Below are 115,343 nucleotides of genomic sequence, written 5' to 3'. Positions count from 1 at the left end.
CCGGAATCCGTAAAGCGTCCGCTGATCTCTTCGGTGCGCAGGGTAACTTCGGCAACCTGGCCGCTTATGACGGCCTGTTTGAACTCGGAATAGGCCAGTTCCTGTTGTTGCTGATGGTTGTTCCCCTGTAGCCACAAGAACATCAGGAAAATGGCCGCGCTCAACCACAGAAACGAGTACTGGTTTGGTATCGTCGGTTGCGGCTGCGGTGTCTGGTCCTGCTTTCCGGGTTCGTTGCTGGGTGTCATTTCGGCCTCCGGTCACCCTCCATGATTTTTGCTACAAACACCGATTTGCCGTAGGTCTCGAAAGACCATTTCATGGTGTCTGAGAGCACCTTCATCACTTCGTCATACTCGCCGAAGACCTCGGTACTCATGCGACCAGGGTGGACCTCAAGGCTGGTCTGTTCCAGGCGTGCAATCAGATCCCAGATCGGTTGTTTGTAATCGTCCTTGAGCGGATAGCAGCTCAGTTGTACGGAAAGATACATCAGTTACCTCCTGTCCGGTATGCGCCCGGTCAATATTGAATGGCTCAGAATCCCATGGCAGACGAGGTGCTGCGCCGGGGATCGGCTCCGCCGTAAAGCGTGCCGTCTTCGCCAATCAGGATGCTCTGGATGGCACCCATGGCCGAGCCGGTGTTGATGGTGTGCCCTCGCGCCCGGAGCAGATCCAGAGTGTCCGGGCTGATACCCTGTTCCACCCGAATCTCGTCCGGTAACCACTGGTGGTGGATGCGCGGCGCACTGACGGCTGTCTGTATGTTCATATTATGGTCGATCACATTCATGATCACCTGCAAGGTGGTGGTGATGATCCGGGAGCCGCCCGGGCTGCCGGTTACCAGGAAATTGCGGTCGTCCTTTCGTACGATGGTCGGCGACATGGAGCTGAGCATGCGTTTACCTGGCTCCACTTTGTTGGCTTCGCCGCCGATCAGGCCATAGGCATTGGGAACCCCCGGTTTGGCGCTGAAATCGTCCATCTCGTTATTGAGCAGAAAGCCGGCACCGGCCACGGTAATGCCCGAGCCATAGCTGAAATTGATGGTGTAGGTGTTTGATACCGCGTTGCCCCAGCGGTCCACCACCGAGAAGTGTGTGGTCTCCGGGCTTTCCCGGGGCCCAGGTTTTCCAGGCGCGATCTCGCCGGCGGGCCGGGCCTTGTCTGCCTTGATGGATGCGCGAAGTTGGTCGGCGTAGCCCTTGCTGGTCAGCCCTTGCAGCGGCACAGCTACGAAGTCTGTATCCCCCAGGTATTCCGAGCGATCTGCGTATGCCAGTTTCATGGCCTCGGCCATGTGGTGGATGGTGTTTGCGGAGTTGTGCCCCCAGTCGCCGATGGGGTAGTCCTCCAGAATGTTGAGGATCTGCACGATGTGAGTGCCGCCAGAGGAGGGCGGCGACATGGAGTAGATATCAAATCCCCGATAGGTGCCGTGGACCGGCTGGCGAACGGCGGGTTCATAGTTGCGCAGGTCTTCCAGAGTAATCAGACCCTCGCCCCGTTGCATTTCCGCCACAATCAACTGTGCGGTTTCACCTTCATAGAAGCCTTTTACGCCCTGCTCGGCAATGCGCTGGAGGGTGTCGGCCAGTTCCGGCTGGCGAAACACTTCGCCAGGTTGTGGGGCCGATCCATCTTTTATATAGAAGGTAGCGCGGGTGGCTGGCCAGCGTTCAAGGCGGTCCCGGGCCTGCTCCAGGCCTTCGGTGAATCGGTGGGGCACCACAAAGCCCTCCCGGGCCAGTCGAATCGCCGGGGCCAGGGCTTGGCTCAGGCTCAGGGTGCCGTGCCGCTCCAGTGCCAGCGCCAGCCCGGCTACGGTGCCGGGTACCCCGGCGGCCTTATGGCTGAACCGGCTGCGTTCGCTCACGACATTGCCGTCCTGATCCTGAAACATGGTTTCGGTGGCTGCAGCCGGTGCGGTTTCGCGATAATCAATGGCTTCCGGGGCATCGCCGTTACCGGGCGAGTAGACCAGAAAGCCGCCACCGCCAATATTGCCGGAACGGGGTTGGGTGACGGCCAGGGCGAAGCCGGCGGTAACAGCGGCATCAATGGCGTTGCCTCCGTCTTTCAATACCTTCAGGGCAACCTCTGTGGCCAGGGTGTGGCTGGTGGCAACCATACCCTGGGTGCCCTGAACCGGATGGAAACGTTCCCCTTCCAGAATGGCCTGTTCGTTGGCGCTTGTGTTGAAGGCGAGCAGGAAAAGCATCAGCCCGGCTGTCGCTCTCCAGAGCGGTCTGTGGCTGATTTTCGAAGCGGGGCTGTAGATCACTCTGTCCATGGTTGGATTCCTCGTTTCTGGCTGTCAGATAGGCTATCATAGCCGGTCATTTTTACCGGTGCGTACCGACCATCGCCGTGAATGTCCGGTTTGTGGTTTCCTGTCGCGCCCGCTTTCCCCGGATTCAAGTTAAGGAAAGGCTTCATGGAGCATACCTATCGTCTTGTTATTTCCTGCCCGGACAGGGTCGGGATTGTTGCCAAGGTGAGTAATTTTCTGTCCACCTATAACGGCTGGATTACCGAGGCGAGCCACCACTCCGATACCCAGGCCGGCTGGTTTTTCATGCGGCATGAAATTAAGGCCGAATCGATACCGTTCGGGCTGGATCAGTTCCGTGCCGCCTTTGAGCCGATTGCCCGCGAGTTCAACATGAACTGGCACATTGCTGATTCCGCGCGCCCCAAGCGGGTTATCCTGATGTGCAGCAAGGAATCACACTGCCTCGCCGATCTGTTGCACCGCTGGCACAGCAAAGAGCTCAACTGCGAGATCGTTGCGGTGATTTCCAACCACGATGATCTGCGCCGCATGGTGGAGTGGCACGAGATTCCTTACCACCATGTGCCGGTGAGCAAAGAGAACAAGGCTGAGGCCTTCGCCCATATCGACGAGCTGTTCCAGCAATACGAAACCGACGTGGTGGTGCTGGCCCGTTACATGCAGATTCTGCCTGCCGAGCTGTGCGGAAAGTACTCCGGCAAGGTGATCAATATTCATCACAGCTTCCTGCCATCGTTCGCCGGTGCCCGTCCCTACCATCAGGCATACAGCCGGGGTGTGAAGCTGATTGGTGCCACCTGCCACTATGTCACCCAGGATCTGGACGAGGGCCCGATCATCGAGCAGGACGTCATCCGGATCAGTCACAGTGACTCCATCGAAGACATGGTTCGCCTGGGTAAGGATGTGGAAAAGAACGTGCTGGCCCGCGGCTTGAGGTCCCACATTGAAGACCGCGTGATTACCTACGAAAACAAGACCGTGGTGTTTGATTAAGGCTTTACCACAGTTGCCCCCGGTGGGGGCGGTCTGTGGTATGCTTGGCGGTTTGTTGAAGAATAAAGACGGGGCCCGGAAACGGCCCCGGAACGACTTCCAGATAACGCAAAGGAACCTTTCTCGATGGGTGAGTTAGCCAAAGAGATCCTGCCGGTCAATATTGAAGACGAATTGAAACAGTCCTACCTCGATTACGCCATGAGCGTTATCGTTGGCCGGGCATTACCCGATGTCCGGGACGGCCTGAAGCCGGTACACCGCCGGGTGCTGTTCGCCATGTCCGAGTTGGGTAACGACTGGAACAAGGCCTACAAGAAGTCCGCCCGTGTGGTGGGTGACGTTATCGGTAAATATCACCCCCACGGTGACTCTGCGGTATACGACACCATCGTTCGAATGGCCCAGCCATTCTCCCTGCGCTACCCGCTGGTAGACGGCCAGGGTAACTTCGGTTCCATCGACGGCGACAATGCCGCCGCCATGCGTTACACCGAAATCCGCATGGAGAAGATCGCCCATTCGCTGCTGGCGGATCTCGACAAGGAAACCGTCGATTACGTAGACAACTACGACGGCACCGAACGTATTCCGGAAGTCCTGCCGACCCGTGTGCCTAACCTGCTAGTGAACGGCTCATCCGGTATTGCCGTGGGTATGGCGACCAATATTCCACCCCACAACCTGACGGAAGTGGTGAACGGCTGCCTGGCACTGATCGATAACCCGGATCTCACGGTCGATGAGCTGATGGAATTCATCCCGGGCCCGGACTTCCCCACCCAGGGCATCATCAATGGCCGTGCCGGTATCGTGGAAGCCTACCGCACAGGACGTGGCCGCATTTATATCCGTGCCCGCCACGAGATTGAGCAGGACAAGAAGACCGGCCGCGAATCCATCATCATCACCGAGCTGCCTTACCAGCTGAACAAGGCCCGTCTGATCGAGAAGATCGCGGAACTGGTGAAGGAAAAGCGCCTGGAAGGTATCTCTGAGCTGCGTGATGAATCGAACAAGGAAGGTATCCGGGTTGTGATCGAATTGCGTCGGGGCGAGAACCCGGATGTGATCATCAACAATCTGTTCGCCCAGACTCAGCTGGAAACCGTGTTCGGTATCAACATGGTGGCGCTGATCAACGGCGAGCCCAAGACCCTGAACCTGAAAGAAATGCTCGATGCGTTTGTGCGTCATCGTCGGGAGGTGGTCACCCGCCGCACCATTTATGAGCTGCGCAAGGCTCGTGAGCGGGGCCATATTCTGGAAGGTCTCACCGTTGCCCTGGCCAACATTGATGAAATCATCGAGTTGATCAAACAGTCGCCCTCCGCCGCAGAAGCGAAAGAAAAGCTGATGGACAAGGGCTGGGCACCTGGTGACGTACTGGCCATGCTGGAGCGTGCCGGTGAGGATGCTTGTCGTCCGGACGACCTGCCCGAGATCTATGGCCTGCGAGACGGCCTGTACCACCTGTCGCCGGAGCAGGCCCAGGCGATTCTGGATCTGCGACTGCACCGCCTGACCGGTCTGGAAACCGAAAAGCTCCAGAACGAGTACAAGGAAATCCTGGAGAAGATTGCCGATCTGCTGGATATCCTGGGTGATCCCGAGCGTCTGATGCAGGTGATTCGTGACGAACTGGCAGAGATTGTCAGCCAGTATGGCGATGAGCGCCGCACTGAGATCACCAGCTCCCGTCGCGACCTGACCATTGCAGACCTGATCGACGAAGAAGATCTGGTGGTGACTATTTCCCACAGTGGCTATGCCAAGACCCAGGCCGTTGAGGATTACCAGGCCCAGCGCCGTGGTGGCCGGGGTAAAGCGGCAACGTCGATGAAGGACGAAGACTTTATCGAGAAGCTGCTGGTGGCGAATTCCCACGACACCATTCTGTGCTTCTCCAACAAGGGTAAAGTGTACTGGCTGCGGGTATTCGAGATTCCCCGTGGCAGCCGCGGGTCCCGTGGCCGGCCCATGGTGAACATCCTGCCGCTGGACGAAGGAGAGCGTATTACCACCTTCCTGCCGGTGCGGGATTACCCGGAAGACCAGTTTGTGTTGATGGCCACCTCGGCTGGTGTGGTCAAGAAGACACCGCTGCCGAACTTCTCGCGCCCGCGCAGCAGTGGCCTGATTGCCCTGAATCTCGATGAGGGTGACACCCTGATTGGTGCCGCCATTACCGATGGTTCTGCCGAAGTGATGCTGTTTTCCAGTGCCGGTAAAGCGGTGCGCTTCCAGGAAGAGCAGGTTCGCCCGATGAGCAGGACGGCTCGTGGTGTCCGCGGTATCAAGATGCCGGAAGGCCACCATGTGGTGTCCCTGATCATTCCGCAGGAAGGCGGTGTGATTCTGACGGCCAGTGAGCATGGTTATGGCAAGCGCACGGCCATTGATGAATTCCCGGCCTACAGCCGTGGCAGTCAGGGCGTTATCGCCATGCAGTGCTCCGAGCGAAACGGTAATCTGGTGACTGCGCTGCAACTGTTTGATGGCGACCAGATGATGCTGATCTCCGACAAGGGCACACTGGTGCGTACCCGCACTGATGAGGTGTCGGTACTGAGCCGGAATACCCAGGGCGTGCGTCTGATCCGTCTGGCCCAGGAAGATGAGCGCCTGGTGGGTGTGGAGCGGATTGCAGAATCCGATGATGAAGAAGAAGTGGAAGGCGAGGAAACCGAAGAATGAGCAGGGCGTTCAATTTCTGTGCTGGTCCGGCCACCTTGCCGGAAGCTGTGCTGAAGCAGGCCCAGAGCGAAATGCTCGATTGGCGCGGCACCGGCATGTCGGTGATGGAGATGAGTCATCGCAGCGATGAGTTTGTTGCCATTGCAGAAGCGGCTGAGAAGGATCTCCGTGAATTGGCCGGTATTTCAGATGATTACGCCGTACTCTTCATGCAGGGTGGAGCTTCCAGCCAGTTTTCGACCATTCCGCTGAATCTGCTTGGCGACAAAACCTCGGCCGATTATGTGAACACCGGTATCTGGTCGAAAAAGGCCATTGCCGAAGCCAAGCGCTACGGCAATGTGAATGTCGTCGCCAGCTCTGAAGACAGCGGGTTTACCACCATTCCGGATCAGTCCGGCTGGAATACCAGCGCCGATGCCGCTTACCTGCATTACACGCCGAATGAAACCATTGGTGGTCTGGAATACGACTTTATTCCAGACAGCGGCGATGTACCGCTGGTGGCGGATATGTCTTCCACTATGCTGTCCCGGCCGCTGGATATCAGCAAATTCGGCCTGATCTATGCCGGTGCCCAGAAGAACATCGGCCCCTCGGGCCTGGTGGTGGTGATTATCCGTAAGGATCTCCTGGGTAAGGCCCGGAAAGAGACACCGACCATGATGAATTATCAGGTCATTGCCGATAACGGCTCCATGTACAACACCCCGGCGACCTATTCCTGGTACCTGTCCGGGCTGGTGTTCAAGTGGCTGAAAGAGCAGGGCGGTGTCCAGGCCATGGGTGAGATGAACGCCCGGAAAGCGAAGAAACTGTATGGTTTTATCGATGCCAATGATTTCTACGCCAACCCCATTGAGCCACGCTTCCGCTCCTGGATGAACGTGCCGTTTACACTGGCCGACGATGCGCTTAATGGCGAGTTTCTAAAAGGCGCAGAAGCCCGGCATCTGCTCAACCTGCAGGGGCATCGCTCCGTCGGTGGTATGCGTGCCAGCATCTACAACGCTATGCCCGAAGAAGGCGTCGACGCCCTGATCGACTACATGGCGGAATTTGCGAAGGAGCGTGGCTGATCATGACGGATGAGAAGACCCGCCTGGGGGAGCTAAGGGAAGAGATTGACGCCCTCGATCAGCAGATCATGGAGCTGATCAGTGCCCGGGCGAAATGTGCGCAGGAAGTGGCCCATGTCAAAATGGCGGCCAATCCCGGTGAGGATGTATTCTTTTACCGGCCTGAGCGCGAAGCTCAGGTGCTGCGCCGGATCAAGGAAAAGAACCCGGGGCCTTTGCCCGCTGAAGAAATGGCGCGGCTGTTCCGTGAGATCATGTCGGCTTGCCTGGCGCTGGAAAAGCCCATGCATATTGCTTTCCTGGGCCCGGTAGGCACCTTCACCCAGGCGGCGGCGCTCAAACACTTCGGCCACTCTGTCGTCAGCGTGCCGCTGCCTGCGATTGATGCGGTATTCCGCGAGGTGGAGTCCGGTGCGGCGCATTACGGTGTGGTGCCGGTGGAGAATTCCACTGAGGGTATGATCAATCACACCCTGGATATGTTCATGTCTTCGCCGTTGAAAATCTGCGGTGAGGTGCAGCTTCGCATTCATCATCATCTGCTGGTATCGCCGAAGCACAAGGATGAGGAAATTACCCGCATCTATTCCCATCAACAGTCGTTCGCCCAGTGCCGGCAGTGGCTGGATACACATCGCTACGGTATTGAGCGTATTACCGTTTCCAGCAATGCCGAGGCGGCGCGCCGCGCGGCTGAAGAGCCCGGTGCGGCGGCGATTGCCGGAGATATGGCGGCGGAGCTGTACGGTCTGGAAAAGCTGGCTAACAGCATTGAGGATCGCCCGGACAATACCACCCGCTTCCTGATCATTGGGCGGGAAGAGGTGCCGGCCAGTGGCCAGGACAAGTCCTCGATTCTGGTCTCCATGCGCAACAAGCCGGGCGCTTTGTACCAGCTGCTTGAGCCGTTCCATCGTCACGGCATCAGCCTGACACGGATTGAAACGCGGCCTTCGCCCAGTGGTACCTGGGCTTATGTTTTCTACATTGATTTCGAAGGTCACATGCAGGATGACAGGATCAGCAAGGTACTGGCTGAAATTGATGAAGAAGCCGTGGAGCTGAAGCGCCTGGGGTCCTATCCCATCGGCGTACTTTGATTTCGAATGTCGATCCTGAGGAGAGTTCAATGTCAGTGGATTACCAGAGTCTTGCGGTAAAAGGTGTTCAGGCTCTGTCTCCGTACCAGCCCGGCAAGCCGATTGAAGAACTGGCCCGGGAGCTGGGATTGAATCCGTCGGAGATCATCAAGCTGGCCAGCAATGAGAACCCGCTTGGGCCGAGTGAGAAAGCGTTATCGGCCGCCCGAAATGCCCTCGACGAAATGTGCCTGTACCCGGACGGCAATGGCTTTGATCTGAAGCAGGCTCTGGCCCGTCGCTTCGGCGTGGAAATGAGTCAGATCACCCTCGGGAATGGTTCCAACGATGTGCTGGAAGTCATTGCCCGGTGTTTCGCCGACTCTGATAGCGAAGTGGTGTTTTCCCAGTATGCCTTCGCGGTTTACCCGCTGGTAACCCAGGCGATTGGCGCCCGAGGTGTGGCGGTGCCTGCAAAAGACTGGGGGCACGATCTGGATGCCATGGCCGATGCGGTGACCGAGCGCACCAAACTGGTATTTGTCGCCAACCCGAATAATCCCACCGGTACCGTACACACGGCCGATGCGATTGAAGCGTTTCTGGATCGTATCCCTGAACAGGTTCTGGTTGTTCTGGATGAAGCCTACTGCGAATACCTCGTTGGTGACGAGTATCCGGATGGTATTCGCCTGCTGGATAAATACCCGAACCTGATTGTCTGCCGTACCTTTTCCAAGGCGTGGGGGCTGGCAGCGTTGCGAGTGGGCTACAGCATCAGTTCTCCGGCCATTGCTGACATCCTGAACCGGGTTCGCCAGCCATTCAATGTTGATACCGTTGCCCTGGCGGCGGCCACAGCTGTTCTTGAGGATGAAGCCTATCTGCAGAAATCCCGTGAGGTGAACGAAGCCGGCCTGCGACAACTGGCGGAAGGCTTTGATCGCATGGGGCTTTCCTACATCCCTTCGGCTGGTAACTTCATAGCCGTCGAGGTGGGAGAGCCCGCCGCCGGTATCTATCAGGCCTTGTTAGCCCATGGCGTGATTGTTCGGCCCGTCGCTGGTTATGGCATGCCCCGGCACCTGCGTGTATCGGTCGGCCTTCCGCAGGAAAATGAACGTTTTCTTGATGCGCTGGCTGTGGCATCGGCGTCAGCAGGGCTGGGGGCATGAAGTGACAGTTCCGAGTGCGCCTTTTCGTCGGGTTGCGGTTATCGGCTTGGGGCTGATTGGCGGTTCTCTGGCCAGCGCCATACGCACGCAACAGCTTGCGGGAATGGTGACCGGTTTCGATACCCGTCAGGATGAACTGGCTCTCGGCGTTGAACTGGGTGTAATTGACGAGGCTGCGGATTCCATCGAGCAGGCCGTAAAGGGCAGTGATCTGGTGGTGTTGGCCGTTCCGGTGCGAGCCACCCGTGCGGTGCTGGAACAAATCCGGCCCGTCATCGAAGAGGGCGCCATTCTTTCTGATGTGGGTAGCACCAAGTCCAGTTTTGTTGCCGATGTGGAGGCGGTATTCGGAGAACTGCCGCCCTGGGTGATACCCGGCCATCCCATTGCCGGTTCCGAGAAGAGCGGTATCCGTGCGGCCCGGCCCGATCTCTTTGCCAATCACAAGGTGATCCTGACGCCGTCGCAAAATGCCGACCAAGATGGCCTGAATCGTTTGCGGACCGTCTGGGAAGGTGCCGGTGCGACCGTGCTTACCATGTCGGTGGGGTATCACGATGAGGTGCTCGCGGCCACCAGCCATTTACCCCACCTGATCGCTTTTTCGCTGGTAGACACTCTGGCGGGCGAAGATGAGAATATGGATATCTTCCGCTATGCCGCAGGTGGGTTCCGTGATTTTACCCGGATTGCCGCGAGCGATCCGATAATGTGGCACGACATTTTTCTCTCCAATCGGGATGCCGTGCTCCGGGTAATTGATCATTTTACCGAAGATCTGGATCAACTCCGTACTGCCATTGCCAATAGTGATGGTCCTACGTTGCTCCGGGTTTTCAGCCGCGCCAAGGCGGCGCGGGAACATTTTTCCAAAATGCTTTCAGGACAGGCGTACGTGACTAACAACAGCGATAAACAGGTGACTTTCCAAATGCAGCCGGGCGGCACCGTGAAAGGTGACATCCGGGTTCCGGGCGACAAATCCATGTCTCACCGTTCCATCATGCTCGGTGCCCTGGCTGAGGGGACAACCGAAGTGAAGGGCTTCCTGGAGGGGGAGGACAGTCTTGCCACCCTGCAGGCGTTCCGGGATATGGGTGTAACCATTGAGGGTCCGGATGACGGTTTTGTGCGCATTCACGGCGTAGGTATCAAAGGCCTGCAGGCGCCCCGTGGCCCGTTGTATCTGGGCAACTCGGGCACGGCCATGCGTCTTTTTGCGGGATTGCTGGCCGCCCAGCCTTTCGATTCCGAACTGACGGGCGATGCCAGTTTGTCGAAGCGGCCCATGGGGCGCGTGGCAGATCCGCTGCGTGCCATGGGAGCGGTTATCGACACCGGTGAAGGTGGCCGGCCGCCGTTGAAGATTCGGGGTGGTCACGCACTCACGGGCATTCATTACGAAATGCCGGTGGCCAGTGCCCAGGTAAAATCCTGCCTGCTGTTGGCGGGGCTCTACGCTGAGGGTGTTACCTCGGTGACCGAGCCAGCGCCCACCCGGGATCATACCGAGCGGATGCTGGAAGGCTTCGGCTACCACGTTCATCGGGACGGAGCGACCGCCAGTGTCACCGGTGGTGGCAAGTTGTCCGCCTGCGCCATTGATGTGCCGGCTGATATTTCCTCCGCGGCGTTTTTCCTGGTGGCGGCCAGTATTGCTGAAGGTTCCGATCTGACGCTTCGCCATGTGGGCATGAACCCCACCCGTGTGGGCGTGATCAATATTTTGAAACAGATGGGCGCCAACATTGAAGTGCTCAATGAGAAGGTCATCGGTGGAGAGCCGGTAGCCGATCTTCGGGTGCAGTCAGCCCGTCTGAAGGGCATCGACATTCCGGAAGAGCAGGTACCACTGGCCATTGATGAGTTCCCTGTATTGTTCATCGCTGCTGCCTGCGCCGAAGGGCGCACCGTATTGCGCGGCGCCGAGGAGCTTCGGGTGAAAGAGAGTGACCGGATTCAGGTAATGGCGGACGGTCTCGCGGCTCTGGGTGTCGAGACCACCGTGACACCCGACGGCATCATTATAGATGGCGGCCAGGAAATAGGCGGCGGTACCGTGGAAAGCCATGGTGATCATCGCATTTCCATGTCGTTTGCGGTGGCATCATTGCGCGCAACCGGACCTATCCGGATCAACGATTGCGCCAACGTGGCTACATCGTTCCCGGGTTTTGTTGATCTGGCATTGCAGACAGGAATTCGAATTAACGCAGAAGGTAGTGATTGATGAGTAATAGCAAGGCACCGGTAATTACGGTTGACGGCCCTGGCGGTTCTGGCAAGGGTACCGTTACCCAGATGTTGGCCCGCAAACTGGGCTGGCATCTGCTCGACAGTGGTGCCTTGTATCGGCTGACGGCCCTGGCGGCTGCCCGCCAGGGGGTTGCGCTGGAAGACGAGCCGGCACTGGTTCGGGTTGCCGCAGGGCTCGATGTTGCGTTCATGCCGACGCCTCCGGGTGAGCCTGCGAAGGTTCTGTTGGCCGGGGAAGACGTTACCTCCGAAATCCGCACCGAGACCTGCGGTGATAACGCGTCAAAAGTCGCCGTCATGCAACCGGTGCGCGATGCCTTGTTGCAACGCCAGCGGGATTTCCGGGTGGCGCCCGGGCTGGTGGCCGATGGCCGCGATATGGGTACGGTGGTCTTTCCGGATGCACCGGTCAAAATCTTCCTGACCGCCAGTGCCGAGGAGCGGGCCCGCAGGCGCTACAATCAGTTGAAGGAAGCAGGTGTCGATGTTAACATTGACGCCCTTTTAGAGGAGATACGGGTACGTGACGAGCGGGATATGAACCGTTCTGCGGCCCCCCTCAAGCCTGCAGATGATGCGCAAGTCATTGATTCTACGGGTTTGAGTATCGAAGAGGTGTTAGACAGGTGTATGGCCGCAGCAGGTCAGGCCTGACTACACCTTTTTGTCGTTGAAATGCCGGAACAGCGTACTCTGCCAGCCGCTGGCTGATTCCGGACATCGTTAACAGACCGTGTTGCTGGTGACACGGAGCACACTTGCGTTGATCATATAGGGCACATAATGAGCGAGAGCTTTGCGGATCTTTTTGAAGAAAGTCTAAAAGAAATTGACATGCAACCGGGTTCCATCGTCCAGGGAACCGTAGTTGACGTCGACAACGACTGGGTCACCGTTAACGCCGGACTGAAGTCCGAAGGCGTTATCCCCGCCTCCCAGTTCCTGAACGAAAAAGGCGAGTTGGAAGTAGCTGTCGGCGATATTGTCGATGTGGCTCTCGATGCAGTTGAAGACGGTTTCGGTGAAACCCGTCTGTCCCGTGAAAAGGCCAAGCGCGCTGAAGCGTGGAAGGTTCTCGAGAAGTCCTTCGAAGCTGAAGAAGTGGTCAAGGGTATTATCAATGGCAAGGTCAAAGGTGGTTTCACTGTTGATCTGGCCGGCATCCGTGCCTTCCTGCCGGGTTCCCTGGTAGACGTTCGTCCGGTTCGCGACACTGCGCACCTGGAGAACAAAGAGCTTGAATTCAAGGTTATCAAGCTGGACCAGAAGCGTAACAACGTGGTTGTTTCCCGCCGCGCCGTTCTGGAAGCTGAAAACAGCGAGCAGCGTGAAGCTCTGCTGGAAACCCTGACCGAAGGTCTGGAAATCAAGGGTATCGTCAAGAACCTGACCGACTACGGTGCATTCGTAGACCTGGGCGGTGTTGACGGCCTGCTGCACATCACTGATATGGCCTGGAAGCGCATCAAGCATCCGAGCGAAATCGTGAATGTGGGCGACGAAATCAATGTTAAAGTCCTGAAGTTTGACCGTGAGCGCAACCGTGTGTCTCTGGGTCTGAAGCAGCTGGGCGAAGATCCCTGGGTCGACATCAAAGGTCGTTACCCGGAAGGTTCCAAGGTTACTGCTCGCGTAACCAACCTGACCGACTACGGCTGCTTTGCCGAGCTGGAAGAGGGTGTTGAGGGTCTGGTTCACGTATCCGAAATGGATTGGACCAACAAGAACATCCATCCGTCCAAGGTTGTTCAGGTAGGTGACGAAGTAGAAGTGATGATCCTGGATATCGACGAAGAGCGTCGTCGTATCTCCCTGGGCATCAAGCAGTGCGTTGCCAACCCGTGGGAAGATTTCTCCAGCAACTTCAACAAGGGCGACCGTATCTCCGGCAAGATCAAGTCCATCACGGACTTCGGTATCTTCATCGGCCTGGACGGTGGCATCGATGGTCTGGTTCACCTGTCTGACATCAGCTGGAACGAGACTGGCGAAGAAGCCGTTCGCGAATACAAGAAGGGCGACGAAGTTGAAACCGTTATCCTGTCTGTTGATCCAGAGCGTGAGCGCATCTCCCTGGGCATCAAGCAGCTGGAAAGCGATCCGTTTGCCGAGTTCGTTCAGCTGAACGACAAGGGCTCCATCGTTAAGGGTACTGTGTCTGCAGTTGACGCCAAAGGCGCCACCATTGCCCTGAACGAAGAAGTTGAAGCGGTACTGAAAGCCTCTGAAATCAGCCGTGACCGCGTTGAAGACGCGCGTAACGTTCTGAAGGAAGGCGAAGAAGTTGAAGCGAAGATCATCAGCATCGATCGCAAGAACCGCGTGATCAACCTGTCTGTGAAGTCCAAAGACGTTGAGGACGACAAGCAGGCTCTGGAAAACGTGCGCAGTAAGACTGCAGAATCCTCAGGTGCCACCACTATCGGTGACCTGATCAAGGAGCAGATGCAGCAGCAGAACGCCAACAAGGACTAAGTTTCCGGTTGGTATCAAAAAAACGGGCTCTAAGAGCCCGTTTTTTTTGTGTTTTTTTCTGGTTTGGCTAAACTAGAGGCATTGGAACCCGGTAATTTGCTGCGGAATAATAACGACAGAGGGAAAAGCCTCATGACGAAGTCCGAACTGGTTGAACTGATCGCGTCGAAGCAGACTCAGCTCTCCGTAAAGGATGTTGAGCTCGCGGTGAAAAGCATCATCGAGCATATGTCTCAGTCCCTTGCCGATGGCCAGCGAATTGAGATCCGTGGATTTGGCAGTTTTTCCCTGCATCATCGGGCTGCCCGCACCGGTCGTAACCCGAAAACCGGAGACGCCGTGCAGCTGCCTGCCAAGTTTGTGCCGCACTTCAAGCCCGGCAAAGAGCTTAGGGAGCAGGTGAACGACAGCATGAAGAAAGGTTTCTGAGGCCCCGCGAAGGCAATTTCTACACGAAACCTCACGTACCGGGCATCTGACCCGTTTGGAGCGCTTAAGACATGGCAGGACTGCGGAAGATCCTAATTACCTTGTTGGTTCTGGTTCTGATTCTTCTGGCGCTGGTGTTTTCCCTGAATAATCAGATGGCGGTATCGCTCAACTTCCTGTTGTTCGAAACCCAGCCCCATGGCGTTGCTGTCTGGATCATCATGGCGTTTGTGATCGGCGCTCTGGTAGGCATTCTGATTACCTCCATGGCCACTGTCCGTACCTCGGTGTCGCGCCGTCATCTGCAGAAGCGTCTTGAGCGAACCGAGCAGGCACTCGAAAAATCCAGGGCACAAAACGACCGGGCACTTTGATGGACATGCTGTTTCAGTGGCTGCTTCTGACGGCGGCCGTTGCCGCTGGCTGGGCTGTAGGTCGATACGGGAGCCGCTCTGGTCGCGCCTCCCGGGTTATTATGGACGAGGATTCTGTTCGGGATCGCCTGCAGTTTCTTTTCACCAACTACTCTGACCAGGCTGTTGAGAACTTCGTTCAATCCCTTGCCGTCAACAAAGATACCGTCAGCCTGCATCTCTCCATTGGCAGCCATTTCCGGAATAAGGGAGAGACAGACCGCGCCATTCTGATTCACCAGAACCTGCTTGCCCGGCCTGAACTTCCGGCCCGCTATTCGCCCCAGGTTACCCTGGAGCTGGCAATGGATTACCTTAACGCCGGATTGCTCGACCGGGCCGAAGCACTGTTTCACCAATTGATGGGCGACCGGGAATACGGTCGTCGTTCTGCGCGCTCGCTGATCGAGTTGTACCAGCAGGAGCGAGAGTGGGAAAAAGCGGCACAAGTTGCGAAAACGCTAACCCGTGGAGATGCAGATCCAGCTACCTTCAAAGCGCTGGCTTACATTACCTGTGAATTGTCTGATGCCGCACTGATCCGCAACGACGATCGCTGGACAGCACAGAAGCTGGCCAAAGAGGCGCTGGATTACGACCGCTCCTGTGTACGGGCAACCCTGTTACTGATGAGGCTTCAGATCCGGCAGGGGAATTTTCGGGAGGCGGCAAACCAATCCCTGAAGATCTTCGATCAAAACCCGGAGTTCGGGCCAGAAGCGATAGACAGATTGATGAAGCTGGAGCGGGAGCATGGTGATGTTTCCCGCCTTTATAAAAAGCTCCGTAAGCTCTATGAACAGTATCCCAGCACCAGTCTGCTGCTGGCCCTGGTGGAATCGGTTGAGCGTTCCTCTGGCCGGCCTGCGGCCATTGATTTGCTGCGCATGGAGCTGGAAACCCGGCCTTCCGTGCGGGGGCTTCTGCGGTTGGTGGAGATGGCGGGTTATGAAAAAGGCATGACCACCGATGAAGGGCGCCTCGTCAGCAGGATAGGGCACCTGATTCTCGCCAACCGCCCGGTCTACCGTTGCGTAAGCTGCGGATTCTCCGGCCAACAGTTACACTGGCTGTGCCCAAGCTGCAAACAGTGGGAAACCGTGCGTCCCATTCAGGGCGTAGAGGCGGAATAACCTCGCTTTAACCCATCCCGATTACCTTTCTACCCAGGAACCTGAACGTGCAAAACCTGAACGACCCGAAAATCATCGTCGCGCTCGACTTTCCTTCCCAGAATCCCGCCTTGGCCCTGGCAGATCGGCTTGATCCGGCAAAATGCCGCCTGAAAGTGGGCAAGGAACTGTTTACGCGCTCAGGCCCGGATCTGGTAAAAGCGCTCCAGAGTCGTGGATTCGATATCTTCCTGGATCTGAAATTTCACGATATCCCTAATACCACCTCGGCCGCGGTGGTCGCAGCTGCGGAACTGGGCGTGTGGATGGTGAATGTGCATGCCTCAGGCGGCGAGAAGATGATGGTGGCCTGCCGTGAACGCCTGGAAGCGTTCGGCATTGACCGCCCGCTCCTGATTGCGGTCACTGTATTGACCAGCATGTCTGACGAGGACCTTGCTGGTATCGGTATTACCGGTTCGGCAGAAGCCCATGTTTCCCGTCTGGCAACCCTGACCAAAAACAGCGGCCTGGACGGCGTGGTTTGCTCGGCTCAGGAAGCCCCGCGTCTGAAAGCGGAGCAGGGTAGTGACTTCCAGTTGATCACACCGGGAATCCGGCCGCTGACCGCAGACAAAGGCGACCAGCAACGCATTATGACCCCGGTTGATGCTCTCAAGGCGGGTTCCGACTACCTCGTCATTGGCCGGCCCATCACCCAGGCGCCTGACCCTCTGGCTGCTTTAGAGGCCATTCACGCTGAGGTCGCGGCGGTCTAGCTTTGTTCCCGGTTACGGGTCCTGTCCCTAGCCTTCCGGGTTAGCGGGTAGGGCACGGACGGGTGTCGCTCCCGAAAACCGCTACAAGCACATCCATGTGCGCTTCTCTCCGGCCATCCATGGCCTCCGACATTTTCGGGAGCGACACCCGTCCGTGCCCGGCAGGCGATTATACGAATACGAGGTCTAACGTAAAAAAAGCCCGCTAATTCAGAGAACTAGCGGGCTTTCGAAATAGTGGCTCCCCGAGCTGGGCTCGAACCAGCGACAAACGGATTAACAGTCCGTTGCTCTACCAACTGAGCTATCGGGGAACGTCGTCGTGTGACGAGGCGCGTATATTATGTTGGCCATACCGCCCCGTCAACCCCTCAGCTTAAAATTTTAGCCAAGAGCCTTCTGCAAACGCTCGACCGCCTTCTGCAGGTTATCCATGCTGGTGGCAAAGCTCAGCCGCATGTGCCCCGGGCAGCCAAACGCAGAGCCCGGAACCAGAGCCACGCCGGCCTCGGTCAGCAGCTTCTCGGCGAATTCCACATCGGTGCTCACGCCGTCAGTGGCATCGATTGCACCCTGGAAGCTCGGGAAGACATAAAACGTGCCGTCGCCGTTCAGGCAGTCCACACCAGGCAGCTTGTTCAGGGCCGCTACCAGCCAGTCGTGGCGTTCCCTGAAAGCCTTGACCATCTCGCCCACGCACGCCTGATCTCCATCCAGAGCGGCTGTTGCGGCGGCCTGGGAGATAGAGCAGGGGTTCGAGGTGCTCTGGGACTGGATCTTCTTCATGGCACCGATGATTTTTGCCGGGCCAGCGGCATAGCCGATGCGCCAGCCAGTCATGGAGTAGGCCTTGGAGACACCGTTCAGTACGAAGGTGCGATCATACAGCTCCGGGCAGGCGTTCAGGATGTTGCAGAACGGTTTGCCAGTCCACAGGATCGGCTCGTACATATCATCGGTGGCGACCATGATGTTCGGGTGCTTTTTAAGCACCTCACCGATGGCCTGCAGCTCTTCCATGGTGTAAGCCATGCCACTGGGGTTGGACGGGCTGTTGATCACGAACAGACGGGTGCGCTCGCTAATGGCGCTCTCCAACTGTTCCGGAGTGATCTTGAAGCGAGTCTCTGCGGTGGTTTCGATGATCACCGGTTTGCCTTCGGCCACCAGCACCATATCCGGGTAGGAAACCCAGTAGGGTGCGGGAATAATGGCTTCGTCGCCTTCATTCAGTGTCGCCAGGGCGAGGTTGAAAAAGCTCTGTTTGCCACCACTGCTTACCAGTATCTGGTTGGCTTCGTATTCCAGGCCGTTGTCCCGTTTGAACTTCGCAATAATCGCTTTCTTCAGCGCGGGCGTACCATCCACGGCGGTGTACTTGGTCTGGCCGTTGTTGATGGCGTCGATAGCCGCCTGTTTGATGTGATCGGGGGTGTCGAAGTCAGGCTCGCCAGCACCGAGGCCGATAATATCCTGGCCGGCCGCGCGGAGTTCTGCGGCTTTGTTGGTAACTGCGAGGGTGGGGGAAGGCTTGATCGCCTGTACTCGGCTGGAAAGTTGAAGGTCCAAACTTGAGCTCCTTAAAGCTGCGTCTTATTGGGCTGCGATCGGCCGGGCAACTGGAGCCAAAGTTACTGGCTGATTTTTCACCCAGCCGTCGATCGCACAGATGGTATCATGAAGCTGCCAGAACGCTAAATTTCTTGAGGATGCGACGCAAATATTCCGTCGTTTCCGGTGTCCGGAGGTTAAAACGCCAGATATGGCCAATAAAGCATCCAGTGCAAGGGAAGGGGCCTTTCGAGTCGACTCGCCCTACCAACCTGCAGGTGACCAGCCCAAAGCGATTGCGGGACTGGTTGACGGCATTGAATCCGGGCTTGCCCATCAAACGCTGCTCGGGGTAACCGGTTCTGGCAAGACTTTCACCATTGCCAATGTGGTTCAGCAGGTTCAGCGACCAACCATCATCATGGCCCACAACAAGACCCTGGCAGCCCAGCTCTATGGCGAGTTCAAGGAGTTCTTCCCCGATAACGCGGTGGAGTACTTTGTTTCCTACTATGATTACTACCAGCCGGAGGCCTACGTACCGTCTTCCGATACCTTTATCGAAAAAGACGCCTCCATCAACGAGCATATTGAACAGATGCGGCTGTCGGCCACCAAGGCCTTGTTGGAGCGGCCGGATGCCATTATTGTCGCGACGGTTTCTTCCATCTACGGTCTGGGTGATCCGCAATCCTATCTGAAAATGATGCTGCACCTGGACCGGGGTGACCAGATGGATCAACGGTATATCCTGCGGCGGCTGGCCGAACTGCAGTACACCCGCAATGACATCGAGTTCCACCGCGCCAATTATCGGGTGCGGGGCGATGTCATTGATGTCTTCCCGGCAGAATCCGAGAAGGAAGCCATTCGCATCGAACTGTTCGATGATGAAGTGGAGAACCTGAGCTATTTTGACCCGCTTACCGGAGAGGTGCTCAGGCGGGTGCCGCGCGTGACCATTTACCCGAAGTCCCACTATGTCACCCCCCGGCAGACCGTGCTGGATGCGGTCGAGCACATCAAGCAGGAGCTTGATGTTCGGCTGCAGCAGTTGAGGGATAACAACCGGCTGGTGGAAGCTCAGCGGCTGGAGGAGCGTACCCGCTACGACATCGAGATGATGCTGGAGCTCGGTTACTGCAATGGTATCGAGAACTACTCCCGCTATCTCTCCGGGCGGAATCCCGGTGAAGCGCCACCCACGCTGTTTGACTACCTGCCACCCAACGCTTTGCTGGTAGTGGACGAGTCCCACGTGACCATTCCGCAGATTGGCGCCATGTACAAGGGCGACCGGTCCCGTAAGGAAACCCTGGTGGAGTATGGTTTCCGCCTGCCATCAGCACTGGACAACCGCCCCATGCGGTTTGAGGAGTGGGAGCGAATTGCGCCCCAGATGATCTTTGTCTCGGCCACACCGGGGAATTATGAGGCCGAGCATGCTGGCCAGGTGGTGGAGCAGGTGGTGCGACCGACCGGGCTGCTGGACCCGGAGATTGAGGTTCGGCCCGCGTCTACTCAGGTGGATGATCTGCTGTCTGAGATTCACCAGCGCGTCGGGGTGAATGAGCGGGTGCTGGTCACAACGCTTACCAAGCGTATGGCAGAGGATCTGACCGACTTCCTGATGGAGCACGACATCCGAGTGCGTTATCTGCATTCAGATATCGATACCGTGGAGCGCGTTGAGATTATTCGGGATCTGCGGCGGGGCGAGTTTGACGTGCTGGTGGGCATCAACCTGCTCCGGGAGGGGCTGGATATGCCGGAGGTGTCACTGGTGGCAATACTGGATGCGGATAAAGAAGGCTTCCTGCGCTCAGAGCGTTCGCTCATACAGACCATTGGTCGGGCCGCCCGTAACGTGAACGGCAAGGCCATTCTGTATGGCGACAGGATCACCGGTTCCATGCAGCGCGCCATTGATGAGACCGAGCGTCGTCGTGCCAAGCAGATGGCACACAACGAGGAGCATGGTATTACCCCCACCGGTCTTAACAAGAAGATCGCGGATATTATGGAGGGTGCCGCGGGCGGCGGTGGTCGTGGCCGGCGCAAAGCGGAGCGTCCCGGGCAGAAGGCTGCTGAAGAAGCCGAGGATTATCGCGTAAAGGTAGGCAATCGCTCGCCGGAAGATGTCCTCAAGGAAGTGGCGAAACTGGAAGACGAGATGTACAAAGCCGCCGCGGATCTGGATTTCGAGACCGCGGCGCGCCTGCGGGATCAGATTTCGGAACTGAAGGAAGCGGCCCTGCGGACCGGCTGATCAGTGGCGTTTGGGGCCGACAATCACTGCCGCCTGCAGGGGCTGGTTGCGGCCATAGCGCGACATCTTGTCGAATACCCGTCGGTCGATGGGCAGGTATTGCTTGTCGGCCACGGTTTCCCCTTCCTCGGTATCGATTTCCGGGTCATGCAGGTACACGAAATCCTCGTCGATGGCACATACGGTTACCCAGTGCGGCACCCGGCTCCGGTTCAGTTGCCAGGTGCTGATCAGGATGACAGGGATGCGCCCGTCATGCAGGGCCTTCTCCATTGCCTCCAGGGTTAGCGGGTCGTGATGCAGCTGGATTTCAGTCTGCCCGATATCGTGCAGGAACCCCTCGTGCACCAGTTCCAGTACCCGCTTTTTATCTTCGTTGCGGACCGTATCTTTGAACAGCGCGCCTTCCTGGCTGATCCAGGCACTGGCCTCGAAGCCCCGGTGCCAGGCAGATAGCGCAAGCCCATGGGGGCCACAACCGCCATGCCCGGCCAGCATGAAGATGGTGGTGGCTTCACGCCAGATTTTCAGCTCCTCCAGCGTGCTTACTGGTTGCTGTTCGTCAAGGGCCGCCATCGCCATGATTAATGCAGACGGACCGCAGGTGAACTCGGTGGTCTGGGGGTAATAGGGCACCGGAAGAAATTCGCGAGAGGGCTCGTAGTAGAGAATCCGTCGCTCGAACCGCAAGGCATCGCCGTGATCTTCGTAGTAGTCCCGGTAGGTGCCAAACTGCCGATATCCCAGCCGACGATACAGGGAAATGGCCCCGGTGTTGTCTTCACGCACTTCCAGCCGCATGATGATGCGATCAGCCTCAACCGCTTCCTTCTCCGCCTCACGGACCAGTCTTTCACCCACACCGCGGCCGCGGGCAACGGGTGAGACTGCAATCGAGTAAATCCGAGCCAGCCGGGTGGCTGCATTCATCAGCACCAGGCAGTAGCCCACCAGTTCGCCGTTCAATTCGGCGATAACCAGTCGGTCCCTGGGCATCTCCAGAAAGCGGCGGAAGCTGCGCCGGGATATTCTGTCCTCGGTAAAACAGCGGTTCTCCAGCTGAACGAGGGCATCCAGATCACTGGCATGGGCTTGGCGGAGCATTACATCGGTCATGGTCTGGTAAACCCGGTCAACGAGAAAAAGGTAGCGCCTGGCGGGCACGCTCATTGCCGCTATTATGGTAGACAGATGCCATCCCGTCATAGCAGCGGATGATGCGTAAAAGCACGCATCTTCAGGCGATTGTCTGGCAAGGTGATGGGGCGTATTGTTGCCGGAATTATCAGGCTCTACCTTCAGGGAGGAATGCCGCTTTATGTCCCGATTGCTCATCGTTGTAGATCGCGCCAAAGACTGGGCACCGTACTACCCCAGCGAAGACGTGCTTACTTTCGATCAATACCTTCAGTTCACCGCCCCGGCTAACAGCCGCGTGCGGGTGATAAACCTGTGCCAGAGTGCCAGGTATCTGAGCAGGGGCTATTACTGTTCGTTGCTGGCCGAGGCGCGCGGGCACCACGTGGTGCCATCGGTTATGACACTTAACGACCTGAGCCGTAAGGGACTGTTTTCGCTTGAACTCGAAGAGCTGGACAGCAGTGTCATCCAGTGGCTGGAAAAATCAGCCTCCGAAATCGATCCCGCCACCGATGACCGGGACGCTACCCATGAAGTACGAATCCGAACCTATTTTGGCCAGGCCGAACATCCGGACCTGAAGCCCGTGGCCCGTGCCCTGTTCGAGCGGTTTCCGTGCCCGATTCTGGAAGTGGTGTTCCGTCACCGCAAACAATGGCAGATCGAAACCATGAAGCCGGCGGCACCGGCGGATCTTGACGAGCGCGAGCAGGATTTGTTCGCGGCCGCCCTGGATCGCTTCAGCAGCATGATCTGGCGCAAACCCCGCACCCGTCGCCGCTACCGTTTTGATCTGGCTATGCTGGTGAACCCGGAGGAAGAGTTGCCTCCGAGCGATGAGATGGCCCTGAAGCGTTTTGAGCGTGCTGGCAGAAAGCTGGGAATTAACGTGGAGCGCATTACCCGCCGGGATTACATGCGCCTGCCGGAATATGATGGTCTGTTTATTCGTGAAACCACCGCTATTGATCACCACACCTATCGGTTTGCTCGCAAGGCAGAGGCCGAGGGGATGGTGGTAATTGACGACCCGGTGTCGATTCTGCGTTGCACCAACAAGGTGTTTCTGGCGGACCTGCTTAAAAACAACAAGGTGCCAACACCGAAAACGCTGATCCTTTCAAAGGATCAGAAGGATGCGGTACAGCAGGTGAGTAATGAACTGGGCTTTCCTGTGGTCATAAAAATTCCGGATGGCGCCTTTTCCCGTGGTGTGATCAAAGCCAAGGACGAAAAGGAACTTCGGGCAGGGCTGAAAGACCTGTTCAAACAGTCTGCGTTGGTATTGGCTCAGGAGTACTTCTACACGGATTACGATTGGCGCATTGGTGTGCTTGGCGGCCGGGCCATCTATGCCTGTAAATATCTGATGGTGAAAGGTCACTGGCAGATTTACCAGCACGGTGGTGCCACAGTGGAAAGTGGCGGTTTTGAAACCATGCCCACCTACGAGGTGCCTCGCAATGTCATCCAGGCGGCATTGAATTCGACCCGGTTGATCGGTAATGGGCTTTACGGTGTCGACATCAAACAAGCCGGGAATCGGGTGGCGGTGATTGAAGTGAATGACAACCCGAGTATCGACTCGGGTGTGGAAGACAAGTTCCTGGGCGGAGAGCTGTATACCCTGGTGATGCAGGAATTCCTGTCGCGCATGGAGGAGAACCGGCGCCGTTAAACCGGCGCGTCAGTTGGCAGCGACCCAGACCCGGACGCTGCCAAACCAGGGGTAGTCTGCCAGAACCGCTCGAACCTGTTCCGTGGTCAGGTGTGGCCCGGAATGGTTTTCAACCAGGAAGATTTCCAGGTGGATGCGATTCTTGAGGTAATGAAGCCGGAGCCGGCTTTGTGGTGGTAGCTCTCCCAGCTTCTCTGTCAGCAGGCGACGAAGTGCTTCGCGATCGGGTAGCCCCGGGTCGGTGGCGTGGGGCACTTTCTCATCGTTCTCGGCGTCGATATGGAAGTTGATGTCCCGAATGTTGTCCAGGGCATCCCGCATGCCCGTGACCACCTTCATACCAATCTGATGCCCTTCGGAAACGCTGATTTCCGGGCGAACTACCAGGTGTACGTCCAGCAGGATGTCGTGCCCCATCCGCCGGCTGCGCAGTTCATGAACATTTCGCACGCCATCCGTTTCCAGGGCAATGGTTTTCAACATCCGGGTATCATCTTCGGACAGACCTGTATCGACCAGTTCTTTCACGCTGTCCCAGGTGAATTTCCAGCCGATGTGCACAATGATGGCTGCAATGAGGACGGCGGCTACCACGTCGAGCCAGACGAAACCCAGCATGGCACCGATGGTAGATACCAGAACGACCACTGACGAAAATGCATCGGTACGGCTGTGCCAGGCGTTGGCAATGATCAGGTCTGAGCGGATTTTCATGCCAACATGGCGAGTATAACGGTAGATCCATTCCTTGCCTGCTACCGAGGCCGCGGCCGCTACCAGCACTGGCCAGCCCGGAACCAGCTGCGCTTCACCGGACAGGAGCCTGAGAATGTTCTCCCAGGCCAGGGCCGCGCCCACGGCAATAAGAATGCTGCCCAGTACCAGAGTGCCGAGGGTTTCGATTCGCTGGTGTCCGTAAGGATGGTCCGCATCTGGCTCCTTACGGGACAGACGCATGACCGCCAGAACCACCCAATCCGATGCCACATCGGTAAATGAATGGATACCATCCACCAGTAGCGCCTGGGAATTAAAAAGAGTGCCGCCAATGACTTTTATGATGCCCAGAACGGCATCGAGAATCATGCCAATGATCGTGACCCGGGTCGCCGCATGCTTCTCGGATTCGAGATTATTCTGGCGCTGCTGGCTGGGTTGATCAGGCTGTTCCATTGGATTCACTCCGGGCTTTTCGCGATGAGGGCAGTATAACGGGATTAAACGTAGAAATGGGTGGAATTAATGGCCTGGCTGTGATCGATTTATGCACATCATGACGAATTGGTTACCCGTTAGCATTTTGTTACCAAAGCCGTCAAATGTTAATTTTATCTATTTAAGCTATTGATAAATAAAGGGAAAATAACTGATCAAAAAATGATCAATTTGTAGGCTGGCGCAGTTATCAAGGGGTCGGGGCGCTTGCTCGGCAATTTTCAACAGGGTTATCCACAGATTCCGTGGAAAAGCGTCGGGAGGCTATACAGGGCGGGGTTTTCGGGACTAATTGGGGTTTACACAAGATGGTGTGGAAAACTTTCGGTATACTCCTGCCACCCGGAGAAAGGAGTTTGACGATGTACGGCCTTCTGAGAAACCTGCTGTTCCGATTGCCACCGGAGCGGGCCCATAATGTTGCCCTTGGCAGCCTGGATGTTGCTCAAAAACTGGGCATCCTGAATACATTTACCCGACAGCCGGAGCCTTGCCCGGTAAACGTGATGGGCCTGGAATTCCCGAATCCGGTTGGATTGGCTGCTGGGCTGGACAAAAACGCCGACCACATTGATGCTCTTGGTGCTCTTGGTTTCGGGTTTATCGAAGTGGGCACTGTTACGCCTCTGGCACAGCCCGGTAATCCAAAACCCCGAATGTTCCGGTTGCCGGAGCACCAGGCCATCATTAACCGCATGGGGTTCAATAATGAAGGCCTGGAACACCTCATTACCAATGTCCGCCACCGCCGTTACCGGGGCGTACTGGGCATTAATGTCGGCAAGAACAAAGACACCCCGAATGAGCAGTCTGAACAGGACTACCGTAAAGGAATAGCGGCTGTTTACCCCTATGCCGACTACATCACCGTTAATGTATCTTCTCCCAATACGCCGGGCCTCCGGGATCTGCAGTTTGGCGATTCGCTCAAGCAGCTTTTGCACGCCATAAAGGAAGAGCAGGCAGCGTGTGAGCAAAAGCATGGCCGCTATGTGCCGGTGGCTGTAAAGATCGCCCCGGATATGGACGAGCAGGGCATTCGCTTTGTGGCTGCAGCATTGCTCGAAGCTGGCCTGGATGGTGTGATTGCCACCAACACCACGATCAGCCGGGAGGCGGTGAAGGGGCACGCTCACGAGCAGGAGGCGGGCGGTCTCAGCGGTGCACCGGTACGGGAAGCGTCTGTGAAAGTGATTCAGGGGCTGTATGCTGAGCTGGGCGATCGGCTGCCGATTATTGGCGTGGGCGGCATCACGGATGGCGACAGTGCGGCAGAGAAGATTCGCGCAGGCGCAAAGCTGGTGCAGATCTATACCGGGTTTATTTATCGTGGCCCGTCATTGATCAACGAAGCAGTGGAAGCGATCCGGAAAGAAATCAGCTGAGGCAGAAAGAAGGTGGGCCCGCTGAGCGGGCCCTTGCGGGGAATAAACCCCGTAGCGCTTTTTCGCATGGTACGGGGCGGGAGGCCCCGTTTGGGTTGCTCTGGTTACTGCTCTGATTGTGATTTGTGTGTAAAAATTGAAAAAAACAGATCAGGGTTAAACGGGGTTGGCCATTATGTTGCGGTTACGTTGGCCAGTTTATGGATGCCGGAGACGCCGGTCATGCCCTCCCAGTTATCTGTGCGGCCTTCTCGCCACCCGTTCAGCCATTCCTGGCGGACTTCCGGTTGTTCTAATGGGCAGCTGTCTTTGGATTTGCCGGACACGCCAGCGAGATAACCCCGCTTGAATGCACGAGCGTACATGTCTCTCTTCTGTCTTTTCATGCCGTTCCTCACTGATGGATTAACAGAACAAGCGTGTACACATCTGCAGTGACCTTGGCAGTCGGGAGCCTCTCCGGGACAACCCACTATTGCCAGCTCCGGTCAGAGCAGTCAGGATCCTGTTAACGGAGACTTTTATTCGGCCTCCGGAACGACGCGTCAACTACAAGGTAAGACGAATCTCGCGCCGGTGTACACTATTTATTTCATCTATATGGCGCTTCTTTTATATTTTTGTGAAATAACGATGACAGTCGCTAAAAGGCTTTTACTGCCATTCCGGAAACTTACCGGCCCTATTCAGAAAACCAGGAGTTGATCTTGTCCAAGCATGTCTTTTTCGTAACCTGCCCCAAAGGCGTCGAGTACCTCCTGGCCGATGAATTGAAAGAATTCGGCCTGAACCTTGTGCGGAATGCACCCGCCGGTGTCTGGGTTGAGGGCGAGCTGGAGAACGGCTATCGGGCCTGTCTGTGGTCCCGTTTGGCGAACAGGGTGATTCTGAATGTGGCGGATGTGGATGCCCGGAGCGCCGACGAACTATATGCCGGTGTCGTGGATCTTGACTGGCAGGCCCATATACCCGCGGGGGGGAGCTTCCGGGTAACGTTTCTTGGCCAGAACGAAGCCATCCGGAACACTCAGTTTGGCGCCCAGAAAGTGAAAGATGGCATTGTTGACAGCATTCGGGGTGCCGGTGCACCCAGGCCCTCGGTTGCACCGAAAGACCCGGATGTCACGGTATCGGCGCGGTTGAACCGGGGCCGCTTGTCGTTGGGGATTGATCTGAGTGGCCACAGCCTTCATATGCGGGGCTACCGAACTGAAAAGGGTATCGCGCCCTTGAAAGAAAACCTTGCAGCGGCTTTGCTGCTGCGGGCAGGGTGGCCAGAGATTGCCGCTAACGGTGGTGACTTTGTGGACCCGATGTGCGGTTCCGGTACGCTGGTGGTTGAAGCTGCGTTGATGGCGCTGGACATTGCGCCGGGGCGGAAGCAGGAGCGGTTCGGGTTCGAAAAGTGGCCAGGACACCAGCCCGAGCTCTGGCTGTCGCTGCGCCAGGAAGCGGAGCGTCGGGCCCATGAGGGCAAGCAGGGGCGCATTCCCACTTTTTATGGTTTTGATCAGGATTGTCGCGTGATTGCGACTGCGGAGAAGAACATCCTGCGAGCTGGCCTGGAAGGTATCGTTCGTGTAGAAGCCAGGCCGATCTCCGAATTCACTCGCGAGAATGACTGGAGCGATACTGGGCTGGCGCTGACCAACCCGCCCTACGGTGAGCGGTTGAGTGAGCGCAAGGAGCTGGCGGCCCTGTACCAGAGCCTTGGAGAGGTTGTGGCTCGGGAGCTCACCGGATGGCGCTTGGGGGTGTTCACCGGTGCGCCGGAGTTCGGAAAATCCCTCGGTTTGCGAAGCTTCAAGCAGTACAAGTTGTTCAATGGCAAGCTGCCGGCGCAGCTGTTGCTGTTCGAAGTACAGCCGGAGAATGCCCGCACGCCCCGTGATCCGGCCGCGCCGGGGCAGATTATGCCTCGCATCGCCAACGCCGAACGGGCAGATATGCTGCGTAACCGTCTCAAGAAGAATCTGAAAACGATTGGCCAGTGGGCCAGGAAGCAGAACATTGGCTGTTACCGCCTATACGATGCCGATATGCCGGAATATGCCCTGGCGATCGATATCTACGAGGGGCGGGTACATGTTCAGGAATACCTCGCCCCGAAATCAGTTGACGAAAAGGCAGCCAGAGAGCGCCTTGCCGAAGCCATGGCGGTGATCCCGGAAGTGCTTGAGGTCGCGCCGGAGGATCTGGTGTGCAAGCAACGTCAGCGCCAGACCGGTACCCGGCAATATGAAAAACAGGCGGCGACCGGCGAGTACTTTAACGTGCACGAGCACGGCTGCGCCCTGAAGGTGAACCTGAAAGACTATCTGGATACCGGCCTGTTCCTGGATCATCGCCCGGTACGTTACTGGATCCAGCAACATGCCAGGGGCAAGCGTTTTCTGAACCTGTTCTGTTATACCGGCGCAGCGACCGTGCACGCAGCGGTTGGCGGAGCCAGCCGCACCCTGAGCCTGGACATGTCCAAAACCTACGTCAGCTGGGCTCAGGATAACCTGGCTCTCAACTCGGCAGATCCGCGCAAGCATGTCGTCGAACAGGCAGACTGTCTGGCCTGGCTGGCAGACCGAAAAACCGCGAATCAGACCTTTGATCTGATTTTCATGGACCCGCCCACCTTCTCAAACTCAGCCCGGATGGCTGGCGTTCTCGATATTCAGCGCGATCATGCCGATCTGGTGCGGCAGTGCATGGCACGACTGTCCAGTGATGGCCTGCTGATTTTCTCCAATAACTTCCGTAAGTTCAGGCTGGATGAGGCGCTGGAGTCAGAGTTTGAAGTGAAAGAGGTGAGTGCCAGCACTCTGGACAAGGATTTTCAGCGCAACCCCAAAATCCATCGGTGCTGGCATATCCGGCATCAGAACTCGTAACGGATACCTGAGGAGAACTGGAAGGCATTGGCGCTGGTGTCCGTGTCTTCAAACAGCTTGCCGCCCTCGAAAACCAGGTAGGTGTTATCCATCAGTTCCAGGTCCAGGCCGGCCAGCCAGCTGAAGCTGAAACTGCTGCTCGGGTAATCGCCCTCGATATCCCGAAACTGGGCATTGGCGTCGGCATCCCGGTTGTCGAGGGTTGCCTCCCCGCTGACATGGGTAAAGCCAGCCTGGGCATAGACATTGCCAAGCTCACCGATGGGGTAGTGCAGGCCCATGTACCAGCTGCCGAAGTAGTCGACGGCCAGGCTCAGGTCGCCACGGGAAATCTCGGCGTCTGCCAAGCCGCCCCCCAGCCTCACCTCTGCATGAATCAGGTCGCTCAGGTGGCCGCCAATCACCAGTGTCGCTGCCTGGCCCCAGCCATCCTCGTCGGACTGCCCGATGGAGCGGTGTTCAATGGCTGTCGCCAACAGTCCGACATAGTGTTTATCGGAGCGAGGGGTCTCCTGGCCAAAGGCGGCGCAAGAAAACAGGCCAAGCGCTATCAGGCTGGATGTGAGGAAACGGGGTGTGACCTTGTTCATTATTATCAGGCTTCCTGTCAGTAACGGTACTGACGCCCGATTCTGCCTTGTGTAACGCAATGTTACGCGGACTCATGTCACAGTTCCCCGTGATCAGGGGCCGGACCTCAATCCTCCAGGTAGCCTTCCTCACGGGCCAGCAACAGCAGGGAATATACGCCGTTTTCCGGCAGCTGCGGTTCAAGCCCTTCATCAAAGAGCAACTGCCGGCGGCGGTCTTCCAGTGCTTCGCTGTCCAGGCCGGTAATCAGCTCGGAAATGGGGGCGATTTCAAACGGGGCCTCCTGGCGAACGGCACTGAAGATCAGGTCTATCAGGATTTCGTCCGGATCCAGTCCATCCACGTATACGGTCTGGTCCGGCAGATCCTCGTGCAGCTCCCTGGCCAGTTCCAGCAGGGGGACCCCCTGTTCTTCCAGATACAGCAGGTCTACATCGCCCAGGTCGCCATCTTCGGGCAACCAGGCATCCTCCGGTGCAATTACCACGGTTTTCATCTGGCCGTCTGCAAGGGACCAGGCGATGGCCGTGGGAAACAGGGCGTCGTCGGTCTGGCAGTATTCGATATCCAGAAAGCGGGGTAGTGACACAGTGAACTCCGGAATCTTCGGTGAGTGCTTATGGCGGTGCGCAGCGTACCCGGTAGGAGCCGGCGCGGCTTCATGCCATACTGTAGCCGCCATTATCATGCAATCAGGAAGATCATGGAACACACTGAATTCAATAAAGACTTGATTGAGTTTTTGAATGCCTCGCCGACTCCGTGGCATGCGGTCAATACCATGAAAACGCGTCTTGAAGCAGCGGGATTTCAACCGCTGGACGAGCGCGAAGAATGGTCGTTGCAGCCAGGGCAGGGCTACTACGTAACCCGTAATGGCTCGTCTATTGTTGCCTTTCGTACCGGCACCAAGGATGTGGTCAGTTCCGGCATCCGGATGGTGGGAGCCCATACCGACAGCCCCTGCCTGAAGGTCAAACCGAACCCTGAGATTCGCCGCAAGGGCTTTTTCCAGTTGGGTGTGGAAGTGTATGGGGGCGTATTGCTGAACCCCTGGTTTGACCGGGATCTTTCTTTGGCCGGCCGTGTGACGGTATTGGACGACAACGGCAAAGTACGGGACACCCTGGTGAATTTCCGCAAGCCGGTGGCGATCATTCCGAGCCTGGCCATCCATCTGGACCGGGAGGCGAACAGCAGTCGCACCGTTAATGCCCAGACCGATCTTCCGCCGGTGGTTATGCAGGTACCGGAAACCGATACCACCACCTTTGCCGAGTTGCTGAAACAGCAGATTGCCAAAGAATCCGGGCTGCAGACCAGCAAGATTCTGGGCTATGAGCTGAGTTTTTACGATGCACAGGGTGCAGCTCTGGTGGGGCTGCGTGAAGAGTTCCTGGCCTCCGCACGGCTCGATAATCTGCTCAGTTGTTATATCGGCCTGCAGGCCCTGCTGGAAACCTCTGGTGACGAGCCGGCACTACTGGTCTGCAATGACCATGAGGAAGTGGGCAGTATGTCCGCCGAAGGTGCCCAGGGGCCGTTTCTCACGGCGGTGCTGGACCGCTGGTGTGGCGCCGGGAAAAGCCGTGCCATTGCTCGTTCCATGATGATTTCTGCGGATAACGCCCACGGTATTCATCCAAACTACGCAGACCGACATGATGAGAATCATGGGCCATTGTTGAATCAGGGGCCGGTCATCAAGGTAAACCACAATCAGCGTTACGCCACCAACAGTCGTTCCGCCGCCCTCTATCGCCACATCAGCGATGAACTGGGGTTGCCGCACCAGACATTTGTGGTGCGCAGTGACATGGGGTGTGGCAGCACGATCGGGCCGTTGACCGCGGGAAATCTTGGCGTGACCACGCTGGATATCGGCGTACCCCAGTTTGCCATGCACTCGATTCGTGAAATGATCGGTACACGGGATGGTTATACGCTGTTCCAGGTGTTGCGGGAGTTCATGCAGCGGGCCGAGGTTTTCTGAGGCCCAAAAGAAAAGGCCGCTGATATCTGATCAGCGGCCTTTCGGAATAAGTGGCTCCCCGAGCTGGGCTCGAACCAGCGACAAACGGATTAACAGTCCGTTGCTCTACCAACTGAGCTATCGGGGAACAGCATCAATGTGGCGCGCATATTAAGTACTTTAATCAGGTTCGTCAACCCCCTGAAATGAAAGGTCAAAATTTGCACAGAGCTAAGCTTGAACCCTATCGTCCGCCGGTGTGGTTGCGTAATGGCCACGTCCAGTCGGTATGGCCGACCCTGTTCCGGAAAGTGACCCTGCCGGAACCGGAAACCGACATACTGGCCACCGACGATGACGACGAACTGCATCTGGACTGGTATCGCCAGGGCAGTGACCGGCTGGCGGTGATATCCCATGGGCTGGAAGGCCACAGCCGTAGGCCCTACGTGCTGGGTCTGGCCAGAGCATTGATGGCCGACGGCTGGGATGTGCTGGCATGGAACTTTCGGTCCTGCGGCGGGGTGATGAACCAACAGCCGCGCTTCTATCACAGTGGCGCCACTTCGGATCTGCATGCCGTCGTCAGTCACGCGCTGGGGCGGCGGTATCAGAACCTCTTCCTGTCAGGTTTCAGTATGGGTGGGAATCTCACGCTGCTGTACCTGGGTGAGCAGGGGGAGCATGTGGACAGCCGTATCAGTGGTGCGGTGGCCTACTCGGTGCCTCTGGACCTGGCGGGCAGCGCGGACGTGCTGGCGCGACCCAGCCGGCGTATTTACATGCAACGGTTTTTGACGGATCTGCACCTCAAGATGCGGGAAAAAGCGGACAGATTCCCTGATCTGATTGATGTCACGGGTTTCGAGGAAATCCGAAGTTTTCACGAATTCGATAATCGCTATACGGCACCACTGCATGGATTCCAGGACGCGGCCGACTATTGGGCCCGGTGTTCTGCTCTGTTCCGGTTGAGTGATATCCGGGTGCCAGCTCTGATAGTGAATGCAGCAGATGACCCGTTCCTTTCGGCCCGCTGTTTTCCGGACAGTCGCCGGGTATTGGGACATCACGTCCAGATGGAAATCCCGAAGTGGGGTGGGCATGTGGGGTTTGTCCAACATGCCCGGGACGGTTACTACTGGTCTGAACGCCGAGCTTTAGGGTTTGTCCGGCAGGTAATCTGAGTCGTCAGCTGCTGGCCTGTTTGTTCAGCAGCGGTTCCAGCTTTGGCCAGATGTTATCCAGCAGCCGGGGTTGTGCCTCTTCCGTCGGATGAATGCCATCACCTTGCATCAACCCGTCCTGATCGTAGATACCGTCCAGGAAGAAGGGAACCAGAACGGTATTGTAGCGGTCAGACAGGGTCGGAAAGATATCGGCGAACATGGTGGTGTAGCGCTGGCCGTAGTTAGGCGGGATCTGCATGCCCACCAGCAAAGGGGTGGCGCCGGTATCACGCACCTGTTCGATCATGTTCGCCAGGTTGGATTCGATTACGTTGGGAGGGAAGCCTCGCAAACCATCATTGCCGCCCAGCTCAATGACGACAATGGTTGGGTCGTGGGCTTCCAGCAGGCCTGGCAGGCGCCGCAGGCCACCGTCGGTGGTTTCACCGCTGATGCTGGCGTTTACTACGGTCCAGTCCAGATCCTGGCTCTCGATGCGATCCCGCAGCAGCTCTACCCACGCGGTTTCCGAGGGTACGCCATAGGCGGCACTCAGGCTGTCGCCCAGTACCAGCACCGTGTTCTGGCTGGCCAGAACAGGCAGGGCGATAAGAAGCAGGGCCGAGAGTGCGATTGATCTGACGTACAGCGATATCGTATGCATAGTAAATTCATATACCCTTTACAGATTCAACAATACAGACAACGGAGCAACCGTGAACCAGATGACGGATCTCAGTAAAACCGATAGCAGCCCGATGTTGCGGGTGTCTGATCTAACCCATCGGGTCAGCCTGGAAACCGATACGCTCACGATCTTGCAGGGGGTCAGTCTGGAAATCAATCGGGGAGAGTCCGTAGCCATTGTCGGTCGGTCTGGTTCCGGTAAAACCACGCTGCTTGGGTTGCTTGCTGGCCTGGACACGCCCACCGAAGGTACCGTAGAGCTGGATGGATCGGTAATCAGCAAGCTGAGTGAAGACGAGCGTGCCAAGCTCCGGGCCCGCCGGGTCGGGTTTGTGTTCCAGTCGTTCCAGTTGCTGCCGGCATTAACCGCGCTTGAAAATGTCATGCTGCCGCTGGAATTGGCCGGCATGGAAGCGCCGGAGCAGCGGGCCAGAGAGCTGCTTGAACGGGTCGGCTTGGGTGAACGGCTGAACCATACCCCTCGTCAGTTGTCCGGTGGCGAGCAGCAGCGGGTCGCGATTGCGCGTGCCTTTGCATCCGACCCCGCCATTCTGTTTGCAGATGAGCCCACGGGCAATCTGGATAACCGGACCGGGCAGGCGGTGTCTGACCTGCTGATGGATCTGAACCGGGAGCAGGGCACCACACTGGTGATGGTTACCCATGATGAACACCTTGCCGAACGTTGCGGCCGGCAGCTGCACATCGAGGCGGGCATGCTGACTGAGCCGGATCTGGCCGGGGAGCCGGCACACTGATGGGAGCCTCCAACAAACTCATGTCCGTGAGCCGAGACTGGCGAGAGCGCGATGTTCGTGTGGTGCTGGTTGCGCTGATTATTGCTGTTGCCACCGTAGCCACAATTGCGCTGTTCGCCAGCCAGTTGCAGCGTACCCTGGTATCGTCTGCCAGTTCTTTTCTGGCGGCAGATCGGCAACTGGAAGCCGAGAACGGCCGTCCGATCCCACAGGAATGGTTAGAGAATGCCCAGTCCCGAGGCCTGGAAACCGGGCGCATGGTGGAGTTCTCCACCATGGTCTTCGGAGAAAGCGGATTTCAGCTGGTCTCGGTCAAGGCGGTGAGTGACGAATATCCGTTGCGCGGCGAAATCGAGATCCAGCCCGGTGCTGAAGAGCCGAGACAGATTGTCAGTCAGGGCCCCGGCCCCGGCCAGGTGTGGGTGAATCCACGGTTGCTGCGTCTGCTCGAACTGGACATCGGCGATACTCTGGAAGTCGGCAATCTGAAGCTGGAAATTACTCGCTTGCTGATCCGCGAGCCGGATGGGGGCTTCCGGCTCTCATCATTGGCGCCACGGGTGATGATGCATGTGGATGATGTTGCCGCCACCGGTGTGGTCCAGGAAGGTAGCCGGGTGGAATACGTCTACCTGTTTGCCGGTGACGAAGGTGTGCTTGATGACTACTACCAGTGGCTGGAACCACAGCTGGAGCCCAGTCACGAGTGGGAAGGGGTCAGAGACGGTGAAACCTTCTCGCGCTCCCTGGAGCGGGCCGAACGCTTTCTGCTGCTGGGCGGCAGTCTTGCGGTGTTGCTGGCGGCGGTAGCCGTTGCCGTAGCCAGCCGGCAATACGCTCTGTCTCAGAGGGACACGGTGGCATTGCTGAAAACCCTTGGATTATCCAGCCGGGGCATTGGTGAGCTCTACCTGCGGCGCCTCACTCTGTGGGGTGTCGTCGGTGTGTTGGGCGGTCTGGCGGTGGCGTTGCCGTTGTTCTGGCTGCTGGTGCGCTTGCTCAGTGACGTGCTGGAACGGCCGGTGGATTTTTATCTGGATCCGGCGGCATTAACGCCCGCCTTGCTGACGGCACTGGTTTCTCTATTCGCGTTTGCCTATCCGCCCATTCGCCGCCTGCGTAATGTTCCCGCCATGCGGGTATTACGCTCCCAGCCCGGCGAAACCGGCCGGGAAGCCATTCCGGATATCCTGCTGGCGGTGGTCGCCGTGTTTGGGTTGGTATGGATGTACGCCGGCGAGCTGATGCTGGTGGCCGCACTTTTGGGCGGGCTGGTAGTGCTGCTGGGTGTGCTCGGTCTGCTGGGGTGGGGCATGGTCGCCCTGTTGCGCAGAGTGAAGGGTGGCGGCAACTCCTGGCGCCTGGCCCTGGTGGGCTTATATCGGCACCGTCGTGCCAGTATGGCGCAGATGGCGGTCTTTGCCATGACCCTGATGCTGGCGGCTACGCTGGTGTTGGTGCGTTCCTCGCTGCTGGACGACTGGCAGGCCCAACTGCCGGACGACGCGCCAAACCATTTCCTGATCAACATTGCCCCTGATGCGGTGGATGATGTTGAGGAATTCTGGGCCACTCACGGCGCGCCCCTGGAGACGCTTTATCCGATGGTTCGCGGTCGCCTGACCGAACTCAACGGCGAGCCGGTGAAAGAAGCGGTCAGCAAGGATGAGCGGGTTGGTGCGCTGAACCGGGAGCTGAATCTGACCTGGATGGCGGAGCTGCCGGAAGACAACCGGATTGTGGATGGCCAGTGGTTCGGGCCGGGCGAAACCGAGGGGGTTTCGGTAGAAGCTGAGCTGGCGGAGAAACTCGGTTTGCAGCTGGGTGATCGGCTGACCTTCACCATCGGCTCCAGCAAGGTGACCGAGCCAGTCACGAGTATTCGTACTGTGCAGTGGGACAGCATGAAACCCAATTTCTACATGGCCTTTCCGCCCGATGGCGGTCTGACTGACATGCCCGCCACCTGGATTACCGCGTTCTATCTGAACCCGGACAATAAACTGGCTCTGAACGACTTCTCGCGCCAGTTCCCGACGGTCTCGGTGCTGGAGATAGACCATATCATTGATCGCATCCAGCAGATTGTGCAGCAGGTAACTCAGGCCATTGAGGCAATCCTGGCGCTGATTCTCGCGGCCGCCCTGGTGGTGATGGCAGCGGTTGTCAGTGCCACCCTGCGGGATCGTCAGAGGGAAGGAGCGTTGCTGCGAACCCTGGGCGGCCAGCAGTCGTTGTTGGCACGCAGTACTATGCTGGAATTCGCACTGTTGGGATTCTTTGCCGGTACGCTTGGTGTGATTGCGGCAGAAGGGGCGGTATATGCGCTCCAGGCCGGAATGTTCGAGGGCACTTTCCGCTGGCACTGGCAGGTGATGCTGCCAGTACCGCTGATTGCAGCCATTCTGTTGGCGTTGTTTGGCCGCTGGCAATTACGACCAGTGCTCAGCGTATCGCCGATGCTACTGCTTCGTCGCCTGGAGTGATCGGGTTTTAGCGATAGTTCGAGAGAATGGCGTCGAGTTCGCCATTCTCCTGGATATTTGCCAGCTCCTGGTTGAAGGCCTCGGCAAACGCTTTCCAGTCTTTACGCAGCATGATCCGGAAGCCGAACTGGCTGATTCCTTCCACAGAAGAGCGAAAGTGCTCGGTCAGTCCTTCGTTCCTGAGAATCCATTGCCCGACCAACCGATCCGCAAGCGCTGCGTGAAACTGCTCGCCATGCAGCACAAAGGTGAAAATCTCCCGATCTCTGGAGACGTCAAATCGCTTAATGCGATGATCTTTGAAATAGGGCTCGAGAAAGGGATAGTAGTATCCCAGTGGCGTGACAATCGTCTTGCCGTAGAGGTCTGCGGGGTGTTTGTATTCAAGCTCAGAGCTCTTCGGGAAGAAGAATACTTCCTCCACGTGAACGACCGGGTCGGTAAACAGGAACTTCTCCGGCTCTTCCGTCCACTCTATGGCCCTTGGCGTGCCGTCAATGTAGCCGTCGGCAAGCATAGGGTCTACCCGTTTTCTGGGAATTTTTACCGGTTCCACGTCGTAGCCCAGGCGGGGGACAATCAGGTTTACAACGTCCCACATAATACCGGAGGGCTTGCTGCCATCAACGATCAGATAAGGTGGGTACCCGTTAGGAGAGATGTTGAAGCGGAACACCCGCTCCTGATTGTCCACTTCGGCAGCGGCATTGCCACTGAAAGTGGTTAGCAGGCTCAACAGGATCGCGGTAAAGGAGAGCTTGAAAAGGAGTTTCTTCATGGCGGAACTCTGGATAGGACAGGCCCATACGCTGGTTAGATCGATACCCGGCCAACTCCCTGCCAGAATGCCCGCTAAATATTACCTTCTTACTATTTTATTTCAATCATTGTGAATCTGACTTTAGGCTAACCCCGGCCAGAGAGGGCCGGGGCGAGATATGCCTCCGAGGTATCAGGCCCAGGCGCGACGAAGCACCTCCATGGCATCTTCGTGGCTCACTTCCCGGGGGTTGAACATGATCGAGCCGTCGTCCAGGGCCAGCTTGGCAATGCTTTCCAGCTGATTTTCCAGTACTTTGCCGGTTTCTTTCAACGTCCGGGGCAGTTCGCAGCGCTTGTAGAGGGCATCCCGCAGTTTTCGAATGGCTGAAATACTGGCCTCGGCACGTCGGCTCGCAGGGGTGGCGGAGTAGACGTCCGGACCTTCCAGGTACAGCAGCAACTCGCCCAAAGGCTCCCGAATGCTCTCAAGGTTGAACTCAAGCACATAGGGCAGGTACAGGCTCATGCACAGTCCGTGGGGCAGGTGGCAGATGGCTCCGGTAGCATGTCCCAGAGAGTGGACCAGGCCCACCATGGAGTTGGAAAAGGCAATGCCCGCCATGGTTGACGCCTGAGCCAGTTCCAGTCGGCCATCACTGTCTTTCGGATTATCCATGACTGAAAGCAGGGATTGGCTCACCTTCTTGACTGCTGCCGTGGCGTACGCGTCGCTCAGGGGGTTTTTGGCCATGCAGGTGAACGCTTCCGTAGCATGGGTGAGCGCGTCCATAGCGGTGGCTGCCGTAATGTGGGGCGGCAGGGTCAGGGTCATACGCGGGTCGATGATGGCCGCGTTCGGCAGCAGGAATGATGAGGTAAACGGCAGTTTTACGCCTTTTTTCTCATCGGTGATGACCGCCACCGAGGTCACTTCGGAACCAGTACCTGCGGTGGTAGGTACAACAAAGAACGGCTTGAGGGGATGCTTGAGAACTCCGGCACCACTGTATTTGGCAATATTGTCGCCGCCTTCAGACACCAGAATATTCACCGCCTTGCCGGTATCAATGGCGGAGCCTCCGCCCACTGCAATGATCGAGTCGCACTTTTCCTTACGGTAAACGCCGGCAATGTCTTTCACCACCGAGGTGGAGGAATCCGGCGGCACATCGTCGTAGATGGAGACAATTTCCAGTCCGCTTTCTTCGCAAGCGGCAATCACCGGGTCGAGCAGGCCCGCCGCGCGCACCCCTTTATCGGTCACAATCATGGGCCGTTTGGCTGCCAGGCCTGTCAGTTCATAGGGAATGTGCTCCAGCGCGGCTTTACCGGCAATCACTTTTACCGGGCAGAAGAACTCGTAGAATTTGTTGGTCATTATGCTCTCACTGTCTCGACGAATTGGGTGGCGACTTTCAGATAAATACGGGCGGCGCTGATGAGCTTTTCGGGCAGTTTGATGGTTGTCGGATATTCCTTGACTGCCCTCTCGGCGATCAGCCGGGGCAGGATGAACGATTCCAGTCGGTTGAGAACCCGTGTCATCCGCACCGCGTAACTCACATCGCCATCCACCAGCATGCGGTCGTTGGCAAAGGCAACGGAGGTCTTCTCCTGAAACGACAGTACCAGGAAGGCATGGGCGATATGCTTGAACTGGATCGAGAGGTCAACGGGGCGTGGAGCTTCATCCCCGTGGAAGAGCAATTTACCGTTGCCGGTGTGCTCAACGATGAGTTTTGGCCCGTTGGGCATAACCTGCATCTCGAACAGGAAGCCCTCCGGCAGTTCGCAGGTTTCGTTGCGGGTGGCTTCATCCACCTCGCTGATTGCCTGCAGTGCGCGCCCCATCACCTGGAACATGAGCTCAACATAGCTGCGTCGTGCGTGGGACATCATTGGCTGAAGTCGTTTTACGATCATGGTCGCCATCCGATTGTTGTTGGTTAATCTGATTTTTAGAGTTATTGCTCTAGAAGTCAATGCAATCGTTGACGCGGTTTTTGTGTCAGGTCAGCAAATGTGACAACCATAAAAAAACCGGGCGTATTGGCGCCCGGCTTTTTTTGACACTGCAAACAGCTATTCGTTGAGTTCGGCCAGCTTGCGCTGAGCTTCAGCACCCACATCACCACCGGCCTCAGCGGCGGTGGAGTAATAGGCTACTGCCTCCCTGCGTTGGCCCTGTTGCCGCGCGATATCACCCAGTCGGAGATAGGCAATGGAAGTGGGTACCACCTGATTGGCTTTCTCCAGATGGCTTTTTGCCTTGCCAAGGTTGTTCAGCTCCAGTTCGTTCAAACCGCTGTACAGCTGATACTGGAACATCTCCGGATAGAGTGACACGGCCTTGTCGAAATCGGCTTTGGCCTTCTCCGGTTGTTCCATGCCCCGATAGATTCGGCCGCGCAGCGCAAAGAACATGGCTTCTCGCGGTTCCAGCTTGATGGCCTTGTTTACCTGATCGAGAGCCGCTTCATACTTGCCTTCTGAGGCCAGCTTCATGGCTTCATCGTGAGCATCGTAGGCTGGCTGAAGTTCCTTGAGCTTGGCGATACGGCGCTGGTAAACGTCCCGGCCGCGATAACCGCCGGCACCGATCTTCTGAACCAGCTCCTGGTTTTCCTGAACCCGCTTGGCAGAGGGAGGGTGAGTGGCGAACAGGCCATCCAGCCATCCGCTCTGACGGCCTTCCGATAGCTTCAGAAACAGCTGTTGGAGCTCTACGGCGGCTTGTGGATCATAGCCGGCTTCTTTCATGTATCGGATACCGTAGGCATCGGATTCCAGTTCGTCTCCCTGGCTGTACTGGGCCAGCGCCAGCTGTGCACCCAGAGCTGCACCACCCATGATCAACCCGGCCCATTCATTATCGGAAAGGGCGAAGCCCAGTCCGGCCACCCCGGCGCTGATCAACATGCCCTGCTGCATCCGCTGCACGCTGTGGCGGGCTGCTGCATGAACAATCTCGTGGCCCAGCACCGATGCCAACTGGGCTTCATCCTCCAGCTCCACCAGCAGGCCGCGGTTGATGGCGATCTTGCCGCCGGGCAGGGCCCAGGCATTGGGCACGCTGTTATTGAGCACGACAAATTCATAAGGAAGGTCTGGCCGGTCACTCACGCGCGCCAGCTTCTGGCCCACATCACGCACATAAATGGAAAGTTCCGGGTCGATGTAGAAGCGGCCGCCCTGGGTCTGTTGTGTGGGTGTGTACTGTTCCGCCCCCAGTGCCAGCTCCTGGTTCTCTGAAATCAGAGACAGCTGCTTCTCTCCGGTTACCGGGTTCACAGAACACCCACCCAGCCCTGTCAGTGTGAGGGCGATTGCCGCTATCGCGATATATCTGGTCAACATTCCGGTTCTCACTTATGTCTCCTTAACGTTGGGGTAAGTTTATAGCACAGACCGGTTTCCGACGTCGGCACCGCCCGACAGACAGTGGTCGGCGCGCTCCCCTTGGCGTATCATAACGGAAGTTTTCGCCCTATTTATCTCCCCAATCCAGGCTTTTTAACCACCCAATGAGCTACTATCTGGAATTTCTGGCACTGATCTGGTTTTTTGTCTGCTGGGGAGGGTACACTTGGTATTCGCGCAATCGCGCCAACTCTCGCTCGTGTCTGTCGAACACCCTCGATCTATACCGGGAAGACTGGATGCGGGTCATGCTCAAGCGTGAAAACCGTATTTCAGACGCCTCGGTTGTCGGTAACCTGGAACGCAACGGAGCGTTTTTTGCGTCCAGCTGTCTGCTGATTCTCGCCGGTATTATCACCGCCCTCGGCTACACCAGCGAGGCTATGGAAATTTTTGCCACCATGCCATTTTCCGCTGTGCCCAGTCGTGAAATCTGGGAATTGCGATTGGTGGTGTTGCTGGTGGTCTTTATTTACGCGTTTTTCAAGTTCACCTGGTCCATGAGAATGTACAATTTCGTGGCCGTCATGATTGGCAGCGCGCCGCTACCAGACGACAGCAAAACCAGTCCGGCAGCGAGAGAGGCCTTTGCCCGCAGCGCCGGCAACATCTGTAACCTGGCCGGCGACGCGTTTAACCTTGGCTTGCGTTCTTACTACTATGCCCTGGCTGTGGTGGCCTGGTTCATTCATCCGGTGGCCTTTATGGCTGCCTCAACCCTGGTGGTGTACGTACTCTACCGCCGGGAATTCCACTCAGATGCATTATCCGCCCTGCGCGACGGCAAGGTCTTCGAAGAAGCCATACCCGCCCGTGCCGATGCGGACGTAAAATCCAAGAACTGATCTGCAGGACAGTCCTGAATGAATGATGAAACCCGAATAAACCGGGTTAACCGGTTTATCAGTACGCTCAACCAGGCAAGGGAACTGGGTCTGAACGCAACGGAGGCGGGTGAAGGCTATCTGGTTATGGAGCTGCCTTACAGCGACAGGATTATTGGCAACCCGGACACTGGAGTTATCCATGGTGGCGCTATCACGACCCTGATGGACACCGCCTCCGGTTCGGTAATGATCTGTGGTCTGGATGAATTTGAGCTGTGTCCGACCCTGGATCTCAGAGTGGATTACATGCGCCCGGCGGAGCCCCGGAAGCCGGTGTACGCGAGGGCAGAGACCTACAAGATCACCCGTAACATCATCTTTACGCGCTGCGAGGCCTATCAGGAGGGGGGTGAAACCATCGCCAATTGCGTGGGCACCTTCATGCGCATTGGCAAAGAAGCCACGCCGAAATCCTATCGCGACCTGATCACCGGAGGTGAGGAATGACCGACCCGGAAATTCTGCGCTACACCCAGGAAACCGGCGACTTCTCGCGCATGATGGAGAGTATCCCGTACGCCAGCTGGATTGGCCTGCAGTGCGACCGATTTGGTGATGACCTGATCTTCCGCCTGCCCGCAAAGGAAGAGAACCTGGGCAATCCGATCCTGCCGGCCATTCATGGCGGTGTGATTGGTGGTTTCATGGAAATGTCCGCGGCGATCTACCTGATTATGTCCCAGGACACCTTCCGCATGCCTCGAATTGTCGATTTCTCCCTCGACTACCTCCGGGCCGGCCTGAACCGGGATACCTACGCCGAATGCCGGCTTACCCGCCAGGGTAACCGCGTGGCCAACGTGATGATCTCCGCCTGGCAGAAGTCCCGCTCCCAGCCCATCGCCACCGCCCGCGCTCACTTCCTGCTCGAAGACTGATTTTGCGTGCTCGCCGGGGTTGAAATACTCCGGCCAACCCCCACTCTCTTGCTCATCGAACTGTTTCTTTATTTGTGACACAGCAGGAGACCAAACCAGCCATGACGGTAGAAGCCAACAAAGAGACCCTGGGATTCCAGACTGAAGTGAAGCAACTGCTTCACCTGATGATCCACTCTCTGTACTCGAACAAAGAGATCTTCCTTCGTGAGCTTATCTCTAACGCCTCAGACGCCGAAGACAAACTCCGCTTCGCCGCCCTCAAAGACGACAAGTTGTTCGAAGGCGATTCCGACCTCAAGATTCGCCTGGATTACGATAAAGATGCCGGCACCATCACCATCGCCGACAACGGCATCGGGATGAACCGCGACGATGTGATTGCCAACCTGGGCACCATCGCCAAGTCCGGCACCGCCGAGTTCCTCAAGCAGCTGTCTGGTGACGAGAAAAAAGACAGCAAGCTGATCGGACAGTTCGGTGTTGGTTTCTACTCCGCGTTCATCGTGGCGGACAAAGTGGAAGTGTTCACCCGCAAGGCGGGCGAGCCTGCCGACAACGGCGTGCATTGGGAATCCAAGGGTGATGGCGAGTTCACCATCGAGCCGGTGAGCCGTGAACAGCGTGGTACCGAAATCGTGCTGCACCTGAAACCCGAGGATAAAGAGTTTGCCGATGGCTGGAAGCTGCGCAGCCTGGTGAAGAAGTACTCTGACCACATCTCGTTCCCGGTGGTAATGAAGGCCGAATCGGAAGAAGAGGACAAGAAGGGCGAAGAAGAGACGGTAAACGATGCCACCGCCCTGTGGACATTGCCTCGTACCGAGATCAAAGACGAAGAGTACAAGGAATTCTACAAACACATCGCCCACGACTTCGAAGACCCGCTGACCTGGTCCCACAACAAGGTGGAAGGCAAGCTGGACTACACCAGCCTGCTGTACATCCCGAAGCGCGCGCCGTTCGACCTGTATAACCGGGAAGCGCCCCGTGGTCTGAAGCTGTACGTGCAGCGTGTGTTCATCATGGACGACGCCGAGCAGTTCCTGCCGCTGTACCTGCGCTTCACCAAGGGTGTGATCGATTCCAACGATCTGTCCCTGAACGTGTCACGGGAGATTCTGCAGAATGACAGTACTGTAGAAAGCATCCGTACAGCGCTGACCAAGCGGGTACTGGATATGCTGTCCAAGCTGGCCAAGAAAGGCGGCGACGAATACCAGGGCTTCTGGGACGAGTTTGGTACCGTTCTGAAAGAAGGCCCGGCAGAAGACTTCAGCAACCGCGAGAAAATCGCCGGCCTGCTGCGCTTCGCGTCCACCCATACCGGTGAAGCCACCCAGAATGTGTCCCTGGATGATTACATCAGCCGGATGAAGGACGGTCAGAGCAAGATCTACTACATCACCGGCGACAACTTTGCCGCCGCCAAGAGCAGCCCGCACCTGGAAGTATTCCGCAAGAAGGGCATCGAGGTGCTCATCCTGTCTGATCGTATCGATGAGTGGATGATGGGTTACCTGAACGAATACGACGGCAAGCAGTTCCAGGATGTCGCACGTGGTGACCTGGACCTGGGCGAGGTAGAAACCGAGGAAGACAAGAAGCACCAGGAAGAAGCCGCCAAGGAACACAAGGATCTGCTGGAGCGAATCAAGGCCGCCCTGGAAGACCAGGTACAGGAAGTGCGGGTAACCAACCGCCTGACCGATTCGCCGGCGTGCCTGGTGGTGGGCCAGTTCGATATGGGTGCCCAGATGAAGAAGATCATGGAAGCCGCCGGCCAGAAGGTGCCGGAGAGCAAGCCGATCTTCGAAATCAATGTGGACCATCCGCTGGTACAGCGGCTGGAAACCGAGCAGGGTGAAGAGCGCTTCAAGGAACTGTCTGCCGTGCTGTTCGACCAGGCCACCCTGGCCAGTGGTGAGCAGCTGAAAGACCCGGGCGCCTATGTGAGCCGCCTGAACCGACTGTTGCTCGAACTGGCCAACTGAGACAGACGCGCCAATGCAGCAGATCATTGTGGACATCAGCATCAGCCCTGATGAGTGGATCAAGCTCTATCAGGGCGTGGCCACCGATGTTCACACCACGGCCCGGGACGGACGTTTTGTCCGCTTCCCGGCCCGTATCCTCTCCCGTTTTTTCCTCAATGACGGCGTACGCGGCAGCTTTCGCATCCTGTTTGACGATGCCGGGAAGTTCACTTCTATCGAGCGCCTTTAGTCGATAAATAAAAGCTCTCGTAAATTTATTTTTAATTAATTGTTCCTCTTGATGGCGTCGGCGGTAAGGTAACGGTGTTCTCGTTAACACAGGAGTTGCCCTATGTCAGCGTTGTCCTATCTCACATCGGTAGCATGGAGTGACTCTCTGGGAATTCTGGCCGATTACTGCGGGAATTATGCGATTGCCCAGTGAGTTACAGATTTGCCAGTGAAGCGGGAGAGTCGATAGTCCTTCACTATTCTGGCGGTAGGAAACATTCAAGCAGCCAACTGTGAATGATCTATATTGATAGTTGCTCTTGAATGATAAACGCCTTTTTGCCAATGACGCAGAAGCAGGAGAGTACGATGAGTGAGACGAATTCTGGTGGTAAGTGCCCGGTTATGCACGGTGCTAATTCAACTGAAAATCGCGATGTCATGAACTGGTGGCCGGAGGCGCTGAACCTCGACATCCTTCACCAGCACGATCGCAAGACCAATCCCCTGGGCGAAGACTTTGACTATCGCGAAGAAGTCAAAAAGCTCGACTTCGAAGCCGTCAAAAAAGACCTGCACGCCCTGATGACAGACAGCCAGGACTGGTGGCCGGCAGACTGGGGCCACTACGGCGGCTTGATGATTCGTATGTCCTGGCACGCAGCGGGCACCTACCGTATCCAGGATGGCCGTGGCGGCGGTGGCACCGGTAACCAGCGCTTCGCACCGCTGAATTCCTGGCCCGATAACGTCAGCCTGGACAAAGCCCGCCGCCTGCTGTGGCCGATCAAGAAAAAGTACGGTAACAAACTGAGCTGGGCTGACCTGATTATCCTGGCCGGTACGGTGGCTTATGAGTCTATGGGTCTGCCGTCTTACGGCTTCTCCTTCGGCCGTGAGGACATCTGGCACCCGGAAAAAGACATCTACTGGGGCAACGAGAAAGAGTGGCTGGCTCCGTCTGACGAGCGTTACGACGACGTAGAAAAGCCAGACACCATGGAAAACCCGCTTGCCGCGGTTCAGATGGGTCTGATCTACGTAAACCCGGAAGGTGTAAACGGCCAGCCGGATCCGATCAAGACCGGTGAACAGATTCGCGTAACCTTTGCCCGTATGGCGATGGACGATGAAGAAACCGCAGCCCTGACAGCCGGTGGCCACACCGTTGGTAAGTGTCACGGTAACGGTGACGCAGGTGCCCTCGGCCCTGAGCCGGAAGCGGCTGATGTAGAAGAGCAGGGTTTAGGCTGGAGCAACCCGAACATGAAGGGTAAGGCCGCCAATGCCGTGACTTCCGGTATTGAAGGTGCCTGGACCACTCATCCGACCAAGTTCGATATGGGTTACTTTGACCTTCTGTTCGGCTACGAGTGGGAGCTCAAGAAGAGCCCGGCCGGCGCCTGGCAGTGGGAACCGGTCAATATAAAGGAAGAGGACAAGCCGCAGGATGCCAGCGACCCGTCCAAGCGCCACAATCCGATCATGACCGATGCGGATATGGCCATGAAGATGGATCCGAAGTACCGCGCCATCTGTGAGAAGTTCATGGCAGATCCGGAATACTTCAAGGATTGCTTCGCCCGTGCATGGTTCAAGCTGACTCACCGTGACCTGGGCCCGAAGAGCCGTTACATCGGCCCGGAAGCCCCAGCAGAAGACCTGATCTGGCAGGATCCGGTACCGGCAGGCAGCACCGACTACTGCGAAGAAGTGGTCAAAGAGAAGATTGCAGACAGCGGCCTGAGCATCAGCGAGATGGTCAGCACTGCCTGGGATAGCGCCCGTACCTTCCGTGGCTCTGATATGCGCGGCGGTGCCAACGGTGCCCGTATCCGCCTGGCTCCGCAGAAAGACTGGGAAGGCAACGAGCCGGCCCGTCTGAGCAAGGTGCTCAAGGTGTACGAGCAGATCTCTGCCGAAACCGGTGCCAGCGTGGCCGATGTGATCGTACTGGCGGGTAGCGTGGGTATCGAAAAAGCAGCGAAAGCTGCCGGTTACGATGTTCGCGTACCCTTCCTGAAGGGGCGTGGTGACGCAACCGACGAGATGACTGATGCAGCGTCTTTCGAATACCTGGAACCGGTAGCCGATGGCTTCCGTAACTGGCAGAAGAAAGACTACATCGTGAAGCCGGAAGAGCTGCTGCTCGATCGCGCCCAGCTGATGGGTCTGACTGCACCGGAGATGACGGTACTGATCGGCGGTATGCGGGTGCTGGGCACCAACCATGGCGGTACCAAGCATGGTGTGTTCACAGACCGAGAGGGCCAGCTTACGAACGACTTCTTCGTGAACCTGACCGACATGGCTTACAGCTGGAAGCCGGTGGGTAACGGTACTTACGAGATCCGGGATCGCAAGACTGGCCAGACCAAGTGGACCGCTAGCCGGGTAGACCTGGTGTTCGGCTCCAACTCCATCTTGCGTTCCTACGCAGAGGTGTACGCCCAGGACGACAACGGCGAGAAGTTCGTGAAGGACTTTATCGCTGCCTGGACCAAGGTCATGAACAACGACCGCTTTGACGTACAGGCATAATCTGCCGGTAACGTTCTGAGAAGCCCCCAGCCGGGCATCCTGTTTCGGGATGCCCGGCTACCTATTTTCCCCCGAATTCCTTACAATCCGCTCCGCCTGATTTTTGATCAGTCGCACTCTGATTCACTTCTCTCAGTTTCTGGAGCCTTCATGCGAATCATCCTTGCCCCGATGGAAGGGCTGGTCGACGCACCCATCCGTGAAACCCTGACCAAAGTCGGCGGGATTGACCGGTGCGTGACGGAATTTATTCGCGTGACCCACGGCATGTTGCCGCCCCGGATTTTCTACAAGTACGCCCCGGAACTTTACAACAACGCGTTGACTGAAGTGGGCACGCCAGTGGCCGTTCAACTGCTGGGCTCCAACGCTGAAATGATGGGCCGTCACGGTGCCAAGGCTGCGGAGCTCGGAGCAGGGCAGGTGGACATCAACTTCGGCTGCCCGGCCAAGACGGTGAACAAACACAAGGGCGGCTGTGTACTGATGCGCGAGCCGGAGCTGATGTATGAAATCACCGCGGCCGTTCGAAAAGCCGTGCCTGCGGATGTTCCGCTCACCGCCAAGATGCGACTGGGCTATGACGACCGCTCCATGGGTGTGGCCTGTGGTCAGGCATTGGAAGCAGCAGGGGCCTCGGAAATCGTGATTCACGCCCGCAGCAAAGTAGACGGTTACAAACCGCCGGCCTACTGGGAAGAAATCGCCAGGGTACGCGAAGCGGTCAAAAGCCACGTCATCGCCAATGGCGAAATCTGGACCGTAGACGATTACTGGCGCTGCCGGAAAGTCTCCGGCTGTGACGATGTGATGATCGGCCGGGGCCTGATCGCCCGGCCGGACCTGGCGGCGCAGATCAAAGCTGCCCAGAACGGTGAAACACGGGAGCCCATGAGCTGGGCAGAGGCTGTCGTGCTGGTGCGGGAATACGCGGCCGCCCTGCAAACCCGCCTGGAAGACAAATATGTGACCGGCCGCATCAAGCAATGGCTCAACTACCTGCGCCAGGGCTTTGCCGAAGCCGAGGCCCTTTGGCCCCAGGCTCGTAAAATCCGGGAAGTTGAGCCCATGCTGGCCTGCCTGGATCAGCCATTAGACCTGCCGCAGCGCCACACCAACGCGGCCTAATTATCAGCTTCCATTGAGCCTAGATAATCACCGGAACGGGCCAGGCCATTGAGTCTGGCCCGTTTTTTCATGGCCGCCTGTGCCGACCCGGCATTCTCCAGCTTTCCGGCCCAGGCTTTCTGGGCAGGTTCCTGGAGAGCCCGGCCATAGGAGAAACTCAGCTCCCAGGGATGGTAGCCCATGCTGTTCAGAGCATTGAGGTTCTCGGTGGATTCTTCAGGTGTCTGGCCTCCGGAGAGAAAAAATATCCCGGGGACGGCCGCTGGCACCACTCGCCGGAAGACGCTCAGTGTTGCTTCGGCAACCTGTTCAGGCGTGGCTTTGCCGGATTCCTTGCCCGGTTGCACCAGATCGGCAATGGTGGCGTTAAGTTCTTCCTGAATGGTCATGGAGCCTCCCTGAATCGGACTGGGGGTTGAGAATTCGACACAGCATGAGTTTAGCCGGTTATTTTGTGCCTGCTATTTGATCTGAGCTAAAGCGGCGGAGCGTTCCATCTTCTAAACTGATTGCATAACAAAACAACAAGGATGCCCGCCATGAAAACGGTCGTTAGTGTCAGCCAGGGATCTTCGGAATACGATTACGAACTGGAAACCACGTTTCTGGAGCAGCCATTCCGGATCATTCGGGTGGGCACGGATGGCAACCTGGAACGTGCCGAAGCCGTGCTGGATTCGGTTCGCGGGGAGGCCGATGCCATTGGCCTGAGCATGATTCACGATCACTACCAGGTGGGCCGTGAACAGCTGGAACATCCCGATACGGCTCGCCTTGAGGCCTGTATTCCGGACAAACCGGTGACGACCGGTGCAGGCCTCCGGGGTATCTTGCAGGAATGGGCGGTACGCCATACGCAGACTGAGCTGGGGCACTTTTTTGACAACGCCCGGGTACTGTTTCTGAATGGCCAGGCCGGCTACCGAATTGCCAAGGCGTTGTCTGAACACACCGACAACCTGTTTTTTGCCGATCCCTATCTGGATTTCGGCGTACCGAGATTACTTACTTCCCTGCGCCAGCTGGAAACCTATACCTCGCTGACAGCTCCGGTGACCTTCCGCCCCGCAGCGGTCAAGCTCATTGAAGCACTGCACAAAACGCCGATTTACCGCATGGGCGAAAAGCTGATTCGCGGTTCTCTGCATGAATCGGTGAAGGATTCTCATGTGATTGTGGGTGCCATGGGAGATCTGGAAGCCTTCTCGGAGAAAGAGCTGGACGGTAAAACCGTGATCACTTCCCGGGTCACCGAATCCGCCCTGGACTGGTTTCGCTCCCGCAAAGTGGCCATGGTGGTGGACTACAGCCCCTGGTTGGAAGGTCGACCCGTGGGCGTGAATGTGATGGAGGCAATGATAAGCGCGGCATTGTCCCGCACGCCGGAGCAGCTGGGCGCAGACGACTTCCTGGACGTTATTCAGACCCTGGGAATTGAGCCGCGGATTCTGTACCCAAACGGTTACCGGCGGGTAAACCGTTTCGCCTTCGTGATTCATCCGTTGTCTCAGCAGTACCTGACCAAAACCCCACCGCTGGACTGGATTGCCAATGTTTCGCCACCCACCGTGATGAACCTGGTGGAAAAGGCTGTGGCTTATACACCGCCTTTCATTTACTCCAAGGTAAGCGGCATCAAATCCCCCACCGGAGACGAAGCCGAGGGTTGGTTGATCACCGTAGGTGGCACACCCAGGGAAATCATGGCCCACGGCCCGGAGTTTACCTACAGCCGGTTGTTGGCGGCGGCAAAGCTGGCCAAGAAACTCGGGGCCCAGATTATGGGCCTGGGTGCCTTCACCAAAGTGGTGGGTGACGCCGGCATCACCGTGGCCAAACGAGCACCGTTACCAATCACCACGGGTAACAGCTACAGTGCCTCCGGCGCGCTCTGGGCCGCCCACGATGCCGCCAAAAAAGTCGGCCGCGTGAGTATTGGTAAGAGCGGCAAAATGGCTGGTAAGGCGATGGTGGTCGGGGCCACAGGCGCCATTGGTTCTGTGTGCGCGCGCCTGCTGGCAAAAGCCGTGGATGAAATCTACATGGTTGCTCCGGAGGCGGCGAAGTTACTTGCACTGAAAGAAAGCATCGAACTGGAAACACCGGGGGCCATCGTTCACGTGTCCGCGACCACGGATCGGGATCTTTCCGAAATGGATATGGTGGTTACCGCTACGTCCGGGGCCGGTAAACGCATCCTGGACATCATGCAGGTGAAACCCGGCTGTGTGATCACCGATGTGGCCCGGCCATTGGATATCCCGGCGGAAGATGTGGCGAAGCGGCCGGATGTGCTGGTAATCGAATCCGGGGAAATCCAGCTACCGGGAGACGTGCGCATGAAGGACATCGGCTTGCCCCGGGGCATCGCCTACGCCTGTCTGGCGGAGACGATTGTGCTGGCGCTGGAAGCTAGATTCGAGAACTTCACTCTCGGCCGAAATATTGAATGGGAGAAGGTGCGGGAGATCTACAAGCTCGGGCTCAAGCACGGCATGGAGCTGGCCGCCATATCGGGCGTGAATGGTGTGTTTACCGAGGAGGACTTTGAGCGGGTGCGGACTCTGGCCGAAGAGGCCGAAGAGCCCGCTTGAGTCAAGGTTAGGTGTCGAGTTTTTTGCGCATCAGATAACGCAGGAACTGGGCGCCACGGACCGTGACACGCTGTTCATCCACCACCTCAAAACCGTGGCGCTCGAAGAAGGGCCGAGCGACCACGCTGGCCTCGGTCTTGAGTTCTGTTACGCCCAGCTCTTTGAGCTGCTGCTCTGCCTCGTGATAAAGGGCAGAAGCAATGCCGCGACGAGCATAATTCGGGGCAGTAAACACGAGGTCGATGTGGCCGTCTTTTTCATAGGAAATGAAACCGGCGAGATCCGAGCCTTCCTCTGCCACCAGGGTTTCCAGAGACTCCAGCCGTTCGCGCCAGGTATCCAGATGTGGCGTGCGTGAAGCCCAGGCATAACGCTGGGTTTCGTCGTAGGCACCGGCCGTGAGCTCGTGCACGGAATCGGTGAACAGGCGAACCACCGGGCTCAGATCCTGAATCCGGTATTTACGAATAGTGATCGAAGTTACGGTACTCATGTCGGTTCAGTGTGCACCTGTGTTGGAAAGCAGGTTGATAACCAATACGCCGGCTACAATCAGCAGCATACCGACAACCGCAGGAAAATCCAGCTTTTGACCGAGCAGTAACCAACCAATGAGCGAAATTAATACAATGCCCAGCCCGGCCCAGACGGCATAGGCTATCCCCACAGGGATCACCTTGATAGCCAGTGCCAGAAAATAGAAGGCCACACTGTAACCGATTACCACTACAACGCTCGGCAACAACCGGGTAAATCCTTCGCTGGATTTCAGTGCCGAGGTAGCAATCACTTCGGCCACAATGGCCAGACCAAGAAGCAGCCAGCTTTTCATAGAACGTGTTAAAACCATCACCAAGTGAATGAGGAGCTAAATAAACTGTGGTGGCTGAAACGGCTGTGCTGGTCACGCTAAGGCGTGCGCAACGGCTTGCTCCGCGTGGATGCGGGTGGTGTCGTAAAGCGAAATGGCAGTATCAGCCTGCTGCACCAATAAGCCAATTTCGGTACAACCCAGTATTACGCCTTGCGCTCCTCGTGCGGCCAGTGAGTCCAGCACCTGCAGATAGCCCTGTTTTGAAGGTTGGCGGATAATACCACGGCATAGCTCGTCATAAATCACGGTATGCACGAATTCCCTCTGCGCGTCACCCGGCACTAAAACCCGGATGCCACGGTTCTCCAGACGCTCCTTGTAGAACGCCTGTTCCATGGTGAATTTTGTGCCGAGAAGGCCGACACAATGGATCCCATCGCGATGAAGCGCATCAGCTGTCGCATCGGCGATGTGAAGCATCGGCAGGCCAGAAGCCTTCTCAATACTATCTGCCACTTTGTGCATGGTGTTCGTGCACAACACAATGAAATCGGCCCCTGCCGCGGCCAACGCCTTTCCGACCGCACCAAGAATTTCCCCGGTCGCCGCCCAGTCCCCCTGATGTTGCAGGGCTTCGATCTCGGCAAAATCCACACTGTAGAGAACCAGTCGCGCTGAGTGCAGCCCGCCCAGCTCGTCTCGCACTCTCTGGTTGATCAACTGATAGTAGGTTTGGGTGGATTCCCAGCTCATTCCACCGATGAGACCTATGGTTTTCATAGTAGTGGCTTCTTCCTTTGAAATAATTGAACCAGGCAAGCCTGCCTGGAATCCGTGCGGCTTCCGTCGAGTTCCCTGAGTCTTGGGGAAACCCCGATGGTATTGTTTTACGCATAACGCTGTATAGAGGCTCCGGCACCGGAATCAAATTTGACGTTACCTGAGGTGTAAATCGCTTGACCAAATAGATGTCCACCCAATAACATACATTAAAAATGAATGTTAAATCCAGTAGCAAACCGAGGTATCCAGATGGCCCTGTCATTCGTGAATATTTTCAAGAAAGAAGACGCAGAAACTGAAAGCAATGGCGTTGAACACGTCGAGGCAAGTGGTATTGCGGAGACGCAGAACGACGAGCCAAAAAAGGGTGGGCACGGCGAGGGCGGTACCTGCTGCGGGTCCTGTTCGTAAACCGGAGCTTGAAGTTAACCCCGGGCTGAAGCCCGGGGTTAGTTTCGACCCTTTAACACTGAATAAATCTGATACGCCGCGTGTTCTGAATCTTCAGAAGGCGCCTTTCGGTTTTTTTCCCAAGACGTCAGCAAATTCAGAACCCGTTTTTCGTCATTACTGCGGAACCCTGGCCAGTACACATAGGGCACCAGGGTCGGGCGGCTGATGAAAAACAGCGCGGCTTCCTCCGGTTTCTCTTCTATATCTCCACGCAGCCCCAGGGTGAAACGCCGGCCTTCGCTTCCGGTGAGCGACACCAGCAAGGAGTTGTTGTCATCTACGCGCCGGGCGTCACTTACCGTGATGGGCGGTTCCAGGCTGGGCACCGAGGTTATGATGTACTGAAAGATAATCAGCCCCAGGAGCAGGACAAGAAGCCCTGCCAAAGCGATCGATTTAACCATGAGTGTCTCGTGGAACCCGTTTAAAGTTGGTTTTAATGGCGGGTTGCAAGTGTAACACTACTAACTGGCTTACAAGTCTCCGGAAACAAGTCTTACCGCAACATCCCGGTATTCCGTGTTGTTTTCTCTCTCATGCCTGGAACTGAACAGATTCAGCCACTGATCCTTCGTTAGCAATACCTCTCCGGTACTGGTAACGTTCTGGCTTACGGGATCGTAATGGCCGGCGAACTTGAAGGTGAAGTCGCTGGGGGATTCTGGCCGCGCCTTGAGCTCAAAGCCCAATGTTATTTCCGGTGAAGATACAAATCCCGTTCCTTCAGGGTCTACGTCAACTTTCAGAAGGCGCGATTGTTCCAGAAACGCCGGGCGTAATTCGGTCGGAGCGTTGCCCGGCTCTGTGGCCTGGCATTCGCAATAGCGAATCTCCAGGACCATCGCGCTGTCATTGAGGAAGTGTTCGGGAGACGGGCCGCCGGCCTGGGTCATGCCGGGAAGCAAAGACAGGGTTGTAAGGCCAAGCAAACCGAATTTGAGTGATGTGATCCTTTGCATGATTGAGCTCCATTCAAGGTTTAACCAGAGGTGTTCAAGCTATTCTGTTTTAACTTCCTTCGCAAGTTACGCCAGCCGATTGGAAGGCCTGCACATTAGCACGCATCGTTTGCAAGCATACTGGCCACGAATCAGAACGCCTGATTCAGCTTCCTGCGTGCCTCCGCTAACTGGCTCACCGCGAGCCCGTAGGGTTTCAACTCTACGGCTCGCTCCAGGTTATGAACGGCTTCCCGGTAACGCTTCTGGCCCAATAGAAATGAACCGTAATTGCCCCAGGCGTAGGCATAGTCCGGGTCCAGATCGATCATTTCCCGATACAGCCTATCTCGCTCCACAAGGTTTTTAGTAGCCTTGGCCAACCGCATGCGCTCCTGAAGCAAAAGCCGTTTCTGATACTTCTGGGATGCTCTGCTCTCGATTTCTTTGAAACCCTCTGCGGCGAATTTTTCGTCTTTGTGGTGTATCGCGATAACCGTCCGCAGGTACCAGGGGTAGAAGCTCTGTTCATCCAGTGAGTCTGCGGTATTCAAATGATCCCAGGCCGTACGCAGTTCGCCTTGAATAATGAGCACCATAGCCAACTGAACGTGTGCCATGGCGAGGTTCGGCCCATTACGAACCGCGCGTTCAGCCTGTTGCCTTGCCGTGCTGACGGCGGTCTCCTCATAGGCGCGACGATCGTGTCGCTGCCCAACCTTGTAGCCGCTCACCAGAGTCAGGCGTGATTGGGCAACCGCTACCCATGGTTCGTCGCCGTCCAACGAGTTGGCTCGCTGAACCAGGTAACTCGCTTCATTGCGTTGATCAAGATCGAGAGGGTCACGCTCAATCAAGAAATACGCCTGCCTGGCCATTTCGACGGCGGTGGCAGCTTGAGTCAGAGCGGAGAATAAGGTGAGGACGATTAGCGCGCAGGCGCTTTTGATTCCCTTCATGAGAAACAACTCCTGGTTAATTAGCCTGCACCCCGGGAAAGGGCGCTCACTCCGAGGCAATAAACTGAACGATAGCGGCCTTTCTGTTGTGATTCTTCAGCCAATCCTTGATTTTAACGGCCTTGGTGGTATCGGTTTCTCCAACCAGTTTTTTCAGGCGCTCGACTTTCTTGCTCTCCATCTTTTCATCCCGAACCTTCCGCTGCCATTGGTCGGTGAAAACCTTGGGAAGTTTGTGTGCCAGTTCCAGGGACTTGAGTAACGTCCATTCGCTGCCATCGAGCCAGGCCTCATCACAGAATCCGCAGAGATCAATACGGTTCTTGTGCTCGCTGGATACCGAGTACTTGGTCATCAGTTTGCTGCACTTGGGGCAGGAGAGGGCGGTTTTGGCATCCTTTTCGACCGTTACATCTGCGTCTACGGCTTCGCTCTGCTCGACGGGCGGATTTCGTTCTGCCCAGTCTCGATAGTAGAGCAATGACAGCGAGGCACCCTCACAGTCCGGGCAACCCATAACCGGGAGGCCATCCTCAATCTTGGTGGGTTTCAGGTCCGTGTTTCTGCATTTCGGGCATTTCATGGCCATTCCTTTCTTGATGAAAACCAGTCTGACAGGCTACCAATGTTAATCTTGTAAGCTCCCGCTGCGGGGAAAGATCACCCGATAAACGGCGCGCCATACCACTGAATCCAGGGGAGCATACCGCAACGCCTGAGCAACCGCGCCCCAGGCAGTCGCGGAGTCTCCTGCTGATGCAAAATGACGGGCTTTCCGGCAGTAGAAGCGGGCCAGGCCCCAGCGGATGTCACCGGGTTGGAGTGTACTTCCGTATTCCTCGATAAAATCACGAATGATCGCTTCGTTGGCGGCAAATCGGCGTTTCTTGTCGCTGGAAATCTGGTCTGCCATCACCCGGTAATAGCCCCAATACTCGGGCACATACAGGAAGGTGAAACGGGCTGAAAAACGCAGCCAGATGTCGTAGTCGTCGGCAACGCCGTAGCGGCCGGAAAACCCGCCCATGGCATCGAAACATTCCCGCCGCGCCATTACCGTGTTGATGCTCACGCTGTTGTCCACCAACATCTGGCGAGCAATCTGGCCCGAGTACCGGCGCATATTCTTGCGGGACAACTCCCGGCCCTGTTCATCGATCATGATTTCATCACTGTGAAGGACATCCACCTCCGGGTGAGCCTCCATAAGCGCCACTTGCTTCTCCAGCTTTTCAGGCACCCACAGGTCATCGGAATCCAGAAAACACAGAAATTCGCCCCGGGCATATTGAAGCGCCAGGTTCCGGGCAATGCTCTGGCCCTGGTTCTCCTGAAAATGGTAGTGGATGCGTTCATCGTCCAGGTAACTGGCCAGCTTCTCGCGGGTGCTATCCCGGGAGCCATCATCAACGATGATCAGCTCCCAGTGGGGATAGGATTGGGCCAGGACAGACTCGACCGCTTGCGTGATGGTGCGCTCACGGTTGAAGGTGGGGGTGATAATGCTGACCAGAGGGGCTGACGCAGGCACGGTTTTCCTTTCCAAAGATTGTTCCCTTTCCGGTGAAAAAGGTCGATTCAGATCACTGGACCCTTTCAAAAACCTGATTGAAATCGACCACCAGTTCCGAGGGTTCACTGCTCATCGCGTCCGTATAGTAAGCCCTGTACAGCACATCACCCACCGGATAAACGTTCATACCCGGCTCTGATGCCAAATCACAACTTCCGGGAACCTGGGGATTGTACCGGTCATCTATGTAGGGAAAGCTCAGCACCTCGTATACGCCTTGTACCAGCACTCTTTCACGAGTTTCGCCGAAACACTGAAGTACAATTTCGGGTCCGTCCTCGTAGGACAGAGGCGTCTCGCACATCTCATCAACGTAAACGGATCGAGAAACCGCAATAGCGTTCTCTGTAATGTCGAGTCGTTCTACCCACCAAACGGGCAAGAATTCGGCGTCGCCAAATATTGATGCTGTGATCACGTCATCAATTGGGGAGCAGGCCCTGATCCAGCTTCCTACCTCAGGAGCGATTGTTTCGGCGGCAACATCTGGCTGGTCATTATCTGAATTGCTTGATTTACAAGCCGCCAAAAACAAGACACAACCAACAACAAGAATTTCCTTCATAACGTCCCTATTAAAACTGATCAAAGCGCGCGCTGACTGCATCAAACAAGTAACCCCGCCAAATGGACCCGAGAATGGATGGAAACAATTGCGGGAGCAGTATGGCCAACACAGCAAAGACAATAATACAGGCGACAAGGTAACCACTACTGAGAAAGGAATCCCAGTAAATGGCTAACTCCAAATTGACCCAGAGCCAAATGAGGGCTGCTGTTGGGATAGAGAAAAACAACGATGCCAATAAGCTGATTAGCCGTGATTCAATCGGCCCACCTCGGCCTTGATTCCTTGCCATGATCTATGAACATTCCTTGTGTGTGCTGCCTTTAAACAGCAAGGCCCGGAAGCTTCCGCAACCAGGCCTTTTCATCACTCAGCGGTCAATCACCTCAACCGCATTTGCTGTCGCCGCAGGACAGGCAGGTGGCGCAGCCGTCCATCACGATCACGGCCTTGGTGCTGCACTTGCCGCACATGGTGGCGTTGGCGGGGTACTCGCTGGCGCTGTCGTCGTTGGTGGCTTTGTTCTGGCTGGCCTCAAACTCGGCGCGTTTTTCAGCGAGGATGCGCTTGGTGGTTTCGCTCAGCTCGTCGCTTTCCAGCAGGCCGATGGCCTTCAGGTGCTTCTCGATCACGGCGCCAATTTCGGCTACCAGTGAGGGCATGAACACGCCGCCCTTCTTGAAATAGCCGCCGTTGGGGTCGTACACGCTGCGCAGCTCTTCCACCAGGAAGGTGACGTCACCACCTTTGCGGAACACCGCTGAGATAACGCGGGTGAGGGCGATAACCCACTGGAAGTGTTCCATCGATTTGGAGTTGATGAACACTTCATACGGCTGCCGGCTCTCGTGGTCTGTGTCTTCGTTCAGCAGGATGTCATTGATGGTAATGTACATCGCGTGCTCGGCCACCGGCGGCTTGATCTTGTAGGTGGTGCCCAGGAGGAAATCCGGGCGTTCGATGTTCTCATTCATCTCCACCGGTTTGGTGTCGGCTTTCACCGGCGCCTGGTGTTCACCCGTGGTCTCGGTGTCGGCTTTCTTTACCCGGTAGCCGACGATCTTGTTGCTGATTTTCACTGTCATGTTCGTAATTCCTGTCTGTCGGTTCCCGGATTAATACTTGCCGTAAGTGCCTTCTTTCAGCGCGTCGAAGAGGTTGGCGGCGGTGTGGATTTCGCCATCGTACTCTACCTGTTCGTTGCCGCGCAGGGTCACTTTGCTGCCGTCGTCCAGGGTGAATTCGTACAGGGTGTTCTCAAGGTCTTTCTCTTTCACCAGTACGCCCTGGAACGCTTCCGGGTTAAAGCGGAAGGTGGTGCAGCCTTTCAGGCCCTTGTCGTAGGCGTACAGGTAGATGTCCTTGAAGTCCTGGTATGGGAATTCTGTCGGAACGTTGGCGGTTTTGGAAATGGAGGAATCTACCCATTTCTGTGCCGCAGCCTGGATGTCGACGTGTTGCGTGGGCGTTACGTCGTCGGAGGTGGTGAAGTAGCTTGGCAGCTTCTTGTCTTCATCCTCGGAGAACGGCATTGCGCCCGGGTTGACCAGGTGGCGGTAGGCCAGCAGTTCGAAGCTGAATACGTCTACCTTCTCTTTGGTTTTACGGCCTTCACGGATAATGTTCCGGGCGTAGTGGTGCGAGAAGCTCGGCTCAATGCCGTTACTGGCGTTGTTGGCCAGCGACAGGCTGATGGTGCCGGTCGGAGCGATGGAGGTGTGGTGGGTGAAACGGCCACCTTTCTCGGCCAGCTTGGCCACCAGCTCCGGCTCTACTTCGGCAATGCGGCCCATGTAGGCGCTGTACTTGGCGTGCAGTACCTTGCCTTTGACCTTGTCGCCCACCTTGATGCCGTCTTCGGCCAGTTTCGGGCACTTGGTCATCATTTTCGGCGTTACTTCAAACTCGTCGTCCATGATTGGCGCCGGGCCTTTCTCTTCGGCCAGGGCCAGGGACTGGCGCCAGCCTTCTACCGCCATTTCACGAACCACTTCTTCGGTGAACTTCACGGATTCGTCAGAGCCGTAAGGCATGCGCAACATGGCGAGGGTGGAGCCCAGGCCCAGAATGCCCATACCGTGGCGGCGCTTGTAGGTGATCTCGTGGCGCTGTTCGCCCAGGGGCAGGCCGTTGATTTCGACTACGTTGTCCAGCATGCGGGTGAAGGTGCCAACCACTTTGCGGTACTTCTCGTAGTTGAAGCTGGCTTTCTCGGTGAACGGGTACTCAACGAATTTGGTGAGGTTCACGGAGCCCAGCAGGCAGCTGCCGTACGGGGGCAGGGGTTGCTCGCCACAGGGGTTGGTGGCGCGGATGTCTTCGCAGAACCAGTTGTTGTTCATCTGGTTGACCTTGTCGATCAGGATGAAACCTGGCTCGGCGTAGTCGTAGGTGCTGGTCATGATGGTGTCCCAGATGAACTGGGCTTTCACCGTTTTGTAGATGCGGCAGGCAACTTTGCCTTCGTTGTTCACCACGTAGCCTTCCTGTACCGGGAAGTCACGGTAGACGAACTGGCTGGCGTCGGTCAGGTCCAGGCCTTCGTCGTCGGCTTCTTTCTGGGTAACCGGGAAGGACAGGTGCCAGTCGTCGCCGTTGCGCACGGCTTCGATGAAGTCTTCGGTGATCAGCAGGGACAGGTTGAACTGGCGCAGGCGGCCGTCTTCACGCTTGGCCTGGATGAATTCGATCACGTCCGGGTGGTGTACGTCAAAGGTGGCCATCTGTGCACCGCGGCGGCCACCGGCAGAGGACACGGTGAAGCACATGCGGTCGAAGATATCCATGAACGACAGCGGGCCAGAGGTGGTGGCACCAGCGCCGGCGACATAGGCACCGCGCGGGCGCAGGGTTGAGAATTCATAACCGATACCACAGCCGGCCTTGAGGGTGAGGCCGGCCTCGTGGTTTTTCTCCAGGATATCGTTCATGGAATCCTGGATGGTGCCGGATACGGTGCAGTTAATGGTGGAGGTGGCCGGCTTGTGAGCTTCGGCACCGGCGTTGGAGGTAATACGGCCGGCGGGGATGGCGCCGTTCTGCAGGGCCCACAGGAATTCCTTCATGTATTTGTCGCGTACATTCTTTTTCTCAACCTCGGCCAGGGCCTTGGCCACGCGCTCGTAGGTTGCATTGATGTCTTTGTCGACAGGCTCACCGGTCTTGGTCTTGAGCTGGTACTTGCTGCTCCAGATATCCAGCGAAGCTTCCTGCATGGGAATCGTTGTGATCACTGCCTGTGCCTTAGCGTTCATTGCCACCCTCGGTTTTCAGTATGTCTCTTTTTGAAGACGCCGTCCTCAGCGCCTTACCCCTGTGTGTTTCTGGTACTGCATTGGTTATCGCGCCAGCACAATCACTATATATGGTGTTCGTGCCTGGCCGGAAAGACTGCCTTCCATAACCGGAATTTTGTGTTGATCACTGCTGCCAGCCTTGTGTCTGCTGGCATTTCTACTGCTTGACATTCAGTAGGTGTTGGCGTAGCTGGCCCTATATATGGGCTTATTTTTTGGGAAGTATAACAGGATATAGTGTTCTGTGAATAAGAGAGCAACTATTGATTGGCGCCTGTGGGCAAAGAAAATCAATGGAAAAGTTCTTGAATCTGCGGGAAGCCGCGCCATTGCCGGTTTCTCTGCAGATTACTACATGTTGTGGTTAAAAATTGTGCGCCTTAAAAGTTTCGGAATGCAGGTTTTTGTGACTTCTGCACGTATCCAAAAACGACGTGTCGGTAGAGTATGAGAGTGGCGTCGTAATACTGCAGTGGCCCACAGGAAGTGATAACGACTATAAAAGGAAAAGAACAATGAAAGGCCTGAAACCTACCGTTCTTGCGCTGTGTATTGCCGGGGCGCCCCCAGCGGCCCTGGCGTTTCAACCGTTAGATGAAACCACAATGGGAAACATCACCGGCCAGGCGGGTGTAACCATTGAGCTGGAGACCAAACTGAACATTGATCGGTTTATCTATACCGATGAAGGTTCGCTTGAGATCAACAACATCTTCGTGGGCGGTACCAACCGTAGCGATCTGTTCCCGGAGTTGGGTGTTAACCTGATGGGCGGTGCCGCCCAGGAAACCGACTTGCTGGATAACATCCGTATTGAAATCGATGTGCTCAGCGACGGTGATGCCATCATCAACGTGCTGCCGCAGGTTTTTGGTGCGGTTGATGTGCGGGTATCCACGGACCAGTGGAACCTGGTTGGCACTACAGATTCCACCACCATCCTCGATAACTTTACTGCCGATATTTTGATGGGCGGTGCCAACATCGAGATTGATGCCGATACCGACGTGATGAACCTGCGCGCCGATATCGCCATCGATAACATGGAGTTTGACGCACCGTTCCTGGCGGTGGGTATCCGGGATCTGCGCCTGACCGGTGATACCTATGATCCGGTTCGCAACAAAAACATTCCGGACCTGTTCGCCAAGGTGGACCTCGATATCTACAAGGGCTCTAACAGCCTGGGTGTCGACAGCCTTGCGGTCGATATGGATTCGTTCCGCGCTGACATGACCATTGGCGGTGTGCTGGTGGGTGGTACGTCCATTGGCAGCATCTTTATGGACGACCTGGCCATTACCAATACCCAGATGGTGATCTACGGCCACTAAAATGGCTAAGTAGAAACAAAAACGGGGCCGCGTGGGCCCCGTTTTTGTCTGTCGGGTGTTTCAACCCAACAACAGACTGTCGTCGTCCACCTCCAGGCCGCGCTGTTTCTCGAACAGGCCCAGCAGGTCCTTCACCTCCAGTCCATCCCGGTCTTTGCCGGCAATATCGAATACCACCTGGCCCTGGTGCAGCATCACCGTACGGCTGCCGACTTCCAGTGCCTGTTTCATGCTGTGGGTAACCATCAGGGCGGTGAGCTTCTGCTCCTCAATGATCTGCTGGGTGAGTTCCAGCACGAAGTTGGCGGTTTTCGGGTCCAGAGCTGCGGTGTGCTCATCCAGCAGCAGAATGCTGGAGGGCGTGAGGCTGGCCATCAGCAGGCTGACAGCCTGGCGCTGGCCGCCGGAAAGCAGGCCCATTTTGTCGCCCAGGCGGTTTTCCAGGCCCAGTTTCAGGGTGGCAAGGCTTTCCCGGAACTGGCCCAGGTACTGCTTTTTCACCGCGCTGGTCAGGCCCCGGCTTTGGCCGCGTTTGATGGCCAGGGCCAGATTTTCTTCAATGGACAGGTTTTCACAGGTGCCGGCCAGGGGATCCTGGAACACCCGGGCAACCCGGGCCGCCCGTTTGTGGGTGGGCAGACGGGTAACGTCCAGGTTGTCGACGATAATCTGGCCGCTGTCGACCATGACTTCGCCGGCCAGGGCGTTCAGAAAGGTGGATTTGCCGGCGCCATTGCTGCCGATGACCGTCACGAATTCGCCCTGGTTTACTGTCAGGCTCATGCCCCGCAGGGCCGGGTTTTCCAGCGGTGTGCCTTTGCCAAAGGTAAGCCGCAGATCGGTTGCGCTGATCATAGTGCCTCCTCAGGCCTTTTTGCTGGTGAAACGGCCGGCGATCTTGGTGCGAACGCCGGGCAGTACGATGGCCAGTGTGACCAGAACCGCGGTAATCAGATTCAGATCCTGTGCCTGCAGGCCCAGAATATCGGCATTCAGGGCAAAGGCGATGGCCAGGCGGTAGATAATGGCGCCCACCACACACGCCAACAGGGCGCGAACCACGGTGGAGGGGGTAATGACGGCTTCACCGCCAATCAGCGAGGCTAGCCCAATCACGATCACGCCCACACCCATGGTGACATCTGCAGCACCCTGGCTCTGGGCGAACAGGGCACCGGCCAGGCCTACCAGGCCGTTGGAGAGAGCAACCCCGAGAATGATCATGCCGCCGGTCGCAATGCCCTGGGCGCGAGCCATGCGGGCGTTGGCGCCGGTGGCGCGCATGGCCAGGCCGGTTTCGGATTTCATGAAACGCCACAGCAGAATCAGGGACACAATGGCGACCAGGGTAAACAGCAGCACCGGGACCTGATGGAAAGCCAGGCCCAGGTCGTACCAGGGAGTCAGTACGGTTTCTTCTGTGAGCAAGGCCACGTTCGGCCGGCCCATGATGCGCAGGTTCACGGAGTAGAGCGCAATCATGGTAAGGATGGAGGCCAGCAGGTTCAGAATGTTGAGTTTGACATTCAGGATGGCGGTTACGGCACCGGCGGCCATGCCGGCCAGTACCGCACAGCCAGTTGCCAGCCAGGGATTCCAGCCTTCAATAATTAACATGGCGGCAACGGCGGCGCCCAGGGGGAAGCTGCCATCCACCGTCAGGTCGGGGAAGTCGAGAACACGGAAAGAGAGATAGATACCAAAGGCAACCAGGCCGTAGATCAGGCCGGTTTCGAGAGCACCGTAGAATGCGATTTCACTGAGCATGGGTAGTTTTTCACCGTGAAAGAAAACGGGCGGGCCCTTTTGGGGTCCGCCCGTGTTGGTCAGGCGTTATTTGTCGTTTTTGACGACTTTGACGGCTTCCTGGATGAGGTCTTCGGGCAGAGTGACGCCCATGCGCTCGGCGGCCTCGGGGTTCACGTACAGATCCAGTTCTTCCATGGTTTCAACCGGCATGTCGGCTGTGCCGGCACCTTCCAGTACGCGTGCGACCATGGCGCCAGTCTGGCGGCCGTGGTTGTAATAGTTGAAGCCCAAAGCGGCTACCGCGCCACGCTCAACGGTGGCAGTGTCGGCAGCAAACACCGGGATCTTGGCCCGTTCGCCAACGGAAATAACCGCTTCGGCGGCACTGATCACGGTGTTATCGGTGGTCAGGTAGATGGCGTCGGCCTTGCCTACCAGGGAGCGGGCTGCGCCCAGCACTTCAGAAGTCTTGGTGGCCGCACCTTTAACCAGCTCCAGACCGCGGGCCTGCAGGCGTTCTTCCAGCAGTTCAATCAGCGCGGCGGCGTTGGCTTCGCCAGGGTTGTAAACGGTACCGATGCGCTTGGCGTCGGGCATTGCACGCTGCAGCATGTCCAGGTGCTTCTCGATGGGCAGCATATCGCTTACCCCGGTGATGTTGGCACCAGGGGCTTCCCAGCTTTGTACCAGTTTGGCGGCAACCGGATCGGTCACGGCAGAGAAGACCACGGGCACGTTACGCGCTGCAGCGGCAACGGTTTGTGCAGACGGTGTGGCAATGGCCACGATTACATCCGGGTTTTCACCCACAAACTTGCGGGCAATCTGAGAGGCAATGGCTGAGTTGCCCTGGGCACTTTCGTGCATCAGGCGCAGGTTTTCGCCTTCGCGGTAGCCGCGCTCGGCCAGTTCGTCCTTAACGCCCTCATGGACGGCATCCAGTGCCGGGTGTTCAACAATCTGTGTGATGGCAACAACACGGGGGTCGTCCGCCTGAACCAGGCTTGCTGCGGCCAGCAGCGAGGCGCCGATCAGGGTGCGCAGGGATTTCTTGGCCATATGCCCATCTCCGAGTCAGTTACTGTTTTTTCCCGTGAAACCGGGGGCAAAAATTCAAGGTGCGCAAGTTTAACACAGCCATGCGGCAATCGGTGTAGCGGAAGGCGCAGATTGTTGCGATGATCGTTTGAGTGGTTGCAGATGCAAATTATTTTGCACGGATCACGTTTTGACGGGCTCTGGTGTGTTGAAATAGGCTACTAAAGTCTAATAATACGAGAACGCGACAAAGCGAATCCGAAACTATAACGACAAATCAGGAAGGTCCATGGACACAACGAAGAAGCTCCCCCTGGATATGGTCTACCACTGGGAGGCCACCAGCCCCACTTCCCTTTATATGACGCAGCCTATCGGCGACGGCAAGGTGGTTGAGTACACCTGGGGCCGCGCTGTGGATGAGGCACGCCGGATGGCGGCTTACCTGAAATCACTGAACCTGCCGGAGAAAAGCCGGATTGGCCTGATTTCCAAGAACTGTGCCCAGTGGGTGATGACAGACTGGGCCATCTGGATGGCCGGGCACATTTCCGTGCCGCTGTATCCCACCCTGAACGCCGATACCGTGAACTACATCCTCAACCACGCTGAGTGCGATGTGTTGTTCGTGGGTAAACTGGATGACTGGGACAGCATGAAATCCGGTGTGCCGGAATCGGTTCGCTGCATTTCCTATCCGCTGAGCCCGCCCAACGATTTCGAGACCTGGGACGACATCGTTGCCAAGTACCCGCCACTGGAAGGCAAAACCAGGCGTGATCCGGAAGAGTTGGCCACCATCGTGTACACCTCTGGCAGTACCGGTCGCCCGAAAGGCGTTATGCTCAGCTTCAATAACATGGCCTTCGCTGCCGCTGGCGGTATCGAGACGCTGGGCGTAGGGCCGGGCGAGCGCATGTTGTCTTACCTGCCGCTGGCTCATGTGTTTGAGCGCACATTTGTGGAGCTGGGTTCGCTGTATTCCGGCTTCCAGCTGTATTTTGCCGAGTCCCTGGACACCTTTGTTCAGGATCTTCAGCGGGCACGGCCCACACTGTTCCTCTCGGTTCCGCGCCTGTGGGTGAAATTCCAGCATGGTGTCTTGCAGAAAGTGCCCAGGCAGAAGTTGGATCGTCTGCTGAAGATTCCGGTAGTGAACAAGCTGATCAAGAAGAAGGTGCTGAAAGGCCTTGGCCTGGACAAGGTGAAGCTGGCCGGTTCCGGTTCCGCACCGTTGTCCAACGATGTATTGGACTGGTACCGCAATCTCGGCCTGGAACTGCTGGAAGGTTATGGCATGTCCGAGAACTTTGCCTACTCTCACATGAACAAACCGGGCCGTACCCGCACCGGTTATGTCGGCGAAGCCCTGCCGGGCGTTGAAGTGAAGATCAGCGAGCAGGGCGAGGTATTGGTGAAGAGCCCGGCCACCATGATGGGTTATTACAAGGACGAGGAGAAAACCGCTGAAGCCTTCACCGAGGACGGCTTCCTGCGTACCGGTGACAAGGGCGAGATTGACGAGTTGGGCCGTCTCAAGCTGACCGGCCGCATCAAGGAGATCTTCAAGACCAGCAAGGGCAAGTACATTGCGCCGGCGCCGATCGAGAACCGCCTGATGTCTCACGATGCCATCGAAATGGTGTGTGTGTCGGGTGCCAACCAGACCCAGCCCCACGCGTTGGTGGTTCTGGGTGAGGAGATTCGCCCGAAAGCTGCTGACGAGAGCTTCCGCAAGGAGTTGGAAGAAAGCTTCAGGCAGCTGATTCAGGATGTGAACAAAACTGTGGATCCCCACGAGCAGCTGGCCTTCATTACGGTGGTCAGCGATGAGTGGTCCATTGAGAACAGCTTCCTGACGCCGACGCTTAAGCTTAAGCGTAACGTGGTGGAAGACGCCTATCAGGCGAAAGTGGACAGCTGGTACGCCAAGAAGCAGCCGGTTATCTGGCAGTAAAGGCGACGGCTTACACGGTAAGGACAAGAAGGCCCGGCAAACTGCCGGGCCTTCTTGTTTCTGGCGTTCCGATATTTCTGGCCGTCAGGCCATGGTTCTGGAATTGGAGATGGACCGGTTCATCAGAATGATGGGGATGATACCGGCGACAACAATGATCAGGGCGGGAAGGGCGCTGTGATAGAGCTGTTCGTCTGAGGCAAACTGGTACACGTAGGTGGCCAGGGTCTCGTAATTAAAGGGCCGAAGAATCAGGGTGGCCGGCAGTTCCTTCATGCAGTCGACAAACACTACCAGGGCGGCGGTGACCAGGGTTCCACGCAGCATCGGCAGGTGTACGTTGATCAGGGTTTTGCCCGGAGTGTGGCCCAGGGAGCGGGAGGCCATGTCCATGCTGGGGGTGATTTTCTGAAGGGCGCTTTCCACACTGCCGGCAGATACCGCCAGAAAACGCACGGTGTAGGCGAAAATCAGTGCGAACGCGGTTCCACTCAGCAGCAGGCCGGTGCTCACGCCAAGATAATCCCGCATCAGAGAATCCAGCCAGTTATCGAAGCCAGCCAGTGGCACGATGACGCCAACGGCCAGAACGGCGCCGGGCATGGCGTAGCCGAGGCTCGAAAGCCGCATCAGGATCTGCATGCCCCGGGTGTTGTGCAGGCGGCGGCTATAGGCCAGCGTGACGCCAATGATCAGAGTGGTGAGCGCTGCCGCGCTGGACAGGAACAGGCTGTTAAAAGTGTTCTGAATAAAATCCGGGTTCCAGCTGACATCGAAGTATTCCCAGGCGTAATAGCCCAGGGTGGCTCCGGGGATTATGAAGCCAAAAACCAGTGGCACGGCGCAGACGACGACACAGATCATCTGGCGCGGGAAAGACATGGTGAAGCGGTGAATCGGGTCACGGTTGTCGCGGGCCGCGTATTGTTGCTGGCGGCGCCGTGAATAACGTTCCAGGGTTACCAGGATCACCACGAAAATGAGCATGGTGGTCGCGATCTGGGCCGCGCCGCCCAGATTACCCAGGTTCATCCAGGTATCGAACAGGCCGCGGGTGAGGGTTTGCACGGCAAAGAAATCGACGGTGCCGAAATCGTTCAGGGTTTCCATCAGCACCAGGGACAGGCCCACGGCAATGGCTGGCCGGGCAATGGGCAGAACCACCCGAAAGAAAGTGCTCAGTGCCGAATGACCCAGGCTACGGCTGACGGCAAACAGTGAGGGTGATTGTTCAAGAAAGGCAGCTCGCCCCAGCAGGTACACATAGGGGTAGAGTACCAGTCCGATCATCAGGATGGCGCCTTCCAGGCTGCGGATTTCCGGAAACCAGTAATCGCTGGCGTTCTGCCAGCCAAACCACTCACGCAGGCCTCGCTGCACGGGGCCGGCGTAATCCAGCAGGCTGGTGTAGGCATAGGCAATCACGTAGGCCGGTACGGCAAAAGGCAGCAGCAGAGCCCATTCAAAGAATTTTCGGCCCGGGAACTCGCACATGGTCACGGCCCAGGCGGTGGCTAGTCCGATCAACAGGGTTAGCGCGCCCACACCGATCATCAACTTGATGGTGGTGGTCAGGTAGCGGGGCAGGGTGGTTTCAATCAGATGAGGCCAGATGTTCTCGTCCGGGAACAGGGCCAGGAAGATCACCGACAGCACTGGAAGCGCGACAATAGCGGTGGTAAGGACGGCGCTGATCAGCCACCGTTTTGAGGTGCGTTTTGCCAGTAGCGGTTGCGAGAGCCCCGGGTTTGCACTGGAAACGACCTCGGTCATGGTGATCCTGTTAGCGTAGTGGTGATGAGAAGTGTTGCGATTTTAGATAGTGCGTTGCTTCCCTGCAATGACTGCGGTCATGTTTGTGGCCAACAAAAAAGGGTGCCCTGGACAGGACACCCTTCGGTTTACCGGTTGGTGTGAGGCTGATCAGCCGTCATAGTCAACGCGGTCAACCAGCTTCACAGCCGCTTCGCGGTTGTTGGCGATTTCCTGCAGTGACAGATCGTCCGGGTTGATCTCACCCCACTCGGCTACCAGGCCAGAAGGCTTCACTTCCGGGTTCGCCGGGTACTCGGTGTTGGCTTCCGCGTAGATGCGCTGGGCTTCCGGTGAGGACAGGAATTCCATCAGCTTGATGGCATTGTCCTTGTTCGGCGCGCTCTTGGTGAGGGAAATGCCACTGATGTTTACGTGAGTGCCACGACCTTCGGCATTCGGGAATACCAGGTTAACCTGTTCGGCGATCGGGCGCTGGTTTTCGTCCATCAGCATGTTGCCGTAGTAGTAGCTGTTGCCAATGGAAATGTCGCAGACGCCTTCAGCGATGGCTTTGATCTGGTCGCGATCGCCACCCTGGGGTTTGCGTGCCAGGTTTTCTTTGACGCCTTGCAGCCACTCTTCGGTCTTCTCTTCACCGTGGTGGGCGATCATGGAGGAGATCAGGGCGATGTTGTACGGGTGCTTGCCGCTGCGGGTACAGATGCGGCCTTCCCACTTGTCATCAGCCAGTTGCTCGTATGTGGTGATCTCACCCTCTTCAACGCGATCCTTGGATGCGAAGATCAGGCGACCACGAGTGGTCAGGGCGTACCACTTACCTTCCGGGTGGCGCAGGTTCTCCGGAATGTTCTCCTGCAGCGTGTCGGTCTCAACGCCGGCAACGAGGTCTTTCTCAACCAGTTCGTTGATGCGGGAAATGTCGACCGTCATCACCACGTCTGCCGGGCTGTTGCGGCCTTCACGCTCCAGGCGCTCGGCCAGACCTTGCTTGGCAAAGACAACGTTCGCTTCAATGCCGGTTTCTTCCGTGAAGGCGTTGAGCAGGGGGTCCAGCAGGTAAGCCTGGCGGTAGGAATAGATGTTGACCTCGCCGTCGGCGGAGGCGGACAGCGGCATGGCGGCCAGAGCGATGGCGGCAGTTGCGGCAAGTTTCATACGCATAGTGTTGATCCTTTCTGACGCGTTGCTAAAAGGTGAACGTTCGCCTGTAATCGAATGTGACAGGCAGTTAAAAACGACAACTATTCTCATTGCTAACCGCGAATGAGTCAATAACCCTTCGGGGATATTTTTCAGAAAATAGTGTTATGCTTCAGAACACTATAAGAAGGCAGCAAATGGCAGGGTTTCCGAGCATGGTCGGTAGTGATCGCAGAGAGCATAGCCGCACGGCAATGAGTGCAAAAGTGAAGTTGGTCCATGAACAGTTGGGAGAATTCGTCTTCTCTACCCGTGACATCTCAGACGGCGGCGTTTTCATCGTTGTGGGTGAACAGGTCTTCGAGCCCTCCTTGGGCGATTGCGTAAGCGTTCAGGTGCAGGGGCTTCCTGTGCCGGCCCCCATTCTGGATATGGTGGTGGTGCGTCGCACGGTTGACGGGTTCGGGTTGCAGTTTGCCGATACTGCCGAATAGTTGGCGGAAGTGGATTCCATGATGGCGATAATGGACGCAGTTAAAAGAAAAGGTCTTGCCTGATGAGTTCACCCACTTACCTGAGATTGATTGCCTCGGTGTTTGTTGTGCCGGTGGTAATGCTATCAGGATGCGCCAGCTACTATACCCACTATGCCATGTTCCCTGCTGAAAACTCTGCGGGTGAAACCCGGCAGGTGCGCGTGAACTGGCAAAGCGCGGAATATCCAGAGTGGTGGCCAGGCAATAATCAGGCTACCACCATGAAACTGGAAACCCAGTGCAGTGAACGGGTCTGGCGTATTGCCGACAGCAGCCATGACAGTTCTGGTGATTGTGGTGATGGCATTCGTGCTTGTGGAGATCCGTCGCTGGACGTTCTGGCGGCATCCGGTGCGCCGGCCACAGAGCAGGCTGCCTGTTTGACGGTAAAAACGCCCCAAGGGGGAGCCCGGGTTGCCGATGTTGGAAGCCGCTTCGAGCTGCTTGTGTCCTGCCAGCCTGCAAAGCCGACCCTGATGAAGGACGGGGAAGAGGTGAATGTTGATTACATCCGTCCGTCTGCAGTCGCCTATACGGTTTACGCCAGGAAGGTGCCCCGGGGCTCTTTGAATGCGCGCCTGCCGGATTTTGACGAGACTCAATGTCTGGAAGATTGAAGCCTGTCTGCTTTTACCTCTGAGCTTGGTCACACTGATACATTTCGTTGCCGAATGAAAATCTGAGTTACGACTTGTTGCGGTTTGGTGACGCTTGGCTACCAAATCGTAATGGAGTCTTGCCGCTAACGTGGCAAACTGGGAATCGTCAAAGAATCCCTGTTCCCGAGGTGTTTAGTGGGCGTTCGTCAGAAAAAAATTGCGGCACATGATCTTGAGATCGGCATGTTCGTGTCGGATCTTGATCGCCCCTGGCATCAAACACCGTTTCCCATCCAGGGATTTTACCTCCGTTCTGAAAACGACATGAAAGCCGTTGTCTCCCACTGTAAGTGGGTGATGATCGATGTTGCTGAAATCCGGGAGGAAATCACCCTCGGGTCAGACAAGGTTCGACCTTTTGCTCGACGTTCCAGCGCCCGTTCGGGTGGTCGGGAGGAGTTGCAGCTGGCGCCACTGAGTATTCGTGAACCGGTTGTTTACAAGAACGATGTCCCCCTCAGAAAAGAACTCAAAGCATCCCGCAAGCTCCTCAACGATGCGGAATTGGCATTAAGCCGGATGTTCGAGACCGTTCAGGATGACCAGATGCCGGATCTGCGCCCGGCTGCGGACGTCACCCGCCGCATGGTGGAAAGCGTTATTCGCCAGCCGAACGCTCTTTTGTGGCTGAGCCGTACTCGCCAGTACGATGATTTTGTGTATCGGCATGCCCTGAACACGGCAGTGTGGGCTCTGGTCTGTGGCCGGCAGTTAGGGTTGAACGAAGGGCTGTTGAATCATCTGGGGGTAGGGTGTCTTTTGTCCCAGGTGGGTAAGACTGCACTACCTAAAGAAATGCTGGCCCGCGAACACCAGCTGTCCACCGAAGAATATGCAACTTATCGCACCTATGTGGAGCGTGGCTGCCAGATGCTGGAAGGCGCGGGTCTTTCCAGGGCCGTTATGAGTGTGGTTCAGGGGCACCGCGAGCGCCACAATGGTTCTGGTTTCCCCCAGGGAATTCGGGGCGATCGTATCCCCCTGCTGGCAAAGGTGGCAGGTATTGCCGAGTTCTTTGAGTCTTTGATTGCGCCCAGGGATGATCAGGATCCTATGACACCGGCAAAAGCGGTATCGCTGCTGTACGACATGCGCAACATCGAATTTCAGGAAGACCTAGTTGAGGCCTTTATCCAGGGTGTGGGCGTGTATCCGACCGGAACTCTGGTGGAGCTTTCTGATGGCCAGCGTGGCATTGTGGTATCCCATTCACCGGGAAGGCGGTTGTGGCCCAGTGTAATGGTCATGCAGGACGCGGAGCACCGCCCACTGAAATCAGCCAGGATTGTTGATCTGGCCCGGCACAATGAGTCCCGGGCGGCTTCTGAATTGCTGACCGTACGCGAGTGTTTGCCCCATGGCACCGATGGCCTGGCCCCGGCCGGCTTCGATGTGACCGGTGCCGAGTCTCGCTGGTCCCTGGGTAAGCTGATCAATCGATAAGTATGCGTATCTGCTTGCGCACCCAGCGGTAGGTACCTTCCGGCCGGAAGTTCACCAGAATTTCTGATTCGCCGCCTTTGGGGCCGTCGACCACGTATTCCACTTCTGCTTCTTGCCAGCTTTCGGCGTTAACATAAACGTCGGTTGGGCGAGTGCTTTGGGCTTGCAGTTGGGCCAGTTGGGCGTCACCCCTGATCTTTTTGACTTTCACGGACTTGATGCTGGTGTCGCCGGCGGCGTGTGTGGCGTCTTCAGGTGACAGGTAGTACTGCCTTGATAACTTCCGGGTTATAGCGGCGAGCTCTCTGCGAAGGTAATTGCGGGCCTGCTCGTTGTCGAATTCATCCATATTGCGTACGGACTGAAGAATCCGTTCCCGAAGCGCCTCCAGGTCTTCCTTGTAGTCGATATCCGGGTCCAGCTCTCCGTCGACAGGCCGTTCTGTGGCGTTATCTATTTCTTCCTGGGTTGGAGGCTGTCCGCACAGCGGGTCATCTTCAGGGTAGAAGCAGATTTCCGCCAGGATCTGGTTGGCCGGTGAATTCTCGGCGGTAAATTCGCTGGTACTGACATTGAAGTTGACGGTGTTCGGCAGGTTGGGATTATCGAGCGCCCGATTGAGCTGGTTGATGACCCGCTCGCGGATATCGATGCCCTCATCGTCGTCTACGTTCTCTGTCCAGTTCAGGGCCAGAAGGAAGCGGGACAGGTTCATCAGTGTGTTGTTCTCAAACAATAGCTGTTCACGGACCTGGTGGCTGTTCAGTCCTTCATCGTCAACGGCCGGGGTTTGCAGGGCCGCGCGGGTGTCTGCCTGAAATTCCAGGAAGGTCACGTATTCCCTTGCCGGAATCCCTTCTGCGATAGGTAGATTGCCTACTTTGACCGAGAGTGTCTCGCCGGGGTAATAGCGGAACTCGCCACGGGTGTTGGTCTTTCCGGACTGACTGGCAGTCTGGTAGGTCAGCCCACCAACGCCCTGGAAATGAATTTGCCCGGTGCGGGTATCGTCGGATCCGGAGCTGCTGCCACTATCGAAGCAGCCGGTCAGGGCGATGGCTGCAGAGAGTGGCAGAATAAAGCGGGTGAGGTGAACGAGTTTCATGGCGTTTCGTACAATCCCTTCGCGTTGACCTGGAGCATCCGGTGGCCGGTGTCCGATTTGTAAGTTGTTGTAACCGCATTATAGGGATGGCACTTCGGCTATATCGGGAATCCTGTCGCAGTTTGAGGGTTTGGGGCACCTGGCTTTAATTGGCTTCGTCACTTGAATTTTCCGGCGTTGCCTCAATCAAATAGCTCTCTATCTTTTTAGCTCCTCTGGAGCCGGGTTTCTGAACAACGGTGGGGTGTATGACCTACGCACTGGACATTGAAGGGCTGACCAAGAACTACAGCGATGGTTTTCAGGCCCTGAAAGGCATTGATCTGCACGTTCGGGAAGGCGATTTTTTCGCCTTGCTGGGCCCAAACGGGGCCGGCAAGTCGACCACTCTTGGGATTGTTTCCTCTCTGGTAAACAAGTCGGGCGGCAAGGTCAGAGTGTTCGGCCATGATATCGATACAGACCTCTCAAGCGCCAAGCTCTCCCTGGGTGTGGTTCCACAGGAATTCAATTTTAACCAGTTCGAGAAGGTGGAAGATATCGTCACCACGCAGGCTGGTTATTACGGCATACCCCTGAAAACCGCACGGGTGTCTGCGGAAAAGTATCTGAAGAAGCTCGGGCTCTGGGACAAGCGCAACACACCGGCCAGGATGTTGTCCGGTGGTATGAAACGCCGCCTGATGATCGCCCGGGCACTGGTACATGAGCCCAGATTGCTGATTCTTGATGAGCCGACGGCCGGTGTGGATATCGAATTGCGTCGCTCCATGTGGCAATTCCTGGAGGAGATGAATCGTCAGGGGACTACCATCATTCTGACCACCCACTATCTGGAGGAGGCGGAAGCCCTGTGCCGCAATATTGCCATTATTGATCATGGGGAAATCATCCGGCACACCAGCAAGCGGGAACTGCTGCAACAGCTCAGTGTGGAAACCTTTGTACTGGATACCGAGCAGCCGTTAGAGAAAGCACCTGAGCTTAGTGCATTTAACGCCAGCCTGGATGACGATGGTGCGCTCGAAGTGGAGGTTGCCAAGGGGCAGGGTCTGAACGCCCTGTTTATTGAGTTGGAGAATCTTGGTATTCGGGTGCTGAGCATGCGAACCAAGGCCAACCGACTGGAGGAGCTGTTCGTTCGCATGGTTGAGGAAAATGCCGGGGAGGCAGAGAAAACCAGCGGGGTGACGGCATGACACCGCAAGCACTGTGGACAGCCTTCACAACCATCGTTACCCGCGAGGTTCGGCGCTTTACCCGGATCTGGCCGCAGACTCTGTTGCCCCCAGCCGTCACGATGACGCTGTATTTCATCATCTTTGGCAACCTGATTGGTTCCCGTATCGGTGAAATGGGCGGATACGACTATATGCAGTTTATTGTGCCCGGCCTGATCATGATGGCGGTGATCACCAACTCATACTCCAATGTGGTGTCGTCGTTCTTCTCGATGAAGTTCCAGCGCAGTATTGAAGAATTGCTGGTGTCGCCGGTGCCAAACTGGACGATACTGGCGGGCTATGTGGCCGGGGGCATGGCCAGGGGGCTGAGTATTGGCCTGATCGTGACATTGCTGTCGCTGGCATTCACCCAGTTGAGTATTCATAACCTCCTGATGGTGATCATCACGGTGATTCTCACGTCGGCGCTGTTCTCTTTGGGTGGCTTCATCAACGCCATGCTGGCGACCAAGTTTGATGACATTTCCATTGTCCCGACCTTTGTGCTGACGCCGCTGACTTACCTTGGGGGTGTGTTCTACAGCATCGACATGCTGCCGTCGTTCTGGCAGGGCGTGTCCATGGCGAATCCGATCCTGTATATGGTCAACGGTTTTCGCTTCGGCATACTGGGTGTTTCGGACGTTAATCCGTTCGTGTCTCTTGGTATGATTCTGGTTTTCATCGTCTTGTTGGCGGCGGTTGCCTTGCGCATGCTTGCCCGCGGCAAGGGCATTCGACACTGATTTTATTCCGGAACTGATATGGCTCTTGATAATGCGCCACTGGGCAAGTCCAGTGAATACCCGGATCAGTACGATCCGTCGCTGCTGTTCCCGGTGGCCCGGGAGGAAAACCGCCGGCGAATGGGCCTGGACGATGGCCGCTGGCCCTGGTTTGGCGAGGACATGTGGCAGGCCTGGGAAATCTCCTGGCTGAAGCCTGGCGGTGTGCCTGCCGTGGCCTGGGGAGAAATCCGGTTTCCTGCGGCATCGCCTGCAATTATTGAGAGCAAATCCCTGAAATTGTACCTGAACTCTCTGAATCAGGCGGTGTTCTCGTCGGCCGAGCAGGTGGCCGAGACCATCACCCAGGATCTTTCGAGTGCCTGTGGTGCGGCGGTGGATGTGACGCTTCTGAGTGTGGATGACTCAGCGCCTGCAATCGGCCGGCCCGAAGGATACGAGTTGATCGATGACGAAACGCTAGAGCAGGTGGCCTACGACTATGCGCCTGAGTCGCTGACAACCAGCGAGCCGGTGGTCAGTGAAGGCTTGTGTTCACATCTTCTGAAAAGCAACTGTCCAGTGACCGGCCAACCCGACTGGGCCACGGTACTGATTCGCTATTCCGGGAGGAAGATTGATCGGGCAGGGTTGCTGCGCTATATCGTGAGCTTCCGTCAGAAACAGGATTTTCACGAACATTGTGTTGAAACCATCTTTACTGACTTGATGGCGAGGTGTCAGCCGGAATCCTTGATGGTGTGCGCCCGTTACACCCGGCGTGGTGGCCTGGATATCAACCCCTGGCGCAGCACATGTGCTGAAGACGGTCCGGGGCCGCGGCTGGTTAGGCAGTAGCAGGCTCGGCTATTCGGTATCGTCTTCCTGACGCAGTCGGTCGGCTGCGTCTTCGAGGGCGCTGAGTATGGCTTTGCGCTCCCGTTCGGTGACCTTATCGGAATCCAGGTACATGGCAAAGCCGCTGTGTTCGTGTTCCAGGAAGCTACGGTGAGGCCCCATGTCGCGCCGGAAATCAACCACCTCGTAGATGGGCACCGGCTTGCCAAAGCCTTTTACGGTAATCTCGCCCTTGTCCCGGCACATAATGCGGTCTTTGATCAGCGAGAAGGTCTCATACGACACCAGAATCTCGCCTGGTTCCGCCAGGGACTCCAGTCGGCTGGCGAGGTTCACTTCCTTGCCGATAATGGTGTAATCCATCCGGTTTTCGGCGCCGAAGTTACCAACCGTGGTGTAGCCGGTACTGATGCCCATGCGGATTTCCAGGGGCGTCTTGATGCCCTGGCTGCGCCATTTCTGGCGCATGATCTTCATGTGTTTGCGCATCTCGATGGCCATGGACACACACGAGAACGCATCTTCTTTCTGGCCGCGACTGGTCGGATCGCCAAAGAACACCATGATGGAATCGCCGACAAACTTGTCGATGGTGCCGCCGTATTTCAGGGCGACCTCTGACATTTCGTTGAAGTAGTGATTCAGAAGCTCGGTAAGGGCTTCCGGCTCCATCTCCTCCGACAGTTCAGTAAAGCCTTTTATGTCTGAGAAAAACACTGCCAGTTTCTTGCGCTGGGTTTCAAGCCGAACATCCCGTTCCCCGGTAAAGATGGACTGCCAGACCTGAGGCGACAGGTATTTCGAGAGCTTGTGGGACAGGGCGATGGACTGTTCCCGCTGGTTCTGAATCTGGGTCTTTGCCAGCAGCAGGGCCCGGGCCTGTTGGTGTGAGTAATAGGCGGTAACGCAGATGTACGTGCCTGTGGCCAAAATGGCGACGATGCTGGTGAGCAGGGGGGCTTCCAGATCGGCGGCGGTGCCGGTTGCCGCCACTGTGGCGGCCATGGCGGCCGACATGAGCGCTGTGCCGAACAACCATTGCCTGACGCCGCCCACGATCAGACAGCTGAACATCAGCATCAGGACAACCGATACCGACGGAATGGCGATTAATCCGATCAAACCAATAAAGCTGCCTCCGATTATGCAGTCGAGGAACAGCATTTTTTGCCGAATCCGGGCTGAACGTCGCAGGAAGGTTCGCCGTGTAAGCACGTGCGCGAGATGAGGCCAGATCAGAGCGCCAGCCACCATCCAGAGAAGCAATTGGGGAAACACATCCTGAAGGACACCCGTGACAATAATGGCGGCAGTGGCGGTGTAGGCCAGTATCCGACCGTTGTAATCGGGCATCGGTGGAATCGCCACCGTGTGGTCGTAGATGTCGCCTTGCCCCAGCTTGCCGGTATTGCCGGTTACGCTGCGTAATTCAGCGGGTGCGCTCATCATTTTCAGAACCGGATCCTTCCGATAAGTATGTCGCTCATTGTATGCTGCCGATTCTTTATAATTGTTGGTTTGAACTACGACTAAAGATTAACAGCATTACGTAGAACTCACAATTCATCGGGGCCGCTTCCGGCCCAACCGAAAATCATGCAACCAATCAACAGCGAGACTGTATGAGTTCGATAACCCGTTTTATTCTGGATCGTGCTTCGGAGCCCCGTTTGCAGGCACCGGCACCACCGGTGTCTGTGGTTGATCAGGCCTTCCGGTGCGCGGCCCGGGCCCCGGATCATGCGTTGTTGAGGCCCTGGCGTTATCTCGTGGTAGAGGGGGAAGGCCTGGCAGCTCTGGGCGACCTGTTTGCTGAATGCTGCCCGCCGGAGGCTTCTGATAAGGAGCGTGAGAAGGCCCGGAATGCTCCGGCTCGTGCACCCATGATTATTGTCGGTATTGCGTCGCCCCGTCATCATCCGAAGGTGCCGGAGGTGGAGCAGGTAATGTCGGCAGCGGCCGGTATGAGTTTTATCTCCCTGGCGCTGAATGATGCCGGCTACGGCGCCATGTGGCGAACCGGGCCTGTGGCTTATCATTCGTCGCTGCATGACGGTCTTGGGCTGCTGCCGGGCGAGTCCATTGTCGGTTTCCTCTATACCGGTACCGTTGCCAGTGAGAAACCATCGGTGCCCCGGCCGGATACCAAAGAGTATGTCTCAAGGTGGGCCGCGCCAGGGCGCACTTCCCCCTGGCAAGTCTGAGCCTCGAACAGCGGTAAGTCCGCCTGGGGAAACTCGTTGCCGCCCTCGTAGCGTTTAACCGGAATTTGCCGCTCATTTATTAGACAGTCCTCTTCAAAGCCCGCATTACAGCGGGCTTTTTCAATTCTGGCACTCTGCTTGCTTTAATCACTTCAGAACGCAAAACCGGCAAGTTCACAGGTTCAGCCTGGTCGGTGCAAAGATCTGGAGGCAGTAATGGCTATTACATTCGACAAAGCGCTTGGTATTCATGAGCACGCGCTGCAGGCGCGGGTCAAGCGGGCCGAAGTGCTGGCGAACAACCTGGCAAATGCCGACACCCCGGGCTACAAGGCCCGCGACGTGGATTTCCAGGCGATGATGCAGAAGGCGCAGGATTCCATGACGGGTTTTGGTATGACCACGACCCACAGTGGTCATATGGACACCTCCAGCCCCGGCGCTGACGGCGAGCTGCTGTACCGTACCCCGCACCAGCCATCAATTGATGGCAATACCGTGGATGCGCAGGCCGAGCAGACCCGTTTCATGCGCAACGCCATGGATTACCAGGCCAGCTTCCAGTTCCTGAGTAGTCGGTTTTCCGGCCTGACCAAGGCGCTGAAGGGCGAATAAGCCGCAGTCCGTACGAGATTGAAGGAGATTGTCATGTCACTGGGTAACATTTTCGACATCGCCGGTTCCGGCATGACCGCACAGTCACTGCGGCTCAACACCACCGCGTCTAACATTGCCAACGCAGAAACCGCCAGTTCGAGCACGGATACAACGTACCGTGCCCGCAAACCGGTGTTTGCCGCTATTCAGCAGGCCATGCTGAACCCTGATCAGCAGGGATTTGGTATTGGTTCCGAAGAGGGGGCCGGGGCAGGTGTTCGCGTTGAGGGGATTGTCGAGAGCGATGCAGAACTGCAGATGCGCTATGAGCCGAATCACCCTGCCGCGAACGAGGAAGGGTACGTTTATTACCCCAACGTGAACGTGGTTGAGGAAATGGCGGACATGATGTCGTCGTCCCGCAGTTTTCAGATGAATGTGGATGTCATGAACACCGCCAAATCCATGATGCAGCGAATTCTGACACTGGGTCAGCAGTAACAAGTGAGGATTAAGCCATGAGTGCAGTGAATTCCGCAGCCGCCTCAGACGTGCTGAGCCAGTACCAGCTGAACCAGGAGGGCAAGACCCCTGGTGGCAACGAGCTGGGTAAAGACGCGTTTATGGAGCTGATGCTGGCGCAACTCAAGAATCAGAACCCGCTGGAGCCGCAGGACAACGGCGATTTTATCGCCCAGCTGGCCCAGTTCAGTTCTCTGGAAGAAATGCAGAATCTGTCTGGCAGTGTCGATGATGTGGTTGGTCAGTTCCGCTCCAGCCAGGCCTTGCAGGCCTCGGCGATGGTAGGCAAAACCGTTCTGGCACCCTCCAGTGTGGGCATTCTGGGTAGCGAAGGCGAGATAACTGGCACCATTCAGGTGCCGGCTTCCACGGGTGGGCTGCGACTGTCGGTCATGAATCAAAGCGGTGAGTTAGTTCGCCAGATTGATATGGGCAGCAGCCAGGCTGGTGTGGTTTCGTTCCAGTGGGATGGGCAAGACGGCAACGGCAATCCTTTGCCGCCCGGCCCCTACTCGATTGTGGCGCAGGGCTCCTATCCCTCCGGATCGGAGCAGTTGGCGACCATGGTGAGCGCCAATGTCGACAGTGTGTCGTTGGGGCAGGGTGGTTCCATTACTCTGAATCTGGCCGGAATGGGCTCCATTCCGCTGTCTGAAGTCAAACAAATTAACTGATCCGGTGTCAGACCAGGAGGTATAAGTCATGGCATTTAACACAGGTTTGAGTGGTCTGCGCGCCGCTTCGGTGGATCTGGATGTCACCGGTAACAACATCGCCAACGCCAGTACCGTCGGCTTCAAAAGCAGCAAGGTACAGTTCGGTGATTTGTACGCCAGTGGTTTCCTGAGTGCCGGTACCAATCCGATTGGCGACGGCGTGCGGGTGCAGGACGTAAAGCAGTCATTCGGTCAGGGCAATATCAGCTTCACCGATAACGGCCTGGATATGGCTATCAGTGGTGATGGCTTCTTTATTCTGAATAACGGTGGTGAAATCCGGTATTCACGGGCTGGCCAGTTCGGGATTGATAAGGAAGGGTTTGTCGTCAATAACCAGAATATGCGGGTTCAGGGTTATACCGCTGATGACGACGGCAACCTGTCTGGCATCCGAGGCGATCTGCAGATTGAGACCGGTAACCTGGCTCCAAGAAGAACTACAAACCTTACGACCGATGTCAATCTCGACTCACGTGAACCCGTGCTCGAGAACCAGGTATCCGTTATGGGGGAATTCGGCGGGACGTCATTTGATGGTGTTCCTTTTAATCTGGATGGCACGGGGACTCCGCCCGTACCGGTTACGGCCTTCCCTGCGGGTAGCTTCACCGTTTCTTACAACGACGGCACTCCCGATCGGACTGTGACCATACCGGCAGGGCTTTCTGCAAAAGATGTTGCTGCGGCGATTAACGATGAAGAAGGGTTGAGTGCGTCTGCTACAACTGAACTGAACTTTCCTCAAATTGACGATGCCTATATTCAAGAACCTGGTTTTGATTTCAATTTGTGGATTGATGGTTCCGAAGTCTTTCTCGATCTGAGTGGAGTTAACTCGGTTGATGGGCTTATCAGCGAGATTAATGGCAGTCCTAGCGCCAGAAACCTATTCGCATCACTTGACGATGATGGTGAGTTGCGGGTTGTTGACAATAGCGGCAATACGCTTTCGTATAACTTTAGTAACGATAACGATGTTGGCTCCGATGGTACGGACACGCAATTGGGTATTGTTCGTCCACAAGCTGATCGAAGCGTAGAGGATGTCTCGGTATCGGGTGATCCGCTCTACGCTGATACGTGGGCTGATCGCAGCCTTAGTACAACGAACTCGTTCAATCCGATTGATCAGCGCACATACAATCATGCTACATCAACTACTATATTCGACAGTTTGGGGAACCCTCACGAGCTTACGCAGTTTTACGTGAAGGATGCTTCTCCTAGTAATGGCGTAGGTCAGAGTCAGTGGTCTATTTATCTACAAGTTGACGGGGAGCTCGTTGCTGGTACCGACCAACAGCCTTATACAGCGCTTTTCGATCAGGATGGCGTGTTGCAGTCTGTAAATGGCGATCCTAACGGAGAAATTGTTGTTACCGATTGGGTGCCGAAAGACGCGAACGGGAATCCGAACGGTGCTGATGGTCCGCCCGATGATCCAACTGCGGTAGTTAGTCCAATTCCTGAACCGGCTGTGTCGTCAGCGTTCGTAGTGAATCTGGGTAGTGCTACCCAGTATGGCGCGGCATTCGGCGTCAACGATCAGCAACAGAACGGCTACACCACGGGTCGGCTGTCAGGCCTGGATGTGTCAGATCAAGGGGTGGTCTTTGCGCGCTACACCAATGGCCAGTCAAAGTCTCTGGGGCAGGTAGCGCTGGCGGCCTTTAACAACACCGATGGCCTTTCTCCGGTAGGTGACACCACATGGGTGGAAACCTTTGAATCCGGCCAGCCGGTGATTGGTGCTCCGGATACCGGCACGCTTGGTTCCATCAAGGCCAGCTCCGTAGAGGACTCCAATGTGGATCTCTCGGCAGAGCTGGTGAACCTGATCATTGCCCAGCGCAACTACCAGGCTAACGCCAAAACCATTGAAACCTCCGATGCGGTCACCCAGACCATCATCAACCTCCGATAATTTCGCGCCCTAGCGAACATGGCATGACTCCTGCAGGAAGACCGGAAACAGTCAAAATTCCGGCAGGAGTTTGCCCATGGACAAAGCCCTCTATATTGGAATGTCTGGCGCCAAGCAGAACATGCTGGCCCAGCGTGCCCATGCCAACAACCTGGCTAACGTCAATACCACCGGGTTCAAGAAGGATTTTGCCCAGGCCCGCAGTATGCCCGTGTTCGGTGAGCACCATCCCACCCGCGCCTACGCCATGACCGAGCGGCCCGGCACTGATCTCTCGCCCGGCGCTTTAATGGAGACCGGACGTAAGCTGGATGTGGCGGTAGACGGCGGTGGTTGGCTCGCCGTTCAAAACAATCTGGGCGAAGAGGTATTCACCCGTACCGGTAGCTTACAGGTCGACGTGAACGGACTTGTGCGGCTGGCGAGTGGCGAGCTGGTTCTGGGGAACGGTGGGCCGGTGGCTCTTCCTCCTTTTGACAATCTTCAGGTTGGCTCGGACGGCACCATCTCCATTGTGCCGGTAGGTGGGCCGCCGGATCAGCTAGTGGAAGTTGACCGACTGAAGCTTGTCAACCCACCGGTAGATGCACTTGAGAAAGGTCTGGATGGGTTCATTCGACGCAAGCCGGATCAGGCTCTTGATGGTCCAGAGCCACCGGATGCAGCCATGCGTGTCGCCACCGGTTTTCTCGAAAGTTCAAACGTGAATGCGGTGGAGGAAATGATCTCCAATCTGCAGTTATCTCGCCAATACGAGATGCAGGTAAAGGTGATGTCGACCGCCAATGAAAATTCCGAGGCTACGGCACGACTGTTGCAGAACCTCTGATAACGATGATCAAACGCCATCGGTTGGCGGAGAGCGGCAAAAGATCGCCGCATCGGCCACCGACGGGCAAGGAGTAAAACCATGCATCCAGCACTTTGGGTCAGTAAAACCGGGTTGAGCGCGCAGGACACCAACATGTCCACCATTTCCAACAACCTGGCCAATGTGAACACCACCGGCTTCAAGCGGGATCGGGCGGTGTTCCAGGATCTGCTGTATCAGATAAACCGTCAGCCCGGCGGGCAGAGCACTGAGAACACGCAGTTGCCCTCTGGCCTGCAGCTCGGGACCGGGGTCCGGATTGTTGGCACTGCCAAGCAATTCAGCCAGGGCAACCTGCAGATCACTGAACAGCCTCTGGATATGGCGGTGAATGGCCGGGGATTCTTTCAGATTCAGATGCCGGACGGACAGATCGCCTATACCCGGGATGGCCAGTTTCAGCTGAACTCTGACGGCGATGTGGTCACACCGGATGGCTTTCCGCTTCAGCCGAATATCAATGTGCCGGAGAACGCCACCAATATGACCATTGGCAAAGATGGGACGGTCACCGCTATTACCGATGACCAGGCTGCGCCCGTCAACCTCGGGCAGATCACCCTGGTGGACTTCATCAACCCGCAGGGCTTGCAGGCCATCGGTAATAATCTGTTCAAGCAGACCAATGCCAGTGGTGATCCGGCTGAAGGTGAAGCCGGACTTGCAGGTCTCGGGTCCATTGAACAGGGCACCATTGAATCCTCCAACGTAGAGGTGGTGGAAGAGCTGGTGAACATGATTACGACCCAGCGTGCCTATGAAATGAACTCCAAGGTGGTTTCGACCACAGACCAGATGCTTCAGTTCATCACCAACAATATTGGTTAAGTCATGAAACGCATTCAACGCAGTTTATACACTGAACGGCTGGCCACCCTGGCATTGGTGGGTGTGCTGATTATGCTGCAGGGATGCACCGCCATGTCTCGCCCCCGGGCTATGCCGGACGATCCGGCCTACGCTCCGGTTCGCGCCCAATCCATGATGCAGCGCGACCCGGACTCCGGGGCAATTTACCAGGTGTCGAGAAATTACAACCTGTACGGCGATACCAAGGCACTCAACGTGGGTGACGTGCTTACGGTATTGCTGCAGGAATCCACCAGTGCCAGCAAGAACGCTGAAACCTCCATTACCAAGGATCAGGAACTGAGCATTCCGGAACCGAGCATCTTTGGAAAGACAAATATCGGCTTGAACGCTTCTGCCAATTTTGAGCGGGACTTTGAAGGCTCTGCCGAAGCCGATCAGAGCAACAGCCTGGCTGGCAGTATTACCGTTACGGTCACCGAAGTTCTGCCTAATGGTGTACTCCGGGTTCGGGGCGAGAAGTGGTTGTCCCTGACCAACGGTGATGAGTACATCCGAATGACCGGGCTGGTTCGACCGCAGGATATTCAACCGGATAACACCGTAACCTCCAACCGTGTTGCAGATGCCCGGTTTGCCTACGGCGGTACCGGTGATTTTGACCAGGCCAACCAGATGGGCTGGCTGGCTCGCTTCTTCAACAGTGAGTGGTGGCCGCTATGATCCGCAAACTGATTGCCGTCTTTGCCCTCACGGCCCTTTGTTCCGCGCCGGTGATGGCCGACCGCCTGAAAGACCTGGCCAAGGTTAAAGGCGTACGCAACAACCAACTGATTGGTTATGGCCTGGTGGTCGGTCTTGATGGTACTGGCGACAAAGCGCCGTTTACCAACCAGACCTTTCGGAACATGATGAACCAGTTCGGCATAACCTTGCCGGATGGTGTGAACCCGAATCTGGCCAATGTGGCGGCGGTAACCGTAAGCGCGACTTTGCCGGCCTTTGCCAAAGCCGGACAGGAGCTGGATATCACAGTTTCGTCTATCGGAAATGCCGATAGCCTGCGTGGCGGAACCTTGCTGATGACACCGCTGAAAGGCGCCGATGGCCAGGTTTATGCCATGGCACAGGGCAGCCTTGTGGTTGGCGGTTTTGGTGCCCAGGGCCAGGATGGTTCCCGGATTACCGTGAATGTACCCAGCGTTGGCCGAATTCCGAACGGCGCAACCATCGAGCGTGAGGTGGAATCGCCGTTCAACCGGGGCGATACCATCACCTTCAATCTGCTGCGTTCCGACTTTACCACGGCCCGCCGTGTGGTTGAGGCGATCAATGGTCGTCTGGGCCCGGACATGGCTTATGCACACGACGCCACTTCTATATCGGTGCGGGCACCCAGGGACCCATCACAGAGAGTCAGTTTTCTGTCCATTCTGGAGAACATTGAGGTCGATCCGGCTCAGGAAGCCGCAAGAGTGGTGATCAATAGCCGCACCGGCACCATCGTGGTCGGCCAGAATGTAAAAGTGAGCCCGGCTGCCATTACCCATGGCAACCTGACCGTGACTATTCAGGAAAACCCCGAGGTGGTGCAGCCCAATCCTCTGGCTCAGGGTGATACAGCCGTTCAGCAGAATACCCAGATCGCTGTGACGGAAGACCCGGCACGGATGTTCCAGTTCGGCCCGGCAACCACGCTTAACGAAATTGTTCAGGCTGTAAACCAGGTAGGGGCAGCGCCAGGCGATGTGATGGCGGTGCTTGAAGCACTCAAACAGGCTGGCGCGCTTCGTGCCGAATTGATTGTGATCTAGGTATCGCCATGCAGGATCCAAGACTACAGCAAGCCCAGGTCTACACCGATTTCAGTGGTCTGAATGCGCTGAAGACCCAGGCTCGAACTGACAAACAGGCTGCACTGGAGCAGGTTGCGAAGCAGTTCGAGAGCCTGTTCCTGTCAGAGATGCTCAAATCCATGCGCAAGGCAGGCGAGGTATTTGCCGAGGGAAACTACCTGAACAGCAATGAAAGCCAGATGTACCGGGATATGTTCGACAGCCAGATCAGCTTGAGTATGGCCGGTGGTACCGGTACCGGGCTGGCGGAAGCGCTGGTCCGGCAACTGGGTCAACAGATCCCTGGGCTCGGTGAGGATGGAGAGAAACTGGCGGGTCACAAGGGCGCCATTACCGATTACGACCGCAGTATGCCGGCGATTTCCAGGGAGTTGCCGGAGCGAATGGCAGAGGTGGCGGATGTAGCTGCGAAGGTAAAAGCAGAGCCAGCAGAGAACCCCGGCAAGTTGCCGGAGGTATTTGAGTCGCCAGAGCATTTTGTTGAGCAGCTCATGCCGTTCGCAGAGCAGATCGGAAAGGAGACCGGCATTGATCCGCGCCTGATGATTGCCCAGGCGGCGCTCGAAACCGGTTGGGGCAAACACATGATCAAAGGCGATGGTTCGCAGCCGAGTTTCAATCTGTTTGGCATCAAGGCAGACAGTCGTTGGGGCGGTGACGCTGTGAGCATTACCACTACCGAATTCCGGGGTGGCGTGGCGATGAAAGAGCGGGCAGATTTCCGGGCCTATCCGGACTACGAAGCCAGCTTCCGGGACTACGTTGACTTCCTGCAAAACAATCCCCGTTACCGCGATGTTCTGTCATCGGCAGATGAGCCAGAAGTCTTTGCTGAGAAGCTGCAGGAAGCGGGTTATGCAACCGATCCGGAATACGGAGCCAAGATCCGTCGGATCATGAATCGTGATTCTCTGATGACACTGTCGATGAGCAGTGACAGAGTAAAGGAGTAACAGATCATGGCGGGCTTGATCGGTATTGGTCTGAGTGGGGTATTGGGGCACCAGGCGGCGCTCAACACCACTGCAAATAACATAACCAACGCAAATACGCCGGGTTACAGTCGCCAGGAGGTCCAGTTCGAGACCCAGGAAGGTCGGCGTACAGGTGCAGGGACCATCGGCAGTGGCGTATCCGTCGCTAATATCCGCCGGCTGGCAGATGCCTATCTGAGTCAGCAGTTACGTGAGGACAGCACACTGTTTGGCGAGCAGAATGCTTTCAACGCCGAACTCACGCGGCTGGATAACCTGTTAGGCGGCGAAGACACCGGTCTGAACAAAGCTCTGAACAACTTTTTCTCGGCTATGCAGAATGCCGCGGAAGACCCGACGTCGTTGCCCCAACGCCAGCTCGTGCTCAGTGAAGCCCAACAACTGGTGAATCGCTTTCAGGGATTGAACCAGGAGTTCATCCAGCAGCGCGAATCGGTAAAAACCCAGATGCAGCAGGGCGTGAAAGATGCCAATACTCTGCTGAAGAGTATCGCTGAACTGAACCTGGCTATTTCTGAATCTCCGGGCCTGGCCCAGGGCAAGGAGCCCCTGGAGCTGATGGATAAGCGGGACGAGAAGTTGCGCCAGTTGTCTGAGCTGGTGAGCATTCGGGTAACGGAGGTTGAAGGCAGCCAGGTGAATGTGTCCCTGTCTAACGGTCTGGCTTTGGTTACCGGCGCCAACGCCGCAGAATTTGCGACCCGAAGCAGTGCGGAAGATCCCACGCGGCTGGAATTTACGCTCTCCAGTGGTGGGCGCACCCTGCTGGTGGATGAACAGATTCAGGGCGGAAAACTGGGTGGCTTGCGTGCCTTTGATGAAATGGCCCTGAAGCCCGCCTTCGATGAGCTCGGCCGGCTGGCGATTGCCATCTCCTCGGCCATAAACCATCAGCATGAGATCGGGATGGACCTGGAGGGCGATCTGGGGAGCAATTTCTTTACCGATGTAAATGCTCTGGAACTTCAGCGCAGTCGGGTGATTCCAAACGCCAATAATGCAGAGCCCCAGAATGGCCGTTTGGCGGTTGAAATCACTGACAGCAGCAATCTACCTGCCGGTACCTGGTCACTTCAGTTCAGTGGTGACGGTCGCAATTTTGAGTTGATCAATACTGCGACAGGGGACACTGTCAACCAGGGGCGATTGCCGGACCCGGTGCAATCCGAAATCACAATGCCGGGATTTAATATCCGCATTGACGGAGGAGAATTCAATGCCGGTGACAAGTACCTGATTCAGCCCAGCAGAAATGCGGCGGAGAACATCAAGCTGAATGTTCGGCGTGAGGAAGATCTTGCTTTTGCCAGTCCGATCAGGGCAAGCGGCAGTGACGACAACCTAGGCACTGCCGAGATTGGCCAGGGCAATATGCTGAATGTTCGTAACCCGAATACGGGAGCCTTGTTGCCAGGGTTTCAGAGTCGGGGGGAGCTGAGCAATGGCCCCCTGAATATCGAGTTCACGAATTACGATGCGGCAACGGGCACTTACGATTACGAGATCACGGATACCCCGGGTAATAACGTTCTCGAAACCGGCAATTATGATCCGAAAAAGGTCAACGTGTTTTTTAGTGATGACCCCAGCGATGGCAGCCGCTACCAGGGCTTTCAGTTCGAAATGACTGGAGAGCCTGCAGTTGGCGATGAGTTTACCATCGATTTCAATAAGAACGGCGTTTCAGACAACCGCAACGCTGAGCTTCTGGCCGCGCTGGGTACAAAAAATACGCTCAATGGCGGTTCCCAGAACTTTACCGAGGGCTACGCTGGCCTGGTCGAGGATATCGGCGTGAAAACCCGCCAGAGCCAGCTGGATAAAGACGCCGGGGCAACGCTGCTGGAGCAGTCTACCAATCAGCGGGAGTCTGTCTCGGGCGTTAACCTGGACGAAGAGGCCGGCAAATTGATTCAGTACCAGGCAGCCTACAACGCATCGGCCCAGGTGATGTCTGTGGCGCAGGATCTTTTTAACACGTTGCTGCAGAGCTTCCGTTAAGGCGAGGTGATGTCACATGATCAGAATTTCATCACAACAGATTTTTTTCGGCGGCATCAACCGTCTGCAGGACATCAACAGCAACCTGGTTAACACCCAGCAGCAGATCTCTACCGGTAAGAAAGTAAACAAACCGTCGGATGATCCAGTGGCGGCCGCCCGTATTCTGAAGCTTGACCAGGAGCTTCAGCGCTCGGAAACCTACGGCCGGAATGCCAATCTGGCCGATAACCGGCTGAAGCAGGAAGAAAGCACACTCGCCAGCGCTGTGGACATTATCCAGAGGGTGAGGGAGCTGACGGTTCAGGCCGGTAATGGTTCTCTGTCTGCAAATGATCGGCAGTCCATCTCGGCGGAGCTCAAGGAACGTCTTGGCCAGCTCGCCAATATTGCCAATACCCGGGATGCATCCGGGGAGTATATCTTCAGTGGCTTCCAGGGCAGTACGCCTGCATTTGCCAAAAATGATGAAGGCAAATGGGTGTATCAAGGCGATGAGGGGCAGCGGGTATTGGAGATTGATGATGGTGTGACCGTGCCTATTAGCGACCACGGCAAAGGGATCTTTGTGGATGTTCCTAAGTCAATCTCTGTAACTAGCGATGACAATGGATCTGACAATGGTGTTTCCGCCTCTGGTTACATCTCTGGGCTTGAATTGGTCGCCCCGAATGATTTAACGAATTCATTTATTGGAGCCACGCCGTCTGTCCCCGATGACCTGACCGTTTCGGTTGTGAATTTAGATGGTGACCTTAGAATTACAGGGCCGAATGGTTCTCCTGATTTAACTCCAACACCTCCACCTAGGGTTGGTGAAGAGTTTGAAGTGGCCGGTATAAAAATGACGGTCAATGATGCTGTTTATGATCCAAATGGAATTGATCCGGTTACAGGTTTACCAACGGGAGCAGGAGATACTTTCACGATAGGGGTAAATGATAAACAATCCATCTTCGGCACTATCGAAAACCTGATTGCCGGCCTTGATGGTATCTCCAAAACAACGCCCAAGAGCCGTGCCGAGTACGATGCGCTGATCGCCGAAACCCTGGTCAATCTCGATAATGCCCAGGAGTCAATCATTCTCAAGCAAACCGAGCTTGGTGGCCGGCTCAACGCAGTGGAGTCCACCACCGCGTTTCTTGAGGATTCGGAACTCTACACCAAAGAGATTCGTTCCCAGCTACAGGATGTCGACTACGCCGAGGCCATCAGCAACCTCAGTTTCCAGAGCTTCGTATTGCAGGCCGCTCAGCAGTCGTTTGCGCAGGTTTCTCAGCTGTCCCTGTTCGATCGACTCTAATTCACTGTGCCGGCGGGTGATTTTTGCCTGCCGGCTGGTTGCTTTCGGGCTCTGGCTCAGTATAATCCCTCCCACTCTCCGATGGCGGCGTGGTGAAATTGGTAGACACGACGGATTCAAAATCCGTTGGGGTAAAACCCGTGGCGGTTCGAGTCCGCCCGCCGCTACCACTTATAGGCCGCAACCTGCGGCATCGTGAATAGCCCGGCCCATGAACGTCTCCGATTTTCATTTTGATCTGCCGGACGAGCTTATCGCCCGTTATCCGCTTAAAGAACGCAGTGCCTCGCGTCTGCTCAGTCTTGACGGCCTTTCCGGCCAGACCACTCATCTGAAGTTTACTGACCTTCCGGACCTGCTCCAGCCCGGGGACCTCCTGGTATTCAACAATACCCGTGTTATTCCGGCCCGCTTGTTTGGCCAGAAGGAAACCGGTGGCAAAGTGGAAATACTGGTTGAGCGTTTACTGGGTGAAAAGGAATTGCTCGCCCATACCCGTTCTTCCAAATCTCCCAAGGAAGGCCAGCGACTATTGCTGGAAGATGGAACCGCACTGCGAATGCTGGCGCGGGAAGATGCGCTCTTTCATTTCGTCTATGAAGGGGATGAGGCGTTTCTGGATGTGCTCGAGCGTATCGGTCACATGCCTTTACCGCCTTACATGGAACGGGAAGATGAGCAGTCGGATCGTGAGCGCTATCAGACCGTCTATGCCAAGGAGGCGGGCGCCGTGGCTGCACCCACTGCCGGGCTGCACTTTGATGATGCCGTGCTGTCTGCCCTTGAAGCGAAGGGCGTCGAGTTTGCGTACGTTACGCTGCACGTTGGCGCCGGTACCTTTCAACCGGTACGGGTCGACAAGATCGAAGACCACGTTATGCACAGCGAAATCGCCCATGTGCCGGAAGAGACGGTAAACGCCGTCAATGAGGCCCGCGCTCGGGGTGGCCGGGTCGTTGCCGTGGGTACCACTTCCGTCCGCTCTCTGGAGTCGGCCAGCCGGGCAGGGCGTTTGCAGGAGTTCCGGGGCGATACGGATATCTTCATCTACCCTGGTTACCGTTTCCAGACCGTGGACGCCATGATCACCAACTTCCATTTGCCGGAGTCCACACTGATCATGCTGGTCAGTGCGTTTGCAGGCTATAACAACATCATGTCTGCGTATCGCGAGGCGGTGGAGCAAAAGTACCGGTTTTTCAGCTACGGCGATGCCATGTTTCTTACCGCTCAGGAGCCCAGCCGGGGCATGATGCTGGGAACGGATTCCGCCGAGCCACATCAAACCGAATCCCGTGGAGAATCACAGTGAGTGAATCCTGTTTTATGTCCTTCGAGAAACTCGGAGAAGATGGCAAGGCCCGTCGTGGCCGACTGACGTTTCCCCGAGGCGTAGTGGAGACTCCGGCATTCATGCCGGTAGGCACCTATGGCACTGTAAAGGGAATGCTGCCCCGGGACATCGAGGAAATCGGCGCCCATATTATTCTGGGCAATACGTTTCACCTGATGCTGCGCCCCGGCACGGAAGTGGTCAAAGCCCACGGCGACCTGCACGACTTCACCCAGTGGCAGGGGCCAATTCTGACGGATTCCGGCGGTTTCCAGGTTTTTAGCCTGGGCGAGATGCGCAAGATTACCGAGCAGGGTGTGACTTTCCGGTCTCCGGTTGATGGTTCCAAAGTCGAGCTGTCACCGGAAATCGCGATTCAGGTTCAGCGTGATCTGGGCTCTGACATCGTGATGATTTTCGACGAATGCACGCCGTATCCGGCAACGGAAAAGCAGGCGAAAGAGTCCATGGAACTCTCGCTGCGCTGGGCCGAGCGCAGTAAGAGAGCCCACGAGGGCAATCCGGCGGCGCTGTTTGGCATCGTACAGGGCGGTATGTATGAGTCGCTCCGGGATCAGTCCCTGGAGGGCCTGGAAAAGATTGGTTTCGATGGCTATGCCATTGGCGGCCTGTCGGTGGGCGAGCCGAAAGAAGACATGATCCGGATCCTGGATCACCTGCCGCCGAAGATGCCGGACGACAAACCACGCTACCTGATGGGCGTTGGTCGCCCTGAGGATATCGTTGAAGCGGTGCGCCGAGGTGTCGATATGTTCGACTGTGTGATGCCAACCCGCAATGCACGCAATGGCTATCTGTTTACCTCCACCGGTATTGTCAAAATCCGCAATGCCAAGAACCGCCACGACACCGGCCCGCTGGACGAGCGTTGCGATTGCTATACCTGTAAGCATTTTTCCAGGAGCTACCTGCATCACCTTGATAAGTGCGGAGAAATGCTCGGGTCACAGCTCAATACCATTCATAACCTGAGGTTCTATCAGAACCTGATGAGTGGATTGCGTGGGGCCATTGAAGCAGGTACATTGTCGGACTTTGTAAGCGAATTCTATGCCTTACGGGGCGAAACCGTTCCGCCTCTGGGCGATTCCTGAACAAATTTTGCTTTAAATCAGTCAATAAACGGAGAACCTGAATGAAATCAGTCAAATTGCTCATCGCTGGTCTGCTGTCTCTGATGCCTGCTTTGGCCTCGGCTCAGGAAGCGGGTGCCCAGGGAATGAGCGTGATGGGTCAGATCATCTTCTTCGCCGGCTTCATCCTGATTTTCTATTTCCTGATCTGGCGTCCGCAGTCCAAGCGTGCAAAAGAGCATAAGGCCCTGATGTCCGGCCTGAACAAGGGTGATGAAGTGGTTACCTCTGGCGGCGTTGCTGGCAAGATTACCAAAGTGACCGACGACTTCATTGTTCTGGAAGTTGCAGATAACGTTGAAATGAAGGTTCAGAAAGTTGCCGTTGCTGCGGCTCTGCCGAAAGGCACTCTCAAGGACATCTGAGCTGGTTTCCAGGCGCATCCATGATGCGCCTGTTCATTTTCTGACTGGCTGAAACACCAAGACCGGCACGTCTGCCGGCTCGAAGGATTCTCATGCTGAACAAGTATCCTCTCTGGAAAAACCTGGTCATCGTGTTCGCACTGGTGATTGGTTTTATCTACGCCTTACCGAACTTTTTCCCTGACGATTACGCTATCCAGATCACCGGCGCCCGTGGCAGCACCGAAGTTGAGCAGCGAGTGCTTGATCGCGCCCTTGCCAAGCTTGAGCAGGAAGGCATCGAAGTCAAATCAAGCCTGTTGGAAGAGCGGGACGCGCTGATCCGCCTCACCAGCTCTGATGACCAGCTGCGGGCACGCCCCGCTGTTCAGGCGGCCCTTGGCAACGAATACCTGGTGGCCCTGAATATGGCGCCGTCAACGCCAGGCTGGCTGCGCAGCCTTGGAGCAGGCCCAATGAAACTGGGGCTGGATTTACGTGGTGGTGTTCACTTCCTCCTGGAGGTGGATATGGAAACGGCATTGAATCAGCGTCTGGAAGCGTTGTCTGGTCAGATCAAACGAGAGCTGAGGGAAGAGCGCATCCGCTACCGCGGTGGCGACATTGAGGATCAGACCCGCATTGTACTGAGCTTCCGTGACGAAGCTGCACGTAGCGAGGCGTTTGAGCTGGTTCGCGATCAGTACAACGAATTCCTGTTGGATGAGACAACAGAAGGTGAAGAGTTTCTGCTGACGCTGACGCTGTCCGAAGCAGAAGTTCGGAACATCCAGGAATACGCTCTTGAGCAGAACCTGACCACCATCCGCAACCGGGTGAATGAACTGGGCGTGGCCGAGCCACTGGTTCAGCGCCAGGGGGCAGACCGCATTATTGTAGAGCTGCCAGGTGTGCAGGATACCGCCCAGGCCAAGCGTGTACTTGGCGCGACGGCTAACCTGGAATTCCGGATGGAGGCTCGGCAGGATGCGCCGTCCGCCGAGACCGAACAGTTTCCTTTCCGGGATAATCCACAGCGTACCGCTCGTCTTGAGCGGGATGTCATCGCCACTGGTAACAATGTTGCCAATGCCCAGCAAGCGTTCGATGAAAATGGCCAGCCGCAGGTCAATATCACCATGGACTCCGTTGGTGGTGACCTGATGAATCGGGCGACACGCAATAGCATTGGCCGCCGCATGGCGGTGTTGTTCATTGAATACCGCACCGAAACCGAGACCCGGGAAGTCAACGGAGAAATCGTTGAAACTGAAAACCGGGTCGTGGAAAAAGGCATTATCAGCCTGGCGACAGTGCAGTCAGCGCTGGGGAGCAGCTTCCGGATTACTGGTCTGGATTCCATCCCCGAAGCGGCTGAGCTCGCACTGTTGCTGAGGGCCGGTGCTCTGGCCGCGCCCATGTACTTTGTGCAGGAGCGCACCATCGGGCCAAGCCTGGGGCAGAAGAATATCGATGCCGGGATGATGTCGGTGATGCTCGGCTTTGGGCTGGTGTTGCTTTACATGCTGGTGTTCTACCGCGGCTTCGGGTTGGTGGCCAATGTTGCGCTGACGCTTAACCTGATGTTGCTGGTTGCATGCATGTCAATCCTATCTGCCACGCTGACGTTGCCGGGTATCGCGGGTATCGTTCTGACGGTGGGTATGGCCGTTGATGCGAACGTTCTGATCTTTGAGCGTATCAAGGAAGAGCTGAAGGCGGGGGTGCCGCCACAAAGCGCCATTAATGCCGGTTATGGTCGCGCCTTTGTGTCGATTTTCGATGCCAATATCACAACCCTTCTGGTTGCCGTCATTCTGTTTGCCATGGGCTCCGGACCGGTGAAGGGCTTCGCAGTTACCCTGTGTATCGGTATTCTCACTTCCATGTTCTCGGGCCTGATGGTGAGCCGCGGTATAGTGAATCTGGTTTATGGCGGTCGCAGGGTCGAGAAATTGTCCATCGGGGGGAAGCTTGAAAATGCCTGATATGGAAAAGCAGCCGTTTGATTTCATGGGCTTGCGGAAGATAGCTTCCGCACTTTCTATTGTTCTGGTGGTGGCCTCCATTGCGCTGCTGGGGGTACGTGGCCTGAATCTGGGTATGGACTTTACCGGGGGAACCTCGGTGGAGCTCGAATACGCTGAAGCTCCGAGCCTGGACGGTATCAGAAACACCCTTACCGAGGCGGGCTACGAGCAGTTTGCGGTTCAGAATTTCGGAGCCGATACCACCGTACTGATCCGGATGGCAGAGGCCGGGAATGACGAGCTGGCTCTGGAAGTGGCCGGCGTGCTGACGGCGGATGGTGCTGATCTTGAGTTGGTCAGCTCTGAATTTGTCGGTTCTCAGGTGGGCGAAGAGCTCAAAGAGGACAGTGGGCTGGGGCTGCTGATCGCGCTCGCGGTGGTTCTGATCTACGTGGGTATGCGCTTTCAGTTCAAGTTTGGTATCGCCTCGGTGATTCCTCTGGCGCACGACGTGATCATTGTGCTGGGCGTGTTCGCGCTGTTTCAGTGGACCTTCGATCTGACAGTGCTGGCGGCGTTGCTGGCGGTTATCGGGTATTCCCTGAACGACACCATTGTTGTGGCTGACCGTATACGGGAGAACTTCCGTAAGATGCGCGTGGGTGAGCCTTGGAACATCATCAACCAGTCTATCCACGAGACCATTACTCGAACCATTAACACTTCCGGTACTACCCTGGTTGTGTTGCTGGCGCTGTATTTCCTCGGTGGCGAAGCGATCAATAACTTCGCGCTTGCCCTGATTATCGGTGTCGTTGTCGGTACCTATTCGTCCATCTACGTGTCCGCGAACATGTTGATGGTGATGGGCGTGACCCGCGAAGATCTGATGGTTCCCGCGAAAGAGGGTTCCGGTGAGGAAGAAGAGGAGCAGCCGCCGGAGTGGTTGAACCGGATGTAAGCTCCGGGTCTTTTCCGGGCCACAAAAAAACCGCCATCCGTGAGGACTGGCGGTTTTTTTGTGGCCCTGTCTTTCTTAACGCGGCAGTCGACCCCGGAATGGGTGCAGCGTTTTGAGCAGTTCCCGGAACAGCTTTGGATTGGCGACGACCAGTTGCCTGGCGGCTCCAACTGCTGGGTTGCCGGAGAAGTCGCCGGTCAGGGCGCCGGACTCCATGGCCAGTGTTACGCCCAGATCAAAATCTGCTGCCTGTGGTCGGAAGATCACGGCCGCATCCAGCAGACCAGCAGACACTCGCGCGATATCCAGTGTTACGCAGCCCGAGGTGCGGAACATGGCGGTGTCGCGAGCCAGTACGGCTGCCATCTCGCCCCAGATCATGGGGTCATCGCCCTGGCGGGCCTGGTCGAGGAGGTTGGTAGCCAGTGCTGCCTTGGCGGGCACTTTTATTTCGGATGTGCGCACGCGGCGGCTGTTCAGAACAGCGCCGTGGCCTCGGCTCGCAGAGTACTCTTCGCCGGTAATCGGGTTAACCAGCAGCAGGTTTTCTGTGCGATTGTTCTTTTTCTGGGCCAGGGCAAGTACAAATTCGGGAATGCCTCGCACAAAATTGTCGCGGCCGAGAACCGGGAATATGTGCCAGCTTTTTTCGTGGTTGCCGGCGTCGGACTCGCCCAGAGGTGCGATCACATGATCCTTGTAGGCCTTTTCCAGTTGTTCGGTGAAGTTGTCGTAAATGGACTGCTCCACTCGCTCCAGTTGCCGATGGCGTTCGGACTCATCCTTACCGTTAGGCTCCTGGCGCTCGAAATGGGCTTTCAGGTAGTCAGATCCCTGGCGGGCAACGCGCAGGGCCATTTTAATTGCTGGTTGCATCTGAGTGTTCATTATCCGGGTGTGTGAAGGCCGGCCATGATAGCAAAAACTGCCCCGCCTTGTACGTTTTTTGGCTTAGCAAAAGCACGGATACCACGGGGTTGCGGCATTTCCGGAGAGCAGGTTGGCCGGTAATTCTGGTATCATGCCGCTCTTTTATCACTTTTCTTGAAGTAACAGGCCCGATGACCATGAACAAGCCCGCGCTGCCGGTGGAAAGCACTGATACCTACCATGATCAGGTTCGCATCGTCCTGGTGGAAACTACCCACTCGGGCAATATCGGCGCCGTCGCCCGCGCCATGAAAAACATGGGGCTTGGAAATCTTTGGCTGGTGAACCCAAAGTCGTTTCCGGACGAAGCCTCCTATGCCCGGGCTTCATCGGCGTCGGATGTGCTGGATCGGGCTCAGGTAGTTTCCAGTCTTGATGAGGCGTTGTCAGACTGTGTCCTGGTAATGGGTACCAGCGCACGCGGGCGGAAGGTCCCCTGGCCCGTTATTTCCCCGCCCCAGGCTGCCGTCACCGCGGCGGAAAACAGTGCTCGTGGTCCAGTCGCCCTGGTGTTCGGGCGTGAGAGCAATGGGTTGTCCAATGAAGAGCTTCAGCGCTGCCATTATCACATCCATATTCCCTCGAACCCGGACTACAGCTCACTGAATCTGGCAATGGCGGTGCAGGTGGTTTGTTATGAATTGAGGATGCATTATCTTCGTGGGCTTGAAGAGGTGGAAAGCAGTCCCTACCTTGAGTCCATGGTCGAACCCGGGGACCGCGGATGGGATGTGCCGCCCGCGACGGTGAATGATGTTGAAGGATTTTTCGGTCATCTCGAGCAGGTATTGCAGGATGTGGATTTTCATCGCCGGGAGAACCCCAGGCAGTTGATGACACGGTTGCGCCGGTTGTTTCAGCGGGCAAAGCTGGACCAGATGGAAATCAATATTCTCCGGGGTATTCTGACATCGGTTCAGAAGGCCGCCGGTGCCCGCGAAGGGTTGGGCAGGAACACGACAGCGGCTGGTGCCGTGGATGAGGGGCAGGAATAACGTCATGTTTGAGCGTTTACGGGAAGATGTAAAAAGCGTATTTCACCGGGATCCGGCGGCGAGGAACACCTTTGAGGTGTTGACCAACTACCCGGGATTGCACGCGCTGTTGTTTCATCGCTTCTCCCACTGGCTGTGGAGCATGGGGCTGAAGTGGCTGGCGCGGACGATTTCTACGCTGGCGAGATGGTTTACCGGTATCGAGATTCATCCTGGCGCAACCATTGGTCGCCGCTTCTTTATTGATCATGGCATGGGTGTGGTGATTGGTGAAACCACGGTGATTGGAGACGATGTCACGCTATACCAGGGTGTGACCCTTGGCGGCACCAGCTGGAACAAGGGCAAGCGGCATCCAACGATCGGTAATGGTGTGGTAGTGGGTGCCGGCGCAAAGATTCTCGGGCCATTTGAGGTGGGTGAGGGTGCGAAGATCGGCTCCAACTCTGTGGTGACCAAGGCGGTTCCGCCTGGGGCAACCGTGGTAGGCATACCGGGCAGGGTCATCGTCAAACGCAAAGGTGAAGACGACGTGCGCCGCAAGGAGATGGAGGAGCGTATGGGTTTCGACGCCTACGGCGTAACCGAGGAAATGCCGGACCCGGTCGCTAGATCGGTCAGGGCATTGCTGGACCACATGCATGCGGTGGATGATCGGATTGAGAATATGTGCAAGGCGCTTCGCAAGGTGAACGCCGAGTATCAGAATGGCGAGCTGCCTCCCTTGCATGATGAGGATTTCGACTGCGTTCGCGATGAGTCTGATGAGCGGGAGCGTGGCTGAATACTTGACTGTTTTAGTTGGTCAATTCATACTCGCTCCAGTGAATCGAGATTCAATCCCATCATTGGGGCTGAGGTTATGAAACTGACCACGAAAGGCCGCTATGCCGTTACGGCAATGCTGGATCTTGCGCTGCATGCAGGGCAGGGGCCGGTGAGTCTGGCGGATATTTCAGCCCGACAGGAAATTTCCCTTTCTTACCTGGAGCAGCTGTTCTCTCGACTGCGCAGGCAGAAATTGGTGGTAAGTGTGCGTGGCCCCGGTGGCGGTTATCGCCTGAGCCGCTCCGCAGATGAGGTTTTCGTGGCCGAAGTGGTCGACGCTGTGAGTGAGTCCCTTGATACTACGCGTTGCGGTAACAAAGGTGACTGCCAGAACGGCGAGAAATGCCTTACCCACCATCTCTGGTCTGATCTCAGTGACCAGATTCATCAATTCCTGAGTGAAATCAGTCTCGGGGATCTGATGCGCAAACACGAGATCCGGCAAGTGGCTGATCGTCAGAACCGCAAGCAGTCTGATGAAAGTGCCGACGCTATCAATACCCAAAGACTGACTGACCAGGCCACGGCCTGATAACCCGACCTCTTTTGCCTATGAAAAAGCCCGTCTATCTGGACTATGCGGCGACGACGCCCGTTGATCCCGCCGTTGCTGAAGACATGATGAAGTACCTGACCCTGGATGGGGTGTTTGGCAATCCGGCTTCCCGTTCTCATGGTTATGGCTGGCAGGCCGAAGCCGCCGTTGAAAATGCTCGTCGACAGGTGGCGGATCTGATCCACGCAGACCCCCGGGAGATTGTCTGGACTTCCGGAGCCACGGAATCTGACAATCTTGCCATCAAGGGTGTGGCGGAGCTACGCGATAATCCCCATATCGTGACATCCCGCATTGAGCACAAGGCTGTCATTGATACCTGTAAGTGGCTGGAGCAGCAGGGCATTGAGGTTACCTGGCTGGAGCCGGGAGTTGATGGCAGGGTGTCCGTTGAGGCTGTCGAATCCGCCCTTCGGGATAATACGGCCCTGGTCAGCCTGATGATGGTCAACAATGAGCTTGGGTCGCTGACCGACATCCGCGCAATCGGCCGGTGCTTGAGAAAGCGTGGCGTGCTGTTTCATGTTGATGCCGCCCAGGCCGCCGGCAAGCTGCCAGTGGATGTTGCGGATCTTGAGGTGGATTTGCTCTCTCTTTCGGCTCACAAGGTTTATGGCCCGAAAGGCGTAGGGGCGCTGTATGTCCGGCGAGCGCCGGAGGTTCGCATTGCAGCACAGATGCATGGCGGTGGACATGAGCGCGGCATGCGATCGGGCACACTGGCGACGCATCAGATCGTGGGCATGGGGCGGGCCTTCGAGCTGGCACGTACCGGGCTTGATGCCGAAATAAGTAAACTGGAACAGATGCGCGCGGCGTTCCTGGACGGGCTTGAGGGGCTTGACGGAGTTCACTTTAATGGCAGTCGGGAACATCGTGTGCCGGGTATTGTCAATCTGTCGTTTGAGGGTGTTGAAGCCGAGTCGTTGATGCTCGGCCTTCGCAACCTTGCGGTGTCCTCGGGCTCCGCCTGCGCTTCAGCAACGGTCGAGCCTTCTTATGTATTGCGAGGAATAGGCGTCAGCGATGAGCTGGCTCACCGGGCGCTCAGGTTCTCCTTTGGCAGGTTCACCACCGAAGAGGAGGTTGCATTTGCCTGTTCCCAGATTATTGAAGTTGTGGAGCGACTTCGCTCGGTGCGGTAGGCAGTTGCACCCTGACTGCGTATAATCCCACCTCTGAATTTTCAACCCTGAACTAACTGGAGAAATACCATGGCAAACGAGCGCACGCTCTCCATTATCAAGCCCGACGCAGTCGCCAAGAACGTGATCGGCGAAATCTACAGCCGTTTCGAGAAGGCGGACCTGAAAATCGTTGCTGCCAAGATGATGCACCTTACTCAGGAGCAGGCTGAGGGCTTTTACGCCGAGCACAAAGAGCGCCCGTTCTTTAATGATCTGGTTGCATTCATGACCTCTGGCCCGGTTGTGGTTCAGGTGCTGGAAGGCGAGGGTGCTATCCTGAAGAATCGTGAGCTGATGGGTGCTACCAACCCTAAAGAAGCGGAAGCTGGCACCATTCGTGCGGATTTTGCTTCCTCCATCGACGCCAACGCTGTCCATGGTTCTGACTCTGCTGCCTCCGCTGAGCGTGAAGTGGCTTATTTCTTCAACGACAACGAAATCTGCCCGCGCGGCTGAGGTTGTTGTTTCAGGGGTGCCCGGCAGGGTGCCCCTGAATTGGTTATCTGATCGAGGTTATGTGATGACGGGCGCCGCCGAAAAAGTCAATCTTCTGGGAATGCCCAAGGCAAAACTGGAGGCGTTTTTTGAAACCCTGGGGGAAAAGCGTTTCCGTGCCCAGCAGGTTCTCCAGTGGATGCATCAGCGCGGTGTTGATGACTTCGATCAAATGACCAATATGAGCAAGTCGCTGCGCGAACAGCTCAAGGAAGTTGCCGAGATTCGTGGCCCCGAGGTCGTCTATGATGAGACATCAAAAGACGGTACCCGGAAATGGGTCATGCGCATGGATAACGGCAACAGCGTTGAAACCGTCCTGATTCCGGATGGCGAGCGTGGAACTCTGTGCGTGTCGTCGCAAATCGGTTGCAGCCTCGACTGTACCTTCTGCTCTACTGGCAAGCGTGGTTTTAACCGTAATCTGACGGCCGCCGAGATCATTGGTCAGGTATGGGTTGCACGACGGGCGTTCATGCCGTTCGATCCCAATGACCGACCTATCACCAACGTGGTGATGATGGGGATGGGCGAGCCCCTGCTTAATTTTGAGAACGTGGTCGATGCCATGAATCTCATGATGGAAGATCTCGCTTACGGCATCTCAAAGCGTCGGGTAACGCTCAGTACATCCGGAGTGGTGCCAGCACTGGATCGTCTCGGCGAAGTTACCGATGTTTCACTGGCCATCTCACTCCATGCACCTAATGATGAATTGAGAAACCAGTTGGTTCCCCTGAACAAGAAATACCCGATTGCGGAACTGTTGGCCGCGACCCGGCGCTACCTTTCACGATTGCCGGACAAGCGCAAAGCCACGATTGAGTACACGGTGATTGAAGGAGTGAATGATCAACCGGAACACGCCCGGGAGCTGGTGGTGTTGTTAAAAGGGTTGCCCTGCAAGATCAACCTGATTCCGTTCAATCCGTTTCCGGAAAGTGATTTCCGCCGGCCAAGCATGAACGCAACCCGGAGGTTCCAGACCGTGCTCAACGAGGCCGGTTATGTCACGACGATCCGCACCACCCGCGGAGACGATATCGATGCCGCCTGCGGTCAGTTGGTAGGGCGGGTCGAAGACCGGACGCGCAGAAGCCAGCGTTATATCGCAGTACAACAGGTCAACCCCTGATAACCGTCGGGTGAGACAACAGGAGAAGGTGTTTGTTGATGGCAAAGGACGTTACCGTGAAACTCGTTTCCGCTGTGGTTCTGGTTATCGGGGTCATGTTATCGGGCTGTGTCACCACCACCGATAGCCGGTTCAGCCGTGAAGCCGACCGACAGAAAGCCCTCAACAATTATGTTCAACTGGCGACTGCCTACATTGGTCAGGGGAATCTGGATCGTGCCCGTGACCACCTGGAGCGGGCGTTAGAAATCGACAGCCGAAGCGCACCGGCACTTGCTGCCCGGGGCCTGGTGTTGAGCGCCGAGGGTGAGGAAAATCTGGCGGAAAAAAGTTTCCGGGATGCCATAGCCTCAGATGGAGACTATACCCGGGGAAGAGTGTATTACGGTGCTTTCCTGTATAGCCTCAAACGGTTTGAGGAGGCCCGGGACCAGTTCCGGACTGCCTCGCGTGATACGGAGTATAAAGACCGGGGAGCCGTTTTTTATAACCTCGGGCTGACAGAAGAACGGCTTGGTTCGCTGGAATCGGCCGAAGCCGCCTATCGGCGTGCTGTGGAGCTCACGCGGGGCGAGGCCCGCACCCTGTTGTCCCTCTCTCGGGTGCTGGTTGAGCAGGGTGACTTTTCTCAGGCCTCTCGATACTACAGCCGTCTTCAGACCATGATACAGCGCAACACCCGGTTGACGCATTCACCGGAGAGTCTGTATACCGGTATCCGGATTGCCCGGCATTTCCAGGACAGGGATCAGGAAGCCAGCCTGGCACTATTGCTCAGAAACGAGTATCCGGAATCTGTCGAATATCAACAATATAAGGTACTGATTGCCAATGACCGGTGAGGAGCAGTCACAGCCAGCTTCCGAGGCCTCGGTTGGCCAGCAGCTAAGGCGCGCCCGGGAAAAGCTCGGGCTCAGCGTTTCAGACATTGCAGATCAGCAACACCTGCGCCCTTCGGTAATCCAGTCCATCGAGGAAGGTGATTACAGCAAGGTTGATACCGAGTTGTTTCTCAAAGGGTATGTTCGAACTTATGCCCGCCAGGTGCAACTGAATGCAGACGCCCTGATTGCAGCGCTCGACTCGGAACTTGAGCCCCTGCGTCAGCAGCGGGAGCAGGAACACCAGTCCAATCCTCTGGTTGATATCGAGCGCAAGAAAAAACGCAAGCGGCAGATTGCCAAACTGGTTGTGTTGCTGGCATTCCTCGGGGTAGTTGGCTTTCTGGCGTATAGCTATCTCGTAAAACCGATGTCGGAGCCGGTTCAAAGTAATGCCGACGGTATCTCGGAGTCTCTGGAAGCACAGAGTGGCGAGGCCGTTAGCGATGCCAGTCCTGAACCGGAAGATGCGCCCTCCGTTATCGAAGAGGCTGAACAGCCGGCCGAACCGGAACAGATGGATTCAGGCACCAGTTCAGTCGGAAACGTTGAAACAGAGAATGGCGCTGTGACGGATACTGAAGCTCTGAGCGAACCGACCGAGAGTGGAAGCTTCGGCCAGGAAGAGTTGCTGTCAGAGCAGCCTTCGGTGGAACAGCCGCCTGTTGTTGCGCAATCCCCGGATCCCGCTCTGACTGAGTCTGAAGTGATGGAGGCCCCGGTTGAAACCGTGAGGTTGGCCATGACGTTCAGTGACGACTGCTGGATTCAGGTCACAGATGGTGCGGGCAATCGACTGGCCAGTGCGTTACGCCGAGAGGGCGATGCCCTGGACGTGAGCGGACAGCCACCGCTCAGAGTTGTGGTGGGCGCCATGAGCGCGGTGGAGTCCCTGGAATTCCAGGGCGAACCGATGGATCTTGGTAATTTTCGCGTCGTAAACAATCGGTCAGAGTTTACGCTCGAGCCCTGAGCAGAATTTTCTTCCCAAAGATTTCTGGTTGAATCCCATGAAACAAGAGTCTCCGATCAAAAGACGTAAATCCCGTCAGATCATGGTAGGTAATGTTCCCGTTGGCGGCGATGCGCCCATTGCGGTGCAGAGCATGACCAATACCAATACCTGCGATGTAGACGCAACAGTCACACAGATCAAGGCTATCCAGGAGGCCGGAGCTGATATCGTACGGGTGTCGGTTCCGTCCATGGAGGCGGCTGAGGCCTTTGGCAAGATTCGCCAGCAGGTCTCGTTACCGTTGGTGGCCGATATCCATTTTGACTACAAGATAGCGCTCCGAGTTGCAGAGCTTGGTGTGGACTGCCTGCGCATCAATCCCGGTAACATTGGCCGGGACGATCGGGTCAGTGCGGTAATCAGTGCTGCCCGGGACCGCAACATTCCGATCAGGATCGGCGTAAACGCGGGTTCACTGGAAAAAGCGCTTCAACGCAAATACGGCGAGCCCACGCCGGAAGCGCTGGTAGAGTCGGCCATGCGTCATATCGACATCCTGGACAAACACGATTTTCAGGACTTCAAGGTCAGCCTGAAAGCGTCGGAAGTGTTCATGACCGTCGCGGCCTACCGCCTTATCGCCTCCCAGATTGAGCAACCGCTGCACCTTGGTATCACTGAGGCCGGTGGATTCCGTTCCGGCACGGTCAAGTCCTCCATTGGCCTGGGCATGCTGTTGATGGATGGCATTGGGGACACCATTCGGGTTTCCCTTGCCGCCGATCCGGTTCAGGAAATCAAAGTCGGCTTCGACATTCTCAAAAGTCTTCGGTTACGCAGCCGCGGCATTAACTTTATAGCCTGTCCAAGCTGTTCCCGTCAGAACTTTGACGTTATCCAGACCATGAATGATCTGGAAGCCCGGCTTGAGGATGTGAACACCTCTATGGATGTGGCCATTATTGGCTGTATTGTTAATGGTCCCGGTGAGGCAAAGGTAGCGGATATCGGTCTGACCGGTGGCACACCGAAAAACCTGTTTTATATGGCCGGAAAGCCAAACCAGAAGCTGGACAACGCAACGCTGGTGGACGACCTTGAACGCCTGATTCGCGAGGAAGTGTCACGGCGCGAGGACCAGGACAGCGCAGTCATCGCCAAGTCCTCAGACTGATCAGAACCGATTTCAGAAACCTATCAGGATATTATTTTGGCAAAGATTCAGGCAATCCGGGGGATGAACGATATTCTTCCGGACCAGACCCCGGTCTGGCAGTACGTTGAGTCCACCGTTCGACGGGTTCTCGGGCAGTACGGCTATCAGGAAATCCGTATGCCAGTGGTCGAACATACCGAGTTGTTCAAACGATCGATCGGTGAAGTCACTGACATCGTCGAAAAAGAGATGTATACCTTTGAAGACCGCAACGGCGATAGCCTTACTCTGCGGCCCGAAGGCACGGCCGGGTGCGTGCGTGCAGCGGAAGAGCATGGGCTGCTCTTTAATCAGACCCGGCGGCTTTGGTACACGGGTCCGATGTTCCGGCATGAGCGGCCGCAGAAAGGCCGTTACCGCCAGTTTCATCAGATTGGTGTGGAATGCTTCGGTATGGCCGGCCCTGACATTGATGCCGAGCTGTTGATCCTGACGGCGCGCCTGTGGAGCGCCCTGGGGTTGTCCGACCATGCCAGACTCGAGATCAACTCCATCGGTACCAGCGACTCCCGGAAAGTCTACCGTCAGGCCCTGGTTGCCTATCTGGAGCAATATCAGGATAAGCTCGACGATGACAGCAAACGCCGGTTAACCACGAATCCTTTGCGGATACTGGACAGCAAGGATCCGGCCACGAGGGAGATTTTGCAGGGCGCACCGAGCCTGGACGACTATCTGGATGATGAATCGCGCCAGCATTTTGAACAACTGAAAGCGATGCTGGATGCGGCGGGCGTTGCCTACACGGTAAACCCGGCCCTGGTGCGCGGACTGGACTATTACGGCAAAACCGTGTTCGAGTGGATTACCGACAGCCTGGGTGCCCAGGGCACGATCTGTGCCGGTGGCCGTTACGATGGTCTGGTGGAGCAACTTGGAGGCAAACCCACCGTAGCGGTGGGCTTCGCCATGGGGCTGGAGCGACTGATTCTGCTACTGGAAACCCTGGAACTGGTCCCCGAACATGTGAACAATCAAGCCGATGTTTACGTTACAGCCATGGGGGACCAGGCGGTAGCCCCGGCGATGGCGTTGGCAGAAACGCTACGAAATGAATTGCCAGGCCGGATTGTCGTCTCACACTGCGGTGGCGGCAGCTTCAAGAGTCAGATGAAAAAAGCAGACCGCAGTGGCGCACGCTTTGCGGTGATTCTGGGGGAAAACGAAATCGCTCAGGCCACGGCGGGGCTCAAGCCGTTACGTGACGATCAGCCCCAACAGGAAGTCGCTCAGGCAGATCTGGCAGCTGTGCTTGCCGGTTTGTTGTAAGCAGAGTCTATATAAACAGGCAGTTTTAACGAATAACAGGAGTTTTCATGGCGGAGTTGCGCACCGAAGAAGAACAGGTTCAGGCAATCAAGGACTGGTGGAAAAATAACGGAAGCTCGCTGCTCATCGGTATTGGTGCGGCTCTGGCCATCGTCTTCGGATGGCAGGCCTGGCAGAACCATCAGGCGCAACAACGCGCCGAAGCCGCTAATCAGTTTGCCAACCTGCTGAACGCGTTCTCCTCTGCAGATGATGAGTCGGCCGACACTGTAGGTTTTGTGGCGGAGACACTGCGAGACGAACACGGCGACAGCGCCTATGCCATCTATGGCAATCTGGTTCTGGCACGGCAGCAGATGGTTGAAGGTGAGGATCCCGCGGCCGCTGTTGAATCACTGAACTGGGCGCTGGAAAAATCGGCCGGTCATCCGGCTCTGGAGCTGGTGATTCGTAACCGTCTTGCCCGAGCCCAGTTTGCCGCTGGCGAACACGATGCCGCGCTTGCCACCCTGGACAATGCCACAGACGCGGATGCCTTCGCGGCCATCTTCTCCGAGCTGAAAGGCGATGTTCTGTTGGCCAAGGGCGACCGGGACGGTGCGCGTGAGGCGTACCTGGCGGCACGTGAGCAGAGCCAGCAGGGTCGTAGCGGTGTTCTTGAACTGAAGCTGTCAGACCTCGGTGTCGGGGAGGACGCTTGATGTTCGTTGGGCGCGCGCTCAAGGTCGGGCTTGGCTCGGTTTTTTGTGGTCTGTTGGTCGGAATCGCCGGGTGCAGTAGTACAGACACTTTTGAGCAACCCGCTCCGGTACCTGAAATCACCGAAACCGTTGAGCTGGATACGGTATGGAGCATGTCTGTTGGTGATGGTCATGACGATCAGCTGCTTCAGATCGCGCCTCTTTACGCCGGCGACGTGATTTACGCGGCTTCCGCAGACGGGATTGTTGCGACGGTCAGGCCGGCGGATGGTGAGGTTATCTGGCAGAAAGACTACGATGAACGGTTTTTTGCCGGACCGGGCGCTGATGCCCGGCACCTTTACCTGGTCACCCGGGATGCGGAACTGGTGGCCGTGTCGTCGGAGGACGGTACCGAGGCCTGGCGGGTACCTCTGCCCACCGAGGTTCTGGCTGCGCCTCAATCCAACGGTAACCTCGTGGTGGTGCAAACCACCGATGGTCGTGTGATTGCCCACGACGCAGAGACCGGAGAACGCCGCTGGCAATACGAGGCTCAAGTGCCGGTACTGACCGTGCGCACCGCAGCTGCACCGTTGGTGGGCGGCGACATTGTGATCTCCTCGTTTGCCAACGGTCGTGTCATTGCACTCACCGCCTCGGACGGGCAGCCAGTGTGGCAGTATGAGGTCGGTCAGCCCCAGGGTCGTACCGAACTGGAACGCCTGGTGGATATCGGCGGCCAGCCGCTGGTTCTGGATTCGGCCATTATGGTCGTCGGTTATCAGGGTAAGCTGGCACTGGTGGATATTCGTTCCGGGCAGGAAATCTGGAGCCGCCGGGCATCAAGCTTCTACTCGCCTGCGATTGGTAACGGCAATATCTTTCTGTCCTCCGCCAATGGCGATATCGTAGCGCTCCGTGGCAGCGACCGGCGAGAGCTTTGGGTTCAGGATAGCCTGTCCTGGCGCCAGCTGACCCGGCCGGCTGTCTCCGGTGATTACCTCGTGGTAGGCGACTTTGAAGGCTACCTGCACGTGCTGTCGACCTCCGATGGCAGTCTGCAGGGCCAGCGTGAGTTCGATAGTGACGGTATCCGCGTACCAGTTCAGGTGATCGAAGATGGTAACCTGCTGGTTTATGGAAATGGCGGAAAGATGGCCGTCCTGAGAATTGAACAGGACGACTGAGTACGCCCCGACAAGTTTATGCCCGGCCCAGGCTTCAGCCTGCGTGCCGGGTTTCTGGTTTCTTGAATAGCAGATCAATATGACCCCAGTTATCGCCCTTGTAGGCCGCCCCAACGTTGGTAAGTCCACGTTGTTTAACCAGATGACCCGCTCCAGGGATGCTCTCGTAGCGGACTTCCCCGGGCTGACCCGGGACCGTAAATACGGTGAGGGCAACTACGAAGGCCAGAAGTTCATCGTTATCGATACGGGCGGCCTGACCGGTGACGAAGCCGGTATTGACGCCGAAATGGCTCGCCAGTCAATGCAGGCGGTAGAAGAAGCGGACATTGTCCTGTTTCTTGTGGACGGTCGGGCAGGACTGACCGCCGGCGATGAAATGATCGCGGATTATCTGCGCAAATCGGGCAAACAGGCTCATCTGGTGGTTAACAAGACCGATGGCCAGGATCCGGACGTGGCGGCAGCGGACTTCTACAGTCTGGGGTTTGAATCCACGTTTCTGATTGCGGCGGCCCATAACCGCGGCATCCTGTCTTTGCTGGAAGCGCTGCTGCCGGAACCGGAAAATCCGGAAGACCAGGACCGGGCGGATCGTTACCCGGGTATCCGGATTGGTGTGGTGGGACGGCCGAATGTGGGCAAGTCTACCCTGGTTAACCGCATGCTCGGTGAAGATCGGGTGGTGGTGTACGACATGCCGGGCACTACCCGCGACAGCGTTTACATTCCCTATGAGCGCCAGGGCCATGAGTATACCTTGATTGACACTGCCGGGGTTCGTCGCCGAAAGAATGTTCGCGAGGCGGTGGAGAAGTTCTCCATTATCAAGACACTGCAGGCGATTGATGATGCTCATGTCGTGATTCTGGTGATCGATGCCCGGGAGGGGCTGGTAGACCAGGATCTGCACCTGATCGGGTTTGTACTGGATGCGGGCCGCTCACTGGTGATCGCCATCAACAAATGGGACGGCATGGATCCGGAAGACCGTGAACGGGTAAAAGAGCAGGTAGCCAGGCGCCTGGATTTCCTGGATTACGCGGACAAGTATTATATCTCGGCACTGCACGGCACGGGCGTGGGAACCATGTATGAGTCGGTCCAGGCCTGCTATGAATCCGCGATGTCAAAGTGGCCAACCAACCGGTTGACTGCAATCCTTCAGGATGCCGTTGCTCAACACCAGCCGCCGATGGTTCATGGTCGCCGCATCAAGCTGCGATACGCTCACCAGGGTGGCTCCAACCCGCCGGTTGTGGTGGTGCATGGTAATCAGGTGGATTCACTGCCCGGTGCTTACAAGCGTTACCTTGAAAACACCTTCAGAAAGGTGCTGAAAGTCGTGGGCGCGCCGATACGGTTTGAATTCAAGTCAGGCGAAAATCCCTTCGCAACCAAGGTCGACCGTCTGACGCCTCGGCAAAAGGTCAAGAAAGACAACGACCTGAAGAAAGGCCGTCGGATCAAGAAGACCCGGCAGAAAAGCGTTAAACGCTGATCTGCCGGGGCTAGTCCCTGCCAGGAGCCCTGATCAGGCGGCTCCTGCATCGGCGACCTGTTTTGCCTGTACTGCCGTCAGGGCAATGGTGAAGACAATATCTTCCACCAGGGCCCCGCGGGACAGGTCGTTTACAGGTTTTCGCAAGCCCTGGAGCATGGGCCCCACGCTGACGACATTGGCACTGCGCTGCACCGCCTTGTAGGTGGTGTTGCCCGTGTTCAGGTCCGGGAACACAAACACGGTAGCCTTGCCGGCTACCTTGCTGCCCGGGGCTTTGGATTTTGCCACGCTCTCAATCGCCGCAGCATCGTATTGCAGCGGTCCGTCAATGAGCAGATCCGGGCGCCGTTCCCGGGCAATGCGGGTGGCTTCGCGAACCTTGTCGACATCCTCACCGCTGCCGGACTCGCCGGTACTGTAGCTGATCATCGCAACCACAGGTTCAATACCAAAGGCTTCAGCAGATTCGGCACTCTGTATGGCAATATCGGCCAGTTCCTCGGCATTCGGGTCTGGGTTGATGGCGCAGTCGCCATATACCAGCACCTGTTGCGGTAACAACATGAAGAACACCGATGACACCACCTTGGCGTTGTCATGGGTCTTGATCAGCTGGAGGGCAGGGCGCACGGTGTTGGCCGTGGTATGAATAGCGCCGGATACCAGTCCGTCGGCTTCGTCCATGGCCACCATCATGGTACCCAGAACGACGTTATCCTCCAGCATGGCTTCGGCCATATCCGGTGTCAGGCCTTTATGCTTTCTCAGCTCCACCATGGGTGCCACGTAACGCTCGCGCACCGATTGCGGGTCTATGATTTCCAGGTCATTTGGCAGTTCCACGCCCTGGGAGGCGGCGACTGAGCGAATTTCGTGTGGATCACCGATCAGCGCGCAATGAGCGAGGTTACGTTGATGGCAGATAATGGCTGCCTGAATGGTTCTGGGTTCACTGCCTTCTGGCAAGACGATCCGCTTGGCTGCAGCCCGGGCTCTCTCCGATAGCTGATAACGGAATGCCGGAGGCGAGAGCCGACGTTGGCGCTGAACTTTCAGGTGCTCCTGCAGCCACTGGGTGTTGATTCGCCGGGCCACAGATTCCATGGCTTCTTCAATACGCTCCGGATCGTCAATGGGAATGGCTGAAGACAGATTTGCCAAAAGGTGGGCGCTCTCGTAGGTATTGGTTTCCGAGCTCAGCACTGGCAAACCGGTGTCCAGTGCTCGCCGACACAACTCTATAACCCGTTCGTCCGGCATCAGGCCGCCTGTCAGCATCAGTCCGGCAAGCGGGACACCATTGAGGGCGGCAACGGCCGTGGCCACCACAATATCCTCGCGATCACCAGGCGTGACCATCAGAGTGCCTGGCTTGAGGGTGTCGGTCATGTTGCGGATGGATCTGGCGCACACTGATACCCGCTGCACCCGCCGTGAGTGCATTTGCCCTTCGTGCAGTACCGGAACACCAAGCTCTCGCGCCACATCAGAGACCCGGGGTGCCAGCAGTTGGGGTTGCCAGGGAATCTGCGCCAGCAACTGGAAGCGGCCGTTCGCGAATACTTTGCAGGAGGTGTGATAATCGGTTTCAGTGGCTTCACTTGCCGGCGGATGATCCAGTGCCATACCGGACTTCTGTGGTTCTCCCACCTTGTTAAGAATGACCGCAATCACGTCCGGATCCGACGGTGCAGCAAACAGGCGCGAGGAGAAATCCAGGTCATCATCGAGCTCGCTGGCAGTGCAGCTCTTCGGTGTGCTCACCAGGATCACTTCGGAACCGAGATTGCGGGCGACTTCCACGTTCAGCCGCGCGATATAGGCTTCGGTTCTGTCCGGAACCAATCCTTCAATGATGACCACATCCGCTTCGTTGGCGACTTTCTGGTATTCACCGACGACGTTCTCCATCAGCAGGTCTGCTTTGCCGTGGTTCAACAGCTGCTGGGCTTGTTTCAGGGGAATCGGGTCGGGTGGTTCGAGGTGGCTGCGGGCACGCACAAAGGCCACCGAAGAATCCTTGCCGTCGTTATGAAGCGCTTCGCCTCTGTGTACGGACTGACTGAATGGTTTGTAAAAGCCGACGCTCACTCCTTCCCGTTCCAGGGCGCGCAGAAGACCTAGGCATACGGATGTCAGGCCGGAGTCAAGAGAGGTTGGGGCTATGAAAAGACTTTTTGCCATGATTGTTCCAGGTTTCATTCTTCGGAGTGTTCGGTGCCGGCAGCGGCCAGGCGGGAGGCTTCTCGGGCAATCACCAGTTCTTCATTTGTGGGAATGACCAGCGCCGGATAACGCGAGTCCGGGGAACTGATGCGGCCATCACTCCAGCGGCCGTGATGCTCGTTGAGGTCCGGATCCAGCTCAATCCCAAGCAGGTGCAGATGTCGGGTTGTGTCCTGGCGAATGCGGGCACTGTTTTCACCGATGCCGCCAGTGAAGACCAGAGCGTCCAGTTTTGTCAGGGACGCGGTCATCGCTCCAATATACCGCGCCAGGCGGAAGCAGAATACGTCAATTGCCAACTGTGAGGGTTCGTGGCCATGGTCAGCCAGCTCGCACAAGGTTCGCATGTCGTTGGTCTGGCCTGAGAGTCCCTGTAATCCGCTTTCTTTATTTAGCATCTCGTGGACGTCACCGGCACTCATACCCCGACTTGCGAGGTAGTCAAACAGCCCGGGATCGACGTCCCCGCTGCGGGTGCCCATCACGAGTCCCTCAAGCGGAGTCAGACCCATGCTGGTATCGACGCTGAGCCCATTCTGGATCGCTGTGATGCTACAACCGTTACCCAGATGGGCAGAGATAATTGAGGTGGTGGCTGGTGTCTTGTCCAGCAGACGAGCGGCCTCGTGTGCCATGAAATAATGACTGGTGCCGTGGAAGCCGTAACGACGCACTCCCCAGTCGCTGTAGCACCGTTCCGGTAGTGCGTATCGGTAAGCGCGCTCGGGCAGGGTCTGATGGTAAGCGGTATCGAACACCGCGACCTGTGGAACGTTCGGGAACAGCGCCTGCATGGCGCGAATGCCCGCAAGGTTTACCGGGTTATGCAGGGGGGCCAGCGCAGCGCAGGCTTCAATGGCGGATACCGTTTGATCATCAATCAACGAAGCTTCACGGAAGGTTTCGCCCCCATGGACCACTCGATGGCCAACAGCCATGGGTTCGCCCGTCATCAGAGCCCGGTCTTTAAATGCGTTGACGAGCGCCGCCAGCGCCTGGCTGTGGCTGGCACCGGAAGGTAAGTGAACCGGTGTTTCATCGCCATTGATGCGTGCAAAGGCATCGGATTGATTAAGTCTTTCCGCCAGGGCGGAGGTGATTTTCTGGTGGTCGTGATCAAACAGGGCGAGTTTCAGTGATGAACTGCCGCAGTTCACGACCAGGATTGAGTCGTCCATGGTTGTGCCGTATTGATTACTTTAGATTGGCCCGCTCATTGGTTTCGAGCCAGTGAATGAAGTCCTGCTCGGGCAGGGGGCGACTATAGAAGTAACCCTGGGAGTAGTCGCAATGCTCTGCTTTCAGGAAGTGAGTCTGGTCTTCTTCCTCAACCCCTTCGGCAACCACTTTCAGGCCGAGGCTGTGGGCCATGTTGATGATCGCGCGGACAAGGGAAGCATCTTCGTTCTCTTTCAGGACATCCTGAACAAATGACTTGTCGATTTTCAGGGTATCGAACGGATAGCTTTTCAGATAGCTGAGTGCCGAATAGCCAGTTCCGAAATCGTCGACCGACAAGCGGATTCCAACTTTGTCGAGTTGTTTGAGGATATCAGCGGTTTCGATGGAATTGTCCAGAATCAGCCGTTCCGTGATTTCCAGTTCCAGCAGTTCCGGCCGTAAATTGCTGTCGTTCAGCGCGCGCATGATGGCGTCGGTAAACCCGGGGTCCCGGAACTGGCGTGGTGATACATTGACGGCAATGCTGATCTCGCGCCCGGTCATCGCCTGCCAGCAGTACGCGGCTTGACAGGCTTCCTTGACGACCCATTCGCCGATCGGAATGATCAGGCCGGTTTCCTCGGCCAGCGGAATAAAGCGATCTGGCATCACCATGCCCATGGCCGGATTGTTCCAGCGAAGCAGGGCTTCTGCCGCCACCAGGCCACCACTGGCGGTGTCGACAATGGGTTGGAAATAGAGCTCGAATTCACCCAGCTCCAGGGCCTTGCGCATGTGAGATTCCATTTGCAGACGCTCGTGAGAAACCTCGCTCATCTCCGGAGTAAAACGGGCATAGGCGCTCTTGCCTTTGTGTTTCGCCTCGTACATGGCCGCATCGGCGTGCTGGAGCAGGGTGCCGCTGTTATCCGAGTCGTCCGGGAAGGTGGCGATGCCAATACTGGTTGTAACAAACACTTCCTGGCCGCTGAGCATGAACGGCGGTGCGAAGGTTTTCAGAATACGTTCGGCAACCTGGGAAGAGGCGTCCGGCCCGTTCAGCCCCGGCAGCACCACAAGGAACTCATCACCACCCAGCCGCGCAACGGTACTGGTGCCGCGCAGGCAGCTGGAGATCCGGCGTGCGGCTTCAATCAGCAGGGTGTCACCGGCGTCGTGGCCGAGGGTATCGTTGATGTGCTTGAAGTTGTCCAGATCCAGGAACATCACCCCAACCTTGGACTCATCACGCCTTGCCTGGGCCAGCGCCAGTTTCAGGCGGTCCAGGGCAAGCATACGATTGGGTAGCCCGGTCAGGATGTCATAATTCGCTTGCCGCAACAGCTGTTGCTCGTAACGTTTGCGGATGCTGATGTCTTCCCCGAGTATCAGGTAACCGGTGGTTTCACCGTTATTGTCCTTGATAGGGGTGACCACAAGCTGTTCCCAGTAGCGCTCGCCATTTTTCCGTGTGCTGTTGACTTCGCCTTGCCAAACGCCCACGCGCTGTACCTGAAGCCTGATGGATTTCCAGAGCTGTCTGGCTTCGTGGGAATCCACACCAGGGTCAATGAGTGAGGAGGGATGCTTGCCGATGATTTCAGACGGGCTGTTCCCCGTCAGCTGGCTGAATTTCCGGTTCGCATATTCAATGCGCCATTGCCGGTCACAGATCAGAACCGAAGACGGGCTCTGGTCGATGGCTTTGGAGAATTTACGAATTTCGGCTTCATCCCGTTCCCGCCTTGCCACGTCATCGGTAAGGCGTTCGCGCATCTGGTTAATGGCTTCCGTCACCATACCCAGTTCATCACGCTGGTAAGCGGGAGTATCTGGCCTATCCAGTTCCAGCGGGCGCGCAAGATTCCGCAATGACAGATCGCGGGTGTAGTCAGCCATGTCAGCCAGGTGGCGGGTGACCAGGTGGCGGAAGATCCATAGAATCAGAATGGAAACAAAGAAAACGATCAGGAACTGGGTGCCAAGAATGAACCCCACCCGGCGCCGCAGCTCATCGTACACTCGCTGCAGGCTGGCGGTTATGGTGAGTTCGCCCAGCTGGAACTCGGCATCGTCACGATAGATCAGCTCAAAACTGTGGGTGAGGGTATCGGCTTCTCTTGGGAGCTCTCCCATGACCAGCTCCGAGTCAGGTTCAATCCGGAGCCGAAGGTGTTCGATATCGGGCAGACTAAGGATACCGTCCATTTGGGTTTGCAGGTGCTTTTGATCCAGCGCCCACAGGCTCTGGGCAAGACTGGAACGATAACCGGATTCGATAACCTGCATCCGCTGTTCAATCTTGGACAGATCCTCCCGGTAGTCTGAGTAGATCTGGATGCCGGATGCGAGCAGTGTAAAAGCAGAGCTGAACAGAAGGATCCATGCCACCAGCCGGAAAGATAAAGGAGAGGCTGCACGAAAACGTTTCAAACGCGTCGCAATGTCTGGCATGTCTTTGATTTTTCGACCATCCAAGGAAGTATCGGACATAGCAATTACAGAAGCGATCCCTGACTTTGTTACCTGTATTCCCTTGCCTACGACTATAGCAGCAGTTTATGGCAAATGCGCTGCAAACTCAGGATAAATCGGGAGAAATGGGGGAGAGCGTCTCACTTTGGCAATTATTGCAATGACGAAATGA

At 56.6% G+C, this 115,343-nt stretch carries 104 protein-coding genes, 3 tRNA genes and 1 pseudogene (1 of these 108 only partly in view); 69 read left to right on the top strand and 39 right to left on the bottom strand.

What is annotated here, in order from left to right; genetic code table 11:
• The 3 genes in view from Q669_RS19895 to ggt are tightly spaced (at most 44 nt apart) and all read right to left on the bottom strand, a layout consistent with a single transcriptional unit that may run on beyond the window.
• Positions 1-248, bottom strand: the 5' portion of a protein-coding gene (locus Q669_RS19895) for an ATP-dependent metallopeptidase FtsH/Yme1/Tma family protein (RefSeq protein ID WP_022992567.1). It extends 847 nt beyond the left edge of the window; the window shows 248 of its 1,095 coding nt (coding positions 1-248); its start codon is at positions 246-248; the stop codon falls past the left edge of the window.
• On the bottom strand, positions 245-493 hold the full coding sequence (locus Q669_RS12845; RefSeq protein WP_022992566.1) for a thiamine-binding protein: 249 nt from the start codon (positions 491-493) through the stop codon (positions 245-247). Before Q669_RS12845 ends, Q669_RS19895 begins: the two co-directional genes overlap by 4 nt.
• A gap of 44 nt (positions 494-537) precedes the next feature.
• On the bottom strand, positions 538-2,298 hold the full coding sequence (gene ggt, locus Q669_RS12840) for a gamma-glutamyltransferase (protein ID WP_036149662.1): 1,761 nt from the start codon (positions 2,296-2,298) through the stop codon (positions 538-540).
• Positions 2,299-2,442: 144 nt separating this feature from the next.
• Here ggt and purU point away from each other — a divergent pair, with 144 nt between their 5' ends.
• The 12 genes from purU (at position 2,443) to pyrF (ending at position 16,791) form a co-directional block, all read left to right on the top strand.
• Positions 2,443-3,297 carry a formyltetrahydrofolate deformylase gene (purU, locus tag Q669_RS12835; protein WP_011784530.1) on the top strand — a complete coding sequence of 285 codons (855 nt, stop codon included), beginning with the start codon at positions 2,443-2,445 and terminating at the stop codon, positions 3,295-3,297.
• A gap of 126 nt (positions 3,298-3,423) precedes the next feature.
• Positions 3,424-5,994: a DNA gyrase subunit A gene (gene gyrA / locus Q669_RS12830; protein ID WP_022992563.1), complete on the top strand. Its 2,571-nt coding sequence runs from the start codon at positions 3,424-3,426 to the stop codon at positions 5,992-5,994.
• Positions 5,991-7,073: a 3-phosphoserine/phosphohydroxythreonine transaminase gene (gene serC, locus Q669_RS12825; RefSeq protein WP_011784532.1), complete on the top strand. Its 1,083-nt coding sequence runs from the start codon at positions 5,991-5,993 to the stop codon at positions 7,071-7,073. Before gyrA ends, serC begins: the two co-directional genes overlap by 4 nt.
• Before the next feature lie 2 nt (positions 7,074-7,075).
• Positions 7,076-8,173 (top strand): prephenate dehydratase, encoded by a 1,098-nt coding sequence (gene pheA, locus Q669_RS12820; protein WP_011784533.1) that lies wholly within the window; start codon positions 7,076-7,078, stop codon positions 8,171-8,173.
• A gap of 29 nt (positions 8,174-8,202) precedes the next feature.
• Positions 8,203-9,327, top strand: a complete 1,125-nt coding sequence (gene hisC / locus Q669_RS12815) for a histidinol-phosphate transaminase (RefSeq protein ID WP_022992562.1) — start codon at positions 8,203-8,205, stop codon at positions 9,325-9,327.
• Between the two features lies 1 nt (position 9,328).
• Entirely contained in the window at positions 9,329-11,557 is a 2,229-nt protein-coding gene (locus tag Q669_RS12810; RefSeq protein ID WP_036149679.1) for a bifunctional prephenate dehydrogenase/3-phosphoshikimate 1-carboxyvinyltransferase, read from the top strand.
• Positions 11,557-12,237 carry a (d)CMP kinase gene (gene cmk / locus Q669_RS12805; protein ID WP_022992560.1) on the top strand — a complete coding sequence of 227 codons (681 nt, stop codon included), beginning with the start codon at positions 11,557-11,559 and terminating at the stop codon, positions 12,235-12,237. The genes Q669_RS12810 and cmk overlap by 1 nt, the downstream gene beginning before the upstream one ends.
• Positions 12,238-12,366: 129 nt before the next feature.
• Positions 12,367-14,058, top strand: a complete 1,692-nt coding sequence (rpsA, locus tag Q669_RS12800) for a 30S ribosomal protein S1 (protein WP_022992559.1) — start codon at positions 12,367-12,369, stop codon at positions 14,056-14,058.
• A 132-nt stretch (positions 14,059-14,190) separates the two neighbouring features.
• Entirely contained in the window at positions 14,191-14,487 is a 297-nt protein-coding gene (locus tag Q669_RS12795; RefSeq protein WP_011784538.1) for an integration host factor subunit beta, read from the top strand.
• A gap of 71 nt (positions 14,488-14,558) precedes the next feature.
• Positions 14,559-14,861, top strand: a complete 303-nt coding sequence (locus Q669_RS12790) for a LapA family protein (protein ID WP_022992558.1) — start codon at positions 14,559-14,561, stop codon at positions 14,859-14,861.
• Positions 14,861-16,033, top strand: a complete 1,173-nt coding sequence (lapB, locus tag Q669_RS12785) for a lipopolysaccharide assembly protein LapB (RefSeq protein WP_022992557.1) — start codon at positions 14,861-14,863, stop codon at positions 16,031-16,033. Before Q669_RS12790 ends, lapB begins: the two co-directional genes overlap by 1 nt.
• A 47-nt stretch (positions 16,034-16,080) precedes the next feature.
• Positions 16,081-16,791 carry an orotidine-5'-phosphate decarboxylase gene (gene pyrF / locus Q669_RS12780; protein WP_022992556.1) on the top strand — a complete coding sequence of 237 codons (711 nt, stop codon included), beginning with the start codon at positions 16,081-16,083 and terminating at the stop codon, positions 16,789-16,791.
• Positions 16,792-17,029: 238 nt separating this feature from the next.
• Here the strand turns inward: pyrF and Q669_RS12775 are convergent.
• A tRNA-Asn gene (locus Q669_RS12775) sits at positions 17,030-17,105 on the bottom strand.
• Between the two features lie 70 nt (positions 17,106-17,175).
• A complete protein-coding gene (locus tag Q669_RS12770; RefSeq protein WP_022992555.1) occupies positions 17,176-18,360 on the bottom strand; it encodes a pyridoxal phosphate-dependent aminotransferase in 1,185 nt (394 codons plus the stop codon).
• A 193-nt stretch (positions 18,361-18,553) separates the two neighbouring features.
• Here Q669_RS12770 and uvrB point away from each other — a divergent pair, with 193 nt between their 5' ends.
• Positions 18,554-20,611 (top strand): excinuclease ABC subunit UvrB, encoded by a 2,058-nt coding sequence (gene uvrB, locus Q669_RS12765; protein WP_022992554.1) that lies wholly within the window; start codon positions 18,554-18,556, stop codon positions 20,609-20,611.
• Here uvrB and rimI read toward each other — a convergent pair whose 3' ends face one another.
• A complete protein-coding gene (rimI, locus tag Q669_RS12760) occupies positions 20,612-21,727 on the bottom strand; it encodes a ribosomal protein S18-alanine N-acetyltransferase (protein ID WP_031211292.1) in 1,116 nt (371 codons plus the stop codon).
• 202 nt (positions 21,728-21,929) lie between these two features.
• Between rimI and Q669_RS12755 the strand changes: the two genes are divergently transcribed.
• On the top strand, positions 21,930-23,429 hold the full coding sequence (locus tag Q669_RS12755) for a RimK family protein (RefSeq protein WP_022992552.1): 1,500 nt from the start codon (positions 21,930-21,932) through the stop codon (positions 23,427-23,429).
• A gap of 9 nt (positions 23,430-23,438) precedes the next feature.
• On the opposite strand, the gene Q669_RS12750 is transcribed toward Q669_RS12755, so the two are convergent.
• A complete protein-coding gene (locus Q669_RS12750) occupies positions 23,439-24,602 on the bottom strand; it encodes a cation diffusion facilitator family transporter (protein WP_022992551.1) in 1,164 nt (387 codons plus the stop codon).
• A gap of 404 nt (positions 24,603-25,006) precedes the next feature.
• Between Q669_RS12750 and Q669_RS12745 the strand changes: the two genes are divergently transcribed.
• Positions 25,007-26,029, top strand: coding sequence for a quinone-dependent dihydroorotate dehydrogenase (locus Q669_RS12745; RefSeq protein ID WP_014421811.1), 1,023 nt, complete (start codon positions 25,007-25,009; stop codon positions 26,027-26,029).
• A 173-nt stretch (positions 26,030-26,202) separates the two neighbouring features.
• On the opposite strand, the gene rmf is transcribed toward Q669_RS12745, so the two are convergent.
• Positions 26,203-26,415 (bottom strand): ribosome modulation factor, encoded by a 213-nt coding sequence (gene rmf, locus Q669_RS12740; RefSeq protein ID WP_011784548.1) that lies wholly within the window; start codon positions 26,413-26,415, stop codon positions 26,203-26,205.
• Between the two features lie 321 nt (positions 26,416-26,736).
• Between rmf and rlmKL the strand changes: the two genes are divergently transcribed.
• On the top strand, positions 26,737-28,914 hold the full coding sequence (gene rlmKL, locus Q669_RS12735) for a bifunctional 23S rRNA (guanine(2069)-N(7))-methyltransferase RlmK/23S rRNA (guanine(2445)-N(2))-methyltransferase RlmL (protein WP_022992550.1): 2,178 nt from the start codon (positions 26,737-26,739) through the stop codon (positions 28,912-28,914).
• Here rlmKL and Q669_RS12730 read toward each other — a convergent pair.
• Both Q669_RS12730 and Q669_RS12725 read right to left on the bottom strand, forming a co-directional pair.
• A complete protein-coding gene (locus Q669_RS12730; RefSeq protein ID WP_022992549.1) occupies positions 28,902-29,504 on the bottom strand; it encodes an outer membrane beta-barrel protein in 603 nt (200 codons plus the stop codon). The two genes, rlmKL and Q669_RS12730, sit on opposite strands and share 13 nt — an antisense overlap.
• Positions 29,505-29,611: 107 nt before the next feature.
• A complete protein-coding gene (locus tag Q669_RS12725; protein ID WP_014421807.1) occupies positions 29,612-30,094 on the bottom strand; it encodes a hypothetical protein in 483 nt (160 codons plus the stop codon).
• A 114-nt stretch (positions 30,095-30,208) separates the two neighbouring features.
• Here Q669_RS12725 and Q669_RS12720 point away from each other — a divergent pair, with 114 nt between their 5' ends.
• Positions 30,209-31,498 (top strand): M18 family aminopeptidase, encoded by a 1,290-nt coding sequence (locus Q669_RS12720; RefSeq protein ID WP_022992548.1) that lies wholly within the window; start codon positions 30,209-30,211, stop codon positions 31,496-31,498.
• Positions 31,499-31,549: 51 nt separating this feature from the next.
• Here the strand turns inward: Q669_RS12720 and Q669_RS12715 are convergent.
• Positions 31,550-31,625, bottom strand: a tRNA-Asn gene (locus Q669_RS12715).
• 73 nt (positions 31,626-31,698) lie between these two features.
• Between Q669_RS12715 and Q669_RS12710 the strand changes: the two genes are divergently transcribed.
• Positions 31,699-32,664 carry a YheT family hydrolase gene (locus Q669_RS12710; protein ID WP_227499530.1) on the top strand — a complete coding sequence of 322 codons (966 nt, stop codon included), beginning with the start codon at positions 31,699-31,701 and terminating at the stop codon, positions 32,662-32,664.
• Between the two features lie 4 nt (positions 32,665-32,668).
• Here the strand turns inward: Q669_RS12710 and Q669_RS12705 are convergent, their stop codons facing one another.
• Positions 32,669-33,310, bottom strand: a complete 642-nt coding sequence (locus Q669_RS12705; RefSeq protein WP_022992546.1) for an arylesterase — start codon at positions 33,308-33,310, stop codon at positions 32,669-32,671.
• 61 nt (positions 33,311-33,371) lie between these two features.
• Between Q669_RS12705 and Q669_RS12700 the strand changes: the two genes are divergently transcribed.
• A complete protein-coding gene (locus Q669_RS12700; protein WP_081698857.1) occupies positions 33,372-34,091 on the top strand; it encodes an ABC transporter ATP-binding protein in 720 nt (239 codons plus the stop codon).
• Entirely contained in the window at positions 34,091-36,577 is a 2,487-nt protein-coding gene (locus Q669_RS12695) for an ABC transporter permease (RefSeq protein ID WP_022992544.1), read from the top strand. The genes Q669_RS12700 and Q669_RS12695 overlap by 1 nt, the downstream gene beginning before the upstream one ends.
• A 7-nt stretch (positions 36,578-36,584) precedes the next feature.
• Here Q669_RS12695 and Q669_RS12690 read toward each other — a convergent pair whose 3' ends face one another.
• The 4 genes from Q669_RS12690 to Q669_RS12675 form a co-directional block, all read right to left on the bottom strand.
• The gene (locus Q669_RS12690; RefSeq protein ID WP_011784557.1) at positions 36,585-37,355 is read right to left on the bottom strand and encodes a substrate-binding periplasmic protein; all 771 of its coding nucleotides are present in this window, start codon (positions 37,353-37,355) and stop codon (positions 36,585-36,587) included.
• Between the two features lie 174 nt (positions 37,356-37,529).
• The gene (locus Q669_RS12685; RefSeq protein WP_022992543.1) at positions 37,530-38,717 is read right to left on the bottom strand and encodes an iron-containing alcohol dehydrogenase; all 1,188 of its coding nucleotides are present in this window, start codon (positions 38,715-38,717) and stop codon (positions 37,530-37,532) included.
• Positions 38,717-39,262: a hypothetical protein gene (locus tag Q669_RS12680; RefSeq protein ID WP_031211289.1), complete on the bottom strand. Its 546-nt coding sequence runs from the start codon at positions 39,260-39,262 to the stop codon at positions 38,717-38,719. Before Q669_RS12680 ends, Q669_RS12685 begins: the two co-directional genes overlap by 1 nt.
• Before the next feature lie 159 nt (positions 39,263-39,421).
• The gene (locus tag Q669_RS12675) at positions 39,422-40,696 is read right to left on the bottom strand and encodes a M48 family metalloprotease (protein WP_022992541.1); all 1,275 of its coding nucleotides are present in this window, start codon (positions 40,694-40,696) and stop codon (positions 39,422-39,424) included.
• Positions 40,697-40,863: 167 nt separating this feature from the next.
• Between Q669_RS12675 and Q669_RS12670 the strand changes: the two genes are divergently transcribed.
• The 7 genes from Q669_RS12670 to Q669_RS12640 all read left to right on the top strand — a co-directional run bounded on the left by Q669_RS12670 (position 40,864) and on the right by Q669_RS12640 (position 48,400).
• Positions 40,864-41,604, top strand: a complete 741-nt coding sequence (locus Q669_RS12670; RefSeq protein WP_014421798.1) for a DUF599 domain-containing protein — start codon at positions 40,864-40,866, stop codon at positions 41,602-41,604.
• A gap of 18 nt (positions 41,605-41,622) precedes the next feature.
• Positions 41,623-42,093, top strand: a complete 471-nt coding sequence (locus Q669_RS12665; RefSeq protein WP_011784562.1) for a PaaI family thioesterase — start codon at positions 41,623-41,625, stop codon at positions 42,091-42,093.
• Positions 42,090-42,524: a PaaI family thioesterase gene (locus Q669_RS12660; protein WP_022992540.1), complete on the top strand. Its 435-nt coding sequence runs from the start codon at positions 42,090-42,092 to the stop codon at positions 42,522-42,524. Before Q669_RS12665 ends, Q669_RS12660 begins: the two co-directional genes overlap by 4 nt.
• A 101-nt stretch (positions 42,525-42,625) precedes the next feature.
• On the top strand, positions 42,626-44,518 hold the full coding sequence (htpG, locus tag Q669_RS12655) for a molecular chaperone HtpG (RefSeq protein ID WP_022992539.1): 1,893 nt from the start codon (positions 42,626-42,628) through the stop codon (positions 44,516-44,518).
• A 13-nt stretch (positions 44,519-44,531) separates the two neighbouring features.
• Positions 44,532-44,750, top strand: a complete 219-nt coding sequence (locus tag Q669_RS12650) for a DUF2835 domain-containing protein (protein WP_022992538.1) — start codon at positions 44,532-44,534, stop codon at positions 44,748-44,750.
• Between the two features lie 350 nt (positions 44,751-45,100).
• Entirely contained in the window at positions 45,101-47,272 is a 2,172-nt protein-coding gene (gene katG / locus Q669_RS12645) for a catalase/peroxidase HPI (protein WP_022992537.1), read from the top strand.
• Positions 47,273-47,422: 150 nt separating this feature from the next.
• Positions 47,423-48,400 carry a tRNA dihydrouridine synthase gene (locus Q669_RS12640; protein WP_022992536.1) on the top strand — a complete coding sequence of 326 codons (978 nt, stop codon included), beginning with the start codon at positions 47,423-47,425 and terminating at the stop codon, positions 48,398-48,400.
• On the opposite strand, the pseudogene Q669_RS12635 reads toward Q669_RS12640, so the two are convergent.
• Positions 48,397-48,750: pseudogene (locus tag Q669_RS12635) on the bottom strand (class I fructose-bisphosphate aldolase); the annotation flags it as partial. The gene Q669_RS12640 and the pseudogene Q669_RS12635 overlap by 4 nt on opposite strands.
• Positions 48,751-48,939: 189 nt before the next feature.
• Here Q669_RS12635 and Q669_RS12630 point away from each other — a divergent pair.
• Complete coding sequence (locus Q669_RS12630; RefSeq protein WP_022992534.1) at positions 48,940-50,994, top strand: dehydrogenase; 2,055 nt, start codon at positions 48,940-48,942, stop codon at positions 50,992-50,994.
• 7 nt (positions 50,995-51,001) lie between these two features.
• Here Q669_RS12630 and Q669_RS12625 read toward each other — a convergent pair whose 3' ends face one another.
• The 3 genes from Q669_RS12625 to Q669_RS12615 form a co-directional block, all read right to left on the bottom strand.
• Positions 51,002-51,487: a GNAT family N-acetyltransferase gene (locus tag Q669_RS12625; RefSeq protein WP_022992533.1), complete on the bottom strand. Its 486-nt coding sequence runs from the start codon at positions 51,485-51,487 to the stop codon at positions 51,002-51,004.
• 6 nt (positions 51,488-51,493) lie between these two features.
• On the bottom strand, positions 51,494-51,826 hold the full coding sequence (locus Q669_RS12620; RefSeq protein ID WP_022992532.1) for an SMR family transporter: 333 nt from the start codon (positions 51,824-51,826) through the stop codon (positions 51,494-51,496).
• 72 nt (positions 51,827-51,898) lie between these two features.
• Positions 51,899-52,588: an aspartate/glutamate racemase family protein gene (locus tag Q669_RS12615; RefSeq protein WP_022992531.1), complete on the bottom strand. Its 690-nt coding sequence runs from the start codon at positions 52,586-52,588 to the stop codon at positions 51,899-51,901.
• A 219-nt stretch (positions 52,589-52,807) separates the two neighbouring features.
• Between Q669_RS12615 and Q669_RS20125 the strand changes: the two genes are divergently transcribed.
• Complete coding sequence (locus Q669_RS20125; protein ID WP_081432062.1) at positions 52,808-53,002, top strand: CCGSCS motif protein; 195 nt, start codon at positions 52,808-52,810, stop codon at positions 53,000-53,002.
• A gap of 38 nt (positions 53,003-53,040) precedes the next feature.
• Here the strand turns inward: Q669_RS20125 and Q669_RS12610 are convergent, their stop codons facing one another.
• The 8 genes from Q669_RS12610 to Q669_RS12570 form a co-directional block, all read right to left on the bottom strand.
• A complete protein-coding gene (locus Q669_RS12610; protein WP_022992529.1) occupies positions 53,041-53,448 on the bottom strand; it encodes a hypothetical protein in 408 nt (135 codons plus the stop codon).
• 69 nt (positions 53,449-53,517) lie between these two features.
• Entirely contained in the window at positions 53,518-54,003 is a 486-nt protein-coding gene (locus Q669_RS12605) for a hypothetical protein (protein ID WP_022992528.1), read from the bottom strand.
• 131 nt (positions 54,004-54,134) lie between these two features.
• Positions 54,135-54,941 (bottom strand): tetratricopeptide repeat protein, encoded by an 807-nt coding sequence (locus Q669_RS12600; RefSeq protein ID WP_022992527.1) that lies wholly within the window; start codon positions 54,939-54,941, stop codon positions 54,135-54,137.
• Positions 54,942-54,987: 46 nt separating this feature from the next.
• Positions 54,988-55,524: a zf-TFIIB domain-containing protein gene (locus Q669_RS19350; protein ID WP_022992526.1), complete on the bottom strand. Its 537-nt coding sequence runs from the start codon at positions 55,522-55,524 to the stop codon at positions 54,988-54,990.
• Between the two features lie 45 nt (positions 55,525-55,569).
• Positions 55,570-56,472 (bottom strand): glycosyltransferase family 2 protein, encoded by a 903-nt coding sequence (locus Q669_RS12590; RefSeq protein ID WP_226538108.1) that lies wholly within the window; start codon positions 56,470-56,472, stop codon positions 55,570-55,572.
• A gap of 52 nt (positions 56,473-56,524) precedes the next feature.
• Positions 56,525-57,079 (bottom strand): hypothetical protein, encoded by a 555-nt coding sequence (locus Q669_RS12585; protein ID WP_022992524.1) that lies wholly within the window; start codon positions 57,077-57,079, stop codon positions 56,525-56,527.
• A gap of 389 nt (positions 57,080-57,468) precedes the next feature.
• Entirely contained in the window at positions 57,469-58,167 is a 699-nt protein-coding gene (locus Q669_RS12575; protein WP_022992522.1) for an NrdJb, read from the bottom strand.
• A gap of 30 nt (positions 58,168-58,197) precedes the next feature.
• Entirely contained in the window at positions 58,198-60,336 is a 2,139-nt protein-coding gene (locus tag Q669_RS12570) for an adenosylcobalamin-dependent ribonucleoside-diphosphate reductase (protein ID WP_022992521.1), read from the bottom strand.
• Positions 60,337-60,622: 286 nt separating this feature from the next.
• Here Q669_RS12570 and Q669_RS19540 point away from each other — a divergent pair, with 286 nt between their 5' ends.
• Positions 60,623-60,829 carry a hypothetical protein gene (locus Q669_RS19540; RefSeq protein ID WP_152525048.1) on the top strand — a complete coding sequence of 69 codons (207 nt, stop codon included), beginning with the start codon at positions 60,623-60,625 and terminating at the stop codon, positions 60,827-60,829.
• A 64-nt stretch (positions 60,830-60,893) separates the two neighbouring features.
• A complete protein-coding gene (locus Q669_RS12565) occupies positions 60,894-61,712 on the top strand; it encodes a DUF6160 family protein (protein ID WP_022992520.1) in 819 nt (272 codons plus the stop codon).
• A gap of 60 nt (positions 61,713-61,772) precedes the next feature.
• On the opposite strand, the gene Q669_RS12560 is transcribed toward Q669_RS12565, so the two are convergent.
• The 3 genes from Q669_RS12560 to Q669_RS12550 form a co-directional block, all read right to left on the bottom strand.
• Positions 61,773-62,567, bottom strand: coding sequence for an ABC transporter ATP-binding protein (locus Q669_RS12560; protein ID WP_011784596.1), 795 nt, complete (start codon positions 62,565-62,567; stop codon positions 61,773-61,775).
• A 9-nt stretch (positions 62,568-62,576) separates the two neighbouring features.
• Positions 62,577-63,479, bottom strand: a complete 903-nt coding sequence (locus Q669_RS12555; protein ID WP_022992519.1) for an ABC transporter permease — start codon at positions 63,477-63,479, stop codon at positions 62,577-62,579.
• Between the two features lie 66 nt (positions 63,480-63,545).
• Entirely contained in the window at positions 63,546-64,520 is a 975-nt protein-coding gene (locus tag Q669_RS12550; RefSeq protein WP_014421768.1) for an ABC transporter substrate-binding protein, read from the bottom strand.
• A gap of 268 nt (positions 64,521-64,788) precedes the next feature.
• Between Q669_RS12550 and Q669_RS12545 the strand changes: the two genes are divergently transcribed.
• Positions 64,789-66,456, top strand: coding sequence for an AMP-binding protein (locus Q669_RS12545; protein ID WP_022992518.1), 1,668 nt, complete (start codon positions 64,789-64,791; stop codon positions 66,454-66,456).
• An 84-nt stretch (positions 66,457-66,540) separates the two neighbouring features.
• Here Q669_RS12545 and Q669_RS12540 read toward each other — a convergent pair whose 3' ends face one another.
• Positions 66,541-68,229 (bottom strand): ABC transporter permease, encoded by a 1,689-nt coding sequence (locus Q669_RS12540; protein ID WP_022992517.1) that lies wholly within the window; start codon positions 68,227-68,229, stop codon positions 66,541-66,543.
• Positions 68,230-68,379: 150 nt separating this feature from the next.
• Positions 68,380-69,393: a Fe(3+) ABC transporter substrate-binding protein gene (locus Q669_RS12535; protein WP_022992516.1), complete on the bottom strand. Its 1,014-nt coding sequence runs from the start codon at positions 69,391-69,393 to the stop codon at positions 68,380-68,382.
• Positions 69,394-69,587: 194 nt separating this feature from the next.
• Here Q669_RS12535 and Q669_RS12530 point away from each other — a divergent pair, with 194 nt between their 5' ends.
• The 3 genes from Q669_RS12530 to Q669_RS12520 all read left to right on the top strand — a co-directional run bounded on the left by Q669_RS12530 (position 69,588) and on the right by Q669_RS12520 (position 72,010).
• Positions 69,588-69,866, top strand: a complete 279-nt coding sequence (locus Q669_RS12530) for a PilZ domain-containing protein (protein ID WP_014421764.1) — start codon at positions 69,588-69,590, stop codon at positions 69,864-69,866.
• 62 nt (positions 69,867-69,928) lie between these two features.
• The gene (locus Q669_RS12525) at positions 69,929-70,525 is read left to right on the top strand and encodes a hypothetical protein (protein WP_022992514.1); all 597 of its coding nucleotides are present in this window, start codon (positions 69,929-69,931) and stop codon (positions 70,523-70,525) included.
• A 177-nt stretch (positions 70,526-70,702) separates the two neighbouring features.
• Positions 70,703-72,010 (top strand): HD-GYP domain-containing protein, encoded by a 1,308-nt coding sequence (locus Q669_RS12520; protein ID WP_022992513.1) that lies wholly within the window; start codon positions 70,703-70,705, stop codon positions 72,008-72,010.
• Here the strand turns inward: Q669_RS12520 and Q669_RS12515 are convergent.
• Complete coding sequence (locus tag Q669_RS12515) at positions 72,000-73,115, bottom strand: organic solvents resistance ABC transporter permease (RefSeq protein WP_022992512.1); 1,116 nt, start codon at positions 73,113-73,115, stop codon at positions 72,000-72,002. The two genes, Q669_RS12520 and Q669_RS12515, sit on opposite strands and share 11 nt — an antisense overlap.
• Before the next feature lie 248 nt (positions 73,116-73,363).
• On the opposite strand from Q669_RS12515, the gene Q669_RS12510 reads away from it, so the two are divergent.
• The 3 genes from Q669_RS12510 to queF are packed head-to-tail and all read left to right on the top strand — an operon-like array spanning position 73,364 to position 75,921.
• Entirely contained in the window at positions 73,364-74,314 is a 951-nt protein-coding gene (locus Q669_RS12510) for an ABC transporter ATP-binding protein (RefSeq protein ID WP_022992511.1), read from the top strand.
• Entirely contained in the window at positions 74,311-75,084 is a 774-nt protein-coding gene (locus tag Q669_RS12505) for an ABC transporter permease (RefSeq protein ID WP_022992510.1), read from the top strand. Before Q669_RS12510 ends, Q669_RS12505 begins: the two co-directional genes overlap by 4 nt.
• 18 nt (positions 75,085-75,102) lie before the next feature.
• The gene (gene queF / locus Q669_RS12500; protein ID WP_022992509.1) at positions 75,103-75,921 is read left to right on the top strand and encodes an NADPH-dependent 7-cyano-7-deazaguanine reductase QueF; all 819 of its coding nucleotides are present in this window, start codon (positions 75,103-75,105) and stop codon (positions 75,919-75,921) included.
• Positions 75,922-75,930: 9 nt separating this feature from the next.
• Here queF and Q669_RS12495 read toward each other — a convergent pair whose 3' ends face one another.
• The gene (locus Q669_RS12495) at positions 75,931-77,370 is read right to left on the bottom strand and encodes an adenylate/guanylate cyclase domain-containing protein (RefSeq protein ID WP_011784609.1); all 1,440 of its coding nucleotides are present in this window, start codon (positions 77,368-77,370) and stop codon (positions 75,931-75,933) included.
• Between the two features lie 173 nt (positions 77,371-77,543).
• Here Q669_RS12495 and Q669_RS12490 point away from each other — a divergent pair, with 173 nt between their 5' ends.
• From Q669_RS12490 to secF, 18 genes are all read left to right on the top strand, one after another.
• On the top strand, positions 77,544-78,125 hold the full coding sequence (locus Q669_RS12490; RefSeq protein WP_022992508.1) for a nitroreductase: 582 nt from the start codon (positions 77,544-77,546) through the stop codon (positions 78,123-78,125).
• A 216-nt stretch (positions 78,126-78,341) separates the two neighbouring features.
• Positions 78,342-78,740, top strand: a complete 399-nt coding sequence (gene flgB, locus Q669_RS12485; protein WP_011784611.1) for a flagellar basal body rod protein FlgB — start codon at positions 78,342-78,344, stop codon at positions 78,738-78,740.
• Between the two features lie 33 nt (positions 78,741-78,773).
• A complete protein-coding gene (gene flgC / locus Q669_RS12480) occupies positions 78,774-79,223 on the top strand; it encodes a flagellar basal body rod protein FlgC (protein ID WP_022992507.1) in 450 nt (149 codons plus the stop codon).
• 17 nt (positions 79,224-79,240) lie between these two features.
• Entirely contained in the window at positions 79,241-79,918 is a 678-nt protein-coding gene (locus Q669_RS12475; protein ID WP_011784613.1) for a flagellar hook assembly protein FlgD, read from the top strand.
• 28 nt (positions 79,919-79,946) lie between these two features.
• Complete coding sequence (locus Q669_RS12470; protein WP_022992506.1) at positions 79,947-81,887, top strand: flagellar hook protein FlgE; 1,941 nt, start codon at positions 79,947-79,949, stop codon at positions 81,885-81,887.
• 76 nt (positions 81,888-81,963) lie between these two features.
• On the top strand, positions 81,964-82,716 hold the full coding sequence (locus Q669_RS12465) for a flagellar basal body rod protein FlgF (RefSeq protein WP_022992505.1): 753 nt from the start codon (positions 81,964-81,966) through the stop codon (positions 82,714-82,716).
• Between the two features lie 81 nt (positions 82,717-82,797).
• Positions 82,798-83,586, top strand: a complete 789-nt coding sequence (gene flgG, locus Q669_RS12460; RefSeq protein WP_022992504.1) for a flagellar basal-body rod protein FlgG — start codon at positions 82,798-82,800, stop codon at positions 83,584-83,586.
• Positions 83,587-83,589: 3 nt separating this feature from the next.
• Complete coding sequence (flgH, locus tag Q669_RS12455; RefSeq protein ID WP_022992503.1) at positions 83,590-84,291, top strand: flagellar basal body L-ring protein FlgH; 702 nt, start codon at positions 83,590-83,592, stop codon at positions 84,289-84,291.
• Entirely contained in the window at positions 84,288-85,382 is a 1,095-nt protein-coding gene (locus tag Q669_RS12450) for a flagellar basal body P-ring protein FlgI (RefSeq protein WP_022992502.1), read from the top strand. Before flgH ends, Q669_RS12450 begins: the two co-directional genes overlap by 4 nt.
• Positions 85,383-85,390: 8 nt before the next feature.
• Positions 85,391-86,377 carry a flagellar assembly peptidoglycan hydrolase FlgJ gene (flgJ, locus tag Q669_RS12445; protein WP_022992501.1) on the top strand — a complete coding sequence of 329 codons (987 nt, stop codon included), beginning with the start codon at positions 85,391-85,393 and terminating at the stop codon, positions 86,375-86,377.
• A gap of 6 nt (positions 86,378-86,383) precedes the next feature.
• On the top strand, positions 86,384-88,420 hold the full coding sequence (flgK, locus tag Q669_RS12440) for a flagellar hook-associated protein FlgK (RefSeq protein ID WP_022992500.1): 2,037 nt from the start codon (positions 86,384-86,386) through the stop codon (positions 88,418-88,420).
• Positions 88,421-88,436: 16 nt separating this feature from the next.
• Positions 88,437-89,726: a flagellar hook-associated protein FlgL gene (gene flgL, locus Q669_RS12435; RefSeq protein WP_022992499.1), complete on the top strand. Its 1,290-nt coding sequence runs from the start codon at positions 88,437-88,439 to the stop codon at positions 89,724-89,726.
• Positions 89,727-89,809: 83 nt separating this feature from the next.
• A tRNA-Leu gene (locus Q669_RS12430) sits at positions 89,810-89,896 on the top strand.
• 41 nt (positions 89,897-89,937) lie between these two features.
• A complete protein-coding gene (queA, locus tag Q669_RS12425; protein ID WP_022992498.1) occupies positions 89,938-91,038 on the top strand; it encodes a tRNA preQ1(34) S-adenosylmethionine ribosyltransferase-isomerase QueA in 1,101 nt (366 codons plus the stop codon).
• A 14-nt stretch (positions 91,039-91,052) separates the two neighbouring features.
• Entirely contained in the window at positions 91,053-92,174 is a 1,122-nt protein-coding gene (gene tgt, locus Q669_RS12420) for a tRNA guanosine(34) transglycosylase Tgt (protein ID WP_031209823.1), read from the top strand.
• A 41-nt stretch (positions 92,175-92,215) separates the two neighbouring features.
• The gene (yajC, locus tag Q669_RS12415) at positions 92,216-92,578 is read left to right on the top strand and encodes a preprotein translocase subunit YajC (protein ID WP_011784624.1); all 363 of its coding nucleotides are present in this window, start codon (positions 92,216-92,218) and stop codon (positions 92,576-92,578) included.
• Positions 92,579-92,670: 92 nt separating this feature from the next.
• Positions 92,671-94,545 (top strand): protein translocase subunit SecD, encoded by a 1,875-nt coding sequence (secD, locus tag Q669_RS12410; protein WP_022992496.1) that lies wholly within the window; start codon positions 92,671-92,673, stop codon positions 94,543-94,545.
• Positions 94,538-95,488, top strand: a complete 951-nt coding sequence (gene secF / locus Q669_RS12405; RefSeq protein ID WP_022992495.1) for a protein translocase subunit SecF — start codon at positions 94,538-94,540, stop codon at positions 95,486-95,488. The genes secD and secF overlap by 8 nt, the downstream gene beginning before the upstream one ends.
• Before the next feature lie 75 nt (positions 95,489-95,563).
• On the opposite strand, the gene Q669_RS12400 is transcribed toward secF, so the two are convergent.
• The gene (locus Q669_RS12400) at positions 95,564-96,364 is read right to left on the bottom strand and encodes an inositol monophosphatase family protein (protein ID WP_036149661.1); all 801 of its coding nucleotides are present in this window, start codon (positions 96,362-96,364) and stop codon (positions 95,564-95,566) included.
• Between the two features lie 191 nt (positions 96,365-96,555).
• On the opposite strand from Q669_RS12400, the gene trmJ reads away from it, so the two are divergent.
• The 13 genes from trmJ (at position 96,556) to der (ending at position 109,306) form a co-directional block, all read left to right on the top strand.
• Positions 96,556-97,413 carry a tRNA (cytosine(32)/uridine(32)-2'-O)-methyltransferase TrmJ gene (trmJ, locus tag Q669_RS12395; RefSeq protein WP_051995610.1) on the top strand — a complete coding sequence of 286 codons (858 nt, stop codon included), beginning with the start codon at positions 96,556-96,558 and terminating at the stop codon, positions 97,411-97,413.
• A gap of 4 nt (positions 97,414-97,417) precedes the next feature.
• Positions 97,418-98,197, top strand: coding sequence for a serine O-acetyltransferase (cysE, locus tag Q669_RS12390; protein WP_014421741.1), 780 nt, complete (start codon positions 97,418-97,420; stop codon positions 98,195-98,197).
• Positions 98,198-98,275: 78 nt separating this feature from the next.
• Positions 98,276-98,773 carry a Fe-S cluster assembly transcriptional regulator IscR gene (iscR, locus tag Q669_RS12385; RefSeq protein ID WP_011784630.1) on the top strand — a complete coding sequence of 166 codons (498 nt, stop codon included), beginning with the start codon at positions 98,276-98,278 and terminating at the stop codon, positions 98,771-98,773.
• A 20-nt stretch (positions 98,774-98,793) separates the two neighbouring features.
• Positions 98,794-99,942, top strand: a complete 1,149-nt coding sequence (locus Q669_RS12380) for an IscS subfamily cysteine desulfurase (protein WP_022992492.1) — start codon at positions 98,794-98,796, stop codon at positions 99,940-99,942.
• Positions 99,943-100,011: 69 nt separating this feature from the next.
• Positions 100,012-100,440 carry a nucleoside-diphosphate kinase gene (gene ndk / locus Q669_RS12375; protein WP_011784632.1) on the top strand — a complete coding sequence of 143 codons (429 nt, stop codon included), beginning with the start codon at positions 100,012-100,014 and terminating at the stop codon, positions 100,438-100,440.
• A gap of 64 nt (positions 100,441-100,504) precedes the next feature.
• Entirely contained in the window at positions 100,505-101,614 is a 1,110-nt protein-coding gene (gene rlmN / locus Q669_RS12370; protein ID WP_011784633.1) for a 23S rRNA (adenine(2503)-C(2))-methyltransferase RlmN, read from the top strand.
• A gap of 38 nt (positions 101,615-101,652) precedes the next feature.
• Positions 101,653-102,456, top strand: coding sequence for a type IV pilus biogenesis/stability protein PilW (gene pilW, locus Q669_RS12365; protein WP_022992491.1), 804 nt, complete (start codon positions 101,653-101,655; stop codon positions 102,454-102,456).
• Complete coding sequence (locus Q669_RS12360; RefSeq protein WP_022992490.1) at positions 102,446-103,468, top strand: RodZ domain-containing protein; 1,023 nt, start codon at positions 102,446-102,448, stop codon at positions 103,466-103,468. The genes pilW and Q669_RS12360 overlap by 11 nt, the downstream gene beginning before the upstream one ends.
• A gap of 37 nt (positions 103,469-103,505) precedes the next feature.
• On the top strand, positions 103,506-104,624 hold the full coding sequence (ispG, locus tag Q669_RS12355; protein ID WP_011784636.1) for a flavodoxin-dependent (E)-4-hydroxy-3-methylbut-2-enyl-diphosphate synthase: 1,119 nt from the start codon (positions 103,506-103,508) through the stop codon (positions 104,622-104,624).
• 33 nt (positions 104,625-104,657) lie between these two features.
• Positions 104,658-105,935, top strand: a complete 1,278-nt coding sequence (gene hisS / locus Q669_RS12350) for a histidine--tRNA ligase (RefSeq protein ID WP_200861803.1) — start codon at positions 104,658-104,660, stop codon at positions 105,933-105,935.
• Between the two features lie 47 nt (positions 105,936-105,982).
• On the top strand, positions 105,983-106,636 hold the full coding sequence (locus Q669_RS12345) for a YfgM family protein (protein WP_014421737.1): 654 nt from the start codon (positions 105,983-105,985) through the stop codon (positions 106,634-106,636).
• Positions 106,636-107,805, top strand: coding sequence for an outer membrane protein assembly factor BamB (gene bamB / locus Q669_RS12340; protein ID WP_022992487.1), 1,170 nt, complete (start codon positions 106,636-106,638; stop codon positions 107,803-107,805). Before Q669_RS12345 ends, bamB begins: the two co-directional genes overlap by 1 nt.
• A 79-nt stretch (positions 107,806-107,884) precedes the next feature.
• Positions 107,885-109,306, top strand: a complete 1,422-nt coding sequence (gene der / locus Q669_RS12335) for a ribosome biogenesis GTPase Der (RefSeq protein WP_022992486.1) — start codon at positions 107,885-107,887, stop codon at positions 109,304-109,306.
• A gap of 33 nt (positions 109,307-109,339) precedes the next feature.
• Here der and pta read toward each other — a convergent pair whose 3' ends face one another.
• Genes pta through Q669_RS12320 form a run of 3 tightly spaced genes read right to left on the bottom strand, consistent with a single transcriptional unit; the run spans position 109,340 to position 115,189 of the window.
• Entirely contained in the window at positions 109,340-111,493 is a 2,154-nt protein-coding gene (pta, locus tag Q669_RS12330) for a phosphate acetyltransferase (protein WP_036149660.1), read from the bottom strand.
• Positions 111,494-111,507: 14 nt separating this feature from the next.
• Positions 111,508-112,713 (bottom strand): acetate/propionate family kinase, encoded by a 1,206-nt coding sequence (locus Q669_RS12325; protein WP_022992484.1) that lies wholly within the window; start codon positions 112,711-112,713, stop codon positions 111,508-111,510.
• 16 nt (positions 112,714-112,729) lie between these two features.
• Positions 112,730-115,189, bottom strand: a complete 2,460-nt coding sequence (locus Q669_RS12320) for an EAL domain-containing protein (protein WP_022992483.1) — start codon at positions 115,187-115,189, stop codon at positions 112,730-112,732.
• Between the last annotated feature and the right edge of the window lie 154 nt (positions 115,190-115,343).

Source organism: Marinobacter sp. C1S70 (assembly GCF_000475355.1).
GTDB classification, from domain to species: Bacteria; Pseudomonadota; Gammaproteobacteria; order Pseudomonadales; family Oleiphilaceae; genus Marinobacter; species Marinobacter nauticus.
Note: the sequence above shows the minus strand (reverse complement) of the source record. Positions and strands in the feature narration are given on the sequence as shown.

Excerpts from the sequence above, each read along its gene's own strand:
- secF (WP_022992495.1), top strand. The coding sequence starts at position 94,538 with ATGCCTGATATGGAAAAGCAGCCGTTTGATTTCATGGGCTTGCGGAAG.
- bamB (WP_022992487.1), top strand. The coding sequence starts at position 106,636 with ATGTTCGTTGGGCGCGCGCTCAAGGTCGGGCTTGGCTCGGTTTTTTGT.
- Q669_RS12680 (WP_031211289.1), bottom strand. The coding sequence starts at position 39,262 with ATGATCGTAAAACGACTTCAGCCAATGATGTCCCACGCACGACGCAGC.
- cmk (WP_022992560.1), top strand. The coding sequence starts at position 11,557 with ATGAGTAATAGCAAGGCACCGGTAATTACGGTTGACGGCCCTGGCGGT.
- rlmN (WP_011784633.1), top strand. The coding sequence starts at position 100,505 with ATGACGGGCGCCGCCGAAAAAGTCAATCTTCTGGGAATGCCCAAGGCA.
- Q669_RS12620 (WP_022992532.1), bottom strand. The coding sequence starts at position 51,826 with ATGAAAAGCTGGCTGCTTCTTGGTCTGGCCATTGTGGCCGAAGTGATT.
- queA (WP_022992498.1), top strand. The coding sequence starts at position 89,938 with ATGAACGTCTCCGATTTTCATTTTGATCTGCCGGACGAGCTTATCGCC.
- Q669_RS12360 (WP_022992490.1), top strand. The coding sequence starts at position 102,446 with ATGACCGGTGAGGAGCAGTCACAGCCAGCTTCCGAGGCCTCGGTTGGC.
- Q669_RS12610 (WP_022992529.1), bottom strand. The coding sequence starts at position 53,448 with ATGGTTAAATCGATCGCTTTGGCAGGGCTTCTTGTCCTGCTCCTGGGG.
- Q669_RS12530 (WP_014421764.1), top strand. The coding sequence starts at position 69,588 with ATGGTCGGTAGTGATCGCAGAGAGCATAGCCGCACGGCAATGAGTGCA.
- Q669_RS12795 (WP_011784538.1), top strand. The coding sequence starts at position 14,191 with ATGACGAAGTCCGAACTGGTTGAACTGATCGCGTCGAAGCAGACTCAG.
- flgJ (WP_022992501.1), top strand. The coding sequence starts at position 85,391 with ATGCAGGATCCAAGACTACAGCAAGCCCAGGTCTACACCGATTTCAGT.
- flgK (WP_022992500.1), top strand. The coding sequence starts at position 86,384 with ATGGCGGGCTTGATCGGTATTGGTCTGAGTGGGGTATTGGGGCACCAG.
- uvrB (WP_022992554.1), top strand. The coding sequence starts at position 18,554 with ATGGCCAATAAAGCATCCAGTGCAAGGGAAGGGGCCTTTCGAGTCGAC.
- Q669_RS12790 (WP_022992558.1), top strand. The coding sequence starts at position 14,559 with ATGGCAGGACTGCGGAAGATCCTAATTACCTTGTTGGTTCTGGTTCTG.
- Q669_RS12720 (WP_022992548.1), top strand. The coding sequence starts at position 30,209 with ATGGAACACACTGAATTCAATAAAGACTTGATTGAGTTTTTGAATGCC.
- Q669_RS12675 (WP_022992541.1), bottom strand. The coding sequence starts at position 40,696 with ATGTTGACCAGATATATCGCGATAGCGGCAATCGCCCTCACACTGACA.
- Q669_RS12525 (WP_022992514.1), top strand. The coding sequence starts at position 69,929 with ATGAGTTCACCCACTTACCTGAGATTGATTGCCTCGGTGTTTGTTGTG.
- Q669_RS12745 (WP_014421811.1), top strand. The coding sequence starts at position 25,007 with ATGTACGGCCTTCTGAGAAACCTGCTGTTCCGATTGCCACCGGAGCGG.
- Q669_RS12345 (WP_014421737.1), top strand. The coding sequence starts at position 105,983 with ATGGCGGAGTTGCGCACCGAAGAAGAACAGGTTCAGGCAATCAAGGAC.
- ndk (WP_011784632.1), top strand. The coding sequence starts at position 100,012 with ATGGCAAACGAGCGCACGCTCTCCATTATCAAGCCCGACGCAGTCGCC.
- Q669_RS12600 (WP_022992527.1), bottom strand. The coding sequence starts at position 54,941 with ATGAAGGGAATCAAAAGCGCCTGCGCGCTAATCGTCCTCACCTTATTC.
- Q669_RS12700 (WP_081698857.1), top strand. The coding sequence starts at position 33,372 with ATGACGGATCTCAGTAAAACCGATAGCAGCCCGATGTTGCGGGTGTCT.
- katG (WP_022992537.1), top strand. The coding sequence starts at position 45,101 with ATGAGTGAGACGAATTCTGGTGGTAAGTGCCCGGTTATGCACGGTGCT.
- Q669_RS12535 (WP_022992516.1), bottom strand. The coding sequence starts at position 69,393 with ATGCGTATGAAACTTGCCGCAACTGCCGCCATCGCTCTGGCCGCCATG.
- pilW (WP_022992491.1), top strand. The coding sequence starts at position 101,653 with ATGGCAAAGGACGTTACCGTGAAACTCGTTTCCGCTGTGGTTCTGGTT.
- flgL (WP_022992499.1), top strand. The coding sequence starts at position 88,437 with ATGATCAGAATTTCATCACAACAGATTTTTTTCGGCGGCATCAACCGT.
- Q669_RS12730 (WP_022992549.1), bottom strand. The coding sequence starts at position 29,504 with ATGAACAAGGTCACACCCCGTTTCCTCACATCCAGCCTGATAGCGCTT.
- Q669_RS12685 (WP_022992543.1), bottom strand. The coding sequence starts at position 38,717 with ATGACCAACAAATTCTACGAGTTCTTCTGCCCGGTAAAAGTGATTGCC.
- Q669_RS12505 (WP_022992510.1), top strand. The coding sequence starts at position 74,311 with ATGACACCGCAAGCACTGTGGACAGCCTTCACAACCATCGTTACCCGC.
- Q669_RS12550 (WP_014421768.1), bottom strand. The coding sequence starts at position 64,520 with ATGGCCAAGAAATCCCTGCGCACCCTGATCGGCGCCTCGCTGCTGGCC.
- secD (WP_022992496.1), top strand. The coding sequence starts at position 92,671 with ATGCTGAACAAGTATCCTCTCTGGAAAAACCTGGTCATCGTGTTCGCA.
- Q669_RS12325 (WP_022992484.1), bottom strand. The coding sequence starts at position 112,713 with ATGGACGACTCAATCCTGGTCGTGAACTGCGGCAGTTCATCACTGAAA.
- yajC (WP_011784624.1), top strand. The coding sequence starts at position 92,216 with ATGAAATCAGTCAAATTGCTCATCGCTGGTCTGCTGTCTCTGATGCCT.
- Q669_RS12695 (WP_022992544.1), top strand. The coding sequence starts at position 34,091 with ATGGGAGCCTCCAACAAACTCATGTCCGTGAGCCGAGACTGGCGAGAG.
- Q669_RS12845 (WP_022992566.1), bottom strand. The coding sequence starts at position 493 with ATGTATCTTTCCGTACAACTGAGCTGCTATCCGCTCAAGGACGATTAC.
- Q669_RS12585 (WP_022992524.1), bottom strand. The coding sequence starts at position 57,079 with ATGAAGGAAATTCTTGTTGTTGGTTGTGTCTTGTTTTTGGCGGCTTGT.
- Q669_RS12470 (WP_022992506.1), top strand. The coding sequence starts at position 79,947 with ATGGCATTTAACACAGGTTTGAGTGGTCTGCGCGCCGCTTCGGTGGAT.
- queF (WP_022992509.1), top strand. The coding sequence starts at position 75,103 with ATGGCTCTTGATAATGCGCCACTGGGCAAGTCCAGTGAATACCCGGAT.
- rimI (WP_031211292.1), bottom strand. The coding sequence starts at position 21,727 with ATGACCGATGTAATGCTCCGCCAAGCCCATGCCAGTGATCTGGATGCC.
- Q669_RS12625 (WP_022992533.1), bottom strand. The coding sequence starts at position 51,487 with ATGAGTACCGTAACTTCGATCACTATTCGTAAATACCGGATTCAGGAT.
- Q669_RS12490 (WP_022992508.1), top strand. The coding sequence starts at position 77,544 with ATGAGTTCGATAACCCGTTTTATTCTGGATCGTGCTTCGGAGCCCCGT.
- rmf (WP_011784548.1), bottom strand. The coding sequence starts at position 26,415 with ATGAAAAGACAGAAGAGAGACATGTACGCTCGTGCATTCAAGCGGGGT.
- ggt (WP_036149662.1), bottom strand. The coding sequence starts at position 2,298 with ATGGACAGAGTGATCTACAGCCCCGCTTCGAAAATCAGCCACAGACCG.
- Q669_RS12475 (WP_011784613.1), top strand. The coding sequence starts at position 79,241 with ATGAGTGCAGTGAATTCCGCAGCCGCCTCAGACGTGCTGAGCCAGTAC.
- Q669_RS12575 (WP_022992522.1), bottom strand. The coding sequence starts at position 58,167 with ATGACAGTGAAAATCAGCAACAAGATCGTCGGCTACCGGGTAAAGAAA.
- Q669_RS12615 (WP_022992531.1), bottom strand. The coding sequence starts at position 52,588 with ATGAAAACCATAGGTCTCATCGGTGGAATGAGCTGGGAATCCACCCAA.
- cysE (WP_014421741.1), top strand. The coding sequence starts at position 97,418 with ATGTTTGAGCGTTTACGGGAAGATGTAAAAAGCGTATTTCACCGGGAT.
- hisC (WP_022992562.1), top strand. The coding sequence starts at position 8,203 with ATGTCAGTGGATTACCAGAGTCTTGCGGTAAAAGGTGTTCAGGCTCTG.
- rpsA (WP_022992559.1), top strand. The coding sequence starts at position 12,367 with ATGAGCGAGAGCTTTGCGGATCTTTTTGAAGAAAGTCTAAAAGAAATT.
- Q669_RS12560 (WP_011784596.1), bottom strand. The coding sequence starts at position 62,567 with ATGATCAGCGCAACCGATCTGCGGCTTACCTTTGGCAAAGGCACACCG.
- Q669_RS12755 (WP_022992552.1), top strand. The coding sequence starts at position 21,930 with ATGTCCCGATTGCTCATCGTTGTAGATCGCGCCAAAGACTGGGCACCG.
- trmJ (WP_051995610.1), top strand. The coding sequence starts at position 96,556 with ATGAACAAGCCCGCGCTGCCGGTGGAAAGCACTGATACCTACCATGAT.
- der (WP_022992486.1), top strand. The coding sequence starts at position 107,885 with ATGACCCCAGTTATCGCCCTTGTAGGCCGCCCCAACGTTGGTAAGTCC.
- Q669_RS12605 (WP_022992528.1), bottom strand. The coding sequence starts at position 54,003 with ATGCAAAGGATCACATCACTCAAATTCGGTTTGCTTGGCCTTACAACC.
- Q669_RS12450 (WP_022992502.1), top strand. The coding sequence starts at position 84,288 with ATGATCCGCAAACTGATTGCCGTCTTTGCCCTCACGGCCCTTTGTTCC.
- Q669_RS12705 (WP_022992546.1), bottom strand. The coding sequence starts at position 33,310 with ATGCATACGATATCGCTGTACGTCAGATCAATCGCACTCTCGGCCCTG.
- Q669_RS12545 (WP_022992518.1), top strand. The coding sequence starts at position 64,789 with ATGGACACAACGAAGAAGCTCCCCCTGGATATGGTCTACCACTGGGAG.
- flgG (WP_022992504.1), top strand. The coding sequence starts at position 82,798 with ATGCATCCAGCACTTTGGGTCAGTAAAACCGGGTTGAGCGCGCAGGAC.
- Q669_RS12400 (WP_036149661.1), bottom strand. The coding sequence starts at position 96,364 with ATGCAACCAGCAATTAAAATGGCCCTGCGCGTTGCCCGCCAGGGATCT.
- Q669_RS12660 (WP_022992540.1), top strand. The coding sequence starts at position 42,090 with ATGACCGACCCGGAAATTCTGCGCTACACCCAGGAAACCGGCGACTTC.
- pta (WP_036149660.1), bottom strand. The coding sequence starts at position 111,493 with ATGGCAAAAAGTCTTTTCATAGCCCCAACCTCTCTTGACTCCGGCCTG.
- Q669_RS12665 (WP_011784562.1), top strand. The coding sequence starts at position 41,623 with ATGAATGATGAAACCCGAATAAACCGGGTTAACCGGTTTATCAGTACG.
- Q669_RS12320 (WP_022992483.1), bottom strand. The coding sequence starts at position 115,189 with ATGTCCGATACTTCCTTGGATGGTCGAAAAATCAAAGACATGCCAGAC.
- flgB (WP_011784611.1), top strand. The coding sequence starts at position 78,342 with ATGGCTATTACATTCGACAAAGCGCTTGGTATTCATGAGCACGCGCTG.
- Q669_RS12380 (WP_022992492.1), top strand. The coding sequence starts at position 98,794 with ATGAAAAAGCCCGTCTATCTGGACTATGCGGCGACGACGCCCGTTGAT.
- Q669_RS12515 (WP_022992512.1), bottom strand. The coding sequence starts at position 73,115 with ATGAAACTCGTTCACCTCACCCGCTTTATTCTGCCACTCTCTGCAGCC.
- Q669_RS12465 (WP_022992505.1), top strand. The coding sequence starts at position 81,964 with ATGGACAAAGCCCTCTATATTGGAATGTCTGGCGCCAAGCAGAACATG.
- lapB (WP_022992557.1), top strand. The coding sequence starts at position 14,861 with ATGGACATGCTGTTTCAGTGGCTGCTTCTGACGGCGGCCGTTGCCGCT.
- gyrA (WP_022992563.1), top strand. The coding sequence starts at position 3,424 with ATGGGTGAGTTAGCCAAAGAGATCCTGCCGGTCAATATTGAAGACGAA.
- Q669_RS12690 (WP_011784557.1), bottom strand. The coding sequence starts at position 37,355 with ATGAAGAAACTCCTTTTCAAGCTCTCCTTTACCGCGATCCTGTTGAGC.
- Q669_RS12630 (WP_022992534.1), top strand. The coding sequence starts at position 48,940 with ATGAAAACGGTCGTTAGTGTCAGCCAGGGATCTTCGGAATACGATTAC.
- tgt (WP_031209823.1), top strand. The coding sequence starts at position 91,053 with ATGTCCTTCGAGAAACTCGGAGAAGATGGCAAGGCCCGTCGTGGCCGA.
- purU (WP_011784530.1), top strand. The coding sequence starts at position 2,443 with ATGGAGCATACCTATCGTCTTGTTATTTCCTGCCCGGACAGGGTCGGG.
- Q669_RS19350 (WP_022992526.1), bottom strand. The coding sequence starts at position 55,524 with ATGAAATGCCCGAAATGCAGAAACACGGACCTGAAACCCACCAAGATT.
- ispG (WP_011784636.1), top strand. The coding sequence starts at position 103,506 with ATGAAACAAGAGTCTCCGATCAAAAGACGTAAATCCCGTCAGATCATG.
- Q669_RS20125 (WP_081432062.1), top strand. The coding sequence starts at position 52,808 with ATGTTAAATCCAGTAGCAAACCGAGGTATCCAGATGGCCCTGTCATTC.
- flgC (WP_022992507.1), top strand. The coding sequence starts at position 78,774 with ATGTCACTGGGTAACATTTTCGACATCGCCGGTTCCGGCATGACCGCA.
- Q669_RS12495 (WP_011784609.1), bottom strand. The coding sequence starts at position 77,370 with ATGATGAGCGCACCCGCTGAATTACGCAGCGTAACCGGCAATACCGGC.
- Q669_RS12540 (WP_022992517.1), bottom strand. The coding sequence starts at position 68,229 with ATGACCGAGGTCGTTTCCAGTGCAAACCCGGGGCTCTCGCAACCGCTA.
- Q669_RS12570 (WP_022992521.1), bottom strand. The coding sequence starts at position 60,336 with ATGAACGCTAAGGCACAGGCAGTGATCACAACGATTCCCATGCAGGAA.
- Q669_RS12650 (WP_022992538.1), top strand. The coding sequence starts at position 44,532 with ATGCAGCAGATCATTGTGGACATCAGCATCAGCCCTGATGAGTGGATC.
- Q669_RS12555 (WP_022992519.1), bottom strand. The coding sequence starts at position 63,479 with ATGCTCAGTGAAATCGCATTCTACGGTGCTCTCGAAACCGGCCTGATC.
- Q669_RS12510 (WP_022992511.1), top strand. The coding sequence starts at position 73,364 with ATGACCTACGCACTGGACATTGAAGGGCTGACCAAGAACTACAGCGAT.
- pheA (WP_011784533.1), top strand. The coding sequence starts at position 7,076 with ATGACGGATGAGAAGACCCGCCTGGGGGAGCTAAGGGAAGAGATTGAC.
- Q669_RS12750 (WP_022992551.1), bottom strand. The coding sequence starts at position 24,602 with ATGGAACAGCCTGATCAACCCAGCCAGCAGCGCCAGAATAATCTCGAA.
- flgH (WP_022992503.1), top strand. The coding sequence starts at position 83,590 with ATGAAACGCATTCAACGCAGTTTATACACTGAACGGCTGGCCACCCTG.
- iscR (WP_011784630.1), top strand. The coding sequence starts at position 98,276 with ATGAAACTGACCACGAAAGGCCGCTATGCCGTTACGGCAATGCTGGAT.
- serC (WP_011784532.1), top strand. The coding sequence starts at position 5,991 with ATGAGCAGGGCGTTCAATTTCTGTGCTGGTCCGGCCACCTTGCCGGAA.
- Q669_RS12565 (WP_022992520.1), top strand. The coding sequence starts at position 60,894 with ATGAAAGGCCTGAAACCTACCGTTCTTGCGCTGTGTATTGCCGGGGCG.
- Q669_RS12640 (WP_022992536.1), top strand. The coding sequence starts at position 47,423 with ATGCGAATCATCCTTGCCCCGATGGAAGGGCTGGTCGACGCACCCATC.
- htpG (WP_022992539.1), top strand. The coding sequence starts at position 42,626 with ATGACGGTAGAAGCCAACAAAGAGACCCTGGGATTCCAGACTGAAGTG.
- Q669_RS12670 (WP_014421798.1), top strand. The coding sequence starts at position 40,864 with ATGAGCTACTATCTGGAATTTCTGGCACTGATCTGGTTTTTTGTCTGC.